The 115,343-nt window shown below is 47.6% G+C and carries 90 protein-coding genes (2 of these 90 only partly in view); 26 read left to right on the top strand and 64 right to left on the bottom strand.

Features of this window, described 5'->3' with window-relative positions:
• Positions 1 to 1,580: the 5' portion of a glycoside hydrolase family 2 protein gene (locus tag BLV62_RS08575; protein ID WP_225889538.1), read on the bottom strand. The gene continues 730 nt to the left of window position 1, outside the view; only the first 1,580 of its 2,310 coding nucleotides appear in the window; it begins with the start codon at positions 1,578 to 1,580; its stop codon lies off the left edge, out of view.
• A gap of 509 nt (positions 1,581 to 2,089) precedes the next feature.
• Here BLV62_RS08575 and BLV62_RS08580 point away from each other — a divergent pair.
• Complete coding sequence (locus tag BLV62_RS08580; protein WP_089760657.1) at positions 2,090 to 3,304, top strand: glycosyltransferase family 87 protein; 1,215 nt, start codon at positions 2,090 to 2,092, stop codon at positions 3,302 to 3,304.
• A 21-nt stretch (positions 3,305 to 3,325) separates the two neighbouring features.
• On the opposite strand, the gene BLV62_RS08585 is transcribed toward BLV62_RS08580, so the two are convergent.
• The 11 genes from BLV62_RS08585 to BLV62_RS08635 all read right to left on the bottom strand — a co-directional run bounded on the left by BLV62_RS08585 (position 3,326) and on the right by BLV62_RS08635 (position 20,035).
• On the bottom strand, positions 3,326 to 4,645 hold the full coding sequence (locus tag BLV62_RS08585) for a Gfo/Idh/MocA family protein (protein WP_089760659.1): 1,320 nt from the start codon (positions 4,643 to 4,645) through the stop codon (positions 3,326 to 3,328).
• 142 nt (positions 4,646 to 4,787) lie between these two features.
• A complete protein-coding gene (locus tag BLV62_RS08590) occupies positions 4,788 to 5,540 on the bottom strand; it encodes a glucose 1-dehydrogenase (protein ID WP_089760661.1) in 753 nt (250 codons plus the stop codon).
• 254 nt (positions 5,541 to 5,794) lie between these two features.
• A complete protein-coding gene (locus BLV62_RS08595; protein ID WP_089760663.1) occupies positions 5,795 to 5,980 on the bottom strand; it encodes a hypothetical protein in 186 nt (61 codons plus the stop codon).
• A gap of 225 nt (positions 5,981 to 6,205) precedes the next feature.
• The gene (locus BLV62_RS08600; protein WP_089760666.1) at positions 6,206 to 8,344 is read right to left on the bottom strand and encodes a hypothetical protein; all 2,139 of its coding nucleotides are present in this window, start codon (positions 8,342 to 8,344) and stop codon (positions 6,206 to 6,208) included.
• 10 nt (positions 8,345 to 8,354) lie between these two features.
• Positions 8,355 to 10,589, bottom strand: coding sequence for a hypothetical protein (locus tag BLV62_RS08605; protein WP_089760668.1), 2,235 nt, complete (start codon positions 10,587 to 10,589; stop codon positions 8,355 to 8,357).
• Positions 10,590 to 10,820: 231 nt separating this feature from the next.
• Entirely contained in the window at positions 10,821 to 12,293 is a 1,473-nt protein-coding gene (locus tag BLV62_RS08610; protein WP_089760864.1) for a SusD/RagB family nutrient-binding outer membrane lipoprotein, read from the bottom strand.
• A gap of 19 nt (positions 12,294 to 12,312) precedes the next feature.
• Positions 12,313 to 15,765, bottom strand: coding sequence for a SusC/RagA family TonB-linked outer membrane protein (locus BLV62_RS08615; RefSeq protein WP_168928041.1), 3,453 nt, complete (start codon positions 15,763 to 15,765; stop codon positions 12,313 to 12,315).
• 27 nt (positions 15,766 to 15,792) lie between these two features.
• A complete protein-coding gene (locus BLV62_RS08620; protein ID WP_089760673.1) occupies positions 15,793 to 16,782 on the bottom strand; it encodes a FecR family protein in 990 nt (329 codons plus the stop codon).
• Between the two features lie 80 nt (positions 16,783 to 16,862).
• Positions 16,863 to 17,456, bottom strand: a complete 594-nt coding sequence (locus BLV62_RS08625; RefSeq protein ID WP_089760675.1) for an RNA polymerase sigma factor — start codon at positions 17,454 to 17,456, stop codon at positions 16,863 to 16,865.
• 89 nt (positions 17,457 to 17,545) lie between these two features.
• Entirely contained in the window at positions 17,546 to 18,490 is a 945-nt protein-coding gene (locus BLV62_RS08630; protein ID WP_089760678.1) for a dihydrodipicolinate synthase family protein, read from the bottom strand.
• 18 nt (positions 18,491 to 18,508) lie between these two features.
• Positions 18,509 to 20,035: a sodium:solute symporter family protein gene (locus tag BLV62_RS08635; protein WP_089760680.1), complete on the bottom strand. Its 1,527-nt coding sequence runs from the start codon at positions 20,033 to 20,035 to the stop codon at positions 18,509 to 18,511.
• Between the two features lie 140 nt (positions 20,036 to 20,175).
• On the opposite strand from BLV62_RS08635, the gene BLV62_RS08640 reads away from it, so the two are divergent.
• Positions 20,176 to 21,054: an AraC family transcriptional regulator gene (locus tag BLV62_RS08640; protein WP_089760682.1), complete on the top strand. Its 879-nt coding sequence runs from the start codon at positions 20,176 to 20,178 to the stop codon at positions 21,052 to 21,054.
• A 567-nt stretch (positions 21,055 to 21,621) separates the two neighbouring features.
• Here the strand turns inward: BLV62_RS08640 and BLV62_RS08645 are convergent.
• Positions 21,622 to 22,527: an NAD(P)/FAD-dependent oxidoreductase gene (locus BLV62_RS08645; RefSeq protein ID WP_089760684.1), complete on the bottom strand. Its 906-nt coding sequence runs from the start codon at positions 22,525 to 22,527 to the stop codon at positions 21,622 to 21,624.
• A 159-nt stretch (positions 22,528 to 22,686) separates the two neighbouring features.
• Between BLV62_RS08645 and BLV62_RS08650 the strand changes: the two genes are divergently transcribed.
• Positions 22,687 to 23,661, top strand: a complete 975-nt coding sequence (locus BLV62_RS08650) for a YjgN family protein (protein WP_089760686.1) — start codon at positions 22,687 to 22,689, stop codon at positions 23,659 to 23,661.
• Positions 23,662 to 23,668: 7 nt separating this feature from the next.
• Positions 23,669 to 24,733 carry a M48 family metallopeptidase gene (locus BLV62_RS08655; protein WP_089760688.1) on the top strand — a complete coding sequence of 355 codons (1,065 nt, stop codon included), beginning with the start codon at positions 23,669 to 23,671 and terminating at the stop codon, positions 24,731 to 24,733.
• Here the strand turns inward: BLV62_RS08655 and BLV62_RS08660 are convergent.
• Both BLV62_RS08660 and BLV62_RS08665 read right to left on the bottom strand, forming a co-directional pair.
• The gene (locus BLV62_RS08660; RefSeq protein WP_089760690.1) at positions 24,730 to 25,992 is read right to left on the bottom strand and encodes a cation:dicarboxylate symporter family transporter; all 1,263 of its coding nucleotides are present in this window, start codon (positions 25,990 to 25,992) and stop codon (positions 24,730 to 24,732) included. The genes BLV62_RS08655 and BLV62_RS08660 overlap by 4 nt on opposite strands.
• Before the next feature lie 90 nt (positions 25,993 to 26,082).
• Complete coding sequence (locus BLV62_RS08665; RefSeq protein ID WP_139170027.1) at positions 26,083 to 27,309, bottom strand: thioredoxin family protein; 1,227 nt, start codon at positions 27,307 to 27,309, stop codon at positions 26,083 to 26,085.
• Positions 27,310 to 27,640: 331 nt separating this feature from the next.
• Here BLV62_RS08665 and BLV62_RS28530 point away from each other — a divergent pair, with 331 nt between their 5' ends.
• Positions 27,641 to 27,877, top strand: a complete 237-nt coding sequence (locus BLV62_RS28530; RefSeq protein ID WP_211117693.1) for a DUF1569 domain-containing protein — start codon at positions 27,641 to 27,643, stop codon at positions 27,875 to 27,877.
• 1 nt (position 27,878) lies between these two features.
• Here BLV62_RS28530 and BLV62_RS08675 read toward each other — a convergent pair whose 3' ends face one another.
• From BLV62_RS08675 to BLV62_RS08720, 10 genes are all read right to left on the bottom strand, one after another.
• A complete protein-coding gene (locus BLV62_RS08675; protein ID WP_089760695.1) occupies positions 27,879 to 28,097 on the bottom strand; it encodes a hypothetical protein in 219 nt (72 codons plus the stop codon).
• A 20-nt stretch (positions 28,098 to 28,117) separates the two neighbouring features.
• The gene (locus BLV62_RS08680) at positions 28,118 to 28,777 is read right to left on the bottom strand and encodes a hypothetical protein (protein ID WP_089760697.1); all 660 of its coding nucleotides are present in this window, start codon (positions 28,775 to 28,777) and stop codon (positions 28,118 to 28,120) included.
• A 100-nt stretch (positions 28,778 to 28,877) separates the two neighbouring features.
• Complete coding sequence (locus BLV62_RS08685; protein WP_211117692.1) at positions 28,878 to 29,585, bottom strand: DUF981 family protein; 708 nt, start codon at positions 29,583 to 29,585, stop codon at positions 28,878 to 28,880.
• 185 nt (positions 29,586 to 29,770) lie between these two features.
• A complete protein-coding gene (locus BLV62_RS08690) occupies positions 29,771 to 30,211 on the bottom strand; it encodes a YqgE/AlgH family protein (protein ID WP_089760699.1) in 441 nt (146 codons plus the stop codon).
• 93 nt (positions 30,212 to 30,304) lie between these two features.
• Complete coding sequence (locus BLV62_RS08695; protein WP_089760701.1) at positions 30,305 to 31,072, bottom strand: SDR family NAD(P)-dependent oxidoreductase; 768 nt, start codon at positions 31,070 to 31,072, stop codon at positions 30,305 to 30,307.
• 91 nt (positions 31,073 to 31,163) lie between these two features.
• The gene (locus tag BLV62_RS08700) at positions 31,164 to 32,078 is read right to left on the bottom strand and encodes a helix-turn-helix domain-containing protein (RefSeq protein WP_089760703.1); all 915 of its coding nucleotides are present in this window, start codon (positions 32,076 to 32,078) and stop codon (positions 31,164 to 31,166) included.
• Positions 32,079 to 32,148: 70 nt separating this feature from the next.
• Positions 32,149 to 32,475: a hypothetical protein gene (locus BLV62_RS08705; protein WP_089760868.1), complete on the bottom strand. Its 327-nt coding sequence runs from the start codon at positions 32,473 to 32,475 to the stop codon at positions 32,149 to 32,151.
• A 53-nt stretch (positions 32,476 to 32,528) separates the two neighbouring features.
• A complete protein-coding gene (locus BLV62_RS08710) occupies positions 32,529 to 32,855 on the bottom strand; it encodes a hypothetical protein (protein ID WP_089760705.1) in 327 nt (108 codons plus the stop codon).
• Positions 32,845 to 33,237 (bottom strand): DUF4267 domain-containing protein, encoded by a 393-nt coding sequence (locus BLV62_RS08715; RefSeq protein ID WP_089760707.1) that lies wholly within the window; start codon positions 33,235 to 33,237, stop codon positions 32,845 to 32,847. The genes BLV62_RS08710 and BLV62_RS08715 overlap by 11 nt, the downstream gene beginning before the upstream one ends.
• Before the next feature lie 80 nt (positions 33,238 to 33,317).
• Positions 33,318 to 33,893 carry a Crp/Fnr family transcriptional regulator gene (locus BLV62_RS08720; RefSeq protein WP_089760709.1) on the bottom strand — a complete coding sequence of 192 codons (576 nt, stop codon included), beginning with the start codon at positions 33,891 to 33,893 and terminating at the stop codon, positions 33,318 to 33,320.
• A 68-nt stretch (positions 33,894 to 33,961) separates the two neighbouring features.
• Between BLV62_RS08720 and BLV62_RS08725 the strand changes: the two genes are divergently transcribed.
• Complete coding sequence (locus tag BLV62_RS08725; RefSeq protein ID WP_089760711.1) at positions 33,962 to 35,059, top strand: transglutaminase domain-containing protein; 1,098 nt, start codon at positions 33,962 to 33,964, stop codon at positions 35,057 to 35,059.
• Between the two features lie 84 nt (positions 35,060 to 35,143).
• On the opposite strand, the gene BLV62_RS08730 is transcribed toward BLV62_RS08725, so the two are convergent.
• From BLV62_RS08730 to BLV62_RS08780, 11 genes are all read right to left on the bottom strand, one after another.
• On the bottom strand, positions 35,144 to 37,948 hold the full coding sequence (locus tag BLV62_RS08730; RefSeq protein ID WP_089760713.1) for a M16 family metallopeptidase: 2,805 nt from the start codon (positions 37,946 to 37,948) through the stop codon (positions 35,144 to 35,146).
• A 66-nt stretch (positions 37,949 to 38,014) separates the two neighbouring features.
• Entirely contained in the window at positions 38,015 to 39,328 is a 1,314-nt protein-coding gene (locus BLV62_RS08735; protein WP_089760715.1) for a MutS-related protein, read from the bottom strand.
• Complete coding sequence (locus BLV62_RS08740) at positions 39,325 to 40,674, bottom strand: MutS-related protein (protein WP_089760717.1); 1,350 nt, start codon at positions 40,672 to 40,674, stop codon at positions 39,325 to 39,327. The genes BLV62_RS08735 and BLV62_RS08740 overlap by 4 nt, the downstream gene beginning before the upstream one ends.
• Positions 40,675 to 40,684: 10 nt before the next feature.
• Positions 40,685 to 42,988, bottom strand: a complete 2,304-nt coding sequence (locus BLV62_RS08745) for a Gldg family protein (protein ID WP_089760719.1) — start codon at positions 42,986 to 42,988, stop codon at positions 40,685 to 40,687.
• A 21-nt stretch (positions 42,989 to 43,009) separates the two neighbouring features.
• On the bottom strand, positions 43,010 to 43,939 hold the full coding sequence (locus BLV62_RS08750; protein ID WP_089760722.1) for an ABC transporter ATP-binding protein: 930 nt from the start codon (positions 43,937 to 43,939) through the stop codon (positions 43,010 to 43,012).
• Positions 43,940 to 44,087: 148 nt separating this feature from the next.
• Positions 44,088 to 45,008, bottom strand: a complete 921-nt coding sequence (locus BLV62_RS08755) for a hypothetical protein (RefSeq protein WP_139170030.1) — start codon at positions 45,006 to 45,008, stop codon at positions 44,088 to 44,090.
• A gap of 27 nt (positions 45,009 to 45,035) precedes the next feature.
• Positions 45,036 to 46,460, bottom strand: coding sequence for a RagB/SusD family nutrient uptake outer membrane protein (locus tag BLV62_RS08760; protein ID WP_089760728.1), 1,425 nt, complete (start codon positions 46,458 to 46,460; stop codon positions 45,036 to 45,038).
• 11 nt (positions 46,461 to 46,471) lie between these two features.
• On the bottom strand, positions 46,472 to 50,134 hold the full coding sequence (locus BLV62_RS08765) for a SusC/RagA family TonB-linked outer membrane protein (protein ID WP_211117690.1): 3,663 nt from the start codon (positions 50,132 to 50,134) through the stop codon (positions 46,472 to 46,474).
• 189 nt (positions 50,135 to 50,323) lie between these two features.
• Positions 50,324 to 51,517 (bottom strand): FecR family protein, encoded by a 1,194-nt coding sequence (locus BLV62_RS08770; protein WP_089760730.1) that lies wholly within the window; start codon positions 51,515 to 51,517, stop codon positions 50,324 to 50,326.
• A 68-nt stretch (positions 51,518 to 51,585) separates the two neighbouring features.
• A complete protein-coding gene (locus BLV62_RS08775; RefSeq protein ID WP_089760732.1) occupies positions 51,586 to 52,188 on the bottom strand; it encodes an RNA polymerase sigma factor in 603 nt (200 codons plus the stop codon).
• Positions 52,189 to 52,563: 375 nt separating this feature from the next.
• Positions 52,564 to 53,202 carry an NAD(P)-dependent oxidoreductase gene (locus BLV62_RS08780; RefSeq protein WP_089760735.1) on the bottom strand — a complete coding sequence of 213 codons (639 nt, stop codon included), beginning with the start codon at positions 53,200 to 53,202 and terminating at the stop codon, positions 52,564 to 52,566.
• A gap of 410 nt (positions 53,203 to 53,612) precedes the next feature.
• Between BLV62_RS08780 and katG the strand changes: the two genes are divergently transcribed.
• The 4 genes from katG to BLV62_RS08800 all read left to right on the top strand — a co-directional run bounded on the left by katG (position 53,613) and on the right by BLV62_RS08800 (position 58,006).
• The gene (gene katG, locus BLV62_RS08785; RefSeq protein ID WP_089760737.1) at positions 53,613 to 55,901 is read left to right on the top strand and encodes a catalase/peroxidase HPI; all 2,289 of its coding nucleotides are present in this window, start codon (positions 53,613 to 53,615) and stop codon (positions 55,899 to 55,901) included.
• A 419-nt stretch (positions 55,902 to 56,320) separates the two neighbouring features.
• Positions 56,321 to 57,088 (top strand): OBAP family protein, encoded by a 768-nt coding sequence (locus tag BLV62_RS08790; RefSeq protein ID WP_089760740.1) that lies wholly within the window; start codon positions 56,321 to 56,323, stop codon positions 57,086 to 57,088.
• A 19-nt stretch (positions 57,089 to 57,107) separates the two neighbouring features.
• Entirely contained in the window at positions 57,108 to 57,722 is a 615-nt protein-coding gene (locus BLV62_RS08795; RefSeq protein ID WP_089760743.1) for a flavodoxin family protein, read from the top strand.
• Positions 57,719 to 58,006 (top strand): RNA methyltransferase, encoded by a 288-nt coding sequence (locus tag BLV62_RS08800; protein WP_089760746.1) that lies wholly within the window; start codon positions 57,719 to 57,721, stop codon positions 58,004 to 58,006. The genes BLV62_RS08795 and BLV62_RS08800 overlap by 4 nt, the downstream gene beginning before the upstream one ends.
• Positions 58,007 to 58,087: 81 nt before the next feature.
• Here BLV62_RS08800 and BLV62_RS08805 read toward each other — a convergent pair whose 3' ends face one another.
• Entirely contained in the window at positions 58,088 to 59,065 is a 978-nt protein-coding gene (locus BLV62_RS08805; RefSeq protein ID WP_089760749.1) for a helix-turn-helix domain-containing protein, read from the bottom strand.
• 135 nt (positions 59,066 to 59,200) lie between these two features.
• Between BLV62_RS08805 and BLV62_RS08810 the strand changes: the two genes are divergently transcribed.
• The 3 genes from BLV62_RS08810 to BLV62_RS08820 all read left to right on the top strand — a co-directional run bounded on the left by BLV62_RS08810 (position 59,201) and on the right by BLV62_RS08820 (position 62,230).
• Positions 59,201 to 60,769, top strand: coding sequence for a DHA2 family efflux MFS transporter permease subunit (locus BLV62_RS08810; protein ID WP_089760752.1), 1,569 nt, complete (start codon positions 59,201 to 59,203; stop codon positions 60,767 to 60,769).
• A gap of 10 nt (positions 60,770 to 60,779) precedes the next feature.
• Positions 60,780 to 61,085 carry a hypothetical protein gene (locus BLV62_RS08815; protein WP_089760754.1) on the top strand — a complete coding sequence of 102 codons (306 nt, stop codon included), beginning with the start codon at positions 60,780 to 60,782 and terminating at the stop codon, positions 61,083 to 61,085.
• Between the two features lie 95 nt (positions 61,086 to 61,180).
• Positions 61,181 to 62,230, top strand: a complete 1,050-nt coding sequence (locus BLV62_RS08820; protein WP_139170033.1) for a hypothetical protein — start codon at positions 61,181 to 61,183, stop codon at positions 62,228 to 62,230.
• Between the two features lie 167 nt (positions 62,231 to 62,397).
• On the opposite strand, the gene BLV62_RS08825 is transcribed toward BLV62_RS08820, so the two are convergent.
• From BLV62_RS08825 to BLV62_RS08870, 10 genes are all read right to left on the bottom strand, one after another.
• Positions 62,398 to 63,879 carry a S41 family peptidase gene (locus BLV62_RS08825; RefSeq protein ID WP_089760760.1) on the bottom strand — a complete coding sequence of 494 codons (1,482 nt, stop codon included), beginning with the start codon at positions 63,877 to 63,879 and terminating at the stop codon, positions 62,398 to 62,400.
• 29 nt (positions 63,880 to 63,908) lie between these two features.
• A complete protein-coding gene (locus BLV62_RS08830; RefSeq protein WP_089760762.1) occupies positions 63,909 to 65,225 on the bottom strand; it encodes a MutS-related protein in 1,317 nt (438 codons plus the stop codon).
• A gap of 10 nt (positions 65,226 to 65,235) precedes the next feature.
• On the bottom strand, positions 65,236 to 66,540 hold the full coding sequence (locus BLV62_RS08835) for a MutS-related protein (protein ID WP_089760764.1): 1,305 nt from the start codon (positions 66,538 to 66,540) through the stop codon (positions 65,236 to 65,238).
• A 15-nt stretch (positions 66,541 to 66,555) separates the two neighbouring features.
• Positions 66,556 to 68,886: a Gldg family protein gene (locus tag BLV62_RS08840; protein ID WP_089760766.1), complete on the bottom strand. Its 2,331-nt coding sequence runs from the start codon at positions 68,884 to 68,886 to the stop codon at positions 66,556 to 66,558.
• Positions 68,887 to 68,895: 9 nt separating this feature from the next.
• Positions 68,896 to 69,822, bottom strand: a complete 927-nt coding sequence (locus tag BLV62_RS08845) for an ABC transporter ATP-binding protein (RefSeq protein ID WP_089760768.1) — start codon at positions 69,820 to 69,822, stop codon at positions 68,896 to 68,898.
• Between the two features lie 21 nt (positions 69,823 to 69,843).
• Positions 69,844 to 70,599: a DUF4397 domain-containing protein gene (locus BLV62_RS08850; protein WP_089760770.1), complete on the bottom strand. Its 756-nt coding sequence runs from the start codon at positions 70,597 to 70,599 to the stop codon at positions 69,844 to 69,846.
• A 1-nt stretch (position 70,600) separates the two neighbouring features.
• A complete protein-coding gene (locus tag BLV62_RS08855) occupies positions 70,601 to 72,091 on the bottom strand; it encodes a RagB/SusD family nutrient uptake outer membrane protein (RefSeq protein WP_168927767.1) in 1,491 nt (496 codons plus the stop codon).
• A gap of 11 nt (positions 72,092 to 72,102) precedes the next feature.
• Positions 72,103 to 75,396, bottom strand: coding sequence for a SusC/RagA family TonB-linked outer membrane protein (locus BLV62_RS08860; protein WP_168927766.1), 3,294 nt, complete (start codon positions 75,394 to 75,396; stop codon positions 72,103 to 72,105).
• Positions 75,397 to 75,663: 267 nt separating this feature from the next.
• Complete coding sequence (locus tag BLV62_RS08865; protein ID WP_089760776.1) at positions 75,664 to 76,827, bottom strand: FecR family protein; 1,164 nt, start codon at positions 76,825 to 76,827, stop codon at positions 75,664 to 75,666.
• Between the two features lie 62 nt (positions 76,828 to 76,889).
• Entirely contained in the window at positions 76,890 to 77,465 is a 576-nt protein-coding gene (locus BLV62_RS08870; protein WP_168927765.1) for an RNA polymerase sigma factor, read from the bottom strand.
• 224 nt (positions 77,466 to 77,689) lie between these two features.
• On the opposite strand from BLV62_RS08870, the gene BLV62_RS08875 reads away from it, so the two are divergent.
• From BLV62_RS08875 to BLV62_RS08900, 6 genes are all read left to right on the top strand, one after another.
• Positions 77,690 to 78,232 (top strand): RNA polymerase sigma-70 factor, encoded by a 543-nt coding sequence (locus BLV62_RS08875; protein ID WP_168927764.1) that lies wholly within the window; start codon positions 77,690 to 77,692, stop codon positions 78,230 to 78,232.
• A gap of 80 nt (positions 78,233 to 78,312) precedes the next feature.
• Entirely contained in the window at positions 78,313 to 79,359 is a 1,047-nt protein-coding gene (locus tag BLV62_RS08880; protein ID WP_089760781.1) for a FecR family protein, read from the top strand.
• A 32-nt stretch (positions 79,360 to 79,391) separates the two neighbouring features.
• Positions 79,392 to 82,955 (top strand): SusC/RagA family TonB-linked outer membrane protein, encoded by a 3,564-nt coding sequence (locus BLV62_RS08885; RefSeq protein ID WP_089760783.1) that lies wholly within the window; start codon positions 79,392 to 79,394, stop codon positions 82,953 to 82,955.
• A gap of 11 nt (positions 82,956 to 82,966) precedes the next feature.
• Positions 82,967 to 84,319 carry a RagB/SusD family nutrient uptake outer membrane protein gene (locus BLV62_RS08890; protein ID WP_089760785.1) on the top strand — a complete coding sequence of 451 codons (1,353 nt, stop codon included), beginning with the start codon at positions 82,967 to 82,969 and terminating at the stop codon, positions 84,317 to 84,319.
• A 16-nt stretch (positions 84,320 to 84,335) separates the two neighbouring features.
• Positions 84,336 to 86,312, top strand: coding sequence for a TlpA family protein disulfide reductase (locus BLV62_RS08895; RefSeq protein ID WP_089760788.1), 1,977 nt, complete (start codon positions 84,336 to 84,338; stop codon positions 86,310 to 86,312).
• A complete protein-coding gene (locus BLV62_RS08900; protein WP_089760790.1) occupies positions 86,309 to 87,406 on the top strand; it encodes an alpha/beta hydrolase family protein in 1,098 nt (365 codons plus the stop codon). The genes BLV62_RS08895 and BLV62_RS08900 overlap by 4 nt, the downstream gene beginning before the upstream one ends.
• Here BLV62_RS08900 and BLV62_RS08905 read toward each other — a convergent pair.
• On the bottom strand, positions 87,350 to 87,934 hold the full coding sequence (locus BLV62_RS08905) for an N-acetyltransferase (RefSeq protein WP_089760793.1): 585 nt from the start codon (positions 87,932 to 87,934) through the stop codon (positions 87,350 to 87,352). The genes BLV62_RS08900 and BLV62_RS08905 overlap by 57 nt on opposite strands.
• 251 nt (positions 87,935 to 88,185) lie before the next feature.
• Positions 88,186 to 88,923, bottom strand: a complete 738-nt coding sequence (locus BLV62_RS08910) for a DKNYY domain-containing protein (protein ID WP_089760794.1) — start codon at positions 88,921 to 88,923, stop codon at positions 88,186 to 88,188.
• A gap of 287 nt (positions 88,924 to 89,210) precedes the next feature.
• Between BLV62_RS08910 and BLV62_RS08915 the strand changes: the two genes are divergently transcribed.
• The 3 genes from BLV62_RS08915 to gap all read left to right on the top strand — a co-directional run bounded on the left by BLV62_RS08915 (position 89,211) and on the right by gap (position 92,627).
• The gene (locus BLV62_RS08915; RefSeq protein ID WP_168927763.1) at positions 89,211 to 89,750 is read left to right on the top strand and encodes a DUF4142 domain-containing protein; all 540 of its coding nucleotides are present in this window, start codon (positions 89,211 to 89,213) and stop codon (positions 89,748 to 89,750) included.
• Positions 89,751 to 89,826: 76 nt separating this feature from the next.
• Entirely contained in the window at positions 89,827 to 91,521 is a 1,695-nt protein-coding gene (locus BLV62_RS08920) for an alpha-amylase family protein (protein ID WP_089760798.1), read from the top strand.
• A 104-nt stretch (positions 91,522 to 91,625) separates the two neighbouring features.
• Complete coding sequence (gene gap, locus BLV62_RS08925; RefSeq protein ID WP_089760800.1) at positions 91,626 to 92,627, top strand: type I glyceraldehyde-3-phosphate dehydrogenase; 1,002 nt, start codon at positions 91,626 to 91,628, stop codon at positions 92,625 to 92,627.
• Between the two features lie 2 nt (positions 92,628 to 92,629).
• On the opposite strand, the gene BLV62_RS08930 is transcribed toward gap, so the two are convergent.
• Positions 92,630 to 93,613 (bottom strand): GlxA family transcriptional regulator, encoded by a 984-nt coding sequence (locus BLV62_RS08930; RefSeq protein WP_089760802.1) that lies wholly within the window; start codon positions 93,611 to 93,613, stop codon positions 92,630 to 92,632.
• A gap of 88 nt (positions 93,614 to 93,701) precedes the next feature.
• Positions 93,702 to 94,565: a class I SAM-dependent methyltransferase gene (locus BLV62_RS08935; protein WP_225889537.1), complete on the bottom strand. Its 864-nt coding sequence runs from the start codon at positions 94,563 to 94,565 to the stop codon at positions 93,702 to 93,704.
• A 211-nt stretch (positions 94,566 to 94,776) separates the two neighbouring features.
• Between BLV62_RS08935 and BLV62_RS08940 the strand changes: the two genes are divergently transcribed.
• A complete protein-coding gene (locus tag BLV62_RS08940; protein ID WP_225889536.1) occupies positions 94,777 to 95,037 on the top strand; it encodes a winged helix-turn-helix transcriptional regulator in 261 nt (86 codons plus the stop codon).
• 36 nt (positions 95,038 to 95,073) lie between these two features.
• Here BLV62_RS08940 and BLV62_RS08945 read toward each other — a convergent pair whose 3' ends face one another.
• From BLV62_RS08945 to asnA, 5 genes are all read right to left on the bottom strand, one after another.
• Positions 95,074 to 95,634 (bottom strand): cysteine hydrolase family protein, encoded by a 561-nt coding sequence (locus BLV62_RS08945; protein ID WP_089760804.1) that lies wholly within the window; start codon positions 95,632 to 95,634, stop codon positions 95,074 to 95,076.
• Between the two features lie 11 nt (positions 95,635 to 95,645).
• Positions 95,646 to 96,884 carry an MFS transporter gene (locus BLV62_RS08950; protein WP_089760806.1) on the bottom strand — a complete coding sequence of 413 codons (1,239 nt, stop codon included), beginning with the start codon at positions 96,882 to 96,884 and terminating at the stop codon, positions 95,646 to 95,648.
• A 47-nt stretch (positions 96,885 to 96,931) separates the two neighbouring features.
• Entirely contained in the window at positions 96,932 to 97,525 is a 594-nt protein-coding gene (locus BLV62_RS08955) for a TetR/AcrR family transcriptional regulator (RefSeq protein WP_089760808.1), read from the bottom strand.
• Between the two features lie 198 nt (positions 97,526 to 97,723).
• Complete coding sequence (locus BLV62_RS08960) at positions 97,724 to 98,476, bottom strand: SDR family oxidoreductase (protein ID WP_089760810.1); 753 nt, start codon at positions 98,474 to 98,476, stop codon at positions 97,724 to 97,726.
• Between the two features lie 168 nt (positions 98,477 to 98,644).
• Positions 98,645 to 99,634, bottom strand: coding sequence for an aspartate--ammonia ligase (asnA, locus tag BLV62_RS08965; protein WP_089760812.1), 990 nt, complete (start codon positions 99,632 to 99,634; stop codon positions 98,645 to 98,647).
• Between the two features lie 520 nt (positions 99,635 to 100,154).
• On the opposite strand from asnA, the gene BLV62_RS08970 reads away from it, so the two are divergent.
• Together BLV62_RS08970 and BLV62_RS08975 are read left to right on the top strand one after the other, a co-directional pair.
• On the top strand, positions 100,155 to 101,297 hold the full coding sequence (locus tag BLV62_RS08970; RefSeq protein WP_089760813.1) for a glycoside hydrolase family 43 protein: 1,143 nt from the start codon (positions 100,155 to 100,157) through the stop codon (positions 101,295 to 101,297).
• A 106-nt stretch (positions 101,298 to 101,403) separates the two neighbouring features.
• A complete protein-coding gene (locus BLV62_RS08975) occupies positions 101,404 to 101,895 on the top strand; it encodes a hypothetical protein (RefSeq protein ID WP_089760815.1) in 492 nt (163 codons plus the stop codon).
• A 9-nt stretch (positions 101,896 to 101,904) separates the two neighbouring features.
• Here BLV62_RS08975 and BLV62_RS08980 read toward each other — a convergent pair whose 3' ends face one another.
• The 4 genes from BLV62_RS08980 to BLV62_RS08995 all read right to left on the bottom strand — a co-directional run bounded on the left by BLV62_RS08980 (position 101,905) and on the right by BLV62_RS08995 (position 106,427).
• Positions 101,905 to 102,510 carry a class I SAM-dependent methyltransferase gene (locus BLV62_RS08980; RefSeq protein ID WP_089760817.1) on the bottom strand — a complete coding sequence of 202 codons (606 nt, stop codon included), beginning with the start codon at positions 102,508 to 102,510 and terminating at the stop codon, positions 101,905 to 101,907.
• An 18-nt stretch (positions 102,511 to 102,528) separates the two neighbouring features.
• Positions 102,529 to 103,479 (bottom strand): hypothetical protein, encoded by a 951-nt coding sequence (locus tag BLV62_RS08985; protein WP_089760819.1) that lies wholly within the window; start codon positions 103,477 to 103,479, stop codon positions 102,529 to 102,531.
• Positions 103,480 to 103,879: 400 nt separating this feature from the next.
• Complete coding sequence (locus BLV62_RS08990; RefSeq protein WP_089760821.1) at positions 103,880 to 104,635, bottom strand: LytR/AlgR family response regulator transcription factor; 756 nt, start codon at positions 104,633 to 104,635, stop codon at positions 103,880 to 103,882.
• Positions 104,598 to 106,427 (bottom strand): tetratricopeptide repeat-containing sensor histidine kinase, encoded by a 1,830-nt coding sequence (locus BLV62_RS08995; RefSeq protein WP_168927762.1) that lies wholly within the window; start codon positions 106,425 to 106,427, stop codon positions 104,598 to 104,600. Before BLV62_RS08995 ends, BLV62_RS08990 begins: the two co-directional genes overlap by 38 nt.
• A gap of 143 nt (positions 106,428 to 106,570) precedes the next feature.
• On the opposite strand from BLV62_RS08995, the gene BLV62_RS09000 reads away from it, so the two are divergent.
• Complete coding sequence (locus tag BLV62_RS09000; RefSeq protein WP_089760826.1) at positions 106,571 to 107,779, top strand: vWA domain-containing protein; 1,209 nt, start codon at positions 106,571 to 106,573, stop codon at positions 107,777 to 107,779.
• 82 nt (positions 107,780 to 107,861) lie between these two features.
• Here the strand turns inward: BLV62_RS09000 and BLV62_RS09005 are convergent, their stop codons facing one another.
• From BLV62_RS09005 to BLV62_RS09020, 4 genes are all read right to left on the bottom strand, one after another.
• Positions 107,862 to 108,365: a DinB family protein gene (locus BLV62_RS09005; RefSeq protein WP_089760828.1), complete on the bottom strand. Its 504-nt coding sequence runs from the start codon at positions 108,363 to 108,365 to the stop codon at positions 107,862 to 107,864.
• 128 nt (positions 108,366 to 108,493) lie between these two features.
• Positions 108,494 to 110,662, bottom strand: a complete 2,169-nt coding sequence (locus tag BLV62_RS09010) for an alpha/beta fold hydrolase (protein WP_089760829.1) — start codon at positions 110,660 to 110,662, stop codon at positions 108,494 to 108,496.
• Positions 110,663 to 110,675: 13 nt separating this feature from the next.
• Complete coding sequence (locus tag BLV62_RS09015; RefSeq protein ID WP_089760831.1) at positions 110,676 to 112,202, bottom strand: RagB/SusD family nutrient uptake outer membrane protein; 1,527 nt, start codon at positions 112,200 to 112,202, stop codon at positions 110,676 to 110,678.
• A 22-nt stretch (positions 112,203 to 112,224) separates the two neighbouring features.
• Positions 112,225 to 115,343: the 3' portion of a TonB-dependent receptor gene (locus tag BLV62_RS09020; protein ID WP_168927761.1), read on the bottom strand. 220 nt of this gene lie beyond the right edge of the window; 3,119 of the gene's 3,339 nt are visible here — the last part of the coding sequence; the start codon falls outside the window, past its right edge; it ends in the stop codon at positions 112,225 to 112,227.

Consider the following 115,343-nt stretch of genomic DNA (forward strand, 5'->3'; position numbering starts at 1 on the left):
CCCTGGCGCTCCAACAGTTGCAGGTGCTGGTTCATGATGCTGTATTTTGCTTTCAGCGCTGCCGGTTTTTCTGTAATATATCCCCAGGCGCTGTTGGTGTTCCACTGATGCTCGGGGATAAACACGCCTATCCCTCCAAATTCGCCCAGCACCCGGGCCTTCCCCGGGATATGCAACGCATCCATGGGATTAGGGTAGCTGTGCACGTCCGTCATATCAGCGCTTACATAGGCGTTAGGGCTTGGACTCCGCAACTTTTCATTGACATAGAGATATTCGCCTGAATGACCGTTCACCAACCTGGAAGGATCGGTACGTTTCATCCATTCGGTTAGTCGTTGTTGATCGTACTGTCCCCATTTTTCGTTGAACAATACCCAGGTAACGATACTCGGATGATTTCGCAGCTGCGCGATGGTTTCCCTGCATTGCTGTTCGAATGCAGGTTTGGCGCCGGCCGGCAAACCGTGGTTAGGGCTAACCATATCCTGCCAGACCAGCATTCCCAGTTTATCAGCCCAGTAATACCAGCGGGCAGGTTCTACTTTGATGTGTTTGCGTATGGTGTTAAATCCCATTGCCTTGACGGCGCGGATATCAAATGCCAGCGCTTCATCTGTTGGCGCAGTATAGAGTCCATCGGGCCAGAAGCCCTGGTCGAGGGTTCCCAGGTTAAAATAAGGTTTGTTGTTGAGGAAGATGCGGTCTTGTCCTTTCCCGTCTTTTGCTACAGATATTTTCCGCATACCGAAGTAGCTTTTCACTTCGTCTGCTATTTTACCATCTTTAAGCAGTTTTACAGAAAGGTCGTAAAGCGTAGGATTGGCCGGGGTCCATAATTGAGGATCCGCAATCTTTAGCCGGAGCGGGGTATTAGCAGCGCCCTTGATGCTTCCGGCGGGCTTGCCGGCAAGGCTTGCGGCGACTTCCACGCTCATTCCCTGTGGGGCTTCAACAACCACGTTAAGGGTCTGCTGGTCGATGTCGGGGGTGAGGAGGAGGTCGGAGATATACTGAACGGGAACATTTTCCAGCCATACCGTTTGCCAGATACCGGAGCTGGGGGTATAATAGATATTGGCCGGCGCCAATACCTGTTTGCCATGGGGGCCCACTCCCTTGTCGGACGGGTCGTAAACTTTCAATACAATACTGTTGCTGCCGTTTTTCACCAGGTTGGTGATATCGAAAGAGAATTCCGTATACCCGCCGGTATGCGTTCCTGCTTTCTGATCGTTTACCCAGACATCTGTTTGCCAGTCGACAGCCCCGAAATGCAACAGTATTTTTTCGTTGCCTGATTTCCGGATATCCACGGTTGTATGATACCAAAGCCGCTGATCCGGCGTCAGTGTTTTTTTAACCCCTGAAAGGGCCGATTCCAGCGGAAAAGGCACCAGTATCTTCCCATCGTATTTTGCCGGGGCTTTTGTTGCCGTGGCCGGGGTAATAGCATAATCCCATAACCCGTTCAGGTTTTTCCATTCTTTTCTTTCCATTTGCGGACGGGGATAGTCGGGCAATGAATTGTCCGGAGCTACTTCTTTGGCCCATCTCGACTGAATGGCAACAGGTTGCATTTTGTAAGATTGCTGGGCGAGAACGGGAATTAAAGGCAGATTTACAATCAAGCAGGCCGCAGCCAAACTTGCAAAAATTCGTCTTAACATAGCTGGTTGTAGTATTTATGCTTTATGGTTATTGAGCTTGCGTGCAGATGAGGGTTGATAAGAAAACAGTAACAGGGGTATAGAAAAAGTTCGTCTGTCGATCCGTTGGTTGACAATAATTCCACGCAAAATAGGCAATTATTCCCTCATCCTGCAATATTGAAATATTTTATAATTTTCAATATGTAAACGGTGCTTAAAAGCCATATCAACAAGAAAAGGATTATAAATGCAACCAGCATGCAGGCGCCGTAGCCCTGCGATTATATCGCATGAAGGCGGCTCCCCGATTTTATTTTCTCACAGAAATGGCTAGTTTTGCGGTCGCGAAATTAATGATTGGATGCGTGGAATAATAAGAGCACTGCTACGCAAACCAATACCAGATTCCTAACAACTGTTATAATAACAACGTCACCATGCAGAGCACTTCCAATGCCGGCAGATGGGGCAAAATTGCCAATTTTGCCAGTAAGATCCCTGTGAAATACCTTTACCTGCTATTTCTTATCATGGCGGTAGCCATTTCTTTTCACTCCTGGCTTTCATCCCAGGACATGGAAAGATGGACGCGATATAACAATTTCGTCATCTTCCGCCAGTCCTTTGCTCACCTGATCCATAACCAGGATCTGTATATTTTATACCCGGCTGAATATTACGACCTGTATAAATACAGTCCTTCATTTGCGTTGTGGATGGGTGCTTTCTACTGGCTTCCCGATCTTCCCGGCCTGATCTGCTGGAACCTCATGAATGTGATCGTTTTCATTATTGCTGTCAGGAAACTTCCTGTGGCTGAGAACAGGCGTTCGCTGATGCTGTTGTTTTTAGCGATAGAAATGATGATCGCATTAACCAGCTCACAGATCAACGTGTTTATCACCGGTTTTTTCATACTGGCCTGGCATGCAATGGAGAACAAAAAACTCTGGCTGGCCGCATTGCTGCTGGTGATAACTATTTACATCAAGATATTCGGGATCGTGGCGTTATCACTGTTCCTCCTATATCCGCAACGTTGGAAAGCCGCGCTTTATACTGTATTCTGGACAGCCGTAATTGCAATCATGCCGCTTGCGGTGATTTCTGTCGACCAGTTTATATTCCTGTACAAAAGCTGGGGGCACCTGCTGGCAAATGATTACTCCGCTTCTTTCGGCGTTTCGGTGATGGGCTGGTGGCATACCTGGTTTGGCATGGAGATCAATAAGCAACTGTTTGTACTGACGGGAGCCGTGCTTTATGCGCTGCCGATCCTCTGGCTGTTCATTAAACGCGATCATCGTTATAACTTAAGCATGTTGGCATCCGCCCTTATCTGGGTGGTTATTTTCAATCATAAAGGAGAATCGCCAACCTATATCGTAGCGTTAACCGGCGTGGCCATCTGGTATTTTACCCAACCGGTCAACCGGGTCAATACCGTACTTGTATGGCTTACGCTGATCTTTACTTCCTTCTCTTCTACCGACCTGATCACTCCTTACTGGATCGCACGTACCTATGTGGAGCCTTATGCTGTAAAAGCGGTATTCTGCACCATCGTTTGGGCAAAGATAATCCTGGAGCCCTTCCTGGCGGCTAAACTCCAGGGAGCTTCAATGGGCGAAGGCTTGCAACGCATGGCGTGAGCTGCTTACAAAGGAGCTACGTCAGACTTGGGGAAATATCCACGGTTGCCTGTATTTTGGTTTTATCAGGTTGTTGGCGGCGTTGTTATGCACAAAGTTGTTAGCGCCGGCATCCCATACCAACCTTGATTGCGTCCGCAGCGCGATATTGCCTGCATGAGCATGTTTCGCCACCAGGCTGCCGTTTTCGATCGTACATGCAGGATCTTTCCGGCTTTTGATACATTCCAGGAAATTTTTCATGTGCAGCTCGTGAGATTCGCCGCCTGATTGCTTGTCAATGGGAGCGGTCTTAGGTTTCTTTGCCTGCTCATCCCATTCCGGCATCAGCTCCCACCCGTTCCGGTCTATGACCATAGTGGCATCGTTGCCTATAAACGCTAAACCATAAGAGCGGCCATAGGGGCCATTTTGCGTACCAGCGGTATGAGACCAGTTAACCAGGTAATCATTGTGCTGGTAGATGACGTTCATGGTATCGAAGGTTTCGTGATCCCGGTCCGGGAAGGCAAAGTTTCCTCCTGTAGCCATCACCGCCCGGGGCATAACGTTGATATCGCGGGCCCATAGAGCGATGTCCAATAAATGTACTCCCCAGTCTGTGAGCAGTCCCCCGCCATAATCCCAGAACATACGCCAGGAACCATGAAAGCGGGCGCTATTGAAGCTGCGCTGGGGCGCTGGCCCCAGCCAGAAGTTGAAGTCCACTCCCGCCGGCGGATTGCTGTCCGGCACTTTGGGAGCCCCGGTTCCATAATTGAAATTCGCCCAGATATCAACTTTTCTCAGCTGCCCGAGTTTCCCGGATTTGATAAGGTTCATGGCATTGATCCAGTGCGGACCACTTCTTTGTTGCTGACCTACCTGTACAACCCTGTTGTATTTCCTGGCAGCTTTTACCATCGCGTCGCATTCTGCAATGCTGTTCGCCAATGGTTTCTCTACATACACATCTTTCCCAGCTTCACAGGCATAAACAAATGGCAGGCAATGCCAGTGATCAGGCGTTCCGATGATCACTGCATCTATGTCTTTATTCTCCAGGAGTTGCCGGAAATCCTTGTACGTTCGGGGAGTTTTACCCGTTTCCCTGTTTATTTCGGCAGCCCGGTTATTCAGTATATTATCATCTACATCACAGAGCGCGATACATTCGACACCCGGCTGTCTGATCGCATTCTGCAGATCGCCCCAGCCCATGTTGCGGCAACCTATCAGTGCAACCCGGATCACTTCATTGGGGGAGTTGAATTTACCATGTACCAGGAGCGGCGACAGTACAGCGGTACCGGCCATCAGTTTAGCAGTGTTGTTAATAAACCGGCGACGAGAAACAGGCATGTGGAATTTATTTTGGTCTAACGAAAAATAATAAAAAAAAGTTGGGGCATGCCAGTTATATGATCAGCGGTAAGGCGGGAATAAAAAAGGAGCTTCAAATATGTTTTGAAGCCCCTGTTATAATATCATCAGATCGTTTTGGTTATTGAGAAGTGTATGCACCATCTACGGTATAGAAACCGCCTGTTACAAAGGATGCTTTATCGGAACTCAGCCAACCTACTATTTCAGCTACTTCGGCGGCTTTTCCAAGTCTGCCGATGGGATGTAACTTAACCAGGGCGGCCTTTACCTCAGGTTGCAGGCCGTCAAGAATGGGCGTATCAATGTAGCCGGGACATACAGCGTTCACCCGCACGCCTTTGGCCGAATATTCTATTGCTGCTGCTTTAGTTAACCCTATCACTCCATGCTTTGCCGCTACATAGGCCGGTGAGTTGGCGGTACCAACCAATCCAAGAATGGAAGAAATATTAACGATCGCTCCTCCCCCGTTTTTCAGCATTGCCGGCAATTGGTATTTCATGCCATAAAACACGCTGTTGAGATTTATATCAATCACTTTTTTATACATCTCGATGCTGTGATCTGCTATCGGGTTCAACTCGCCGCCGATACCGGCGTTATTGCATGCAATATCCAGTCGCCCGTAGGTCGACACAGTTTTATCAACCAATGCTTTGCACTCCTCCGGGTTGCTTACATCACATTTCACAAAGGTTGCCTCACCTCCTTTTTCCTTAATAGCTGCCACAATATTTTTCGCATGCTCTTCTGCTACATCGCTGACAATCACTTTGGCTCCGCCGGTTGCGTACAATTTCGCAATTTCAGCTCCAATACCGGAACCCGCTCCTGTAACCAATGCTACTTTATCTTTAAATACCTGTTCCATACCTGCAAATTTTTTACGTGTGAAAAATCATTAAATAGTAGTACCTGTTGTTCGCTTTACAAAAGTACCCATATCCGGTTTACCGGAAGCTGACCTTTATCAGCCTTTCAACTAATTTTTATCAGTATTTAATTGGTTGAAAAGACGGGTATACAACAAACAACAGTCACCCTGTAATTGTTGCTTCATAATCGGGGGCCGGGGCAAAATTGAGGGCAAAATTCAACAAAATGATGGGGCAGGTAACAAGCAGGTTATGGGGTATCGGAAGTTGTTTTCAGCAATGCTATACCTGATCCGAAAAAGACGAGGCCGATAGAAGCGGTTACCAATAGTTCCCTCCAATGCAGGGTCTGCTTTACAAAGCCATACCCAGCGTAAATCAAGCCAACTGTTCCAAGTAACGTAAGTAATACTCCGAAGAGCTTTTTTGCGTCCATACACCAAGTTTTATATGGATGGCTTCAATATCTGTGCCGTTACACCGTTGCCGTACAAACGTAAAAAAGAACAGGAAGCAAAGGTTTTTGTCCCGAAGCAATTAAAACAAGAGAGAAGAACAGGGAGATACTAAACAGCTCACTCAATAATTTAGTACTCACTGAAGATGATACTGATGTCTTAATGCTTCAATAACAAAAAACCTTTGCTTCCTGGTTCCGTTCTTACTCTATTACTTTGAGATACCTGGCCATCCAGTATGGAAGCAGGAATTCATCACCCGCCAGTTCTGATTCGCCGTTCCGTCCGCCGTCCAGCGTAAATGCATTGGCATTATGACGGTGTACAGGCTGCTCGTCTAACGGTAACAATACTTCTGTTGTCTGGTTGCGGAAGTTATGCGGTAATAAGGTGATATCATGGCGCCTTGAATTAGTGATCTTCCAGGTGATCAGGTCCATAGGAAAACCTTTCAGCCACCACATGGTTGCATCTGCATCAAAATCGCCGGCGGTAGCCATAGTGATCAGGTTCCAGACTGCGTTCTTTTCAGGCTTCTCTATCTCCCAATGGTTTCTTATCGCCTCTTTATATTTCGCTTTTAATTCGTCATTAAATGCATACCTGTATAACACCCAGTAGGTAAGGAATGCCATTTCATCATCAGAGTGGTTCCAGCTGTCGCTTCCCATATCAATGCCCTGGTGAAAATAACCTGCGGTCGGTTTGATGGTGCGGTAATCGATCATAATATTCTTCAGGTAACCATATTTATTGATCAGCTTAAATGCCTCTGTTTTATATTTTTCCTTGCCCGTAAGTTTATACGCGAGTTGCAACCCTGCCATGATCGTAGTGCTGCCTAAGCGGCGGTCGCCAATGGTTGTGGGATACCAGTTAATGTACTCGGGATTCCATCTTGCCCAGAGGGTTGGCTTGTTATCAATATCAACGAGGGTATATTTATGATCAATGATATGCGTCATGATCTTATCCACGAAGTCGGTCACCCGCTGTTTTTCTTCCGGTGTTTCTGCAACCATTTCATAGGTTACGGCGGCGCTCCAGATATGCCCTACAAATTCGTCGCTGCTGGTATGCCCTTTCCACTCCCATTCCGGATCGGGCGATTCTCTCCATCTTTCAGGATCTGAGTTCTTGTACCCTTTCCTTTCGAACGTCCTGGCAGGGAAGCCTTTGATCTGGTTCACCGATAAGATCCGTTCAAATGCCTCCCAGGTTTCCCAGGCATATCGTTTCGCTACCGGGTCGTGCGTAGTGGCGTACCTGAAAGCCTGGCTGCCAAGGTAAAAACTGCTCCATAGCCCGTCATTATCTGTATCTGCCATTTCAGCGGAGCCTACATCGCCGGGCGGGTTCAGGTGAACGTTGGCTATGAACCCATAACGGATATGACGTTCCCTGATCTTGCGTTCAAAGAATGCGGCTTTCTCAGCCAATGTATGTTTTATGAATGCAATTTTATTCAAACCTGTTGGCGTCAGGATATATACGTCACCGTTACTTACTGCGGCCATGCTTTTCACAGTATCCTGGTCTATCCATCGGCGTGACGCATAGTAACGGTAGGTTCCCTTATCGGCTTCCGCAAAGGCACCTTCAGGCGTACCTGCCCATACATGGTCGTTCACTACCAGGAGGTTTCGTATATCCGGTACCGGTACCCGCGTCCGGAGACCGGTACTGCTGTCGCCCGACTGCCTGTTCACCGTGTAATAACCGTTCGATGTACTCAGTACGATATCATCTCCTTTAAAGGCAAAGTCTGTAACTCCATTCACTTTATGCACGGGAACAAATCTGCTCTCATCAAAGCGGTAAACTGCGTTATTCGTCAGCAGGTAAAAAGTACCTTTATAAACCTGCAATTTCCTGATGCCATCCACAAATGGCAAATCCTTTAACTCCTTGCCTGTTGCCAGCGCCAGTGCGTTATTTCCTGCCAGCAACATCCTTCCTTTTTCATCTACCACTACCTTGTTAAACTTCCCGGTTGGCAGATTAATGTAGGGAATTCCTGCATACCCATTTGTCAGGCATTTATCGGGATAGAGATAGTAAAGATGTCCGCTGGTTTCCTGCGTGGTAACATCTACCGGGATCTTTTGGGCCAGGGGACGGAACCGGAGATCTTTTACCAGCTCATTGCCGCTAACACGATAGAAACCTTGCGTGGTCAGTACATGTACATTATCGTTATAATCCGTGATCACCTTGATCATCTGTAAGCCCGCAGGAACGGTGTATTTCACCGATACCGCCTGGATAAAGGGCAGATCGGGCGTGGCATAGGCAGCACACGAAAACAGCAGGCCAGCCGCTAAAAAACAAGATTTCTTCATGCCAGTAAGTTTATAGTTTGATCAGCCACACTTCGGTGACCCTTGAATGTTGTCGCCAGTTTAAATGTTCTTCATCAATACTGTCGAATGTCAGGAGCAGAGCGCCGGTCTGAGATAATGAAACAGGTACCGGGAATTCCTTCAGTTCTCCTATTCCTTTGTTATATAAGGCTGGTTGCAAACGAACGCCGTTTGCCCTCAAAAGACATTCGCCATTGCCTGTAACACGGATCATGTATCTGGCAGCAGGATCCAGGTGATCGTACCGCAACGCGGAAGGCCAGCGCATGCTCACCATCCAGGAAAGCCGTTTCCGGCTCATCCCTCCATCCCACCAATCGAAGCCCGGCACATCGCTGCGTTGCATCAGCGGATCGGTATGCCAGTCTTCAGGCCTGACCACATGCGGCGACTTGGACACATTTCCAATATCGTCATAAAAACTGCCGGGGCCTGGGTCCTCCCACCTGGCGAGCGTGTCTAACGACTTGCGTTGTTCGGCTGCGGGGAGTGTGCGTATGTATTTGAATTTATCTTCCAGCCACCAGCGGTTGTTCAGCGGCCGATCGAGGAAATCCAGTATAGTTCCCCTTTCTGGTCCGGCTGCCTTGTATTTTTTCACGCTGGTTTGAAGTGCTATAGATCTATACAGGCTGTCGCATAACGCGATGATCTTATTCCTCCATTCAGGGTATACAGGAGTATCCGCCTGTTGCAGGATCTTCTCTGCTTTTCCCATCGGATCTTTTGCAGAAAGCAGGGCTTTATTGGCGGCGGTTTCCAGGTCGGCTTCCCTGATGGCGCGTTCCCTGGTATAAGCATCGTAATAAGCTCTCAGCACCAACATCTGCCAGCGCCAGTTGCCGGACAGGGATGGATGCTCCTTTTCCAGTTGCTGCCAGAGCGCCAGCGTAGCGCGTATGCCGCCGTTATCCCTTATGGCTCCTTCCCAGTTCCTTTCCAGCGCCAGTATACCATCTGCCGCCAGCTCCCTGACCGGCGAGCTGAAAAAGAAGTTCGCATATTGTTGCAGGATAGTATGTTCATCCATCTTCGCATCCCAGCCCAACAAGCTCCAGACAACCTTGTTCAGGTCGTCGTGCGCCCCATCGGAGTAGCTGATAAACCCATCCATATACGGAGCGATAAAACGATAGACATTCGCATAGTAGACTGGTTGGGGATTAATGGCTTCCCTGCCCAGTGTAAAGGCAAAAGCTGGGTCCCACCAACTGACAGGATAATCGCATCTCACGTTGTGGGTGATATCCGGGTAGTGGCGGATCTTATATTGAGCGGGAATGGCAGCCCTTGTACTTTCCAGCGAGGGGCTGGAAGGGCCTACTACAATACCTCCCAGCCATGCCGGTTTTTTCTGATCTAAATAGGAATAGACATAGGAACATTTAATAGAATCGTACCCCTGCAACGACAACCAGATGCGCGCTTTGGGATGATAACGTTTAAGAGGAGCGGACAACTCTTCCAGCAATGGGATCACCAGTTCCGGAGGATTGTCGCCAGGGTCGCCACCGGGGAAAAATACGGCATCCAACCTTGGCGACTCCCTGAACAGGGTGTCGAACTGCCGCAGGAAGAAACTGCGTTTAGCCGTGTCGTGCAGGTCGAAAGATGCCGGTGTCCACACTGAGAAATCCAGGTCATATTTCTTGCAGAAACCACTGATCCTGGCATTCATGTCCCTCGACGAGAGTTTGAAATGCGGGGAAGCCGGCATAAAAGGGATCGCTTCTATGCTGTTCGTGCCGAAGATCGCCAGCTCCCTGATATATTGTTCGTATTGCTCCGGCGACCAGCCATCGTAAGAATTGGCCAGGTTGCGGTAGCCGATCTGGTGACCTCTCACAGGTTTATCCGGAGAAGCGGAAACATCCAGGCCGGAAGGAAAACTGACTGATTGTTCACTGTACTGCAATATGCGTAACAGGTAACCTGCGCCAAATAGCTGGCCGCGGGTATCTGCACCTTCAATAAAAACAGATCCATCATTGTAATAAACATGGTAAGACTCCGGCTTTCCTTTGCCAGTTGTGAATATGATGGTATTGCCGTTGCCAGGCCGGCGGGCAGAAATATTCCATTGCAGGCCTGTGCGTTTAAATACTTCTTCCTTCAATACCTGCGCAGCGATGTTGTTCTCTTTTGCAACAATAGTCACCTGCCGGAAATCAACAGCCCAACAATACAACGGAAACAATAATACTATAGCCAGTAGTCTTTTCATGGATCACTAAGATTTTGGTTTAGCCTGAAGCTATCTGTTCTTCAGGATATTTTCCCCGTTCGCCTGTTTTTCCAGGTCGAAGCCGTCGTATAATTCGCGTGTTGTTCTATACGAGCGATAAGCTATTTTTTTCGGTTTCCATCTGGCCGTTGGCTTTGTGCATAGCTAAACCGGGAAGTAAAGCAGGCGGCCGGCAGCCACCTGCTTTTAAAGGATTGACTCGTTATACACTTACTTCAGGTACCACATGAGGGTAAATAGTTTATCTTCTCCAAAGACCGTTAACGCTTTTTGGTATTGGTCCCTGTTCAGGTTCCATTCGCCCGACGGGTACAGATACCTGGTTGGTATGGATTTATAAGCAGCGCTCGGGCCAAGTACAAATTTTGGAAAGCCTGTGCGGCGGTGATCGAACCAGCCTTCAGCGCCTTTAAGGAAATTGGAGATCCATTTCTGTACGATCAGTTGCTCCAGGGTCCCGTTGTATTTAACAGCCGGCTGGTCGAAATACTTGTCATCATCCGCTTTCTGTTCAACGCCGTAGTATTTCATATTTGCACGGATGCCTGCGTAATAAAGCGCTTCGGCAGTTTTGCCCGGAACATTCACTTTACCTGCCTGTGCTACTTCTGCAAGCGTAAAACATACTTCGGCATAAGTGATCAGGCTGGCTTTAACCATCGGGTGCACTTTGGTATTAAACATTGCCGAGAGCCTGGATACAAATGCCGCCCCGCCGTTGTAATCGTAGGGTGCAGGAACAGCATTAGGCACGCCTACATAAAGGTTTTTATCAACAGTTCCGCCTGCCGGGTTATCCCGTGGGGCGATCCAAACCTGCAGACGAGGATCGTTTCGTTGTAATAAGGCATCTACGATCTCTTTACTGGGTTTGCGTTTGTCGAACTCGCTGAAATCGTTTGCCTCGTTGCTTCCTGGCCAGAAGTTATCCTTTGTTCCGTCTATATACGCTACTTCCGCATTGTCCTCGTTGCCTTCGAAAATGGGATATTTGGAAGGATTGTTCACAATTTCCTGCATCTCTGTGAAAGCAGAAGGATAGTTCTTGGAAATACGCAACAGCATGCGTAAACGGAGCGAATTGGCCAGCTTGCGCCATTTCATATAAACGCCGCCATACATAGGATCGTAGGCTTTCGGAATAGCAACAGTAGTAGTCGCCAACTGATCATTCGCATCCTTCAGCGTTTTTAACAATGCAGGATAGATGTCTTTCTGCTGGTCATATTTCGGATAAGGGTTCCTGTTCTCTTTCAGCTTCAGGGCATCGGTATAGGGAACGTCTCCATACAGATCTGTTAAGTAAGCAAAGTTGAACGCCTCCAGTATCTTGCCGATAGGGAGATATTGCAACTGGCCTTGCTTGGTAGCTATATCCATCATCACATAGTTGGTAGATAACCGGGAATAATAATCATCCCAGCTTTGAGGGCTCCAGCTGAATTTATCGTTCCCTTCGTTGCGCACCATCGTGATGTACCTGCCTGCGGAAGCAGGTTTATCCCAGTAAGCATCTTTCTGGTAACCATAAGCTGTTGCTATCAGCACATTGGATAGCAGGAACTCAGGGTTTGTATTCACAGATTCATTCGGGTTAATATTCATTTCTTCCAGGCCTTTCGTGCAGGATCCCAGGAATGCACCGAATAATATTATCGTTAATAAAACAGGTATGCGTTGCATAACCATAAGATTAAATGATTTAGAAATTAAATCCGAGTTTCAAACCGTAAGAACGGGTGTAAGGTAATCCCCAGGTTGAAACACCCTGAGAGAAACCGGAACTGGAAATAGCAATAGCGGTTTCAGGATCATATCCCTGCTCGGCAGCCGTCCAGGTGAACAGGTTGCGTGCAATGAACGCCACTGACAGGTTGCTAACCGGCAGTCTTCCCAATGTCTTCTTTGTAAAATTGTAGGTCAGTGATACTTCTCTCAATTTTACAAAAGTGGCATCGAAAGTTGAACGGCCTAAGAAATCCCAGTAAATATTGCCGTAATAGTTTTCCGGATCTGTGATCTTTGTATTCAACACATATTTTCCGGGGCTTTCCTCAACATAACCGTAGAGGATCATACCATCATGGCGGTCCACGGTGCCATCATTCCAGGGCAACCCGCCGGTTTTAGCGTCGCGGCCCGGAACTGTGACCTGGGTACGACCATCGCTGAGGAGGTTCCTTGCAACATAGGAGTAGAATTGGCCCCCCAGGCGCCAGTCGATCAGCATATTCAAAACGAAGTTCTTATATGATAACGTGTTGGATATACCAACCATGAAATCCGGGTTGTAATTACCAATTTTAACGTTATCTGTCAGCTTCACATAACCGTCGTCGGTGAGGAGAGGTTCTCCTTTATGCGGTCCATCCGGTACTGTCGCCCATCCATAACCATACATATCTCCCATCTCTGTTCCTTCTTTTACCAGGTAAATCAGGCTTTCGGAAGAACCAAGAGGATAGTTGTTCAAGCCATCGATCAGTTTCAGTACTTTGTTGCGGTTCCTGGTAAAATTAACCTGGGCGTCCCAACGTAGTTGCTTGTCTATTGGCGTACCATTTAAAGTGATCTCTATGCCCTGGTTCTGGATCTTACCGGCGTTTACCAGCATGCTGTTATAACCGGTTGCCATCGTAACCGGTATGCTTAATATCTGGTTCCTGTTGATCGTTTTGTAGTAGGTAACGTCAAGACCTAAACGATTATTAAAAAACCTTACATCAGCGCCGAACTCATGTGAAGTGGCGATCAGTGGTTTCAGCGCATTATTCTTCAATGAGCTATTGATAGTAGCACGTTTCAGGTCGCCCCAATCGGAACCGAACGCAAATGTATTTTCAAGTTGGTATGGGTCGGTATCGCCTCCCACCTGTGCCCAGTTACCCCTGATCTTAGCAAAAGACAAAGGACCGGATTTAATATTAAACATATCCGAAAGGATCAGGCTAAGGGATGCAGAAGGGTAGAAATAAGAATTTTCAGCCATTGGCAGGGTGCTGGACCAGTCGTTCCTGGCAGTCAGGTCCAGGAAGGCATAATTCCTGAAACTTACCTGGCCCATTCCGTAAACGCTGTTGATCCTTTTGCGATACTGCGCAGTGTTATACCTTAATGACCCTGGTTTTGCGTTGTTAATAGTGAACAGGTTACGTGTTACCAGGTTATCAGTGCTTTGGCTGGTTGTTCTAATGGTCTGATTCATCCTGTTCGCACCGCCCGAAACGGATACAAAGAAATCGGAGTTGATATTCTTTTTATAAGTCAGGAGGAAATCTGTGTTCTGCTCCCTGAACATCTCAGTTTCCAGGCCGTAGGCGCCATTCGCTACTTTTACGCCTCCGTAAGGCCTTTTGCTTTCACGGATTTCAGAGTAATAATCCATACCGGTACGCCCCATTAACGAAAGCTCCTTGGTGATCTGGTAATCTACCTGCACGTTACCATTCAGCCTATCCCTATCGTAAGCATTGATATACTCGTATGCCACGAAGTAAGGGTTATCGACACCTGGCGCAAATTGCTTTTGAGCAATACCCGCCTGTCCTGGCAACCAGTAATCCCGCAACTTTTTCATATCTACGTTAGCAGGAGTGGTGTAAACGATGTTACTTGCGCTGCCCCTGTTGAAGGTTGGCCTGTTATCACTGCTATTTTTTGAATAGCCGATATTAGTGCTCACTTTTAACTGGGGATGCAGTTGGTACATTGCCGAGAGGTTCAGTGTGTTTCTTTTCAGGTCTGAGTTCGGTACAATTCCTTCGTTCCTTAAGTTGGTATAGGATAAACGGATGCTGCCATCCTTCATGTTTCCTGTAACGGCAATATTATTTGTAAGGGTAGAACCTGTGCGATAGAAATCTTTATACCTGTTAGGATATGATACCCAGTCGGTTGGAATCCTGTTTCCATTCGCATCCAACGGGCTATCCCATTGAATATGTTTGGTGCCGATATCAAGACGCGGTCCCCACGATGCTTTGGCATAGGTATCTTCCGATCCTTCCCTGTCGCCAGCGCCGAATTCGTTCTGGAATTTAGGGAATAACCACGGTTGATCAAACATAGCGCTTGAGTTAACGGTGACGCCTAAACCTTTTTTGGCACCGGACCCGGATTTGGTAGTAATAAGTATTACACCGTTGATGGCGCGGGAACCATATAAAGCAGAAGCGCTTGCTCCCTTCAACACAGAGATACTGGCGATATCATCAGGGTTGATATCGGAGACCGTATTACCATAGTCCACTACCCCATCGCCTAACGGTTGTTTGGGGTTCCTGATGCCGGAAGCAATAGGGATACCATCTACAACATATAACGGCTGGTTATAACCAGTGAGGGAACTTTGACCACGAATGGTTATCAATGCTGTACCACCAGGATCAGAACTGGTGCTTCTTACGTTCACCCCAGCTACTTTTCCGGACAATGCATTAGCGATATTCACTTCTTTTACTGTGTTTACAGCTTCGCCCTTTAAGGTCGCAATGGAGTAGCCCAGCGCTTTCTCCTGGCGTTTAATACCTAATGCTGTTACAACAACCCCATCGAGCGCCCGGACATCTGAGATCATTTTGATCTGCAGGGCGCCGTTGCCGGCCACTACTTCCTGTTTCTGGTAGCCTACAGAACGGAATATCAATACCGATTTGCTGTTGGCTACGGTTATAGAGAAACGTCCCTGCGCATCCGTAGCAGTACCATTGTTCGTGCCTTTTTCATTGATGCTGACGCCAGGAACAGGCGCATTGTTTTCGTCCAGCACCACGCCTCTTACCTGCACGCTGGCCTGTATAACCTCCTTTACCGGAGCGGCAGCGTTGCGGATAGCAAAATCGTGATCGCTTAATTTGACCACTGATAAACCCAGTGGAGATAATATTTTATTCAGTTGAGATTCCAGCTTTCCGTCGGTGACCCGTAAAGCTTTTGCAGGTACGGATTTGTCTGCAATTTGTGAAGAAGTGTAGTTAAAGCTGACATGATAGTTTGCTTCCAGGCTGGACAGCCACTGCTGAAGCGGAACGCTGCCCGACTCGCGGGAAGCTTCTGCACTTCTAACCATTACCTGCTGCGCGGATAGCTGGTTGGCGGACAGCAATAGCAATAGCAGTCCAGCCCTCCATGGAGCGTAAAGCTTCGTAAAGCTCATTTGCATAACTGTAAATTTTAAAAAATTTTATTCAAACAGGATCATTGAGTCTTTCTTTTTCATCTTTAACTGGTGTACTGCAGCGATAGCCGACAGTAACAACGATGGATCTTCAGTTGAACAGGAGCCGGTAAATAACAGGCCTTCCAATTTTTTACTTCCAAACTGAATATGATACCCATAGATATCTTTCAGGTCCTGCGCGATCCTGGACAGAGGAAAGTCTTTATACACCAGGCGGTGCCGCTTCCAGGCGGTGAGCTGCAAAGGATCTTCATGAATCCACTGGTGCTTTCCACCAGCAATGCTCATCATATCTCCCGGTTGCATATCAAGGCTGTCATTTACCACTATCTTTCCTTCTTCCAGTAATACTTTTATAGTTTCGTGCCTGTTATATACATTGAATGCCGTGCCTTTTACTTCTATTACCGCCTGTGGCATCTGAACACGAAATTTAGGATGCAGTTGCGGCGGAGATTTCGTTACATTAAAATAGGCTTCTCCATCCAGCGTGACCATTCTTACATTTTCTTTCTTCCATTCTAAGGGATAAGACAAAGTAGAATTCGCGTTCAATTGTACTATAGAGCCATCGGGCAACTGTACGATTTTGGTTTCTCCGAATTTTGTCTGAACTATTGCCATAGCCGGCGCTGCTGGTTTCCGGAAGTACCAGCTTCCTGCCAGGATTAATATAGCCGCAGTGGCGGCAGCTGCCGCTGCATAAAACCACCTGCGCTGCTGATATCCGCTATTTTTTTTAACAGGGGTATCATCAAGCAACCGGTCTATCTGTGCTTTAATACTGGCCATTTCCTCTGCCGAAGCCTCATCGGTTTTGAATTGCAATGCCTGAACCATCATCTTCGCCTCCATCACCACATACTCTTTTTCCGGATGAGTGGCTAACCATCTTTCCCAAAACCTGGCGGCATCTGTTCGCCCTTCCAATACCCAGGCACGAAAAGAGGGGTCCGCAGCCAGATCAGCTGCGTCGTATTCACTATAGTTCATAAATAGTACTTATACTATTAATAAGAGACCGGCAACTATATAAACGCCCTCAGGAAATCTGATAAATTTTAAAAAATTTTCTAGCGGAATAAAAGCATCGCTTCATCAGGTACGAGCAGCTCTTTCAGCTCGGCGAGCGCTCTATATATCAAGGTACGGGCATATTTCACTTCTTTCATTTCCATGATGCCAGCAATATCCTCGTAAGTCATGTTTTCATAAAAGCGCAGGTAGATAGCTTCTTTTTGTCTTGGTGTGAGCGAATTAATTCGCTGTTGCAGCAATTTCGATGTTTGTTCGGCCTGCTGCCTGCTGATCATTGCATGTTCAGGCGATAATTCCAGTGTAAACAAAGCAGCGCCTTCTTCCAGCGTAGCAGGCAAATGCGCGGCTTTGTCCATATACCGGAATAATTTTCTCCTGGCAGAAACCATCAGGTAGCTCTTCATATTGGCAGGAAGCGATAACCCTTCGCGGTGCAGGAAAAGTTGAGAGAAGAAGTCCTGCAACATATCCTTTACCAGGCCACGGTCAGTAGTGAACCGGATGCAGTAACGGAACAGCATTGGAAAATACCGTCGATACAATTCCCCGAAAGCTTCCCTGTCACCCTGACAAAGTCTTGCCCAGAGGTACTGATCATTTTGCTGTGCGTAAAATGGGCTGGTTGTCATTTATAATGTGAATTAGGAATAAGGATCGTTCTCTAAACTACACATTGTCCTGCTCCCATCATAACCTCTGCCGAAAAAATAACAGCGATTTAATGTGAAGGTAATGCCGCCGCCTGTACAGGCTGGATCTGCAATCGTTCACACCAGCCGAGGAAATCCCGGTGTATCTGCTGCAATGTTTGCTTTTGCTCAGGAGTCAGTTCCAGTGCATGTGCGCGACTAATGGTGCGCACGGGGAAGCCTCTCTGCTGTAGGAAATACTTGGCGCTCATCGGGTAGGCAATATGAATAAGCGGGTCTACCCTTTGCAGCTCCGATTGAATCCAGCGAACGTCTTCCTGTTTATCTTCTTCTAATACATTCTTGCAAAGCCATACCAGTATTTCAGGATAAAAATTCCCGGAAATTGACGACATGCCCGCTGCTCCCATTTGCATAGATGCCACCGCGTTAGGCGTATGGGCATCATAAAACTCGAGGCGGCTGCCCTTCACTACGTCCAGTTTAGCCTTTACCTGTTCCACATTGCAGGAGGTATCTTTATGATAGATCAGGCGGTTGGTGGCCAATAATGTTTTCAGAATGGCGGGAGTGATAATTCTTTTATAGGGGGCCGGGCATTCGTACAGTCCTAACGGGATGTCGCCCGTTAAACTGAATAACTGATCAAATCTTTTCAGCAAAATATCATCCGGCTCGTCCACATTCGCAAAATGGCCAGTGATCATGATCACAGAATCTACCCCGGTATCATAGATCTTTTTGGTGAATTCGGCTTTATCGTTGATGGTAAGGCCAAATGACCCGGTAGCTACAACGGGCACACGGCCATTCACGTAACGTACGACATGTTGAGTCAGTTCCAGCCGCTCATCTTCGCTGATGCTGTACATCTCGGAAGATAAACAATTGGCGAAGAATCCTTCTACGCCGGCTTCCAGGTAAAAATCCACCAGGGCTTCCACCATACCCAGGTCAATCTGGGCTTTCAGATTGAAAGGCGTGATCATTACCGGAACAAATTTCTTTTGCATAACAAACAGGTTTTATTTTCAGGAAGTTTTTAGACGTTGCATGCGCGTCAGCAACATGCCGGTCAGAAAAATAGAAAGCGTACCAATTACAATTATCATATTCACATGAAGCGGGTTGCGTAACCGCTCCATGGAGGCAGGCAGGTATTTGGACAACGACATCCATAAAATAACCAGCATGCCAACTATTGTAGCCCCAACAGCCGCTGCGTTCCTGGTTTTGGAAAGAATGCCCAGCAAAAACAACCCGAGCATGCCGCCCGCAAAGATGCCGGACAACTCCCACCAGATATCCAGGATACTTTTTACCCCTATCATGGCGATACCAAATCCTATTGCCAGCAAACCCGCGATAGTCGTGCCACTATAAAGCACCCTCATCTCTTTTTGCGGGGTGATCTCCGGATCTATATACCGCTGGTAAATATCTTTCAGGAATACAGTGGCGGCGCTGTTCATGCCGCTGCTCACCGTGCTCATGGCTGCAGAAAGTATTGCGGCTATGATCAGGCCCAGGATGCCTTTTGGCACTTTCATCACCATAAACCATGGCAGCACTTTATCGCCATAATCTGCCGGCGTAAGTTCAGTCATCGGGATGCCTCTTTCGGCGGCCACCTGTTGTTTTACCGCGGCAATAACGTCGGGGTGTTGCTGCACATAAGCGAACAGGGAGGTCCCTATAAAGAAGAACAACAGGCTTACGGGCACATACCAGTATACGCATAGCCAGATACTTTTTTTAGCCTCTTTCTCAGTTCTGGCGGTGTGGTAACGTTGTACATAGTTCTGATCCATCCCGAAGTTGTTCAGGTTGATAAAGAACCCGTACAGCAACACTACCCAGAAAGTGGATGTACCGAAATCCGACAGGCTGAAACTGCCCAGGGAAAATTTCCCGTCCTGCATTCCGATCCTGAAAATATCCGACACCCCGTTATCCATTCCTGCAATCACCAGCCAAAGGATGATGGCTGCTCCTATTGTTTTTATAATACCCTGCAATACCTCGGTCCAGATCACGGCTTCCATCCCTCCTAATACTGTATAAATAATAATACAGATACCGGTGATAAGCATGATGGTTCTCATATCTATACCAGTAAGCGCTTCAAGGGCCAGCGCCACACCAAAAAACACGCTGCCCATCCGCGCCAATTGGGTAAGTATGAAACAAACCATCGCGTATGTTCTGGCCCATGGACCAAAGCGATGCTCCAGGTGCGTATATGCGCTCACTTCTCCGCTATGCCTGTAAAAAGGTACAAAGTACCTGGCTGCAAAGAAGGCAGCAGCAGGCATAGACAAACTAAATACAAAGGCATTCCAGTTGGTGCCGAAGGCTTTTCCGGGTACGCCCAGGAATGTATTGCTGCTTAGAAACGTAGCATACAAAGAGAGTCCCAGCGCCCATCCTGGAATATTTCCGGAAGCTGTTGTAAATTGTGATGCATTCCTTTTCTTCCTTGAAAACCACACCCCTACCAGTATCATACAAAGCAGGTAGGCGGCTATCACTGCCAGGTCAATTAATGGCAACTGCATATCCGGTTACGATTGGTTGATAAACGATTTCATTACGTGGGCAGAAACATTGTCTCTGCAATTCTTTTGCAAGATGAGCAAAATAGAAATGTAAAAAAATGTTGAATGTTATGAAAAGAATGGCATAAATTACTGTAACCATGAGTCAACAAATTGCCAACACGCCTGCTGCCTGGATCTTGCCGGAGCACCTGAGACGCAGGCTGGAAAAGCATCCGTTAGGAAAAAACCTATTTATCACTGCGATCGGCCTGTATAGTGAACAATTGCCACAATCATTCAGTGAACCGACAGGCGTTGCAGCTTATACGTTATTGTATGTTGCACACGGAAAAGGATGGCTGGAAACTGCCCAGCAAAAATCTGCCTTTAAGGCTAACCAGTACCTGCTGATCCCCGGCTATACCGCTTTTCATGCCTGGCCTTCGGCCGAAGCACCCTGGAGGATGTATGCCGTCCAGTTTTCCGGCCTGCTGGCAGCAGATATTTACAATTACCTTGGAACGGCATTAAAGCCGCATACTATTCCACCCCTGGTAGGAAGGAATGCACAGTTCGATGATATCCTGCATCACCTGGATCTGATGAACAACATTGAAAACCTTTTGTACGCCAATTTCAGGTTCTATAGTTTTCTTGGAACTTTCAGGCTTACCGTTTTCAATTACATGAAAAAAGGGGCGGAAAATATCATTGAACAGTGTATACAGATCATGAAGCAGAAACTGGATCAGCATTTAACGCTGGCCGATCTTTCCCAGGCCACCTGTTTATCGGCCTCTTATTTGTCGGCCATCTTCAAAGAGAAAACCAAGTACTCTCCCATCCAGCTATTCACTTCCCTGCGTATGCAGAAAGCCAGCCAGCTTTTGAAAAGTACGAGGTTGTCTGTTAAGGAGATTGCCGGAGAAATGGGATATCCTGACCAGTATAGTTTCAGCCGGTCGTTTAAATCGGTAATGGGACTTTCTCCAAAAACATTCAGGGAAAAACTGGAGCAGCCGGGGAAAATGAAATAAGAGGGGGCAGCGTCATTGGTTGCTACCCTGTACTCTATTTCATTCTTCCCATGCCTTTCGGGATATTAAAATCCAAGCCACCGGGGTTAATCCGCCAGCTTATCTACAAGTTGGGATTTTACGGTCATATAATTCCCGGCGGTAAAAAAGGGACTGCTTATACAAAACAGTCCCGTGTCAATCAAACTTATAACGGTTTTTCAACAATTAAAAGCCGTACCTGAAACCTGGTTAGACTCACGGACCATTACCACACACCACAACCAGGCGTTTATTTTTTATATTCATGCGTTGCTCCGGGAATAAATATCCTGCCAGGCTGATATGGAAGCCGGAGTTTTAGGAGAACAGGTTTTTCGTATCCCAAAAATAAATGCAACGAACAAGAAAAGAATACATCTTAGCAATAGTAACAGAAAGTTCATATATGCTAAACATGAAATAAATCAGATATATAACGTATACGCGCCTACGCTGCAACCGATAAGGTAAGGATGCCTTCCTAATAATTCAAAAAAAAACGGGCAGTACAAAAGCACCGCCCGCCATCTGAAACTCCAACTAACACTAAAATCTTTCTTCCAGTATCTCCCAGTTCACGCCGGCGCCGGCTTTGGTTCCGGCGGCGATAGCCATCGAAAGCGCCCTGAACCGGGTGCTGTTATCGCCGGCGGCATATATACCGGGCACGGTAGTACGTTGCAGTTCATCAACAACGATAAGACCGTCCTTTATTTCACACCCCAGCGCTGCCGGCAGCGGGCTGTGTTGCGTACTGGATGGACGGATAAATACCGCATCCAGGTCTACTCTTTTTCCGTCTGATAGTTCAATGGCGCTTAACACACCTTGCTGATGGATCAATGACCTGACAGGAGTTTCAATAATAGGGATATTGTGCTCCTTCAACTTCGCCAGTTGTTCTTCTGATAAAGTAACGGCGCCATTGGTGAATATGGTGAGGTTTGTACTCCAGTTAGGCAGCAGCCCGGCCAGGTGATAGGCGATATCGCCATTGGCAATCGCCCCCAGTCTTTTATCGCTTACTTCATAGCCGTGGCAATACGGGCAATGGATGAGGGTTATACCCCAGCATTCCTGCAGACCGGGAATAGGCGGCAGTTCGTCTTTCACCCCGGAAGCAAATATCAATTTGGCCGATGCAAATTCCTGGTTGTCGGCTGTGCCGATCACGAAACCGGCAGGAGTTTTCTCCGTCTTTACAGCCGTATTTTCAAGGAGGGCTACCGTGTTATACGCCAATACCTGTTCCAGCGCCTTTGCCTTTATACTGGCCGGGGTTTCGCCATCGTGGGTGATCAGGTTATGCGAGTGTGGGGTTTGCCTGTTGCATGGCTGGTTATTATCGATGATCAGGACGTGGCGTCTTGACCTGCCCAGGGCCATGGCGGCCGATAACCCGGCAAAACTTCCGCCGATGATGATAACGTCGTATTGCTTCTTCAAACTCATTTTTTTCTGTTTAAATGCCTTTAAAGCTCCAAAAATACAAAAATATGCAACATAGTTGCAAATAATATTATTGTTTTAATAAAAGAATAATTACGAGCGAGTACCACAATCAAAAAAAATTTAATAACATTGTCCCTATTAAATAATTTTAACCTATACATGGAACAGATTTATACCCCCCCGCCGCCTAAAAATGTTTTCAACCAACCAAACCTGAAATTCAATGGTAATGGTGGTTCCTACTTCGGAATCCTAATTGTCAACATGTTACTTTGCATAGTAACCCTGGGATTCTACTATCCCTGGGCCAAAGCAAAAAAACTGAGCTACCTCTATTCCAACACAGAACTGGACGGTTCTCCTTTCACCTGGAGCGGTACCGGTAAAGAGATCTTCAAAGGTTTTATCAAAGCGGTTGCCTTATTTGCTGCATTGTTCATTCTTCTGACAGTATTATCACGTACTGCTGGCCCGGTAGTAGCGGCCATTGTTTATTTCATCGGAATAATAGCCATCGTCCCTTTTGCTATTCACGGATCTAACCGTTACCGCTGGTCACGTACTTCCTGGAGGGGTATCCGCTTCGGTTACCGCGGCAACAGGAACGAATTCGTTAGCCTGTTCTTTAAGGAATTCTTCCTCACACTGGTGACATTGGGATTCTATGGCGCCTGGATGCTCATGAACCTGCGCAATTATATTATCGGGAATATCCGTTTCGGAAGCGGCGAGTTTAAATACAAGGGAAATGGATGGGATTATTTCGTAATGAACCTTAAAGGCTATCTGCTCACCTTAGTTACGCTGGGTATCTATGGTTTCTGGTGGCAAGCCAATATCTTCCGGTACTTTGTTGATAATACAGAATTACACCACGAAGGCAAAATGTATAAACTTCGTTCAACCGCGACTGGCGGTCAATTTGCCGGTCTGATCATCTTAAACATGATCATCCTCATATTTACACTTGGTATTGGTTATGCCTGGGTTCAGGTAAACGTACTGAAATTCGTTGCCGAGCATGTTGAAATAGACGGAGACATTGACCTGGGAGAACTGAAACAAACAGAAGAAGAATATAAGGACGCCATGGGTGATGACATTGCAGGTTTCCTGGATTTAGACATCGTTTAATACACTTATGTATCCCGGAAAGTATTATAATGACCAGACATCAGCCCTGACGCAGGTAAACATCACTTTGTTTGATACCTACCTGGAGTTTAAGCCAGTTGAAAATATAAAAGCAACAAGACATTCCTGGAACTTCGATGAAATACAGTTCCTGGAGATCAATAAAAATTTTGTAAAGCTCATACATTCAACTGATGGCGGCCTGGAGATCCGGGATCCAGAATTTATACAAACATTCAAAAAACTTTATAGCCATACCCGGGGTACCTCGATTTATTCGATGGTGCTCCGGGGAGGCACCAAAGCAGCCTTTCTCACTGCAGGCATACTATTCGCTATCCTCGTCATTTGCTATTTTTTTGTTATCCCCTGGGGAGCCGAAAAGATCGCCGGTCAGTTGCCTAAATCTGTAGACCGCGAAGTAGGCCAGGCAGCCAGGGCAGCCCTCGACGAAACCATTGACACGGCGGGCAGCAAGTTACTTACTGAATTCGCGTCAGGCATCAACTGGAAATCTGACGACACACTAAGGTTCTCTGTTGTCAAAAGTGAGGTGGTGAACGCCTATGCGCTGCCAGGCGGTTACATTGTTGTATACTCCGAGCTCCTGAAAAAGATACAGACCAAAGAAGAACTGGCTGCATTACTGGCACATGAAGTATCGCATGTTAATCACCGGCACTCTATCCGCAAACTTTGTAAGGACCTCAGCACTTCCATCCTGGTTAATACCATACTGGGAAACATCGGCGCTGTATCCGCCTCGTTATACTCCAACGCCACAACCATTTATAACCTGCGTTATAGCAGGGAATATGAAAAAGAAGCCGATATAGAAGGATTAGAGTTGCTCAGGACAAACCACATTGATCAGAAAGGAATGCTGGACCTGATGAAGATACTTTCCGGCATCGATAAAAAAATTGCAGTTCCTACCTTCCTCAGCACTCACCCGCTTACCGGTAACCGGATCAACTACCTGGAACAACAGATAAAAGAACATCCTTCCAGTTATACCGATATGCCGGCATTGAACGGACCTTTCAGGGCACTGAAGAAATTATACCACTAAGCCGTTTTGCTGTCGAGCATGATTGAATGTTCGGATGGATGGAATTCATTTTCATTCTTTGCTATTACGATGGTAGCCACCCCATTACCAATGATATTTGTAATTGCCCTGGCCTCGCTCATGAATTTATCTACCCCTATCAGGAATGCCAGTCCCTCAACGGGTATTTTATGCAAGGCTGCCAGGGTAGACGCCAGTACAATGAAACCGCTGCCCGTAACACCGGCTGCACCTTTGGAAGTAAGCATCAAAATACCGATCACTGTAAGCATTTCTGCTATTTCCAGTTTTACATTATATAATTGTGCAATAAAGATCACGGCCATCGACAGGTAAATAGAAGTCCCATCAAGATTGAAAGAATAACCTGTTGGTACTACCAGTCCAACTACCGACTTGCTGCAGCCCAATTTTTCCAGCTTCAGCATAATGCTGGGCAGAGCCGATTCTGATGAGGATGTTCCCAACACCAGCAACAACTCTTCCCGGATATAATGCAGGAATTTCCAGATGCTCATTCCATAATACCTGAGAATGCCGCCCAGTAACAGCGCCACGAATAGGAACATGGTCAGATACATGGTTCCCATCATTTTTGCCAGCGGCACCAGCGTGTTCAAACCAAATTTTCCAACTGTATAGGCCATTCCGCCGAAGGCGCCGAGCGGCGCCAGGTACATTACGTATTTCAGGGCTCTAAACACCCATTTAGATACCCAGCTTAATTTTGTTACTACTGCCTGCCGGTATTCCGAAAAACTGACCACTACACCAATCACTATAGCAGCCGCCAATACCTGCAGGGTGAGATTATGGGCAAAGAAGGCGCCCCAGTCAAAACTGCTTTCAGCATTCCGGGTATATTTTGAAGCGCTTTGCAGGGAGAGGTTCAGTTTATCTATCTTTCCCGGCTGCAGCAATACTGCCATCACTATGCCCAGGGCCAGGGAAATCGTAGATACTATTTCAAAATAGATCAGGGATTTCACTCCAATCCTTCCTACTTTTCTCAGGCTATCCATCCCGCATATTCCTAATACGATGGTCAGGAAAATAATAGGCGCAATAAACAGTTTGATGATATCAATAAAGGTTGTGCCTATTATTTCCATCTTTACGGCAAGCGCCGGCGCACGGACGCCGACACAAACGGCAGCAAGGATCGCTATCAGCACCCAGAAAGAGAGATTGGTAACCAGCCGGTGGGCGGGCCCCGGACGGTCTTTTTTTGCGGCAATGGTTGATAAATCGTCGAGCATAGAAAATAGCTGGAAATACTTCGGTAAGTAACAAAAATTCCCCGGGATTATCATGTTTCTCTTTGTCAAATATCCCTGACAGAAAAACAGTTACTTTTTAAGCTGCTCGATCAACGCCTGTATCCCATTTATACCCGGCATTAACAACCGCGCTCTTTCTGCCCATTGCAACGCCTCTTTTCGTGCAGGATCGGCAGCCGGCAAAACCTGTGCAAAGGAGCTTGCAGCTTCGTATAGCCGGCCTGCCAGGTCCCGGGAATAAATATTCACTATATATTCCCTCTCTTCTTCAAAACCCGGGGTTTTGGTACTATCTTTTTCTCCCCTGAGAAAGGGGGCCATTATTTCATCGTATCTTCTTTTGTCCTCTTTTTTGATATCAGCCACCGGGATCTCCATGGTGGTTCCTACCCGTTTATAAACGGCTGGTTTCAGCAACGAATCATTTTTAGTGATTGTGGCATAAGCTATCGTTAGCATGTTCAGATGTGCATGCTGCGCATCATTCAAGGGCTCCAGCTGCCGGACATATTCCCGGAGCTGCTCATATTCCGGCAGCCGTTTAGCCGAAACGGCAAAGTCCAGCCCTCTGTCGACCAGCTGGTTATATAAACGGGGTTTGATCTGCGCCCGGATATCCTGGTTTAAGGAGTTGTAGTTCCTCATTAGTATTTGCAGTGCGGGAGTTTGCAGACCATTTAAATACCGCCCGATAAACAGCAATGCCTCGTCTGTTCTCAAGCTGTCGGCAGGCCAGGCTTTTACCAACTCGGTAAAGGCATCTGAATTGTCCATATCCAATGCCGCCTTTGCCGCAATAAACTTCCGCAGAAACGAAAGTTGCCTGTTCCCGTTTTTAAAGGTAGCTTCCAGGTTGCCCAGCTGGTCTTTATCCGCTACTTTGCCAAGCGCTTCATCCGCTATTGCCAGGAAAGGAGCACTCGCTTTTTCTCCAACTACTTTATGCAGTAAAAACCCGCTGCTGTTTAGGAACAGGAAAGTAGGATAAGCTTTGACATTGAATTGCTTGGCCAACTCACGCCCCTCTCCTTTTTCCGCATTCAGTTTATAACAAACAAATGCCTTGTTATATTTATCTCCCACCGCCTTCTCTTTAAAAACAGTTGCATCCATCAGTTTGCAAGGTCCGCACCAGTCGGTATAGACATCCACAAAAATGGGGCGTTGTTCCTTTTCAGCCAGCGCCACCAGTTCCTGCCAGTTTCCCTGCATGAACCGGATGCCTGTCGTTTGCTGCGCCGCTGTTACTACAGTTATCAGGTTTAGCAGGAGCACAGAAAATAATCGCAAATGCATAATCCAGTCGTTGATTGTTTGAAAAAATAAGAAAAAAAGGCATAAATGCCCCCTTAATTTGTCTTTTCCTCCCTCAGGAGAAGGCGCGGTATCCGCTACTTTTGCAATAAAGTACCCACACAATGAAAACGATGCTTGATAAAGCTACTCGTGACAAAATTATCCAGAGGATACATTCATTAAATGAAAACTGCGTTGCGCAGTGGGGCAAAATGAATGTTTACCAGATGTTGAAACACTGTAGTTTATGGGAAGAGATGGTATTGGGCAGACAGCAGTATAAACAGTCGTTCATCGGAAAATATTTGGCCGTTCCGCCCTGAAATCGGTATTGAAAGACGACAGTCCCCTGCGGCGTAATACCCCTACCGCGCCGGGACTTGCCATAAAAGAAACCAACGGCAATGTCGCAAACCAGAAAGCAACCTGGATCTCTTTGTTAAGGGAGTATGAGCAATTTCCTGAATACCAGTTCATCCATCCTTTCTTTGGAAAAATGACCAGGGAGCAGATTGGGCGCATGGCATTCAAGCATGCAGATCATCACCTGCGTCAATTTGGCTGCTAACTTAATCTTTTATTACGGTGAACCCCGTCCGGAAGCCCTTCATTTCCCGCCACACAGTGTCCAGCAATGGCAGCTTAGGTTTGCCCGTAGCGGGCGGATAAGCGATGTAAAAGCGGTGCGCTGCGTCCTGCTGGTCCAGTACAATACGCGCCGCTGTTTGGCCCATTGTATTGGTGGCAAATAGGGTACAGGCAAATGCAACAGCAATTTTATGAAGCATAGTGATTGAATTATGGAATGTTAATCCATAATTTCAAATTTATCATATTCCTGGTATATTTTATCCAGCTTCCCATTTTTGAAATAAAGGGAGATAGAATACCTTTCCCTGCTATTGTCAAAAAAGACGAAATACCATCTTTCGTAGGTTTCCATTTTAGGATCATATCCCTTGGAAAGATCCTTTGCTCCCAATCCAATAGAGTAATTATCGAGGATCTTCGAGGTTTTGATAGCTTTAAGCCGTGCATAGAGTTGGTTCAATGGCAGTTCGTTGTGCAGCGCGACGGCTGAAGACAAAGCGGCTGGCCATTGCGGAACGGGTTTCAACATTGCGCTGCCTGAGTCGATGTACGATACTTTCTCTTTCCCGAATCCTATTGCAATGCGTTGCGGATAGACAACATTATTCATTTCGAGGCTGATACCGCTATAAAGGGTCATTCTTTCCCCAATCTCATCCAGCGAACTGAATTTATATTGTCCTACTACTTCAAGTCCGCTAAGGTCCTTTACCTGGCTAAGCGCCTGCACCTGGGCATATACTTCGGCGCCGGTACTTCCTATTTTAATGCCCCAACGTTCACCTTTGGTGATGGTTTCACGTTTATGGTCATTGTCTTTTTTTGTACAGGAGGCAAGAAGTAATGCTGCAGCGGTAATAAGAAGTAATCTTTTCATGATGCGGGAAGAAGATGTTTTGATTGATAATTTTCGACAGTACGGTTATTAAACGATCAGGCAAGGGATTTGTTACAGGCAGCTTCTCCCTCATTTCCTGCTAGCCCATTGTATGTACAATAAGTCCAATATGCGTAAAGAAATTCAAAGCGCCAAACAACAGCCAAACATATCCTGTGAGCATCAGAAGTGTATAAACCAGTTTGTGCAACCCGCTAAGCCTGTCTTCGTCCGCCATCCATTGTTTTAAACTAAATGGAACCAGAACCGCCGACAGCCCTACCAGCGCATAGATAATAGAAATAAACGAGGCTTCCAGCATAGGGTAAGCTGCAAACCGGCCGGATATCGGTTCTTCCTTAGGTGCGGCAAATAATTGGAAGGTAACCCCCGCAACCCCGATCCCGATAAGGGCCATACCTACGCCGTAAAACAGGTAGCGGGTCTGGTAAAGGTCGCCCGCCACTTCCTGCAGTGTATATCCTCCATGTTTCCGGTATTGATAGAAATAGTAAGACAGCCCGAGTAATATTACTCCAAGTGCCAGGCTTGGCTCTCCGAATATGATATTATCAAACGGGAAATATTTGGCCATAGGCCAGGTTAGCGTCATGTGCAGTCCTGTAGGGAACAGGATAAGCGCAAGAATGGCGAGATTAATACTGGCGCCCAAAGGCCGGAATCCCTGGCCTTCGTATAAACTACGCCCGATCTGGGCGATCGACAACAAGGCGGCGCCTGCGGCAACCGACATGATAGTATTGTAGGTAGGCATTTGCGTCCAGTCTATGATCAGTTTATCTGGCATAAAAAATAGTTTCAGGTGTTGATATATCTTACAAACTAAGCTGCCTGATGGTTTATCACTTCCGGTTAAAATATTCTTCTTTGGGTTAAACTTGAGTGGATTGGCAGAGAAGACACTGCCTAACGGGTAAAGGCATACGGAATTTGTGAAATTGTTTTTTCTACATATTCCGGGGGCTAACCATTTTAAAACAATACGTAGGAATCCAATACCGTCCAGCTGCCTTCCGCAATTTCGGCGTCCAGCTCCTGGTAATCCCAGCCGCAGTAACCAATAAATATTTTAATGTCTTTATCGGTCATGGTACCGGTATTCAGGGAATGCATGGCGGTTTTAAAATCTCCTCCCACGAAGATATCGCCTGTTACCGGCTCACCCCCGGCAATGACATCGCCCCGGCGATGAATGAAATAAAGATGATCGTGGTCTACCGGCCCTCCTTCCAGGAGTGGAAAGGGAATACTTTCGCGAAACTCTACCAGCTCGTTGATCTTTCGGGGAAACGGCCTGTTCACCACGAAACCCATGGCTCCTTTCTCATTGTATTCTGTAATGAAGATAACGGTGTTCGCGAAGTAGGTATCCTCCAGCAAGGACGTACTTTTTATAAATAAGCCTGCATTCATGGCGGCAAAACTAAGAAATAGGGCTGACTAACAGGTAAGATGACAACGAGATTGCCATTATCTGCCTGTTTAGCCGGCCCCGTTATTTCCTGTTTACAGGTGAAGTCCGCCGGAGGCTTCTATGCGTTGGGCTGTGACCCAGGCGCCGGCCGGAGAGCAGAGGAAAGCTACAATACCGCCGATATCTTCCGGCCTGCCCAGGCGTGGGATCGCTGTCTGGGCGATGATGTGCTGCTGCATTTCAGGACTGCTTTTCAGCCGTCCGCCGCTGAAGTCGGTAGGTATTGCTCCCGGCGCTACCACGTTAACGTTGATACCGCGGGGGCCTAGTTCTTTTGCCAGGTATTTTGTCAATACCTCGATCGCGCCTTTCATAGAAGCATAAGCGCCTGAACCGGGGTAAGTAATGCGCGTTAAGCCGGATGAAAGATTAACAATACCGCCGTTATCGTTTAAGAACGGGATTAGCTGTTGTGTGAGGAAGAATACTCCTTTAAAGTGCATATTCATCAAAGCATCGAATTGCTCTTCGGTGGTAGCTGCGAAGGAAGGGATCTGGAAATTTGCGCCGGCGTTGTTTACCAGGTGATCAAATCCTTTCGATTCGAATTTGCTTTGAAGCAAATCGGTGAATGCTGCCACAAAACCGCTGAAAGAACCGGTATCGCCAACATTCAATTGCAGTGCTGCTGCTTTAACGCCTGTGTCTTCAAGCGTTCTGACCACTTCAAGCGCTTCATCTTTTTTACTTTGATAGGTAAGTACGACATCATGACCGTTTGTTGCCAGTTTAAGGGCCATATCTTTGCCCAATCCTCTGCTTCCACCTGTTACCAGGGCTATTTTATTACGCTGTACCATAAGATAAAAAATTTGATGCAGCAAAGTTCCGTCATTCGCCCGCAGCGGGCGTTGTAAATCCCAAACCGATATTTACGAAAATCAAACCTGGTTAGTTACGGAATTGTAAAGGCGAGATCCCGTTCTGCTTCCTGAAGAAATTAGAGAAATGGGAAACTTCATCAAAGCCCAGGCAATAGGCGATCTCGGAGATATTCCAATTGGTTTGTTTCAGCAAAACCTTGGCTTCCTGCGAGATCCGGCCGGCGATAATAGTGCTGGTTGTTTTACCGGTAGCTGTTTTAACTGCCCGGTTCAGGTAGTTGACGTGTACGGAGAGTTGCTTGGCATAATCGTTCGCCGTACGCAGTTCAATTTTTTGCATAGTCGATTCTATGGGGAATTGTCTTTCCAGCAGTTCGTTGAACAGGGAAGCTACCCGGTTTATGCCGTTGCTTTTGTTGGCGCTTATTGTTCCGGGTAATAATTTCTGGCCGGTATGTATCAGTTCCAGTACATAGTTCCGCAGCAGGTCGTATTTATACAGGTAGTCGGAAGCGATCTCGGATTCCATCTTCCTGAAGATCTGTTCTATATTTGCCGCTTCCTCGTCTGTAAGCTGGAATATCGGGAAGCCGGAGGGAGAAAATATCGGCAGTTCGTCTATCGATACCCCGCTTTTTGATTTCGCCATAAAATCTGCGGAGAATATGCAGAAATAACCTGCCTGGTCATAATTGGCAGGCACCCAGTGATATGGGATCTTTGGCGTAGCGAATACCAGGGCCTGTTTTTCTATTTCTATCACTTTATCGGCATATTCGGCCCTGTTCTGCCCTCTTACCAGGCTGATCTTATAATAAGCTCTCCTGTTATAGGGCATATACCAGCCCGACTCTTTTATCCTCTTATAAATTTCAGCAGCATTAAAGATGTTGAAATGCCCGATCTCCCGGGAGATATTCGGGGGCAGCAGTGAATGGAGCTTGTTTTCCTCGTAAAACGCATCTACTGATCTTACTTCCATTGGTTTCACTTTAGAAGGCAAATTTACGACTTAACGGGCTGATTTAGCGGCAGACGGAGAAGCGTTGTATTTAATATTTAGCCTGCCCTATCTCCAGTTTACTAACCTTTCCCTGTTCGTCCAGGTGGAACCTGAAATAGGTTTTGAAATCTCCCCAGCTGTCGCTATGCCATTGCCCGTACACTGCTGTTCCTTCTTCTTCCACCTTGTCTATACTCTTAAAGTGTTCATGCCCTATGGCCGTTTCACAAAAACGTTTAAAATCCCTGGGTTGGCCGTCATCCAATAAAAGCGGCTTTTCCGTAAAGAAGGAAAGCCATTTTTTAAGGTCGGCGGCCTGCCAGGCTTCCACTGCCTGGCGTACAACCGGGTTGCCGATTAAATTGTAGTCTGTCATCGTTTCGGATTTATTCATTAAATAACCTGCCGGTTATATAAATATACCAAAACCTATCGATACACCGCAATACCAGCCGCCAATAGCGCTAATCCAAGGAGTGTATAATAGGCCAAGGGAGTGTAAGGCCTGTTGCCAAAACGTATATTGATCACCGTCACTAATAAAAAGGCCGCCGTTTTGGGCACTACTTTATAATAGTTCACATGCGGGTACTTCATCAGCACCAATAGTATCCCGGTAACCAGTATCATCAATCCCATTATCATTCCTTTACGGGATCTGGGGCCGCCTCCGCGGGTCGGCCATAGTATGCCTAAATGGCCAATATATGAGGCAAATACGAAGAAGTGCAGCAATAATACGATACTAAACAGCATAAACAGGTCTTTTAACGGTGAACAGATAATAGGCGCCAACGGAGAGGCAGATCAATATAGCTGCCAGGTGAGGATAGATATGGCTGCTGAGATGAGTGGGATCATTTAAAACCAACGTGAGATCGGTAGCGGGAACTATCGCCATTCCCAACATAAACCATCCCAACGCCCTGAATTCCTTGCCGAATAATAACAGCAGGGTAACAAGGCCGGTAGCCAGATCACGAATTCCCTTTATGTAATGGAAAGAATAATTGCCCCGGATACCCGTCTGGATACCGAATGCTGATTCTGCCAGCTGGGGTTGGATAAGAAAACGAAGGCCGATAAAGACCAGTAACAAACCTGTAAGTAAAGCGATCCAATACGCAGTTGTTTTCATGACTTTGTGTTTTTGATCATTTGATGATAACACAAAGCTATTGCGCTCTCAGAGCCTATCCGTTAACCCAGGTTAATAAATTACGTGGCCAGTCTTTTCCTGATACGGCTGAGGGAAGGAGGCTTAACTCCTACATAAGAGGAAATATAATATTGCGGAAGCCTTGATACCAGCTCCGGATAGCGGTCGAGGAACTGCAGGTATCGCTGTTCCGGCTGTTGCCTGTAGATGGTATCCACCTTCTTAATCGCCAGCACATACAGGTATTCGCAGATCAGGCGCCCGAATTTCTGTCCCTCTTCTACATGCAGGTATAACTGTTGAAGATCATCGTACGAGATGCAAAGAATAGTAGTGGGCTCTATACATTGTATACTGGTATTGGAGGGCGAATGATCAAGAAAACTGGCATAATTGCAGGTGAATTCCTGTTCCTTGTTAAAATCGACGGTCAGGTCTTCCCCATCTTCTTTTGTAACAAAGTACCTTACCAATCCTTTCTCAATAAACCCCGCTTCCCGGCATACCTGTCCTTCCCGCAGGAAGTAGTCTCCTTTTTCGTACCTGCGGGTTGCAAACCGGTCGGAGATCCATTCTTTTTCTGCGTCCGAAAGTTTTATGAAATGAGATATCTGGTTAATTAAATGATGATGCATACCTAATGTTCAAGGTTCTAAAATAGCAAAAATGCCTTACCTTTCCCGGGCAAACGACCCATACCTGTATGTTTAAACCCTTAGTACCGCTTTTGCTGGTGCTCCAGTTGCTTTCACCAGCCCTTTACTCCCAGGACCTTCCACAGCGCAATGACTATCCGGCCATTGACAGTTTTGCCAGGCGGTTGAAATACCCGGGCGATGTTTACAGGCTAACTCAGTCTCTCACTACTCCTTACCACGATAATTTGAGCAAGGCGAGAGCCATCTTTATCTGGATCACTGAACATATTAAATATGACTATAAGCTTTACAACCTGGATGATGAGGCCAAGGTCAAAAAGTTGAAATATCCAAAATGCAGGGAAGGCGAAGATTGTACTTTAAAGATGGAGGATTGGGAGAATAACTACATCAGCAAGATCCTGAGAAAAAGGAAAGCGATTTGCGATGGGTATTCTAAACTGTTTAAGCGGATGTGCAACCTCGCGGGCATCCACTGCGAGATCATCAGCGGCTATACGAAAAATAAGCACTATCAGATCGGGAAAATGGGGAAAGTGGATCATGCCTGGAACGCGGTGTATTTAGATAGCGCTTACTACCTGGTAGACGCTACCTGGGCGGCAGGCTTCTGCCAGGAAGATGAAAGCAGCGGAAAACTTAAAGGTCCCTTCGTAAAAAAATTTGACAACTATTACTGGCTCACGCCTTTTGATAAATTAAGCCGCGACCATTACCCGGAAGATCCGAAATGGTTGTTTAACTCCGGGTATACCAGGGAAAAATTTAAAAACAACCCATATATAGAACCATCTGCAGATCATAACCTGGTTATCATCTCCCCAGCTACCGGAGTGATACGGGCAAAGCCCTGTGACACTATCCACTTTGAAATTGAATATGAAAAGCCGATCACCCGGTTGCAGGTGAACTCAAATCTTTCCCGCAACCCTGCCGTTTATAGCCTGGTAAAGAACGGTAAAAAAGGGAAAGACTGGGTTTTAAATGAACCGGCGTTACGCAGGCAGCAGTATATATCTTTCAACCGCGATAACAACCGGTATTCATTTGATTACGAAGTAACAGATGCTAATTTGAACTACCTGGATATTCTCTTCAATTATTTCCGGGCAATGAGGTTCAAGGTGATCATAACTCCTTAACCAGGGTATTGCAAACAGGAAAAGCCGCCTTTCTCTACAACGTAGAAAAAGACGGCTTCAAAAAAACCAGAATGGCGGATCCTGTTATTTTTTCTCCGGCAATGCCACAAAACGAATGCAATTCTCACCGCTCAGGTAAGTCTTCGAGGCAGCGCTGATAGAACTGCCTGTGATCTTACTTAAACGCTTTTCTATATCCGGCAAAGGTTTCAATTCTTCTTTCCTTTCTATTTTGCCAGCCAGGTACTGCAACCAGAATTCATTGCTCTTTACCTGTAATTCGATCTGCTGGCGAAGGCCTGCCTTGTATTTCTGTAATTCATCTTTTGTTGCTCCGCTCTTCTGCAGATCTGCAATGTCCTGCTCTACAAGTCCTACAAGGTGCTCTACGTGTTCCGGTGCGCAGCCGAATGACACGTTTACGGAGAACCGCTGATCCGGCTCCCTGGTCATCCCGGCCTGTACGGAAGGGGTGTATACTTCTCCTGCCTTCTCTCTTAAACTTGTCAGCAACCTGTATTGCAGGATCTCGGCTAACGCCTGTAACTGGAGGTTTTCTTCTTCGCTGAATTTGCAATCCCCATTATAAACTAATAATACGGTTGCTTTATTGTCTTTACCCTTCTCTACTACCTTAATTAATTTTCCTTTCGGTACCGTTGTGTGCAGGATAACCGGTTTTTCGTGGCGGTTCAGCGCAGGCAATGCACCCAGGTAACGCGCCAGCAACGGGGCTATGCTATCGGTATTAAAACTGCCTACAAAAACGAAGTTGGCATCCGCCGCATCTGCAAAACGATCTTTATAGATCTCGAATGCTTTTTCCAGGCTTACGCTATCCAGTCTTTCCTGGGTGATAGGGCTCATGCGGTAATGGTAACCGCTTAAAACAGCGCCTACTGTGTCCCTGAATACATTTGCAGGGTCGTCGTATTTATTCCTGATCTGTTCCCTGGAACGGGCCACAGCATTCTCAAACAACACGGTGTCTTTACGCGGGGCGGTATAGCGCAGGTAAATAAGCTGTAACGCTGTTTCCAGGTCTTTAGTGGAAGAACCTCCATTGATCCCCTGGGCGCGGCCCCCGATATATACTCCAACGCCGGCAGATTTGCCATTCAGCATTTTAGAAAGCTGGATAGGCGAATAACCAGCCAGGCCGCTTCCGCTGATAATACCTATGGTATTGGAAGCAGTTGGATAGTCTTCGTTTGAATATTTATTGATTCCTCCAGGCGCAAACGACACGAACTGTATCTGGTCGTTCTTATAATTAGTTGGTTTAAGCCATACTTTCACTCCATTGCCCAGGGTAAGTTTTTCAACTCCCACTGCCGGTATTTTGGTACGGGAAACGATCTTCCCGCCTTCCGGAAGTTTCTTCAGCAAAGGATCATGCGTTTCTGTGTCTTTATACTGTTCCAGCGAAGAAGATTTCACCTTAGCCAACCAGGCATCAACCGTAGCTGAATCCGGGATATTTGCTTTTTCTTTTTCAGGCGCTACTACGAAAATATCGCGGTTGGTTTCTGTCATGTATTGGGTACCAACTGCTTTAATATCATCCAGGGTGATACCCGGTAACTCTTTCTTCACGAAATTATACTCCCAGTCAAACCCCGGCGAAGCGGCTCCCTGCAGGAACAATTGCTGGTATTCTGCTACGTAACTGTTGGACGGCGTCTTGCTCTTTTCGCGCAACCCGTTCTCCATGGTTGTCATATAACCGGTTTTTGCCCTGTCCAGTTCTGCCTGCGTAAATCCAAAACGCTTCACCTGTTCAAGCAAAGACCAGGTGCCGTTAAACGCCTCCTGCAACTTGCCTGGCTTGGCTGAAACGGAAAAGCCAAACTGCATTAAACCGCCTGTCATACCGCCGATACCTGCTTTCACTCCCAGGAACGGAGGATTAGGTTGCTGGCTCAATTCGCTCAACCGGTAGGAAAGCATTTGATTGAAAAGACCTCTTTTGATCGCATCCAGGTAATCGGTAGTAGTTTTCATCTCTGTGCCGGGGTGCTTTACCACGATTTCCAGTTCTGTAACAGTAACCTCCGGATCGGTGATCGCCAGGAACTGGTTCCTGCCTGTCAGCTCAATTTTATAATCAGGCCTTGGCCTTTCGTTCTCCGGGTTCTTCAGATCAGCAAACTGCTTTTTGATCTGTTTTTCAACCTGGTCAACATTTATATCTCCTACCACGATCAGCGCCTGCAGGTCAGGACGATACCAGTCGTGGTAAAAACGACGGATCGTCTCTGCAGGAAAGTTGACCAATATACTATCTATGCCAATAGGCGAGCGGTAATTATACCTGGAATTGTTCAGGATAACCGGCATGGTTTTATCCTGCAATCTCTTCCCCACTCCTTCTCTCAATCTCTTTTCTTCCAGGATCACCCCTCTCTCCTTGTTAATATCATCTGTTTCCAATAATGCACCATGCGCCCAATCACGCATAATATCCAGCCCCTTCATTACCAACGCGGGATTGTCGGTAGGAATAGGAAGCTGGTATACAGTTTCGTCGTACGACGTGTAAGCGTTCAGGTCAGCCCCGAACCTTACACCAACTTTCTGGAGGTAGTCGATCAGTTCATTTTTTGGGAAATGGGTGGTGCCGTTAAAATTCATATGCTCCATAAAGTGCGCTAACCCCTGCTGATCGTCGTCTTCCAGGATAGACCCTACTTTATTGACCAGGTAGAAAAGCGCTCTCTTTGCGGGCTCGTTGTTTTTACGGATATAATACGTGAATCCATTGGCTAACTTGCCTGTTCTTACGGCAGTATCCAGTGGAATAAGCTGGCCTTGGTGCTGGGCCACGGCAGGTTTCAGACTTGCTGACAGGAGCATGAGTCCTGCTGCAGCCCAATGACGGTAGTGCATAATTGTTTTTTCTTTTGTTGTAACAAATGTCCGGTCTTGATGGCTGGTTGCGGAATTTATAAAAGCTTACAGCATATCGAGTATGCCTTCATTTTCGATAATGATCATACCCTGCCTGTCGGTAGTAATACCTTTTTCGAGCTGGTAGGTGTATTGCGGTACATTATCTTTCATAACAGTTGGCAGGAACCGGAACTGGATCTGGTCTTCCATCTTATCCAGTGCATGCCCTGCTTCAAAGATATGCGTTGAAATAATGAAGAAGCAGTCAGTGAAGTCGGTGAACGCTTCGGTAACTGCCAGCGTTGCGTCGTAAGCATCTTTAACGTTGGTTCCTTTAAACAGCTCGTCGAAAATAATGAAAAGCGACTTTCCATCTGCTACTTCTTCCGCTACTTTCTTCACTCTTAACACTTCTGCATAGAAATGACTGTATCCTTTATTGATATCATCCGGTACATTGACAGAAGAATAAATACCATCCAAAACAGAGAACTGAAGCTCCGTTGCCGCAACAGGGAAGCCCATATGCGCCAGGTATACCAGGATGCCGGTCGACTTCATAAGGGTGGATTTTCCCGCCATGTTTGCCCCTGTCAGGAACAGCACATTGCTTTTTCCATTAAAGGACAAAGAATTTGGCACCGCCTTATCAAGTCCCGGGTGCCGCACTCCTTTTGCCGATAATAAATTATCGGATTTAGGAAAGGCGGTTGCATAACAAAATCCCCTCTCTCTTGCTACTCCGGCCACAGCAATGTACAGGTCTATCTCATAAGTGAGATGCAGCAGTTGGATCAACTGTCCGCGGAATTGGCCAGTCAGCAGTTCATGCAGTTTTACGACCTGGAAGAAAGAGAGTTGGTTGGCCGACCGCTCTTTCAACCTTGGATCCTGAACGATATGCCGTACTATACCCGCCCATTTTTCCCAGGGAGTATTTTTATCTCTCCCTTCTTTTTCCAGTTGTTTTAAAAGTCCTTCGGCCGTTTTTATCACTTGCAGCGTACTGTTGATCCCTGTCATTTCCAGCTGGAATTCCTCTCCTCTTAACAATACTTCCGCCAGCTTCTTCCTGGTCACCTGGAAGAAAGACAACATCAGGCTGCTTTCCCCGGCTCCATCTACGTAGGCTTCCATCCGGTCAAGCATGGCGTCGTCGAACGGGAAAGCTACGGGGTTGTCGCTGAAATAGCGGAAGATCGCGCTCCGGCTGTTGATCTTGCCGGCATCTGTCAGGGGTTGCTGGAACATAGCGTCCAGCAGTTTTTCGGCGCCTCTTGTTTTCACTTTATTAAAAAGACTGAAAACAGAATTAGGATTGTATTTCCCTAACAGTGATAAGTCGTCCAGTGTTTGTTTGTCTGCAATAAAGCTCATGTTGTCTTCTTTATTGATTTTTTCCTGCCCAGGATGTCCAGGATCCCTTCATTTTTAATAATTATCATACCATGCCTGTCGGCTGTGATGCCCTGCGTAAGTTTATGCGTATATACGGGCTTGTTGCCTTCCATTAACGTTGGCAGGTATACGAAGTTGATATTGGAGCATTTCTCCTTCAGCACATCTCCTGCTTCAATAATATGGGTAGAAACAACGAACATGCAGTTCTTCCTCCGTGCAATGGCGCTCGTTACCGCGATGGTGGCCTCGTACGCATCTTTGACGTTGGTACCGCGGAACAGTTCATCGAAGATCACAAAAAGGTATTTATCCCTGCTCAACTCCCTGGCAATGTTCTTGATCCTGAGCACTTCAGCATAGAAATGGCTGGCGCCCATGCTCAGGTTATCAGGCAGGTTGATGGTAGTAAAAATGCCATCCCGTACCGAGAATTCCATCCTGGATGCAGGAACAGGGAAGCCCATTTGCCCCAGGAACATTGCGATGCCCAGCGCTTTCATGAAAGTGGATTTACCTGCCATGTTGGCTCCCGTAAGGAAGATCACGTTGTTGGACAAAGATATATTCAGGCTGTTCACTACCGGGGCAGTGAGGGAAGGATGATAAAAATCTTCCAGTACCACTGTTTGCAGTTCTTTTTCCAGCGCCAGGGGGAATGTGAACCCGCGTTTGACCGCTACCTTAGCTACAGAGAGGTATACATCCGCCAGGTAAAGATCCTGCAGCAGCCGTTTCATGACGTCGCGATGCCGGAAGCGGAGTATTTTATCATACTCCGCTACCTTGGCAAAAGGCAATTTGTGTTTAACAGCTTCCGTTAACATGGGTTGCAGGTCTTCCATTTTCAGCAACTGGTCTATAGCTGTCAGCTCCCTGTTATCAGGGATGCCTGCCAGCTGTTGCCTCATATCGGCTGCAAACCGCGTGGTGGTCTGTAATATATTGATAAGGCTTTCCACTCCTTTCTCTATTGCTTTGTAGGCATTGTCGCCCGCAATAAGTTGATTGAGTTTCCGGCCAAGGGTATCCTGCTGGTCATTCAGGCGGCTTCGTTCGTCCGTGTTCTCCAGGTATTGCTCTGCACCGTCGAACCACGCTAACTCGTAGGGAAAGGATAATTCTTTCTCTGCAAACGAACGGATAATGCGGCTGCGGGCATTGATTGCCTGAACATCCGACAATGGGTTACGAAACATTTCTTCCAACAACTCGGCGCCGCCCCTGGTAAAGGTACTGTTATAGATCGCGTAGATGCCATCTCCATTCCCTTTCCCGAATATATTCAGGTCGGTCAGTGTTTGTTTATCGGTCATTAGACTCATACCAGCTTATTTATTTTCTTTTTCTCCTGATCAGTAAAATACTGCTTCCTATCAGCAACAATCCCGGCAGCACATAAAGTAAACTATATTTGACCACTTTCAGGCTTGCTTTTGTAAGAGTGGTTTCATTATCTAAAGAAGGCGGACGGCTAACATCAACAGGTACGGTACCATAAGACAGCCAGTGGAAAGTACCGGGGATCAGCGAAAAGTTGGCTGTTCCATAGCGCCTGATAGGCGGGGTCATACCTTCGTTGCTGATACAGTCGGCATCGCCCAGTACCATGATACGTTGTTCTTTTGCGCCTACTTTCCTGGTAAGGGCCATTACTGTTACAAAGCTATCCAGCCTTTCGCCTGCCGAAGGATCGTAAGTAGCGGAGTCGTTAACGAAATCGATGGTTTTCACCTCGTTCCAGGTTTTCATAGTATCGATGGTACGCATGATAGGGGTAGCTTTAAACCCTTTATCTTCCGCTAATTCCAGGCCCGCAGCTTTCACCATTCCAACGTACTGGTGGCGCTGTTCCATCATTTTAAATATCTCTGCCAATCCTTTGGCGGCGTTGGTAGGCACACACATTACCACGTTGCCGGCTACGTCCTGTTTGGGTTGTACCAGCTGACCCGGTACGGTTTTCAGACCAAACTGGGCGATAAATTTCTCCATCTCTTCAGACCCCGGTTTCAGCGTAAGGAAAAGGTTTCCGCCGGCGGCAATATAAGCGTCCAGCTTTTTCTTCACGGTAGAATCCATAGCTTCCTTCATATCGGCGATCACGATAATGTCCACTTCCTTAGGGATCTGTTTATCGCCTGAGAGATCCAGCGACTCAACATCACAACCCTGGTTGGTAAGCGCATAGCGGAAGGTCTTAACGGAAGAGAATAAAGTGTAATCCTTAGCCCTGTCGCCTTCGATCTTTCTTTCGCCTTGCCCATCCAGGAACCCTATTCTTGGCAATTTCATCACCATGCGTTTAAACATCGCTGAAACTTCTGCTTCGCCAGGGAATTTGAACATATCGTCATAGATCCTTAACCAGGCTTTCTGACCATTTTCTCTTTCTACCAGCCGAACAAAGGTATTTCCTTCATCTTTCAGGTTGATCTTTTTCCTGATCTCTGCCGGCGTAAGGAACATATCGAGGTCGTATTCGCCGATCTCCGCTTCTCTCTTCGCCATTTCAGCCAGTGATTTGCCTTTATAAACGAAGTTCAGCCTTGGGTTGTTGCTTGGTTCGTCGTAATAGTAAACATACTTCAGCTTCATTTCAGGCTTGAAACGGATATATTGTTTCAGGCGGTCTTTATCTTCATTCACCATGCTGGGCATACCGTTATAGTATTCCCTGTCGAGCAGGTTAACATAGGTAGTGATGGTGAGTCCGCCTGTCAGCTTAGCCATGATCGCCTGGCTGTTTGGCGTAAGGGTATTTCGTTTGGTGGCCGTTGCATCGTAATAGGCCATCAGCACAGGCCTTGATGTCGCGTACCCGAGCGCCATGGCTGCCAATACCACAAGGCTGTATTTGCCCCAAACCAGGGCAAAAGGTTGGTGCGTACGATTGGCCTGCAATTTCTGGATGCTCAGGGTCAGGAACATAACGATCACGATAACGAAGTACAGCACATCTTCACTGCAGATCAGACCGTTGATCATTTCATTACAGCGGCCGGAAATAGACAACCAGTAAGTGATGTCGCGTACAAAGCTGATATCCTGCCAAACCTTGTTCATGTAGCTGAGGGCAGCCAGCAATACCAGGGTACCTAAAGCGGCTACTACCTGGTATGAAGTAAGGGAAGACATGAACAACCCTATTGCTGCATAAGCGCACATCAGCAGGTAGATCCCCAGCAAACCGGATAATACGGAAGGCAGGTCAAAATGTTCTACATAGAACATGCTGATCACGACATATACCAGGATCACAGACAGCAGGAGAAAGCTGTAGATCATCATGGCAAGGAACTTACCCCGTATGATCTGGGAAGAGGTAACGGGAGAAGAGTATAATAATTTGATGGAACCGCTGCTGAGTTCACGGCTCATGAGGCCCATGGTAAGCAATGGCATATAGAGGTACAGGTAATTCTGTACGGCGGTTAAGAGGCCGAGCTGGCCTGTATAAATATTGGCAGTGATGAAGGCATTACCGAATCCGGTTTCCTGAGACCGCAGTACCTGTTGCAATAACCCTGTAAACACCATGCCTGTCTGGAAAGTAAAAACTACCAGGATCATCCAGGCGATGGGAGAATAGAACAAGGTAAATAATTCTGCCTTCGCTATTTTATAAATTCGTCTCATTTAATTTCTTATTATCAGGTTTTACTTGTTGTTTTTCTTTGACAACCTTGCGAATACCGCATCCAGGGAGCTTTTCTCCACTACCAGTTCCATCAATCCCCAATCGTTGGTTACCGCAGCAGCGGCCAGTTTTTGCGCCGTTTTCTTTTCGCCGTCATAACCCAGCCGGAAACGATATGGCGTCAGCTGTTCTATAGATTTAATGCCTTCCAGGTTAACTAATACTTCGTTCAGCGGTGGTGAATCGAGGGTTACTACCAAAGTGTTGGGTTCAATGTAGTTGTTAAACATCTCCAGGGTACCGGAGAACACCATCTGCCCTTCTTCAATCATTTTGATCTCGCGACAGGTAGCCTGTACTTCCGTGAGGATGTGGGTAGAGAGCAATACGGCGCGATCAGTGGCGATCTGTTTAATGAGGTTGCGGACTTCCAGGATCTGGTTGGGATCGAGGCCATTGGTTGGTTCGTCCAGCACCACGAACTTCGGGTTGTGGACAATTGCCTGCGCAATGCCTACACGTTGCTGGTAACCGCCAGACAGGTTGCGGAGCAATCGTTCCCTGAAATGCGCTACTCCGCAACGTTCAAGCGCTTCGTTCACGGCTTTCTTCACCTGCGTTTTTTCAACCATCCTCAGGTCGGCGCAATAAGTCAGGTATTCTTCAACCGTGAAATCCAGGTACAGCGGGAGCTTTTGCGGCATAAACCCAATGTTCCGCTTCGCTTCCACGGGATTCTCCTTCAGGTTAACGCCGTTGATAAATACTTCTCCTTTTGTTTGCTTCAACACACCACAAATAATGTTCATGGTAGTGGACTTACCGGCGCCGTTGGAACCCAGCAGGCCAACAACTCCCTGGCTGTCGATCTCAAAATTTATATCTCTGACCGCCCACTGAGATGCATAACGGTGAGACAAGTTTTCAACTTTTACGATGGTGTTTTCCATTCATTACGGATTATTTAATAAATAAAATATCTGGCACAGGTTTTACCTGCACGAATAATAGTGCGATTAAAGATTCAGGGAATGAATACTACCCGGCTTTTCGTTCCCGGGGGCTATAACGCCCCCGGGCGAAAAGGATAGTTAGGATCTAATATGTCGCGTTTCCAATAGCGCGAACATCTATGTGATATGTCGACTTGAAGTAATCGACCAAAAAGTCAAACTTCTGTTTGATCAGCGGGTATTTCAGATAAGGAGCCATTTGAGCATCTGTTCGGGTGGTCAGGTGCAATAAAAATGCGCTGGCATCGCTTGATTTTGCCGTAGTCCAGGCATAGCTGCCATAGAACCATTCTGACGGCGAATCATTAAAATAGCTGCTTGGCAAAAAGCCCCTTTGCCTGAATGCCTCCAGGTTAGCCGGATTAGCTGCATTTACCGGGGTAGCCGGCATATTCACATAATCTGTCAGCTTATAGAAATCGTCCGGAAACTTCAGGATATTGTTCTGAAGGTAATAATTGAAGATCACCGGTATCAGCACATTTTTCTTTGCTACTTTCTGGGCAGGCGTCATGGTACGCAATGTTTCATTCATGCCAGAAAAAGCAATGGCTTTATCAATGATCTTATAATCGAACAGGAGGTATTCCCTGCCCGGAGGATACCCTGGACGGTATTGCTTGATAGAATCAGCCAGCAACACGCGGTAAGGAATTCCCTGTGCTTTTTTAAAGGATTCGGGCAGGAATTTCAACCAGATATCATCCAGCAAATTCAGCATGTCCATTACGTATTCCGGTTTTCCCAAAACGGCGGTATCTATTTTGGCGTTTGCTCCGCCCGTAGATGGCACCCAGACGAAGTCCTTTTGCGTATAGACGTAAAGAAAATAAGAACCGTATTTATCGTAAAGCTCCTGGATCTTATCATTGGCTTCCTTGGAAGCATTTCCCTGCGGCAGCGTGTAGTCCTGGGGCACAGGAACGGGAGGTCCTATCTTGTCATCCTTTTTGCAGGCGAAGAGCATCAGACCACAGAGACAACTGATAATAAATGTATGCTTCATATTATGATCGAATTGCTTGTTTAAAAATTATTGTCCTATCCTATCGGGCATCGTGCCGGATGGATTTTGTTTCAGTTCAGGATTTCTCTGCAACAGGCTGGACGGGAACGGCAAAGTATAAGCCGGGTCTTTTTCCGCCAGTTTGAATTGCAGTATGGGTCCGCCCAGGTCTTCCTGATACCGGTGAGTAATAGCCGGCATACCATAACGGCGCAGATCGAACCAACGGAATCCCTCGAAGCAGAACTCTTTTCTTCTTTCTTCCCTTACAGCAAGCAACAAAGCTGCTTTGTCGCTGATGGATACATCGGTATAGCCGGGGATGCGGGTACGACGAAGGTCGTTCAGGTCTTTCAGGGCATCAGAGAGTTTGCCTAACTGCACATTTGCTTCCGCCCTGTTGAGGACAGCTTCAGGAGTACGGATAGTTTGACCTAGTTGTCCTCCTGTTGGCAGTTTGCTCACCAAAGGCACGCCATTGTTGGATTGCACCAGGATACCCTGGGTTATGCGTACATCGGCCGGGTCGAAAGTTGCCCGGAAAGCGGCAGCAGGAATGTAGGTCGACTGATCGCCCTGTGTATTGCCGCCAAACAACCATTCAACTTCCGGGTTGTTATAGGTCAGCCAGTTGGCATAAGGCATAGCCGTCAGATCCGCGAGCATGGCGCCTTGCGCAAATGCTTTATTGGTTTCAGACACTACGTCATTGTATTTTTCCATATAGAGATAAACCCTTGACAGCAGCATATGAATGGCCGGCTGGTTAATATGGAAATCCTTACGCGCGATCGGCAAAGGGTCCAACAATGCAGCAGCCTCGTTGAGATCAGCTACAACCTGTGCATATACTTCTGCAACAGTGTTCTGCTTCATCTGGCTTTCGGTAATGCTTGAATTCAGCTTTAGCGGAACGCAAAGCGACTGCGGGTTATGGTTATACGGTTCTCCATACATGTTTGCCAGTATGAAGTAGTAATAGGCCCTTACCGCCAGCGCTTCACCCTTTACCCTATTTTTTTCTGCATCTGTACCGATGGCTTTATCGATATTGTCCAGCACCGCGTTGCAGCCCATGATCCATTTATAGTACTGGGCGTAAGCTGTAGACCCGGGATCTTCCGAGATCAGGTCGCCCACGCCGTTCCTGTCGGCCTGCCGGGGTTGCCAGGTATAGTATGGGAAATCAACTTTAGCATCGTACTGACCTACCGGCGAATCCTGGCCGTCGGCGCGTTCAATGAAGAAGTCTACATCATCGTCCATGAAGTAGATAAAACTATTTGGTTCCTGGTAAACATCCATATAGCCAGACCCTATCAACAGTTCCCGGTAATCGATAGCTGTTTTAGGAATCACCTCGCTCTGCGATTTCTCTTCCAGGAATTTGGAACAACTGCTTAAGGTCAGCAGACCAGCAAAACCTGATATTAATAATGATTTAATTTTCATGCGCTCCAGGATTAAAGTGTCATGTTAATCGATAATGATGTCATTCTACGCGCTGGCCAGCCGGCGGTTTCCGGGTCATAACCTCTCCATTTCTTGTCGAAGGTGAGCAGGAATGGATTGGTCAGGCTGAGTGCAGCGTTCAGACGTTTGATATGCGCCCTTTTCAACAATTCTGTATTGAATTCGTAGTTCAGGGAGATAGAACGGCAGCGGATAAAATCTGCATTCGCTGTCATATAATCAGACATGTTATACAAAGTATAAGGAGAAACCGGAAGGCCAGGATTCAGCAAAGGCAAATAGATCTCGAAGTATCGGGGGTTGCCCGGCGGAACAGCTGGGATATTGGTGAACTGTTCGTCGCCTGGTTTCTTCCAGCGATCCATCAGAGAACGGGGTACATTCTGTTCGGGCGTTGGCGCACCGCTTGCGCTATAATAAGGCGGTACGCGTTTGGTTGCGCCGAATGCCATTGCAAACTGGGCGTACAAGGTGATGTTCTTCACTCTCAGGCTGGTATTGAAGCCTCCTGTAAAGTCCGGCTCCAGTTTACCGGATTTAACCAGGTAATCCAGGTCGTTGGTTGTTGGCTTGATGTCCATGTAGTTGAACATCGGAACACCGGTGTTATGATTCAGACCTGCATAGGAATAAGAGTAAAAAGTAGAATATGCTTCACCGTTAACGATAGCGGTACCGTTCAGGAAATCTTCCCTTGTATTTACTCTTTCATTCTGTTTAAGTTTGTTCTTTGCTTTACCTGTGTTTACAGATACCTGCCAGGTCACATCTTTATTCTGGATAGGGATATAGCTGATGATCAGGTCATATCCATAGTTTTCCATCTGAGAACCGAAAACGGTGGCCGAGTTCATACCTGTTTCAACAGGCACCTGGCGGGATGCCAGTACATCGCTCACTTTGCCAAAATAGTTGGCGGTAGCGCTCAAACGACCATTCAGGAAGGCGAAATCAGCGCCTAAGTTCCATGACTTGGTTTTTTCCCAACCCAGGTCCGGATACGGCAGCGATTTGATGTTCAATACATACTGCTTGAACAAATTGCTTAAACCGCCGTCTGTTGCAATGAGGTAGGGCGATACCGCTTCTACTGCGTTACCCTGGTAGCCGTAGGATGCAGAGAGGTTGAAAGCATTCATCCATTTTGCGGAGGTGAGGAAATTCTCATTCGCCACATTCCATCTCGCACCCACAGACCAGGTAGGTTGGAAACGTTTATTTTTATCCTGCCCGAAACGGTTGGATGCATCCAGGCGGGAGTTGAAGTTGAATATATAACGGGAGTCGTAGCTATACACGGCGGTGAAATACTCGCTCAGGTAATTGCTTTGCTGGTTAACGATATTGGAATTCAGTCGCATCAGGTCATTCAGTTCCGTTGCGTTGGTATTGGTAATAAGCGCAGGTTTCAGCGGTACCGGCGCATAGGTTTCTCCCCTGTAACGCAGGTAACCGTACCTGGTGCTCTTATTACTTTCCAGCAGGTTGGAACGCGCTTCGATACCGCCCTGCAATGTAATGTTATGGCGGGTTCCGAAAAAGCGGTTATAAACAAGGCTGTTCCTGAACGTATAACCTTTATTGGTAGCATTCTCCAACTGCACCAATCCTCCAAACGGCAGGCGGCTGCCTAATTCCTCAGGGGAGTTGGACAGCACGGTTCCAAACTCGTATCCCCTTGTCTGGGTGATATAATACGACAACTCAGTAGCATAGGACTTAACCGCAGAAGAAGCGGCAGTATAGGATAATAAACCCTGGTACTCCAGTCCTTTTGCCAGTTCATAACGCACATCCAAAGTAGATGCAAGCGTAGTAGAAGTGTTCTTGCTGCCTGTGTTGTTTATTTCATTTTGGATATTGTACAGGTAAGAAAATTTGTTTGGATACACAGTACTGCTTTCTCCGCGTTTTTCATGGAAGAAATAGGTTCCATCCGGGTTATACATCGGGATGGTCCTGGATGTATTGTATGCATAATCGAATGGATTTACGCCGTATGCAAAACCGTCTGTTTCCCGCATGGTTCCGTTCAACAGGAAGTTCACTGTCAGGCGTTTTCCGAAACGGAGCGTAGTATTGGAAGAAGCAGAGAAAGTAGTCAGATCGTTGCCGATTGCCTCGCCATTTTGTTTTTGCATGTTCACAGAAGTCCTGTTCGTGATCTTCTCGGTACCGCCGGAAACGCTCAGGCTATGGTTCTGGCTGAAGGGGTTACGGAACAGCAATGCAAACCAATCGGTATTCCGGCTTTCTAATTCCCTGTACTTCTGTACATAAGTATTGTAGTCGATCTGTTTATTCTGCAATTGCTGCATCAATGCGGCATAACCGATAGGCAGCAGGGTGTTGGTATAGCTGTCGCGACCATCATATATCTCCTGTGAGAATTGCATTAATTCCTGAGAGTTCATGAGATCGAACATGCTGTATTTGGGACGCTGGCCGATAGACAGGTTATTGGTATAAGAAACAGATAAAGTACCCGGACGGGCTTTTTTCGTGGTCAGTACGATAACGCCGTTGGCGGCCTGTGAACCGTAGATAGCTGTTGCGGAAGCATCTTTTAATACGGTAATAGTTTCAATATCGTTAGGGTTCAGCCAGGAGATAGCATTGGAAGCGAGTAACCGCAGCTCTTTTGCATCACCGGCCAGGGAGCCGCTACCGTCGGGTATTGGCAGCGGATCGCGCTGGATAATACCATCCACCACCCACAGCGGTTCCTGGTTACCCAGCAGCGTAGAAGTACCGCGGATACGGATCTTCGGGGTAGAGCCAACCTGTCCTGACTGCACCATTACAGACATACCGGGAACAACGCCCTGCAACATCTGGTCGATGCTGGTTTCACCGGCGATCTTAATAGAATCCGCCTTGATGGAGTAAACGGCGCCTACATATTTATCTTTGTTCACGTTCATGTACCCTGTTACCACAACGTTGTTCATCTCGTAATCCTTCCTGTTCAGGGTAATGTTCAATACCAGGTTATTTCCGTCAGAAACCAGCAGTGATCCTGCCTGTTTCTTGTTCACCGCATAGGCGGTGTAACCGTTGGCAGAACTGCGGATGCCGATCTCCATAGACTCGAAGCCCAGCATTGACAGTTGCAGAACGGCATTATCCGGAAGGTGAGTGAAATAGAAATTACCTTCCGAGGTAGTAATCGTTCCAGTTACGGTATTTTTTATACGAACGGAAACACCGGGCAATGGTTCGCCGGAAGCTGCGCGAACAGTACCGCTGATAGAAATTGGCGGCGGTGCGGCAGCTGGTGTTGGCAGCGCTTTACGCGACAGTACGATGGTCTTATCTTTGATCAGGTAAGTAACCGGCAGATCTTTCAGCATTTCATTCAGCAGTTCTTCCAGCGGCATATCCTTGGCGGAGATGCTTACGGTTTCAGATTCGCTGATGATGTTGGTATTGCTGAATACAACATAGCCGGTTTGCTGCTTGATAGCAGAAAACACTTTTTTGATAGGTATAGTTTTACCCGATATGGTAACGTTTTGAGCATAACCTGCGGCCGATACCTGCAGGATGGCAGTAATGACTAAAATGACGGTCAGACGCATAGCGAGAAAGATTTTGGTAAGGCCGCTTCGTTTCCCTACATGATCGGGAGGCCAATAGCGTTTTTTTTGCATAAATTGCATGAGATTTGGTTGTTAATAAATGAGAATTGCAATAGACCATTTTGAAATAACTGAATCGGAATCCCCGTCACGGCCGCAATCCGTGACGGTTTTTTTTCCTCTTCGGTTGGTTTTTGGCAATATTTTTCCAGGCCGGATATCCAGCTTTTAATGTTGCATTCCGATAGCGTTAATAGTTAATTATTTATTCAGTACAATCAATTTCCGTCCTTCCACTCTAAAGTCGACTTCTGTTCTCTTCAAAATCTCCAAAAGATCCGTTAAGGCTATTTGCCTGCTCATTTCCCCGATAAACCGGGTGTGAGGTATACCATTTTCATATACTACTTCAATATTATACCAACGTTCCAATTGTCGCATTACTTCTTCCAAATCTGCCCCATCAAAGTTGAACAGGCCATTTTTCCAGGCCATTACTTTGTCGAGGTCTTCTTTCTCGGCCAGGCTTACTTTCGTATCCCTAACCATAGCCTGCTGGCCAGGTTTCAGTACCAGGCCGCTGTTTCCGCCGGCTGAAGGCACTGCTACCCTCACGCTTCCGTCGAGCAGCGTAGCGCGGACAGCCTGTTCATTATCATAGGCGTTCACATTAAAAGATGTGCCCAGAACTTCTATGGCTGCCTTATTTCCTACGTTGACGAAAAACGGCTTATTTGCATTCTTTGCAACTTCAAAATATACTTCCCCTGTTACTTCCACTCTTCTTTCATTAGTGGTAAAGGCGGTAGGGTACCTGATAGAGCTGGCGGCATTCAGCCATGCTCTTGTTCCATCTGGTAAGGTTACCTGGAATTGCCGGCCTTTCGGCGTAGTCATTATATTATATTCCTGCTCCGGGCTTTTCGCCGCTGTTGGATTATATACCAGTTCACCGTCTGACAGCACGACTGCTGCCCCTTTCTGGCTGGCAATTACGCCACTGTTCATACTATCCAGCACTACCTGGCTGCCGTCGGCCAGGGTAAGTACGGCGCCCTGGGAGCCTGGCTGGATGTCGATGTGGGTACTGGCCAATTGAGTGACTTTTTCTTCGCGGGAGGCCCAATAATAAGATCCCCCGGCTAACAATATGATGGCGGCTGCTGCCCATCCCCATTTTTTCATGAACAAAACGGGGCGCATAGGTACAACCGGATCGGGCCCGAAAGCTGGTATGGCCTCGCTTATCTTGCGGCTGATCCTGTCCGAATCGTAGGCATAGTATTGTTGCAGATGGCCGGTCAATTGCTGCTGATCTGTCATCTCTGTAAAGAGATCACGGTTATTATCGGAAGCGTTGATCCATTCCTCCAGTGTCCTAAGTTCATCTTCACTTAGGCTATTGGCCAGGTATTTACCTATTAAAACGGCTATGTTATGATTCTTCTCCGTCATGCTATACTACTAAAACAACTAACCCTTCGTTTTATACCGGTCCGTCTTTAATTTTTTTTAAAAAATTTTTAACGCTCCAGGAACATCAGGGCGGAAACAAGCATGGGCAAGGAAAGTAACTGGTTTTTAAGAATGGCGGTACGTAATAATGCCATTCCTTTGGCTTTTTGATTAAGCACGGTTTGGTAAGCCATTTTCAATTCTTCGGCTATTTCCGGCGCACTGCGGCCTTCTAAAACAGATAACCGCACTACCTGCCGGCATTGAGGCGGGAGCTTTTCTATTTCCAGGAAGATGATCTGCATCACCTCCGTTTTGATATAGGCATTTTCCACATCCATAGAAAACTGCTCTCCTACCCGGCCCATGGAATGATGGATATCATCGTGGCGTTTCTGGGCTTTTAAATAATTAAGCGCCGCATTCTTAGCAGCCGTGAACAGGAAAGATTTTAGCTGTGCCAGCGAAGGGAAATCCTCTTTTCTCTGGAACGCGTTAATGAAACATTCGGATACGATGTCTTCCGCCGCTAATGTATCTGCAATTAGCTGCTCAGTGAAAAAACAAAGTTGCCTTTGGTACAATGCATATACCTGATGCAATGCTTTGCGTTCGCCCCGCTGAAATGAATTTATCAGCTCAAATTCCCCGTATGCTTCGATGGTTGACAATTCGTTTTATTGATTCAGGTGGGAGTCACAAATCAATGGCAGAAAAACAATAATGTAGTAAATAATACAATTCGTCAATTACCAATGAACTGTATGGAACTTTAAAGGTAGAACAAACTAATGAAATTATTACTGAAAATTATCTAATCATTTCAGATTTCATGTAAATTCTATCAGTTTGTAAGTTTACCCAATTTTTCAGAAACCGGGGCTGTAAATTTTTATCAGCCGCCCGGAATCAATGACAACCGGAAATATTTTTATATACCTGTACAGGACGAAAGTTTTTTTTCTCTTATTGTTTTGTAAAAAATATGCCCGGCTCGTTATATAATAACGGGAGAAAGGCGGGATTGATCCCGCCTTCCTGGCATATTACCTGTTGGCAATAAATGGCGCCTGTTGAATAAAACGGCCTGCCGATAATGTTTCAACCACAAATTCGGCTAAGCTGGCAGCGCTGATCCGGGAACCGGGGCAATCGTCCAGGCTTACATTCACCGGAACCAGATCGCTGGTCTGATCAATTAGTGGCAACCGGATCATCGTCCAGTCACTCCCGCTCTCCAATAAAAGTTCATATTCTTTTTGTTTATCGAAAGTGGTTTCAGGGTAGTTAGCCTTCATCCATTCAGTGCCCTGCTGTGCGGCGGCCGATTTCTTATCGCCGGCTGCATCCACGCTTAACCCGGTTATAACGATGTAACGTTTCATATTATGCTCTTTCATAGCCTGTAACACGTTGGCGGTAGCCTGGCTGAAGATAGTGGTTTCTCCCCCGGGCTGGCCCAGCATGCTGAGCACCGCATCGCAGCCAGTCAACAGGCGCCGGATGGCTGCCGGGTCCCTGGCGTCGCCGGGCCTCACAGTGGCCAGCGGAGTATGAATATTAAAAGCCTGGGGATTACGAAGCAGTATATTGAAATGATACCCATGACGGATCAGCGCCCGGGTTAAATATTTGCCGGCTTTACCGGTTCCGCCTATGAGGGCTATTTTATTTATAGTGTTCATTGGAATGTTTTATAAAATTCAGGCAATATGATCCAAACTGTATTTGCAGGGAGCAAACCAGTGATTCAAAAGCACTGTAAGACTTTTGACGAAGAACAACTGATATTTTATAAAACAATTTTAATGGGCTAAAGCTATAAAAAAATTTCTACCGGGGATATAACAGTTTAAGAACCTCTTAACATACATGGAACGGTTGCTAACATTTATATGCTTATATTTAAAGAAGAGTCATTATCCGGCAACTTTAACTGAGAGGTAAATTGCAAGGAAGCACAAGAATAGGTTTTCTCTATTAAACAATAAAATAGATTGATTTTGATTATAGGTTCAATACCTTAATTTTACCCCGCACAGGAAACAGTAACCGGTGTAATCTAGTGTTCACTCCCTACTCTAAACTTGTAAACATGGAAAAAGATTTGAATGACATCAGCAAATGCCCATTTCATAATGGCAGTATGAAACAACGTGTTGCCGGCGGCGGCACCAGGAATAGAGATTGGTGGCCCAACCAGCTTAGGTTGAACGTTCTGCGTCAGAACTCCTCCTTATCTGACCCGATGGGCAAAGCATTTAACTATGCTGAAGAATTTAAGAGCCTCGACCTGGAAGCTGTTAAAAAAGATCTGCATGCTTTAATGACAGATTCGCAGGATTGGTGGCCGGCAGATTTCGGGCATTACGGCCCGTTATTTATCCGTATGGCCTGGCACAGTGCGGGTACCTACCGGGTAACTGACGGAAGGGGTGGCGCAGGAACAGGACAGCAACGTTTTGCACCGCTTAACAGCTGGCCTGATAACGTAAGCCTTGACAAAGCACGCAGGTTACTATGGCCTGTTAAGCAGAAATATGGCCGCAAACTTTCCTGGGCAGATCTGCTGATCCTAACGGGCAACGTGGCTTTAGAGTCTATGGGATTTAAAACATTCGGATTCGCCGGCGGACGTGAAGACGCCTGGGAAGCTGACGAATCTGTTTACTGGGGATCTGAAACTACCTGGCTGGGAGGCGACATACGCTATGCGCATGGCTCCCCGGGCGTAGAAGAAAATCATGGCGTCCTCGTATCCGACGATGATGCGGACGGCGATATTCATTCACGCAACCTGGAGAAACCACTTGCAGCGGTGCAAATGGGACTTATATATGTAAACCCGGAAGGACCGGATGGCAATCCTGATCCTATTGCAGCCGCAAAAGATATACGCGATACTTTCGGCCGGATGGCAATGAACGATGAAGAAACAGTAGCGCTGATCGCGGGAGGACACAGCTTCGGTAAAACCCACGGCGCCGCTCCTGCAACCCATGTAGGCAAAGAGCCGGAAGCAGCAGGACTGGAAGCTATGGGCCTCGGATGGGCTAACAGCTACGGTTCGGGTAAAGGCGCTGATACCATTACCAGCGGACTTGAAGTAACCTGGACTACCACTCCTACCAAATGGAGCAACAACTTCTTCGAGAACCTCTTCAACTTCGAATGGGAACTCACTAAAAGCCCTGCAGGCGCTCACCAGTGGGTTGCCAAGAACGCGGAAGAAATCATCCCCGATGCGCATGACAGCAGCAAAAAACGCAGGCCTACCATGCTGACAACAGACCTCTCGCTGAGGTTTGACCCGATATATGAGAAAATATCCAGGAAATTCCTGGAAAACCCGGATGCATTTGCAGATGCATTTGCCCGTGCATGGTTTAAACTAACCCACAGGGATATGGGTCCCCGCGCCCGTTACCTGGGTCCCGACGTGCCTGAAGAAGTATTGCTCTGGCAGGATCCGATCCCGGCAGTAGATCACCCGCTGGTAAACGACAGCGACACCGCTTCCCTGAAAGCAAAAATACTGGAGTCAGGATTGAGCATATCTGAACTGGTAACTACCGCCTGGGCCTCCGCATCTACCTTCAGAGGTTCCGACAAACGCGGAGGCGCTAACGGCGCCCGTATCCGCCTCGCGCCACAGAAATACTGGAAGGTGAACAATCCTTCGCAACTGCAAAAAGTACTGGATGTATTAGAGAAGATCCAACAGGAATTCAACGCTGCACAATCCGGCGGTAAAAAGATCTCGCTGGCCGATCTCATCGTTCTTGCAGGCGCTGCAGGTATAGAGAAAGCAGCCAAAGACGCAGGTCATACCGTTACCGTTCCGTTCACTCCCGGCCGTATGGACGCCTCGCAGGAAGAAACAGATGTTGAATCTATGGGCTTCCTGGAACCGCTGGCAGACGGTTTCCGCAACTACCGCAAAGCCAGGATCCCTGCTTCTACAGAAGCCATGCTGATAGATAAAGCGCAACTGCTGACGCTAACAGCCCCTGAACTTACCGTTTTACTGGGAGGCTTGCGCGTATTGAATACGAACTACGACGGTTCCCGTGATGGCGTACTTACTGAACGCCCGGGCCAACTGACGAATGACTTCTTCGTTAATATCCTCGATATGCGTACCGCATGGAAAGCGGTATCCGCAGACCAGGAATTGTACGAAGGCAGCGACCGCGCTACCGGCAACGTAAAATGGACCGCTACACGCGCCGATCTTGTCATTGGCTCAAATGCAGAACTGAGGGCTATTGCAGAAGTATACGGGGCAGCAGACGGACAGGATAAATTCATCAACGACTTTGTGGCGGCTTGGAATAAGGTAATGAACTTAGACAGGTTCGACCTCGCCGGTCATAAAGCCTAACATAGTACGCAACATAAAAATAAGGAGCGGAGAATGCCATAAACATATTCTCCGCTCCTTTTGCTTTCTTAAAACCCGCTTCGATAAAAAACTTCTCTGCCTCTTTGCTTCTTTCTCGTCTTTGCGGGCAATATTGTGGCCGCCCATGATGTTGCTCATCAGTGCGCTTAAATAAAGGACCAAATTCCCTGCGAGCAAAAGTCTACACTTCTGTGTAATTGATACCCGCTTAGCCGGTATAGGCATCTGTTTGTTTGTACCAACGAATTAAAACCGCTTCTTCCACTACATCTGTTGCCGGCAAAGCAGAACAGCCATTAACCGCAGATCATGGCATACCCGGCACATGCCGGAGGGCATCATTGTTGTTGCCGACAAGGTGTAAGATCAATTGTTTAACCCGGTAAACTACCTGAGAAATGAGACAGGCTTTTCCGTTAGTCATTTCCGCTCTGCTCCTCTCCTGCGGCGGCAGCAACACCCGCTCAAATGTTGAAGCGCCGGGAGGCGGGAAGTCGGGCAAAGATAAACTGCTGAATACCGGGGCAAAAATATTACAGGACAAAACTCCGCTCAGGAAGTTCAGCGCCTACCTGGATGGTTTCCATTTCTACAATGGCAACATCAATGCGCAAATGGAAGCTCATCACTATGTTCAGCAGCTGAACGAAGATCTTTACCAGGCTATAATATTTGATGGAAATGGCGACAGTGCAAAGATCATGGGCATAGAATATATCGTGACGGCAAAACTTTTCAAGACCTTGCCGGAAGAAGAGAAAAAGCTATGGCATTCGCATGTGTATGAAGTTAAATCAGGCGAATTGATTGCCCCGGGGATCCCTGACGTTGCCGAACATGAACTGATGGAGAAACTGGTTTCTACTTATGGCAAAACTATCCATACCTGGCATACAGACCAGGAGAGAACATTGCCGGTGGGATCGCCCATGATAATGATGGGATTCACCAGGGACGGGCAACTTCACGACAGCCTGGTACAGGCGCGCGATAAAAGGTTTAACGTATCAACCGCGGAGATCCGGAAGAAAAGAGAAGATATTACGGCGCCGGCCATCGACCCCCAGGCCAACGCATGGGAGAAAGGAGAATACAGGCAGTTTGTTATAACGAATAAGATCGATAGCGCACAACATAAACACCAGGGCCAGGCACAGATAAAATGATCATCAAAAATCCGGTATAATGAATGCAGTTACATTGCTTGGAACACTTAAGAAATCGGGGCTCTCCAACACGGAAACGCTGGTATCTTTTTTTACCAGGTTCCTGAAAGAAGAGGGAGTGAACAACCAGGTGATCAAGCTGGTAGATCATAATATTCTGCCCGGCACTTATCTTAATATGGGAGCGGGAGACGCCTGGCCGGAAATATACGAACAGATAGAAGCGGCTAACATCATAATATTTGCTACGCCGGTCTGGTGGGGTAACCAGTCGTCGGAACTCCAGCGGGTAATAGAACGCCTGGACGAAGTTCATGACCAGGTGTTGGCCGGCAAACCTTCGCCCCTCGAGGGAAAAGTAGCTGGCGTTATCATCACCGGCGACTCTGATGGTTCGCAGCATATCATAGGCAACATCAGCAATTTTGTCAACGCCCTTGGTATGAGTATACCTCCTTACTGTACCCTGGCAGTACAAATGAAAGAACAGGCAAAAGGCAGCAATACAACAAAGGAAGAATTATTAAAGAAATACGAAAGCGAGTATACGAAAATGGCGAAAACCATGGCTAATGAGCTTATTAAAGTAGCCAGAATTAATTTTTTAACCAACGTTAATTCGGAAAGATCATGACTAGTTTGTCCAAAAAAACCAAAGACCACGAGGAAATTAAGAATTGGGCGGAGCAAAGAGACGGGAAACCTGCCCAGGTAGCCAACACTTCTGCAAAGAAAGAAACCGGCATACTAAGGATCGATTTCCCGCCGTATGACCCTGAAAAACTGGAAGAGATCTCATGGGACGATTTCTTTAAGAAGTTTGATGCAGAGAACCTGGTATTCCTCTACCAGGATGAGACCTCTGAAGGAGGAACCAGCTACTTTAACAAATTCATTTATGAGGAAGATGATGAATAAGAAATTATTTCTGGAATCAGCTATGTGTATGGGTAACGGCCGTCTCTATTCTTTAGAGACGGCCCTTTTTTTGAGTATCAGTTAACCCCTGATCTTCCCGGGACTGACCCCAAACTTCTTTTTAAACGCAGTACCGAAGTTATTCGGGCTGTTATATCCTAACAAATAAGCTACTTCATTAACAGGACGGTTTTCATCCAGCAACATCCTGCGGGCTTTTTGCATTTTAAGCTCGTTGATATAACCGAAAACGGTTTCCCCGAACACATCTTTAAACCCTTTCTTCAGTTTAAAGGTATTCAATCCTGCCTGGCGGCTAAGCCCCGACAGCGAATGAGCAGCGTCCGGATCTTTATCTATCAGTTCTTTCACGAAGTACAGCTTATCTATATCTCCTGCCAGGTTGGCCAGGTAATGACAAGCCTGTTGAGCTGCGCTCCTGTCGAAGAATTCTGTTTGCAACATAAACAGTTCCAGGACCCTCGATTCCAGGAAAAGTTTTTTGTAAAACCCTTTCCGTTTAACCTGGATAATATCTGCCAGCAACAGCTGCATGGCCGAGCTGATAGGCTGATGTTGAGGAGCGACCAGGGTTATTTCATCCCTCTCCATTTTTGACATGACCAGCTGGTGGACAGCGCAGTCTTCATGGAATAGCTGCCCGAAAAATGCCTTACTGAAAAGTATTTCCAGCTTAACCACCGGTTGCCGGGGACTGTTATAAATAGTCTCCGTTGTTTTATTGGCCGAAAGGGCAATGAGATTATGTTCCAGCGACGAGAACAACACCGGGCCGGGCAACGCCTTGTTGGTAGCGGTTATCTGCCCGCTCAGGGAGAAGTGCATTTCGGCCATGGGTTCCGGGGCGGTACTTTGCAGGATCAGCGGGTTGCGGGACAATATATTGCTGTAATTGATCTGTATTCCTTCCATTTCTATGGCAGTACAACTGCCTTCCAGTCCGGATTCCGGAAGCATGCTGTAATGCCGCTCTTCTATCCCCTTACTGCTTTGGCTTTCGGTCAGTTTACTGTATGGAAAAAAAGAATTGATATACATGGATGTTGTTGATTCAATACCTGCAAAGGTAAGTATCTGCCGCTTGCCGGGCTATAAAATCCTTTTTCCAGAGGTTTTACTCCTTTTTTCAAACCTCTGCAAGCGGCGCACTGCTGACTTTTGCGCTAAAAAAAAATGAATGGTAATTCAATGATCGAATATGGCTACAGGCGGTTGATCATTACCCTGACAGCCATGATCTGCGCCATCCTGGAGTTGCTGGATACGACTATTGTCAATGTAGCCCTGAATGATCTGCAAGGCAACCTGGGCGCCACGCTTTCGGAAGTGGGCTGGGTAGTGACCGCGTATGGCATCGGCAACGTGATCATCATACCTATGACCGGCTGGCTTTCCCGTCAATTCGGAAGGCGGAATTATTTTACGGGGTCCATTATTATGTTCACTGTTTTCTCTTTCCTCTGCGGCCAGGCAGGCAGTATCTGGACGCTGGCATGCTTCCGCTTTTTCCAGGGCATGGGAGGCGGCGCATTGTTAGCCACATCGCAAACTGTTATCACAGAATCGTACCCGCCTGAAAAACGGGGCGTTTCGCATCTCATCTTCATGATGGGGGTGATCATCGGCCCCGCCTTAGGCCCTTTGATCGGCGGCTATATCGTAGATAACTACAGCTGGCCTTTCATCTTCTACATCAATATACCGCTGGGCATACTGGCGGCCTTACTCTCCATGCAGTTCATAAGATCGCCCCGGTACGGCGATAAATTGCCTGCTTCCAAAGTCGACTGGCTGGGTATTTTATTGCTGGCGGCTTCGGTAGGCTCGCTGCAATATGTGCTGGAAAAAGGGCAGGAAGAAGACTGGTTTAATGATAAGACTATCCGGAATCTTTCTGTTGTGGCTTTTTTTGGCCTGATACTATTTGTCTGGCGGGAGATCACTTACCGCCATCCAATTGTTGCCGTAAGAACATTAAAGAACAGGAACCTGGCTGCGGGAACGCTTTTTTCATTTATTTATGGTTTCGGCTCTTATGGTTCTACGTTTATTGTTCCGTTGTTTACCCAATCGCAGCTGGGATGGCCGGCTACCGATGCCGGGTTGCTGGTTTGCCTTACGTCTCTTTCCAGCCTGCTCATTTTCCCGCTTACTTCATGGCTGTTAAAGACGGGCATCAAACCCCAGATCATTATGGCCTGCGGGATGGTATTGTTCTTTTTCAATTGTTACATGAGCGCCGGCATCCTCACGCCGGACACGGGGTTCCCGGTATTCTTTTATGTGCTGGTGTTCAGGTATTTCGGGTTGAACATGATCCTGCTATCGATCAGCGCTATCGCCTTTTCTTCCCTTAAAACCCATGAAATTGCGGAAGGTGCAGCATTCACCGGCATGATCAGGCAATTGGGAGGTTCTTTTGGCATCGCCATCATTACCACGTTTATTACACGAAGAAATGCACAGCACCGTATGGACCTGGTCACGCACCTGGATACCAACGACCCGCTGGTATGGGAACGTTTGCACCAGTCGCAACAGGCCTTCGTGGCAAAAGGATTCACGCCTGATCATGCTATGAGAAGCGGGTTGCAACTGATGGAACATGCAGTCAACAAACAGGCTACATTACTGTCATACATGGACGTTTACTTCACCATCGGCTTTCTTTTCCTGGCCTGCGCTCCAATTGTTTTAATGCTGAAGGCAGGTAAAAAAAATGCGATAACTGACGCACATTAAAATTTCGTTTATGGGACCTGTTGATTATAATTCATTACACCATGCAATGGTTTTCTTTGAAAGACTGAAGGAAAATGACAAGAGGCGGGAAGCCTTCTATTCTTGCCTGGAACAAAGGGGTAAAGTTTGCCTGAGAGGAAATGCGCAGAATAATGCCTGCGAATTCATCCTGTTCTTTGTCAGCGATCATTCCGAACTCTGGGAGCTTATAGAACAAGACCCGGGCATTCAATCGGGTTATTGCCGGCTAACAGACGCTTATCCCGTTTTGCTGACTGCAACCCGTCAGACGGCATCGCCTTCGGCCATTAAATAGTTTGTAAAATGGTTTTCATTGTTACATTTGCAATGACGCCGGCAGGCAACTGACCGGCATACAGTATTCTGTATCATTTGCAAAACTAACCCATAGTGAAATCATTGATCAACTTATGTGCGGCGGCGCTCATTTTCAGCTCAGCTTCGCAAGGCCAGGCCCCGGGCAAAGATCCACGGTATAAACAATATGCAGGTCGTTATGGCAACAGCAACGGTATCTGCCTCTTCGAAGACGGAAAATTTATGTTGTACGGGTATGCTACCATCGTTTTTGGCAGCTATTCATTCGACAAAGACCTGCTGCGTTTTAAACCGGACAAACCGGAACGTTTTGCCGTATACGCGCATAAAAATCCCGCTATCGGGGATAGTACCAGGATTAACTTTGCGGGTTTTGAAAGAGGGGAAACATTTGTACAGTTCAATAAAGAGCCGCTTAACAGGGTGTTTAACAGGGATGCAAACTGCTTTGACGCTCCGTTTGTATACCAACGCCCCGGAAGACCGGAAGACATCCTTCTCACTCAGACCATAGACGGGCACATAGAAGAAGGGAAACCGGAGAATTCATGGCATTACAAAAATGATAAAGGATACAACGACTTCCTTATGGTATATAACAGCCCGTCAAGAGAGAACCAGGACTTTGCAGGTGAAATATCAAACAAGGAGCCAGGCGTATTGTTACTCAGCAATTTCGGAGGAGATAAGGGCTATTCCAGGCAGGAAACGGACCGGGAGTGGAACGACATCCTGCAAATGAAAAAGGAATACGAAGGATCGGGCGCCCGGGCGGCAAATCCCGTATATGCGAACAGGCATTATAAAATCTTCTCGCCCGACCTCAGCCAATATGCCTTCGACGAAAAAACACAGCAATTTATCAGCAGATCGGCGGCAGAAAACGAAGCGCACTTCAGGAAGAACCAGTATAATGATGACCGCTACCTCAGGGCTTATGTTCTGCTGCGGCCTATTTCCAAAGCATATACAGATCAAACGGCCGGGGACGATATACCGTTTATTTTCTTTACGGTTTGCGGGGAGAGTTCGGAGAAATCTTATCGCTATACCGGCATAACGCACGAGGGTGAAGACAACAATGGGCCCATGCCAACTACAACTGCGCCGGTTTCACAATAACGGCAACCGATACCTCCGGTAATTTCGCTAACTGTCAGATATACCGTTCCGGCCTGGTATTCCTGTCATGGATGGGCAAAGCCATTGAATAATCATCCTCTTGCACACAAAAAGGGCCATACAGCCTAAGCTGCATAGCCCATTAACCAAAAGGGAGACCACGGTAATTATTTTCCGCTGCTGATCAGCTCCATTGTATAACTCATTTCAGGGTCCTTACCTGCCTGGATATACGAAATGAATTTATCCACCGGCACCTCTCTGTCAGGCATCACCCCATGCCCTTTATCAGTAGCAGCATCGAAGAAGTACAATTCCGACATCGGTACAGACAGTACGCTCTTGGTTCGCGGCAAGAGGTATTTCATAAACCAGGCTGCGGTTGTTGCTGCTTCCCCGCTGCCGGTTTCATGACCAATGATAACACCCCGCTTATTTTGCTGTACAAGTGAAGCAAAGTAGGTAGCTGCCGACACGGTACCGCCCCCGGCGAGTACATACACCTTTCCATCGAAGGCATCCTTATCCGGCGGGAAGTTCTCCAGCAGGCCATCCCGCAGGCGGGCGTTACCTACATAGATGCCGTTCTTGTCTTTGTCAAAACGCTGGTAAAGGAAATTCTTCTGGGTCTGGATATCATCGTCTGATAATCTTCTCCCGTTGTCGGCTATTGCATATTCCGGCAATGCAATGTCGATGGTGCGTGTGCGATAGTTATATACGTTCCTGAAAGGCTCGCGGGTCAGGAAAGAGTAAAGGAGCGCAGAGATCGCCGGGTTGCCGCCGCCGTTGCTGCGTACGTCGATGATCACCTGTTTGTACTTCCGCCTGTTCAATTCCCTGAAAAACTCGCTGAACTCCTTGTAAGCGTCGGCTTCGTTGATCCCAAAGGTGTTCACTGTCAATACACCGGTTTTCGTGTCGTCGTAATAGTTATTGTAAATAACGTAACTGCGTTGCAACTGGTTTAACGGGTGTACTGCCATCTTGCTGTCGTGAAACGCCTGGGTAGGATTGGCAAAAGGCAAGGTCGTTTTCTTCGTTTCCCTGCTGCCCGGCGCTATGTAACTCACCTGGAAAGTGGTTTCATGCGGCGACAGGAGGCTGTACATCACCTGGAAATTAGGATACAGGCGGTCCAGACCACTGGTGATGTAGCCATCGCTGTATGCAGGGGTCGACAATGCCTGTATAATGTCTTCTGCCGGTACGTTGTTGATACTGGTCACTTCGGCTCCAAACGGCACCACCCATCCTTTGATATTGATAAAGATCTTTCCTCTTTCTATAATAACAGGATAAGGAAACAGGTTGATCATTGAATACAGTTCCTTGGCGTTGTCGGCGCTTACGCCCAGGTTGGTATGCACATCCCTTACCAGATAGATGGGAGAATATTGCAGGCAGGATACAACGTCGGGGGCGGCAGCCGCCTTTTCCATCAACGAATCCACTTTGCGCTGGAAACTCGCTGAATCGATCCATTTGTAGGGATTCGGGTGCTGCTTCTTCAGTATCTCGGCTGCCAGCCGGAAGTCGGCTATAAAATCTTCTTTGGTAAGGTTAGAAAGCTTTTTATCCTGCGCCGATACACGAAAGCAGCACAAAGTCATCAGGGCTGCGGCGCCTGAAATTATCCATCTCTTCATGTCATTGGTTTTTGAAATTTATAAAAGCGTCAGGAGCGTATCAGCTCAAGGATCCCTTCATTGCGGATGATCATCATTCCCTGCCTGTCTTCGGTGATACCTTCTTTCAGACGGTAAGTATAACGGGGGCGGGAACCTTCCATTACCGTTGGCAGGTAAGCAAAGCGGATGTTGCTGTTTCCTTTCAGCGCCTCTCCTACTTCAATGATATGGGTAGATACAATGAAAATACAATCCTGGTATTCGGCAAATGCTGATGTTACTGCCAGTGTGCCGTCGTAAGCATCTTTTACATTCGTTCCTTTAAACAGTTCATCAAACATCAAAAGCAAACGTTTGCCGCTGGCGGCAGCTTCAGCAGCCTGTTTTACCCGCACCACTTCCGCATAGAAATGGCTGTAACCCAGCTGGATATTATCCGCTACGTTGATGGAAGAGCAGATCCCTTCCCTTACAGAAAATGTCATAGCTTCTGCCGCCACGGGGAATCCCATATGCGCCAGGTACACAGAGATACCTACCGATTTCATCAGGGTAGATTTACCGGCCATATTAGCTCCTGTAAGGAATAATACATTGCTTCCTTCCTCCATCCGGATATCGTTGCCTACAGCGCCCTGCAAGGCAGGATGACGCAGACCTTTAACGGATAAAATATTCTTTCCCTTCGGCAACGCCTCCGCATATGCGAATCCCCTGGCTTTTGCAACCCCGGCCACTGCAATAAAAACATCCAGCTCGTAGATAAACCGGAGCACCCGCTCCATTTCTTCATGCAAACGTTTCTTCAGCAAATGGTCATAGAAGGCCAGCGTGCTTATAGACAAAGGCTTGTAGATATCTATGTTCATCAGCTTGTCTACCTCCTTGTCTGCCAGGATGGAGAGTATATCTTTTACCTGGCCCGCATACCTGCCGGTTGGCGGTTGCAAGCTATGCAGGAAGAGGTAGCAGCGTTTCAGCGTTACAATGGTAGCCTGCAACCCCTGTACTTTTTTGCGGTACCTTTCGTCGCGGGTCAGGGAGGCCAAACCTTTTTTGATCAGCGTATCCACCATAGTTACGGCCATATTGCCTGCAGTACTGCCATCCAGGTATTCCCGCATCAGGCTCAGTTGTGGTACATCGAAGGGAAAATCCAGGCCGGCCTGCTGGAAAGCCTTAAATATGGCGGCCCGCTCATTGATTGTTGCGGGATCTTCCAGCGGGTTCCTGAACATTTCATCCAACACCTGTTGTCCGCCCGCTGTTTTCACCTGGTTAAACAGGTGGTATACAGACCCGTTGCGGTATTTTCCCATCAGGTTCAGTTCATCTGCCGTCTGTTTATCTATATTAAAGCTCATATTTCTTCTTTTATTGGTCCAATGCACGTTTATGACCATTCTTCAGTACATCCAGTATACCTTCGTTGCGTATGATGATCATACCATGGCGGTCGTCTGTGATGCCACGTTCAAGGGTATACGTATATTCTGGCGTCAGGCCGTTCATCCGGGTAGGCAGGTAAAGGAAACCGGTACCCGGATACTGTTTCAGGTCTTCGCCTGCCTCCACGATATGTGAAGAGATGACGAAAAGACTGTTCTTTCTTTCGGTAAAAGCGCCTGTAACAGCCACTGTAGCTTCATGTGCATCTTTTACATTGGTTCCCCTGAAAAGCTCGTCGAAGATGACCAGCAGCGATTTGCCTGCATGCAGTTCACCCGCTATCTTCTTTACGCGCAATACCTCTGCGTAGAAGTGGCTGGCGCCCATACCGAGGTTATCCGGCAGGTTGATGGTAGTATAGATGCCATCCAGCACCCTGAATTGCATTCGCTTTGCCGCAACCGGAAATCCCATATGCGCCAGGTAGACCGCGGTGCTCAGCGAACGGAGGAAAGTTGATTTGCCGGCCATGTTTGCGCCTGTCAGAAAGATCACATGCTGCGTCGCATTCATGGTTATACTGTTGCCAACTGCGTTCTTTACACCGGGATGATACACCCCTTCCAGCAAAAGCATATCTCCCTCTTCGAGGGCTTCGGGAAATACGAACTGGTTTTCTGCAGCCACATTAGCTACAGAAATAAATACATCCAGGTTGTATACATGCTGCATGAGCTTTTCTATCCTGCTGCGTTCGCGGGTCCTGAACAAAAGGTCGTAGGCCGTTACTGCGGCATACGATAATTTTCCTTTATTTTTCTCTGCATGCACCGGATCAAAAGCCGGGTCGCTCAACAGGGCGTCTATTTCCTTCCTTTCCTCTTCGTAAGCAGCAATGGATCTCACTGCCGCCGAATCAATAAATGCCCTTACCTGCTGCACCAGTTCAATAACCGAGGAAACCCCGTTGTTAACGTCCTTCTCACTCAATACGGCATTACGGGTAGCATTCCTGGTCTGCGCATCGGCATTAGCCAGGTATTTTTCAGCCATATCAAACAATGAAGCGTTAAAAGGGAAGCTCACCTTGTTTTTTGCAAAATGCTCAATGATATTGCTTCGCCTGTTTATCTGTTCCCTGTCCGATAAGGGTTTCAGGAACATTTCTTTCAATATGGCTTCGCCGCCCCTGGTACGGGTATGGTTATACAGGTCGTATATCCCTTTGCTGTCGCGCTTCCCGAAGATCCGCAGATCCTCTATTGTCTGGTCATCTGTATGCAAAATCATATCTTCCTGTTTAAATTATTTTCGTTTTCTCCTGATCAGTAAAACGGTTCCCAGCAGTAGTACAAGTCCCGGCATTACCCATACATAAAGGATCCTGAGTATGCCTGCGGCAGTAGTTCCTATCAGCAGCTTGGTATCCATTGGCTGAGGTCTTGGCGTATAAATAGGGAACTTGCCATAGTCGAGCCAGGAGTACATACTACGGCCGATAAATCCACCACCCTGGCGCATATTGCTCATAAAGTCGGCGTCGGATGTTACAATGATCCGCTGTTCTTTCTGAGCCAGTTTCCGGGTGATGGAAACGGCGGTAGTATAATGTGGAATTTTAGTATCTCCTTCCGCCGGGCTGAACGCAGGCGCCACGGAATCCGTTACCACTGCGCCGGCTTTCAGCCATGCTTTATCCGTTCCTGTTTGAAACAGGGGTTTGATCGTATATGCGCCACCGTTGGTATACTCGATGCCTGTCACTCCTGGCATCAGCATTGCGAAGCTGTCGGTTTTTTCCCTGATGGCTGTTTTCAGCAACGATAAGATCTGTTCCTGCGACAGGTCTGTTCCTTCAAGCGTAAGGAATGGCTTTACCATATGAGGCATTTCATCTTTGGAAAGCTCTATCAGGGTGCCGTCCATCATCCGTACGCCAAACTGCGCCAGCAGCGGGTTCAAAACCTGTTGCTTGCCCGGCTCGCCGAGGATGAACATGTTACCGCCGTTGTTGATATATGTTTGCAACTTTCCTGTAGTAACAGGGCTGAGGGTAGTTTTAGGATCTGCCAGTACCACCGCTGCCGCGCCGGCAGGGATCGACTGTGTTTCAGGCAGCAGGGTATCTACATCAAAGCCGATGTTGACAAGCGAATAACGATTATCCTTCGCCGTAGTATGGTACTTGAATTCCCTCTCCCCGTTCTTGTTGATATCTCTTTCCAGGTTACCTGTAAGGAATACCGCCTTAGGCATAGAGTCCTGGAGCAAACGTTTGAAGGCGGCTGCTACCTGCAACTCTTCCGGCCAGAAGGTAGGGTCGTCGAATGTCCGCAGGAAAGTAGTTCTGCCTTTATACTTCAGCTGCATCACCAGCCTGTAGTTTTCAGGGCTCAGGTCGATCTGTTTACGAACTTCCGCACCAGGCTTGAAAAGAGAAGGTTTAATCTCGTACCCTTCACACATGCGTTCCGCGATCTCCTTGTAACTTTTATGCCCCCAGGTTACAGACAGGGTACTATCGCCATCCCGCACATCATAATAATAAACGTAATTGAATTTGATATCCGGCTTAAAACGTATGTATGGTTCCCAGAGGTTCCAGAGATAGTCGTTCCTGTTTTCGGGCAGGCCTCTTGCTACTCCGCCTCCGAAAAGATTGCAGTACAGGGTTATTTCCAGGGGTTCTCCCTTCATCTCCTTAATTATGTTCTGCGTATTGACATGCAGGGTATTGGCGTTATTGGCAGTAGTATCCCAATAGCCGATATAGCCGGGCCTTGAGCTGAAATAACCTAACAACAATACGGCGCCCAGTACCAGCAGGTACCTTCCCGTTCTGATGTACCAGGGCTTCGATTCGCGGCCTGCCCGCAATTTGATCAACGTAAAGCTGACAAACATGCCTACTATCAGGATGAAGTAAACCAGGTCTTTAGTTGTGATCAGCCCTCTCAGCATTTTAGTAGTGCGGCCGGAGATAGAAAGGAAATAGGTCAGATCCCTTACCAGGTCATATTTTTGCCACAGGTTGCCAATACGGCTTAATGCAAATACGATGATAAAGCTGCCGATTGCGGATACTATCTGGTAAGTGGTAAGACTGGACATAAACAGGCCTATAGCGGTGTAGGCGCATACCAACAGGTAAAAACCCAGGGCTGCCGACAGCAACAAACCATAATCCGCGTGTTGTATATTGAACAGGCCTGTAACCATAAATATCCCTACAATGCCTACCAGCAGCAGGTTATAGATCATAATGGCCAGGTATTTACCCAGCACGATCTCGCGGATCTTCAGCGGTGAGGAGTACAATAACTTGATAGTACCGTTATTTACCTCCCGGCTGATCAATCCCATTGTCAGCAATGGTACGAACAGGAAAAGGTTCTGTAATACATTCATAAAAATGCCATCAGGCGCCAGGAAGAGAGAAGTTGTAAGCGCCAGGCCCAAGTCCTTAAACTTCGGCGTATTTTCCATCAGCACTTCCTGCCATTTGGCCAGCGGGTACAATGGGTAGGTATAATATATCCCGCATTGCACCATAAAGGCAATTGTCAGAAACCACGCTACCGGAGAATAGAAAAGATTACGCAATTCTGTTCTCGCGATCTTGAATATCATGTTCATGTAAGAAGATTATTGGAGAGATTGAATAGATAGTTGCTTGAAAATATCGTCCAGCAGGCCTTTGTCGAGGTTGATCTCCCGCAGCCTCCAGCCTTGCTGTACGCTGGCTGTGATGATCCTTTCTGTAATATCCTGGTCCCCGTCGAAATACACGCGGACCTGGCGATCGCTGAGAAATTCCACTTTTGTTGCACCGGGTATTTTCATCAGTTCCGCTACTGAAGGCGGGTTCTCCATGCGCAACAACACGCTGTGCGGCTGCACATAGTTATTGAATGCATCCATGGTATCCGAAAAGATCACCCTACCTCCTTCTATCATTACCACTTCCCGGCAAAGCAGGTGTACTTCGTTGAGGATATGTGAAGAAAGCAGTACCGTATGATCCTGTCCTATTTCGCGGATCAGTTTGCGGGCTTCTATCAGCTGGTTAGGATCCAGCCCATTGGTTGGCTCGTCCATTACCACCAGTCGCGGTTTATGAATGATAGCCTGTGCAATGCCCACGCGCTGACGATACCCGCCTGAAAGGTTTTTGATGAGCCGTGAGCTGAAATGCCCGATGCCGCAGCGTTCTTTGGCTTCTTCCACGGCTTTCCTTATACTTCCTTTTTCCATCCTGCGCAATTGGGCGCAATAGGTCAGGTACTCATCAACCGTCAGGTCGGTATACACTGGCGGATATTGAGGAAGGAAACCGATCTCCCTTTTGGCAGCTTCCGGGTGTTCCCGCATACTGATGCCATTGATATACACATTGCCTTCTGTTGGGTTCAGCACACCGCAAAGGATATTCATGGTTGTTGATTTGCCGGCTCCATTGGAGCCAAGCAAACCAACAACACCTGTTTCTGTGATTTCCAGGTTAATATCTCGTATAGCCCATGCGCTGCTATACCGGTGTGAGAGCCGTTCAATTTTCAGTATCGTACTCATTACGGATGTTGAATGTTCTGTTTAATATTTTACTACCAGCACTTTTTGTTGCTGGTTACCTGTACCGCCCGGCACTCCGATCAGGGCCAGGGCCCTGTTCTGGTACAGCCAGGGATGCGGAAGCGGCGACGGGGCAGGATAGTGTATACCATTTGCCGTATACGTCGTTATCAGCGCATCCGAGGCTGCGTCCCGGAACTCAAACACATAATTCTCATTGTATGTATGCACAGGATAGGTTATGAAATCTGACATTGTTTTGTATGCAACGCTCGCTGCTTCCGGCGTGCTTTTCCCTTTCAGCACCACTTTCACCGGTTTGCTGCCCGGCGACAGGTTGATGAACCTGATGCTGGTAGTACTGTCTCCGGCCGGGTGATAAGGCAGATGCTCTTCCACGAACATCGCCTCCGGTTGTGCAACAGTTCCCGTTACGTACAGCGAATGGATGGAACCAACCGGCAGGTCGAGATCCAGTTTCAGCAAGGGAGCGTCCTTGGCGGTGGTATCCGGGTAGTTATAGATCCAAAGGGGTTGCATGCCGCTATAGTTGTAACGGCGGGTCACCGCGTTCGTATCTCCGTATTGCAGCAATATGGTGCGGTAAAAATCATATGGCAAACTACCTTTGAAATTGGTAGCAATATACCCGCTGCCCACCACGGCGTTCATTATATTCAGCGATGCCGATTCCTTTGGCGGTACAGATTCTTTACCACACGACGCCATCAGCGTCGTTGCTAACAGGAACGTATATATGAAAGACTGTTTCTTCATTTTAATACCCTGGGTTTTGAGTGAGGAAATGGTTTACGCTGATCTCAGGCACCGGTACTGGGTACAGCGCCTGGTAATCGCCCAGCCATGGCTGTTTGAGAGGAGTAGCCGACAACACGGCGTTCATTTTGTTGGTACGTTTCAGGTCGAACCACCTGTGTCCCCATTCTGCAAACAACTCTGTTCTTCTTTCTTTTGCCACTGCATCCAGTACCTGTTCTTTGCTGAGAGAAGCCGGCAGATCGTTCAGGCCTGCACGTTTGCGGATCACGTTAAGATCGGCAATTGCCTGGCCGTCGCCACCAGCGCCATTGGCGGCAGCTTCCGCACGGATAAGGTACATCTCTGCCAGTCGCAACACCATGTAATATTCCTGCGGCGGCATGCCCGGAACACCATTAGCGCTGCTGATCTTGTATTTAAGCGGGTAGTAAGTAACTCCCGGGCTGGTACCGGTGCCAAGTGAATTATCTGTACTGTCTGTCCATTTCTTAAACCGCAGGTCATCCTTTTCAAATGCAGCCAGCAATGAAGGTGTCAGGCAAAATTGAGCGATACCTACCTTGAGTACAACAGGTCTCATGACAAAACCTTCCGGCGTGGCGTTCTTGATAGTAAAGTCTGTCAATGCCTGTTGCAGTTGCCAGATAGCTTCCCTGCTCCCGGTCAGGAACACATTATCAGGATCGGTTTCCAGCCTGTAGTCGGCCGCATTGTTGATCACCTCGGTGGCGGACGCCGCGGCGTTGTTATAATCTCCCATGTAGAGGTATACCCTTGCCAGCATTGCCAGCGCCGCATATTTGTTAGGTCTTGTACGTTCTGTGGCCGAACCTGTAGGATAAGCCGCCGGCATTGTTGCCGCTGCGTCTTTCAGGTCTTTTAATACCTGGCTATATACCTGGTCTTTAGATGCTCTTGGCAGGTGCGCCGTCTGGTTAAAATCAACTGTTAACGCCAGCGGTACCTCTCCGAAAAAGTTAACCAGGTAGAAATAGCTGAATGCACGGGCAAACTTCGCTTCTCCTGTTAACGCCAGGCGTACACTGTCTTTCAATCCCTTTGCATCTGCCAAGCCTTCGATCACGGAATTGGCGCCATAGATAGCGTCGTAGGCCGAAAACCAAATAGCCCAGGGCTTGTCGCTGTTGTAGATAGTCAGCTTGTTGGTATTTACCCCGTAGTACGACTGGTTGGCCGTGCCGGAATAGTAGTATAATTCATCCGACGACAACCCGCCCAGGATGGTCGACAATCCCGCGGCGAAGCTGTTGCTGGCAATATTGCCGATCGCCGTCATGTCCGTTCCGTTGATCATCTTGCTGTAGATGGCAACCATAGCGCTGTTTGCCTGCTTTTCACTACTGAACACCTGTCCTGTTGAAATGGTATTGATCGGATCAGGAACCGTTACCAGCTTTTTGCAGGCGCATAACATTCCAAGCAGCAGGCAACCGGACGCGATTACTATATTTCTCTTATATCTCTGCATCGCCATCGGATTTAGAAGTTAAAGGATAAACCACCGGTAATAGTCCTGGAAGGCGGCACACTTGAAATGTCCTGTACTTCCGGATCAATACCCGTAAAGTTGGTGATAGTGAAAATATTCTGTGTATTGGCAAATACACGGCAGCCCGACATATGCATTCTCTTCAGCAGCTTATCCGGCAGGGAGTAGCTTAATGCTATGTTGCGCAGGCGCAGGTAAGACGCATTTACGAATGCTGCATCCGAAGACCCTATAGGCGTTCCGTAAGTGGTAGAATAGCCAGGGTAAGAGGCAATATCTCCGGGTTTCTGCCAGTGATCGCGAAGCGCTTCAGCCGGCAGGTTGCTGAACTGACCCGGTAATATATTGTAAGGATTCTGCCCCAACTGTCGTTTGAAATCAAAGAACAGGTCCAGGTTCCATCCTTTGTAAGTAAAGGAAGTACCGAGTCCCCCGTAATATTTTGGATTCGGATCTACCATTACATACCTGTCGTCGTCTGCTGTTCCTGCCGGTACATTGGAATTGTTCTTCACCTGCCCGTCTTTGTTGTGATCTTCAAAACTGTACAGACCAGTTTGCGGATCAACTCCCAGGTAATGCAACAGGTATACGGCGCTGAGTGAATTGCCTACCTTGTAGGTGCTGTAGTAGGGCGAATATTCGATACCAGGGTAAGAAACCAGCTTATTCCGGTTTGTAGAAATATTAAAGGTTACATTCCATATCAGGTCTTGTTTCCTGATGATGTTGGCGCGCAAAGCGCCTTCCCATCCTGCGTTCTCAATCACCGCATCCCAGTTGGCCACTACAGATGGAAAACCTGTGTACCTCGGGGTAGGGATACCCGTTACCTGGTTGCCCGACCTGTTCTGGTAATACACCGCTTCCAGGTTAATACGGTCGTCGAGGAAACTAAGGCTCAGCGCACCTTCAAATTTCTTGTTGGACTCCCATCGGTATTGCTGATTTACAGCGTGTATGGGTACCAGTGGTTGCAGGTTGTTGTATTGATAAAGTGGATTGTTGGATGGTTTGGTAGACCATTGTGATAAATACTGGTAATCGCCGATCGATCCATCGCTACCCGTAAGACCGTAGCTGGAGCGGAGCTTTACAAAGCTTATCCAGTCGGGCAGCAGGCTTTTCATCCAGGGTTCTTCGGAGGCGTTCCAGGCCAGGCCTACTGATCCGAAGTTGCCGAACTGGCTTCCGGCGGCGAAGCGGGAAGACCCGTCCCTCCTGGCGTTCAGGTTAATGATATATTTATTGGCCCAGTTATAATTGATGCGGGCAAACACACCTGCATATTTATAGCGTGCATAGTTTTCGGTTGTTTGCTGTATCAGGGCGTTGTTGATGCTCGACAGAAGATTATCGTCGGAATATCCTAACCCGAAATTCGATACGCCATCAGTGATAGTAGATTGCAAAGAACCTCCGAGCTGCACTCTCAGGTCGCCTTTTGCTATGAAGCGGTTATAGGCGACCTGGGGTTCAATGATCCAGTTAGTATTTTTTGTTGTCCCAAAATTGGCAGACCCCATAGGGTTCGTCTGCGGATTCTGTGAAGCTATAGGTATAAAAAAGTTGCTGGAACCGGTCATATTGGTGTAACCGGCGGTAGTAGAGATGGTAAGACCTTTCAGCAATTCGTAGCTGATGCCCAGGTTGGAGGAAAACTGGTTTGTTTCCATCACATTCGTTTGCAGCAGGTAACCAAAAGGAAAGGAAGACCCCATATTGCTGGCATTCCATTCATCCCAGTTCAATTCCCCTTTATCGTTATACACTGCGGGCGCATTGGGAGGCAGCAGGAAAATACTCGGGTTGGCGTTCAGTGCATCTACATGGGTATAGGAGAACATTGTACCCAGGTTTACGCTCAATTTCTGGTTCTGGCTGCGGTGATTAAGGTTGGCGCCAAGGGTAGCGCGCTGGTTAGACCCGCTTTTGGTCAATACATCTACCTGCCTGTCGTAGTTGCCGCTCAAACGGAAAGTGTTGTGTACATCGCCGCCGGAGAGGCTTGCGTTTACAGAGGTTTGACTACCGGTACCCAGGAGTACTTTCTGCCAGTCGGTGTAGCGGGTAGTGTCCCAGGCGGTGAGGTCGGGTGCATTGGCCACGTTAGGTGTAATGCCATCGTTCTTGAATGCTTCCCGGCGCATTTGCAGGTACTCCTGTGTATTAAGCATATTGCGGCGGTGAGGCACATCAATATATCCCTGGCTCAGGTTCAATGAGAAATTGGTTTTACCCGGCTTACCTTTCTTCGTGGTGATCAGTATCACGCCGTTTGCAGCGCGGGAACCGTAGATAGCTGTAGCATCGGCATCTTTCAATACCTCTACGCTTTCAATATCCCGCGGGTTCATGCTGAACAAGGGGCTTTGTCCGCCGGTTGCCGACATACCTCCCTGTACGTAACCAGAAGATACGCCGCCGTTACGGTACGATCCGGGAATGTCGAGTACCGTCATCGGTACGCCGTCGATCACATAAAGCGGGTCGGACATATAATTTGTACCCAGGGAATTGCGGCCCCTGATCTCCACTTTTACAGGAGCGTTGGCATAACCGCTGGTTTGAGTGATCAGCAATCCCGGCGCCTGGCCTTGCAAAGCAAGCAAAGGATTGAGGATAGGTTGCCTTTCTATTTCCTTGGACCCTATCCTGGTAATATTACCGGTTGCCAAACGTTTGCTGGTAACGCCATAGGCCTGAACTACAGCCTGATCCAGTTCGCTGGTTGCCAACTGCAGTTTAACAGAGAAAAGCACTTTCAGTTTGCCAACGGAGATGGATGCTTTCTGGTAGCCGATGCAGGAAAATGTGACCACATCATTATCCGTTACATCTTTTAATGTGAAAAATCCTTTTTCATTTGTTTGAGTTCCTTTGCCGCTGCCGTTGATCACTACGTTTACGGCCATCAGCGGGGCGCCGCTGCGGTCGTCGGACACTACGCCCGATACTTCCTGTGAAGGAATCTTTTCATCGGGCATAATGTCTTTCGGCTTGTCTGTATTCCGGAACACCACGATGGTAGTACCTACAATATTGTACTTCACGGGCAAACCGGAGAAGACGGTTTTCAGGAACGCTTCCAATGGCTGGTTTTTGGCGTTTACCGAAACGGATACAGTAACATCTATTTGATCCGGATTGAATATCACGACATAGTTGGACTGTTTCTTTATCTCTGCAAACACCTGTTGCAGCGTTGCTTTTTTGCTGCTATAGGTGATCGTTTGCGCTCCTGCCTTTGTAAAAATACCGAGGCAAAAAGCTATCACTAGCATTACGGTCAGCTTTCTAAAAAGCCGGTTCCTGCCTGTCGACCGTTTGTGAAAACTTGATGCTGGAATCATGTTCATTCTGGTTGATTAAATAATTTGTTAGTATCAGGACAAAGCTCCGCCAATAGCTATACAGCTTTTTATCTGAACTTGATCAGATATCTGCGATCAGGTGATTGGAATAGCAGGCGACATCGTTTTACCGGCGCATCATCAGTATTCCGAACAATCAGATGATTAAATATCAGGTATGGTTCACATGACGGTGTGTTAAGGCATAATGATCAGTTTTCTGCCTTCGACCCTATAATGCACTCCCATAGTGCTAAGCACGGTGAGTGCCTGGTTAAGATCCAGGTCTCTTTTAATTTCCCCGCTGAAAAGAATACCTGGCACGCCTTGTTCATACACTACCTGTACGTCGTACCAGCGTGCTAGCTGTCGCAGTACTGCGTCGAGCGGCGTATGTTCAAAGCGGAACAGTCCTTCTTTCCAGGCAACGACCATTTCTGTGTCTGCGCTGGTGGTCACATTCAGCTGATCGTTGCTGACAACGGCCTGTTGTCCTGGTTTCAGTACGGCGGTTGCGTTGTGATGGAGCATCCTGACGCTTCCCTGCAGTAAAGTGGTGCGTATGCCCGGTTCATCGGGATATGCGTTCACGTTAAATTCGGTTCCGAGTACTTCTACCGAGGCTTTCCCGTCTATGTTCACCATAAACGGCTGGCTGGCCTGTTGTTTTATATCAAAGTATACTTCGCCGGTCATTTTCACCTGGCGGTATTTTCCGTTGAAGGCAGTAGGGAAAGTGATGCTGGAAGCTGCATTCAGCCATACGTTGGTGCCATCCGGCAGGGTAAGCCTGTATTGGCCTCCTTTCGGCGTGGTGAGGGTATGCAGTTCAGCAGTGTTGGCATTTCCTTTATAGTCCAGTTCTCCTTTATTATTATTTACCTGCAGGTCGCCGCTTTTTACGATATCTCCATATGCGCTGTCGAGCCTAATCTGCTGGCCGCTTGCCAGGGTAAGCATGGCATGATTGCCTGGTTTGGCAGGAGCGGCGATGGTATTGCCCGCCAGTGGCTGCGCTGCCTTCTTATTGCGCATAACCAGCATGGCGGTACCGGCTGCGGTCAGAAGCAGCGCTACCGCTGCGGCATATGGAATCCAGCGTCGGCGCATCGGCACTACCGGGGCGGCCGTACTTTCCATTAACCGGTCCAGGATCCGTGCACCGGCGGCAGGCGAAAGCGCCGGCGGCTCCTCAAAGGAGCGATGATACACTTCTTCCAGTAAAGATTCCAGCTCCGGGCTCTCTGCCGCCGCCGGGTTTTCCTTCAACCATGCAAACAAAGCTTCGCTTTCGGCATCCGTGATAACGCCGTCCAGAAACTTTTGTAACAGGTCTTTAACCGGAAAATTATTTGGCTCCATAACTATAAGACTAACGAGTAAAAGAAATGGGTGGATCGGATGTAAAAAAATTATGAAATTTTTTATTTCAGGGATACCAGCAGTACCAGCAACGAAATACTGCCGTTTTCCAGCAGGTAGTCGCGGATGGATTTTACGGCCAGCGACAGGTGTTGTTTAAAGGTATTACGGGAGATGTTCATCAAAGCGGCTGCTTCTTCATAACTCTTACCCTGCTGACGGCAAAGGATAAATGCCTCCCGGCGCTGTGGCGGCAGGCTGTCGATGGCTTTCTGCAGTAATTGTTCGTATTGCCTGCTCTCTACCTCGTTCATGAGCGAATGATCGTTGAGGCCCAGCGAGAGCCGGTGCATGATCTCATCCCGGATGGTATCGTACAGGGCGATGCGGTTTAATTGAGTAAGGGCGGTATTGCGGGCAAGACGGTAGAGGTATGCATCAAACGACTTCTTTATATCCAGCTGTTCTCTTATCTCCCATATTTTAAGAAATACATCATGCACCAGGTCTTCCGTTTGCGCCGGGTTCCTGGTGAACTTAAGCAGATAATTATATATACCATTATGATATTGCTGGTATATAGCTGTAAATGCCTCCCGGCTGCCGAGGGCTAATTGTTGCAGTAAAACCTCATTCATCAGTTTAGTTCCATCAGCTCCCATCTCCTGATGCAACGGTAAATTTAATACTTATTGTTTAATATAACAGGGAGGGGAATACCATTCAGTAAAGCCTGGTTATGTTTGATATTTAACATACATGAAAAGAATTATATAAAGCGAGGGCGGTGATTTTTTTTGGAAATGGGTGTTTGACCGGCTTTTTATTTTATTTTTGAAGCGGGGCATTAAATTATCTGAAATTGAGGGAGATCACAACAAACGATAACGAAAGGCGGCTGTTAGAGTTATTTACAGCCTATTTCCGTACGTACGAGAATCCTCTCTATTACTTCGCACTTAAAACCGTTCAATCGGAACTCCTTGCCCGCGATATTATCCAGGAAGTATTTATCAAGCTTTGGTCGATCCGCGAACAATTCGGCAATATCCATAATATGGAGGATTACCTCTATCGCATGGTACGCAACAAAGTGATGGATGTTTTACGGCAGTTAGCGAACGACCAGCGTTTGAGGGCCGATTATTTTGAAGGCCATACCTGGGAAGAAAGCCCCATATACGACACCATTTCCGCCAAAGAATACGAGATCGCGCTTGCGGAAGCTATCAGCAAACTGCCACCCCAACGCCGCCTTATCTACCAGCTTAGCCAGGTTGAAGGCCGCTCCCGCAACGAGATCGCCAGGGAACTGGATATCTCCCCTTCTACTGTTAAAAACCAGCTGACTGCCGCCCTGAACTTTTTACGCAAAGTGGTAGCGGGGCAGATAAAATTTTTCTGATTTTTTTTTATCCCGATAGGACATTCCCTCTTTTCATTCGTCATATTACCAGGAACGGCGATCAGCGACTGTTTATCAATATGGAAAAATTGAACCAGCAACACTTCAGGAACTTATTTGAGCTATACGTATCAGGGAAATGTACGCCTCAGCAGCGCGACGAATTCTTTGACCTGTATGCCAGGTTCAAAGACGACTCCGCGCTGGAAGCGCTCCTGGATGAGCTGTACAGCCAGATCCAGCAGGCAAGCGGTTCCGCTTCCTATATCAACTACAAGGGAGAAATTGACCTGGCGGCCGATGTGGAACAACCTGCAAAAGTAGTTGCTCCCGGAAAACGCAGGCGAGTATTTGCCTATGGCGCCGCAGCCGCAGGGCTGTTGCTGTTGGGCGTAGCGGCATGGATGTTCAGCCGGCCGGCCCAGGTTCCGGCTATTGCGTATAGCCACCAAGACAGCGCCCAGGTTAAAGTGCTGGCCGCCTACACCACCACCATACAAACAGGCAACCACGAAAGAAAAGTAATAGTATTATCAGACAGCACGAGGATCGTCCTGAACGCAGCATCCGAGTTGCGTTACCCAAGCCATTTCAATGGCGATCAGAGAGAGGTTTACCTGGAAGGAGAAGCCTTCTTCGAGGTATCGCAGGCCGCAGAATGGCCTTTTATCATTCATGCACCCGGTAATATCAAAACCACTGTGCTGGGTACTTCGTTTAATATAAAAGCCTATGCGGGACGGCGACAGGCCGTAGTTTCTGTTGTAAGCGGCAAGGTAAAGATCAGCTCCGGCAAAAAAGACCTTTCTACCTTGCAGAAAGGAGAAGAACTACGCCTGGTAGTGCCGACAGGCGAAATATCTAAACGCCGCAATATAGACAACGCTAATATTCTTGCCTGGCAATCCGGCGATATCGTATTTAATGATGAAACGCTTGCAGATATATTGAAAGATCTTCAGATCTACTATGGCGTCAATATCCAGCTTAAAAATGAGCAATTGGCCAACTTGCTCATCACCACCGGGTTTCAGAAGAATACATCTATTGAGAGTGCCCTCGAGAACATCTCTGCACTGGCCAATGCCAGGTATGCCAAAGAGAAAGAAAATTACGTAGTGTACTAGCTACTTTTTACATCAACCAATTAAAGTACAAAATGACAAGAAAAATTGTTGTAGTGCTAATGGCATTCCTATGCCTGTATCAAACCACCATTTTTGCCCAGCAAAAAGATCCGAAGGTGAACATCCATCTTGCCAATACCACCGTTAAAGAGGTATTCAGGCAAATGCAGCAACAAACAGGCAAGTATTTCGGGTACCAGTCCAAAGACCTGGAAGGCTTACCCAGACTACAATTTGATTGTACCAACAAATCATTGGAAGATGCGTTACAACAGTTGCTGGAAGGCACCGGTCTTACTTTCGACATCAGGGGGAACAACGTGATCGTGAAAAAGATCCCTGGCAACACTCCTGCAAAGCAGGTTGAAAGCGCCGGTAACAACGATGCAGCTATTGGAAACAGGACGCTGAAAGGCCGTGTTGTAACAACCAGCCAGGAAGCAGTTCCCGGAGTTTCGGTACTGGGGCTGCAATCGAACAAAACAGCCTTTGCAAACGATAACGGCGAATTTGCCATCACCGTACCCGACAACGAAACCATGCTGATCTTTTCCAGCATCGGCTTCGAAAGCAGTAAAGTGATGCTTGGCGCCTCCAGGGTTCTGAACGTAGTCATGCAGGAACGTGTGGGCAGCCTGAAACAGGTAGAAGTAGTATCCACCGGTTATGTAAACCTGCCCAAAGAACGCGCTACCGGCTCCTTCGGTGTGGTAACGGCAAAAGACCTGGAAAAGATCCCGGTTCCGAATGTGATCCACCGACTCGAAGGACAGGTAGCCGGCGTTCAGCTGAATATCGGCGAATCTGACAACAGCTTCGTATATGGCAACCTAACAGGAAGCGTACAGGGAAACGGCAGTTACGACATCATCGTTCGCGGCGCTACTACCTTAAATACAGGCGTAAATAAAAAACCCTTACTGGTTATAGACGGTTTTCCATCGGAAATGGATATCCGTACCATCAATCCCGCCGATGTAGCGCAGATCACCTTCCTCAAAGACGCTGCTGCCGCTTCTATCTGGGGCGCCAGGGCTTCTGCAGGCGTAATAGTGATCACCACCAAAAAAGGGAAGCTCAACGACGGCGCGCCAAAGATCTCTTTTTCCGCAGGCGCTGGTTTCAACGGTAAACCCAGGATCAATGCCCTGCCAATGATGAACGCTTCACAAATGATAGACTACGAGCAGGAACTGGTTTCAAAAGGCTTTATTACCGACCCCTCCCTGTTGCCAGGCTATAACCAGAGACCTGTCAGCACCGTAGTTGACTGGATCTTTAAAACTAAACGCGGCGAGGTTACCCAGGCGCAGCAAGACAGCATGTTCAATATCCTCCGGGGCCGCGACAGCCGCAGCCAGGTGCAGGATTACCTGTTACGCGCCGCGTCTACACAACACTACGACCTTAATATAAACGGCGGCACTACCAATCATACTTATTTTATTTCCGGCGCCTATGATAAGGAAAACACCAGCAGCAAAGGAACAGGCGGCGAACGTATGACCCTCTCCGTTAACCAGGATTTTAAATTCTTCAAAAACATCACTTTCAGCGCCAACCTCCGTGGAAGCTGGTTCAGGTTCACTCAAAACGCGCTGGGAATAGGCGTATATGCAAGATCCGCCACTCCGCTCATGCCCTACGACCAGTTAGTAGATGATAACGGCAACTCAGTTTCCTACGCCAGGGCGTATTACAGCGGCCGGCTCAGTTCTCTCGAAGCCAAAGGCTACCTCCCATGGGGTTATAACTATATTGATGAATTAAACGATGCAGATAATACTGTTGCAGAAAGTAATTATGCCGCCAACCTCGGACTGAATATTCCTATTACCAACGGCCTTTCACTGAACGGGCAATATATGGTAGAGCGAGCCAACTCCTCTGTCAGAACGTATTATAGCGAAGACACCTACTTCACCCGTAACCTTGTCAACAGCGCCACTTCCATAGGCAACGACGGCAAACTGGTATACGGCATTCCAACAGGAGCTATACTGAATACGAATGACGTAACGAAGAATAACTACAGCATCCGCGGACAATTGAACTTCGACAGGAATTTCCTGGGCAAACACCAGATCAATGCGCTTGCCGGCAGCGAGATCCGCCAAACGATAGATGGAAGCAATACCAACCGGCTGTATGGCTACAATCCTCAATCGCAATATCATAAACCTGTGGACTACGTGAAGCCCTATACGTCGGTTGACGGATATAGCTATAACATCAGCAACGGCCAGGGTTACTCCAACCAGCGCAGAAGGTTCCTGTCGTATTTTGGCAACCTTGCTTATACCTATGATGGGAAATATACCCTTTCAGGAAGTGCGCGGTACGATGATTACAACAACTTCGGTTTAGATAAAAAATACAGGGCCAGGCCTTTCTGGTCTTCAGGCGTATCGTGGGCTGTTTCCAAAGAGAAATTCCTCCAGGATGCCGGTTGGCTGAACAGCCTGACCCTTCGTACCACTTATGGTATCAACGGGAATATCAGCCTGTCGGCATTGCCTTATGACCAGATCTCGCTGGTTGCCAGCGATTACCGCTACCCATATGACCCTTATGCCATTATCCTCTTCCCTTCCAACCCTGCGTTGCGATGGGAAGAAACAGCAGTATACAATGCGGGCATTGATTTCAGTATGTTAAATAACCGTTTAAGCGGTAGCCTGGAATATTATTTCAAAAAAGGGAAAGACCTCTTTGCCACTTTTCCTATAGACAACACCGTAGGTTTCGACAATATCACGCGCAACACAGCTACCCTCAACGGTAAAGGCGTAGACATTGCCATCAACGGGGTAATTATGAAGAAGAAAGACTTCGAATGGAGCGGCAGGTTCCTCTTCTCTTACAACACCAACAAAGTAACAGACGCCCGCTATAACATTACCAGCTCCCTGTTGCAATCCGGCGGTGTTGGCGGCCCGATCGAAGGCTACCCCAGCGACTATGTTTTTGCCTTCCGTTATGCAGGACTGGATAAAAACGGTTCGCCGCGTGTGCTTTCAGCGAAAGGCGATACCCTGGGCATTTACCAGCAACTGGGGTCGGTAGACGACCTGAAATACATGGGACGCCTGGCCCCTCCTTTCTTTGGCAGCCTTACCCAAACTTTCCGCTATAAAGGCCTTACGCTCTTTGTGATGGCCACTTATAAAATGGGTAATGTATTCTTCCGTCCTGTACCGTCAGAATATCCCGGTCGTTATGGCCTGGTGAACTACGAAACCAGCAGCCTGATTGCAGACCGCTGGAGGAAACCGGGAGACGAGGCCTTTACCAACGTGCCGGGATTGCAGGGCAACAGTGGTACCGCGCAGGCCAGGTACACGAATGCAGATTTCAATATATTGCCCGGCGATCATATCCGCTTGCGTGAAGTAAGTTTAACCTATGATGTGCCTGTGAAAATATTCCAGCGGTTGCCGATCCGTGGTATATCCATCAGCGGAGCCGCCCGCAACCTGGGAATGATATGGGTGAAGAACGACCTGGGAATTGACCCGGATTTTCCGCCTGCTACAAGGAACCTGAAATTGCCGCCATCAGCATCTTACAATTTCTCCCTGAATGTCAATTTCTAAAACCTGATCAAATGAAAAAACATCACTTATTATACCTCGCGATCTTTGCAGCAACATCTTTGTATAGTTGCAGCAAGTTTACAGACATCCGGACAGAAGGCGCTCTCACGCCCGGCGAATACCTGAACTTCCGTTACCTGATGAATAACCAGGACCTTAAACGGTCTGTGGATATGCCTGATTATTCGGCCGATGACACAGAATATACAGATAGCGCGATGCAAAAGTCGTTATCGCCCGAATACCTGCGGGGCTACATGTGGGCCGATCAGTATTACGACGCCATCACCGCAGACCCGGACTGGAAAATATCGTATGCCTCCACCTATACGTGCAACCTTGTTATACAGGATGTAATGGGATCGGCCGGCGGCACGGTCCAGGAAAAGAACCAGGTAATAGCAGAAGCCCGCGTACATCGTGCCTATAACTATTTTATGCTGGTGAATGAATATGGCAAACAATACGATGCCGCTACCAGCAGTAAAGACCTGGGCGTTCCACTAATGCTGAAACCGGATGTGGCTGAAGTAGCCGTGCGGGGTACGGTGCAGGAGGCTTACGATCAGATCATTTCTGATCTTACACAAGCTATTCCTTCATTGCCCGATAAAAACAATTACAATATCTACCCTTCCAAAGCGGCGGCTTATGCGCTGTTAGCCAGAACTTACCTGCAGATGGGGCGCTTCGCCGAAGCCGGCGAGTATGCCGATAAAGCATTAACCATCCAGAACACCTTGTTGGATCTGCCTAATTCAACAGTTCCGCGGCATATTTACGACCCGGAAATTATCCTGGTGAAGGAAGCAGGAACCAGCCATACGTATAGCAACCTGCTGGTATTGAGCAAAGAACTGAAAGCGCTTTACCAGCCAACAGACATACGTTATACCAAGCTCACACAAGACTATACGTACAGCGGCAAAGTGTTCAGGGTAAATGCCAGTGAAATGGTGAATTACGAAACACGCAATGTTGGCGTAACGGTGCCAGAAATGATGCTGATCAAGGCGGAAACCCTTGCCCGTGCGGGTAAAGCTAATGAGGCTATGGCGATTATCAATACCCTCCGGAAGAAGCGGTTTTCAGCGGCCGATTACAGTGAGCTGTCCGCTTCAACTGCCGATGAAGCTTTAATAAAGGTATTGGAAGAAAGAAGAAGAGAACTGGCATTCAAATCTATTCGCTGGTTTGACCAGAAAAGACTGGCTGCGGAGCCGCGCTTTGCCAAACCAATCACCCGTACCAACCTGGTAAGCGGCGCCAGTTATACCCTTGCTCCTAACAGCAACAGGTATGTATACCCGATTCCTGCATACAACATTCAACTAAACCCAGCTTTAGAACAAAACCCGAGATAGGTAAACAACTGCTTATATGATAAAGGCTATCTGGAATATTATTATTGGTGCATGTTTCATGTGCCCTGCCCTTACTTCGGCCCAATATGTCAGGTTCACTCCTGAATTTACGAGGCCGGGCGATTCGGTCACCTTATTCTACAACCCAACCAATACACCCCTACAGGGGCTGGCGCCCGTACAAGGGCGTATGTATACCTTCGCCAACAACGAGTGGCAGGCCAGGGACCTCACCATGCAAATGGTAGACAGTGGCTGGGTAACAAAATTTTACCTGCCTGAAGGTTCCGCTTTTTCTGTGTTCAATTTCGAAGCAAACGGGATTGTCGACAAAGGAGGAAAAATGACCTATGCGACAATGCATACAGCAAAAGACGGGCGGATCATGGCACAGGGTTATACAACATGGGGATTTCTCCGCTCGCCCATGTTCCGGTCGGAAATGCCGCCAGTAGTAGATTCCTCAGCAATGATCGCAAAGGAAGTGACCATGATGTGGCTGAAGAACGAAATACTGCATCACCCCGAAAGCCGCCGGCCTTTATACCCTTACGCCATAAGAGTGGTGAGGGAAGTAAGAGGAAAGGATGGCGACAGCATCATCCTGCGCGAGAACAAATTCATCCTCTCGCAGCCCGATGCCACGGAACAGGAGTTGATACAGGTACGGGACGCCTACCAAAGTATGCTGGGCGACAAACAGCATGCAGATTCAGTGGATCAGTTGATCGCTGCCCGTTTTCCGAACGGTATTGCAGCCAGGGATATCATGATCAAAAAATTATTCCTTGCCAAACCGGAACAACGCGATGTCTTGTGGCAGGAATTTACCCAACGTTTCCCCCTGGGAAAACTCAGCAATACAGAGACAGAGAAAATGTATTACGGTAAAGTATACCGTGGCCGGGTATACGAAGCCGTAGGTAAAACAAAGAACTTATCCATACTGGATTCTATGATGGCCCCGGCTCCTTTTGTAGCGCTGACGGAGTTTCACCGCCTACTCATCATGAACGCATGGGAACACGACCAGGTCGGGTTCGATGAAGCCCTGGAGTATTCAGGTAAACTGGTGAAATATATAGAGGCCTACACAACAAAACGGGAAGGCGAGAACAGTAACTTCTATACGCCATTGCAATGGAAACAATACATTCTCTCACTGTCGGTACCGGCATTTAAAGGCCATGCCGTTTTGCTGCACAAAGCGGGGAAAGACCAGGAAGCGCTTACCTGGTTGGAGAAAGTAAAGGACCAGCCGGATGCGAAGCGGGCCGACTTTCTGGACATCTACGCACAAGTGCTGATGAAAAACAACAGGCAGCGGGACGCGCAGGATGTTGCAGAAGCCGCAGCCCGCAACAATAAAGCCACTCCCGCTACTATTGAGATCCTTAAAAGCGCTTATGTTAAGAAGCACGGCAACGATAAAGGGTTTGACAGCTATTTTGAGTCAATGAAAAATACTGACGATCTGAATAAAGAGCGGGAAGCGTTGAAAGCGCAACTGATCAGGAGAGATGCGCCGGAGTTCAGGCTGGAACAGATGAGCGGCGGAGAAGCAATTCTTTCCAGGTTGAAAGGCAAAATAGTGGTCCTGGATTTCTGGGCTACCTGGTGCGGTCCCTGCAAGGAAGCCTTACCCGGTATGCAGATGGTGGTGAACAAATACAAGAACGATAAAGATGTGCAGTTCTACTTTATTGCCACCCAGGAAACAAAGCCGGACTACAAACAGGCCATTAAGGAATTCATGCAATCGAAAGGCTATCATTTGTCGGTTTTGTTTGATGCAAAAGACAAGAACACCGGCAAACTGGACGCTACCTATAACAAGTATGTAAAAGCGATGGGGTTTTCGGGCATCCCTGCCAAATTCATCATCGACCAGCATGGCGTTATCCGCTGGATGGGTTCAGGATACAAAGGCAGTCCCAGCGGCCTGGCTGATGAAATATCCTATATCGTTGAGTTGTTAAAGAAAGAAGGATGATCAGGATACTGGCGTTAGTATTAAGCCTGGCAGTATTTACAGGCGCACGCGCGCAACGTTCGGTAGAAGCCAGGTTTCAGAATAAAGACACTATCCACTTTGCCGGCACATTAACCCTGCCCGACGGGCAGGGTCCCTTTACTGCAGTAGTATTTGTTTCAGGCACCGGGCAGCAAGACCGCGATGGGACTATGGCCGGGCATAAGATGTTCAAATACCTGGCAGATTCGCTGGTTCGTATAGGCATTGCATCGTTAAGGGTAGATGACAGGGGAGTGGGCGGAACAAACGGAAATTATGCAGAAGCTACTACCTGCGATTTTGCGCAGGATGCCCTGGCGGCGGTCCGTTTCCTGAAAACACAGCCGCATATTGGAAAAGTGGGGCTGATAGGACATAGCGAAGGAGGCGCCGCTGTGATCATGGCGGCAGCCGAAAGCAGGGAGGTAGCATTTGTGGTAACCCTGGCAGGACTGGCCTCCAGGGCAATTGAATCGCTGAAAGAGCAGAACAGGAATCTCATACAGCTGGCGCCCATCAGCAACTACGACAAGAAGCGTCATGAAACTATTACGCTGCGGATGCTGGATACAGCTTATCGCTATGCCGGCGACAGCCTGCTGGAAAGCAGGTTGCGGGCTACCCATGCCGCCTGGAAACAGGCAGACGACAGCGCCTTCCTGGCGGACAACCCGGGGAAGTATGATCACCTCCGTTTCTTCCTTGAATCTTATATCCATACGGCTAAGGGCAGGTGGTACCAGTACCAGATCCGCTGGGAGCCCGACAGCTTCCTGCGGCAGATACAAGTGCCATTCCTGGCCTTAAATGGAGACAAGGATATTATGGTGCCGGCAGCACTTAACTTATCGAACATCAAAAGAGTATTAACTGCTGCCGGAAACAAGGATGTAACAACAGTAGCGCTTCCCGGCTTAAACCATCTCCTCCTCCGCTGTGAGAAATGTACAAACGAAGAGCTGCCGAAGTTAAAAGGCGACTTCGATGAAACCGCATGGCTGGCGATTAAAAACTGGTTAATCCGTCACCAATATGGGATCGGCCATCTTACCGGCGGTTCGAGGATCGAATAACATAGCGGTACAGAGACAGTTCCTGCATTGTTTACCCTGCAGTATCTGGTAGTTAACGCAGCTTTCACAGCCTTTCCAGAAAGCCTGGTCGTGGGTGATAGCGTCGTAGATGACCGGTTCGAAGCCCAGGCGGGAATTCAGCTTCATTATAGCCATGCCTGTAGTGATACTGAAGATCTTTGCATCAGGGTAACGCTCCCTCGACAACTGGAATATCCGCTGTTTAATGTGTTTGGCTACGCCTTTTTCCCTCCATTCGGGACGCACGATCAAACCGGAGTTGGAAACAAATTCGCCTCCGCTCCAGACTTCTATATAGGAAAACCCAATCCAGTCGCCATCGGGGGAAGTCGCAATTACGGCGTTCCCCTTCCTGATCTTTTCGTTTATAGTCTCGGGATTTCTTTTAGATATACCTGTTCCCCTTGCCTTGGCGGAAGATTCCATTTCATTGATAATGGATAAGGTGTATTGAGTGTCGGTTTCGTTTGCGATACGGATTATAAAACCGTTGCTTTCCGGGTCCATTTTCTTTTTTGTTTTTATTTGAAGAATAACAGGCAAATACCTGTTTTCTGACTCACCCCGTGTATGGCAATATCTGTTCCCGTGAATGCTAAAAACCTATGCTCTCATCTAAGCCCTTGTTCAGCCTGGATTTCGGATTTGTTAAAATTGCAGCTGCTGCTTTGACGGCATGAAAAACCCTTCAGTTTCTGAAGCCTGTCTTCAAAAACTGAAGGGTTTTTATAGCTATCCTTTTGCCCTGTTGGGCAGGGTTACCAGGCGCCCTGTCGCTGAAGCAGGTCTTTAAATTCTGCTTCTGTTATCTCTGCGTCAAAATGATAATAGGTGTTTTTATCTTTTGCGATGGTGATATTTTCTTTAAACACCTGAAATGTTTCATAGTCGGCCTGGCGGAACAAGGTATCCTGGAGGATAACATTCCTGGCATCCTTCCCATAATTTGCATTCAGCGCCACGAATGTTGCCGGGTCGGCCTTAATTACCTTTTTACCCCGCCAGAGCAGGTATTTTTTGTCCCTCGCATAGCTATCGTCGATCCTTTCAAAAGACTCCGCATCCACACCTTTGATAGCAACGGGTTTGTAGGAATAGTATTCCATCATCCAAAGGCCGTTCTTGTCTTTTGCAAAGGAGGTTGTTTTTCTTTTCCTTCCTTCTTCATCCACGAAAAACCCGGTATCCAGTACAGTAAAGGTTTCATAATCCACCTTCTTGTCTATCCCTGCTACATTATAAATATGATTTTTGTCCCTGGCAAAGTAGATGTTCAATACTTCAAACGTTGCAGGATCAGCTTCCCTGAATGCCTCTCCTGCCCTGTAACAACGGTTCTTGTCCCTGGCAAAGTCGAGTTGCCAGACGAAAGTTTCGGGATCTGCATTTTTTACGGGGTAGCGATTATAACATATGCCTTTGCCCTGGATATTAAAATAACCATTGCCTGCGGGTATGTCTTTGTCGGATTGTAGTTGTATTGGTTTCGTCCACATACGTTTGGGGATTATAATTTTTGTTAACTACAATAGTTGAAATCAGCTCCGCAAATATACCTGAACCTGTTATTCTCACAAAATAGCCGGCGCCGGTATAACAGGAACGGCTAAATTACGTTCATGAGCTCTACATACCGTTGCCCATTTTCCGCCATTTTTTTCCCGCCATACACAACCTTGTTATGAGAAAAACTGAAACTGAGTGCTTTGAACTTGTAAGGATTGCTATATGTTCAGGAAGCATGGCTTTTGATCTGCAACCCCGAACACTTAAATATTTTTTTATGAAGATGCAGTTGTTTTTTATGGCAGGAATTATCGCCGTTTCCCTTGGCGTCAGCTCGTGCTCAGATAACGATGACGAGATCATCGACAACCCTTATTTAACAGAACATGACAAGAGCTTCATGCTGCAGGCCACCTATGGAAACTGGAGCGAGGTGGACATGGGAAAACTGGCAGATTCTGTATCCACAGATTCCAGCGTCCGGATGTTCGGAAGAAAAATGCAGGCAGATCACAGCGATGCGCAAAATAACCTTAACAGCATCGCCGGCAGCTGGAACATCGACCTGCCAGACACGCCGGATAGCGCGCACATCGCCCTGCGCCAGCAATTGCAGCAAAAGAATGGGAAGAGCTTCGACACTGCCTATATCTCAGGACAGATCAAGGATCACGCGAAAACAATTGCATTGTTTGAAGACGCCGCAGCCAACAGCAGCCAGGTAGCGCTTAAAAATTACGCGGCCAAATACCTGCCCGCCATAAAAATGCACAAGGCAATGGCAGATACAATGGCATTGAGATTGATGCGACCGTAGTTGCCAATATCATTGAACAGATTTACCAGTGGCAACCGCCCTTTGATTGACCTGTTCGTCATATAAACACCCAATAATGTTTAAAAAGGAGCTAATCAACACCGGATACCTGTTGTGGATAATATATTGCCTGTATTCCTGCAGGCAATCAGCTCCTTTTAACAACACAACGCCGGCATGGTATAAAAATGAATTTATTTATAACCTGGATGTGAAAACGTTCAAGGATAGTGATGGCAACGGAACCGGCGACTTTAAAGGGCTGACAGAACAGCTGGACTATCTCCGGTCGCTGGGCGTAACCACTCTCTGGCTGGCGCCTTTTCAGCCCTCGCCCCGGCAGGATGATGGTTACGATGTATCCGATTACTACGGAATTGACCCTGAAGTGGGAGATTCCACTTCGTTCAGGGAATTCCTGGAAGCGGCGCATCGAAGACAGATGCGCGTGATCATGGATGTAGTATTGAACCATTCTTCCATCGAACACCCATGGTTCCGCCAGTCGCGCGATTCGTCGTCTCCGAAGCATAACTGGTACCTGTGGTCGGCCAGGCGGCCGAAGGACTGGGATAAGGGCTCGGGGTTTCCCGGGGTTGAGAACGAAACGTGGACCCGCGACAGTGTAACAGGGCAGTATTTCTTTCATCGCTTTTATCATTTCGAACCGGACCTGAACTTCCAGAACCCGGAAGTGGTTGCGGCTTCCAGGCAGATATTGGGTTACTGGCTGGAAAAGGGAGTGGATGGCTTCAGGCTGGATGCGGTGCCGTTTATTATTGCTGATCCGCGGAAGTCGGCGGCGCACCCGGAACATGATTTCGATATACTGCACCAGCTTGTCAGGTCGGTAAAAGACCGGCATCCTTCGGCGGTGTTATTGGGAGAAGCCAACGTTACGCCGGCGGAGAATGAAGATTATTTTTCGGAGGCCAAAGACGGGTTGGATATGATGTTTAATTTCTACGTTAACCAATACCTCTTTTACGCGGTGGCGTCAGGCAATACAAAGTTTTTAGCGGAGGCGCTTGACAAAACCACCCGGAAACCCGCAGTTGCGCAATGGGCCTATTTCCTGCGAAATCATGATGAAGTGGACCTGGGCCGGTTAAGCCGCCGGCAGCTGCAGGAAACGTATAAGGAGCTGGGGCCGGATACCAGTATGCAGTTGTATGGCCGGGGAATACGGCGAAGGTTGGCGCCAATGTTAGGCAACAATAAGCAACGGCTGCAGATGCTTTACAGCCTGCTGTTTGCTTTACCTGGTACGCCGGTGATCCGCTACGGAGAGGAAATAGGCATGGGCGACACCCTGGTGTTAAAAGAGCGGCTGGCTATACGAACGCCTATGCAATGGAACAACCGGAAAAACGGCGGTTTTTCGATCGCTGATTCGTGTATCCGCCCTGTTATCAGTACCGGCGTCTACAGCTATTATAACGTTAACGTAGCTACGCAGTTGCAGGACAGCGCCTCCCTGCTTAACCATATCCGCCGGATGGTATCGTTGCGCAAACGTTTTCCCATGATCGGCGCAGGGTACTGGGAGATAGTGAACACGCATTCCCCGCAAACGTTAACGTTGCGGTATACCGATAAAAAGTCGACACTGATAACCTGCTTTAACTTCAGTGACAAACCCGTGCAATTACGTCTTGACCTTCCCCGCGAGACAAAGCTTACCAACCTGTATACCGGCCGGAAGAATGTTGCGGGCAACCAGGCGCTTGCCCTTGAACCTTACGGATGGAGATGGTACCTGTTAAATTAAGCAATGCACTTTTAAATTGGTTATGTCCGAAATTGAATGAAAATTGTCATTTCAGACAAGTATACTAAAAGGTACCTTTGTATTACAGATTAAAATCCAATGGTATGATAAAAGTTGCAATAAACGGATTCGGAAGAATCGGAAGAATGACCTTCAGGAAACTTTTCGGTAATAACGAGGTGGAAGTTGTTGCATTGAACGACCTGAGCACCCCCGAAATGCTTGCTTATTTGCTGAAATATGATTCTATACACGGGGTATTCCCTTATACGGTAAGCAGCACAGAGAAGGCGCTGACCGTTGACGGTAAAGAAGTGGCGGTTTATGCCGAAAGAAACCCTGAAAACCTGCCCTGGAAAGCGCTGGACATAGATGTGGTTTTAGAATGTACAGGGATCTTCGAATCGAAAGAGAAAGCGGCGCTGCATCTGAAAGCGGGCGCAAGAAAAGTGATCGTATCCGCGCCTTCCGATAAAAATGTAAAGACCATCGTTTACAACGTTAACCACCAGTTGCTGAACAAGGAAGATGTGCTTATCAGTGCAGCATCCTGTACAACCAACTGCCTGGCGCCTATGGCCAAGGTGTTGAATGACAGGTTCGGAATTATTACCGGCCAGATGAACACCATACACGCCTATACGAATTCTCAACCCCTGATGGACACGCCTGATCCGAAAAATGGTTTCCGCAAATCCAGGGCGGCCGCAGATAGCATTGTTCCCTACACCACAGGAGCAGCCAAAGCTATAGGTTTAGTGATCCCTGAACTGAACGGGAAACTGGATGGATCTTCCCAACGCGTTCCTGTGCATACCGGTTCGGTAGTTGAACTGTATACCCTGCTCAGCAAAGAGACCAGCGAGAAAGAAGTGAATGAAGTAATGAAGGCTGCCGCCAACGAGTCGTACGGGTATAACGAAGATCCCATTGTATCGCAGGACATAGTGGGCATGAGTTACGGCTCCCTGTTCGACGCCACTCAAACCAAGATCACAGGGATCGGCGATAAACAATTGGTGAAATCAGTGTCGTGGTACGACAATGAGATGTCGTTCGTTTCCCAGTTAACCCGGTTACTGATCTATTTCGGCAATATAAAATAGGCTTACGCGAAACTTTTCCTGTAAGCAGCCGGGGTGGTATTAAGATGGCGGACAAACAGCCTTCTTAAACCATTGGCATCGCCCGCTCCGCATTCTACAGCAATTTCATCCAGGCTTAAACGGGTTTCTTCGAGGCGGCGGCGGGCAGCTTCCACCCTGGCTTTTTCAACGAACTTGGCAGGAGTGATTCCTGCTTCCCTGTAAAATACCCTTGAAAAATTGCGGGAGCTCATGGATGCTTTGGCGGCAAGGCGCTCTACCGACAGGTCTTCATCCAGGTGTTCCTGTATCCATTGCAGGCTGTCTTTTACCGGCCTGTAATCCGTTTTCTGGGTTCTGAGGATGTTGCTGAACTGCGACTGGTTACCGGGGCGCTTCAGGTATAATACCAGTATCCTGGATACTTCTATGGCTACTTCTCTTCCCAGGTCTTCCTCTACCAATGCCAAAGTAAGATCTATACCCGTAGATATTCCAGCGGAAGTGTAAATAGTTCCCTGCTTAATATAGATAGGGTCTTTCTCTACTTTAACGGCGGGATATTTTTCAGCCAGTTTATCGTGAAGCTGCCAGTGAGTGGTGGCGCGGCGGCCGTTCAGCAAGCCGGTTTCGGCGAGGATAAAAGCGCCGGCGCAAATAGATGCAATGCGGGTCTTTGGTTTCGTCTTATGCAGTTTCAGTATCCATTTCAGGATATGAGGCGGCGCTTCTTTCCTGTACCCTCCCCTGCCGGCAATGATCACAGTATCTACCGGGTAACGTATTCCCGCTATTCCTCCTTCACAGATCACCGGCATGCCCGAAGAAGTAGGAACAGCCATGGAATCGTCCATCGATACAAGATGGGTCGTATAGTATCTATCTCCTGCCTTCCTGTACCTGGCCATGTATTCGGATGTTTTGGAAAAAACTTCCAGGGGCCCTGCCACATCTAATATGGAAGTCTGGGGTGGCACCAGTATGACAATATGCTTTGTTTTATCCATGTTGGCAGAAATTGCATTTTTATGCAAAAATAAGACATTTACTGCCAATAAATATCCCAGGCGCTGAAAACGATAGTTTTTCCTGCTACTACCTTCTACATTTTATAAACAGGAACCTGAAAGGCGGCTTGCCGGGCATGGCGCCATGCGGTTCCTCAATCTCGAAAACCTCTCTCAGGCCCGCATGTTCAAACTCTTTCCTGGCAGCGGCTTCGTCGTAGAAAAAGAGCTCCGCGCCTTTCCCGATCCTGAAAGTATCCTCTCCCACTTTCTCCCCTTTACCATAGTTTGGGGAGCGCCTGGAAATCACGGTAAAGATCATCCAGCCTCCGGGCTTCAGCTGCCTGTAACAGTCTGCAATCATCTTCTTTCTCTGCTCAGCATTTAACAGGTATAGCAATCCATGGCAAAAGATGCCTTCATAGAGCCGGTAGTTGAACGGCATATCGGTAACAGAACCTTCATATATCCTGATACTGCTTCCGTAGTGCTTCCTCGCCATTTCAACAGCCGTTGCCGATATCTCTATGCCCGTCACTTTTATCCCGTTAGCTATAAACTCTGCTGCATTCCGGCCATAGCCAATACCGGGGATGAGTATATCTTTTATGTTGTTCTCCCGGAACCATTCCATCGCCAGCCTGGCGGAAGCGGAAGGCTGAAATCCCCACATTTCCCGGTGTTCAATAAAACTGTTGTCCCAGAACGATCTCATATCGCCGGTTGCATCTTTGCAAACAAGGTCGGGGATCACTTTGCATACATATCCCAGGCTTTCCACCGTTTCGGCGACCATGCCGGCATCTACCATATCATCTTCTATACGCAATATTTTTTCCGGGTCATCCAGGTCGAAACTGATCCTGGCGCCTGGCAACAAGCGGGCAAGCGCATCATAAACCCCGCCGGCCTGCTCCTGGTTCGTAATGTTTGTCTTAAATATCTCTATCACTTCTCAATTCATTTTATCTTTTAAAATCTTCCGTGTTCATTTTCTTCTACAGGGGCAAAAGTAACTACCTTTACTATCCAAACGATAGCGCTTCCCCATCGGATAGCGCTATCCGAAATGACAGTAAGTATAAAAATGAAATTATGGCAGAAGAAGATTGCTCAAAAGCCATGCTTTCTATTAAAGACGCCCTGGAAGCGGTAGAAGGCAGATGGAAGTTATTGATCCTCTATGCAGCGGTCCTAAACGGTTTAAAGAGCTTTCGAGGGAAGTAAGCGGGATCACAGACAAAACATTGTCCAGGGAACTGAAGAGCATGCAACTCAATAAACTGATCAGGCGGGAAGTACATGATACGGCGCCCCCGACGGTGGAATATACCGTTACAGAACATGGCAAATCGCTGCGGAAAGTATTGTACGAATTATGGAGCTGGGGCAGGGAACACCGCAGGGAAATCATCGGGAAATAAGGAACGGGACCGATTCCGCCCCGTTCCTCTGCATGTCTATCGACTCCAGTCTTCGCAGGCAGTAATAGTCGCCAGCCGTGCAAACACTGAATCCATCAGCACCTGGTGAACATTATCGTCGCGGTCTTTGCACCCGTCGCTCAATACCGTTATCCGGTAGTCCTTATCTGCGGCTTCCAATAATGTAGCCAGCACTACCCCGCTGGTAATAACGCCCGACAATACCAGGTGCCTGATACCCTGGGAACGTAAAATAACCTCAAGGTCGCTGCCTGTGAAGGTGCTATAGCGTTTCTTCACCACCACCACTTCGTTGCCTTCGGGCGCCAGCGCAGGAGCGATCTTCATCATGGCTTCGGGACTGATTCCCTGCATCCTGGTCTTTATCTGGCTGAATGCCTTATGTTCCGGGCTAACTTCCGGGAAACCTTCCCTGAAGGCCACTACGCCATAAATGACCGGGATGCCCGTTTCACGGGCATGCTTAATCGCTTTTGCAACATTTGAGACAAGCTGTTCACTGCCCGGCAGTGAATTGATCAGCACTTCCTGCATATCCATCACCAGCAGTGCGGTGTCTGTCTTTTGCTGTACCATCGCTTAATGTATTACTTGTTATGAACTAATAATTCTGACGGTTTATATTCTGTTTGTAAAAAACGATAGAAGATGCCGGTGATCAGCAAACAAATCAGTCCCTGGATGAGCATACACGTTTGCGGATGGATGCTCTTAGCTAACCAACCTACCAGCAAGGCGCCCAACGGCATAGTACCGAAAGCCGCCATGGCAAAGAAGCCTACTACCCTGCCGCGGAGCCGGGCCGACGACACCGTTTGGATCACCGTATTACAGATTGGAATAACCGACATAGTGCCAAATCCGCAGATAAAGCATAATAACAGGTACAACGACAACACCGGGGTGTAAGCCATGATCATCAACCCAACTCCTAAAACAACCAGGTTCATAAAGAGAATGCGTTTCAGCCTGCCGGCATCCTTCTGCGAGGCCAGGAATAACGTACTTGTCAACGCTCCGATCCCTGTAGCGGCATTAATAAAGCCATAGGTGGCGGCGCTGCCTTTAAACACATCGCGGGCATAAAAGGGCTGCAATGTATTGTAAGTAGCTACAAACATGCATATTAACGCCATCAGGGCCAGGATCCGGCCAATTTCACTGTGTGTACGGGTATATGCCAACCCTTCTTTAAAATCGGCCCAGGCATTTTTGCCGCGGGCAACCTGCTGTTTCTTTGGAAATTCCATGAGCGTAAGACAAATGATCACCGCCACAAAACTGACAGCGTTGGCAACGAAACAAATCGTTGCGCCATATTTGGCGAGCACGATGCCGGAAAGAGCGGGGCCTACCAACCTCGACAGGTTGTTTAAAGATGAGTTCATGGCGATAGCGCTTGGAAGATCCTCTTTATTAGGTACTATATCGTTCACCATAGCCTGACGGGAAGGTACATCGTAAGCGTTGGCCAGGCCCAGTACCACGCTAAGCCCCAGCATACCCCAGATCGGCGTGGCGCTGTAATGATACACCAATGTAAGGGCAACCGCCTGCAACGCAGAAACCACCTGCGTTGCCATCAGCACTTTATACCGATCGTGCCTGTCGGCTGCGATTCCGCCAGCCGGCGACAACAGGAAAGACGGGAACTGTTCTGCGAAAGTGGTCAGTCCAACCAGGAACACAGAATGCGTAAGGGTATAAACTACCCAGATCACTGCCGTTCGTTGCATCCACATCCCGATGCGCGATACCAGCTGTCCATAAAAGAACAGGCTATAGTTACGCGATTTAAAAGCGCTGAAAGTATGTTGAAGATCCATTTTTTTAGACTAAATTCATTTTTTGGTCGAAAAAATCGCAAAAAAATTTATTGCAACCCGCGGTGGAAAAGCTGGCAGAACGCTGTCAGCGCCTGTTCCGGCTGTTCATTTGTTCCAAACATGGTTATTTCCCTGTTCATCCCGCGAAGTGCAGAAAGGAATATAAATACCGCCTGCTCCACTCCTGCCGCTTCCAGTTGTTTGATCTCACCGCTTTCCGCTCCCTGGATCAATAACTGCTGAACGATCACTTTTTCCTTTTGCAAATAACGCAGATGTACATCTTTTTTTGCTTCATTATATCTTGAGAGCGCTTCCGCATCCATCCCTGTTTCCATAGCCCGGTACAGGGATTTTCGCTTTTTCGTCACTTCAAATTTCACCATGGCAAAAGCCTGGAGCTTGTCCAGCAGGGAGGAACGGCTGCTGATCCGCTTCATGGTTTCCAGCAGGATATCATTGATCTCTGTTTCCAGCACCGCATTGAATATTTCTTCCTTGCTTTTGAAATAATAATACATGGAACTCTTGCCCATGCCTGCAGCCTTCGCCACATCTTCCATGGTTACCATGCCCAGGCCCTTTTCCTGGAAAAGCTGCCGGGCGGTGATTAAAATCTGATTTCTTTTATCTGAAGCCATAAATAAGTACCGGGAACAAAGGTATAACTTTTTAGACCAAAAATTAAATTTGGTCGAAAATAAATTTAGAAGATGTTTTCTTCCCTCCAACCGTATCTTTGTAGCCAATAATTAAGCATATTACCGGGGCTGGCCTTTCCACTGGGCCAGCCCCGGCACCAGGCATAACCTGCAAGATCTATCACTGCACTACTTTGATCAGCGGATAACCGATACTCCTGCATCGACTTTAAGCTCAGTGCCGTGAATATAGGAAGCCTCCTGCGAACCGAGGAACAGAACAGCGTTCGCTATTTCTTCCGGCTCACCGAACCGCTTAAACGGGATAGTAGGAATAATACCCGCAATTGCCTGGTCGATCTGGCTGGCGTCCATACCTGTATTATTGAAAATATTGGTTTTGATATAACCGGGACTGATGCCGTTGATGCGGATATTCTTTGCCGTGAGTTCTGCTGCGAATGTGAGGATGAATGATTGTACAGCGGCTTTGGCAGCGGAGTAAACGGAGAAGTTTGCGGTTCCCACTTCTGTTACAAAAGAAGTATTAAGGACGATAGAGCTGCCTGGTTTCATAAGAGGCAGTATTTGCTGAACAGTAAAAAAACTTCCTTTTACGAGCATGTTGAATAGTTCGTCGAAGTGGGCTTCATCCACATTTTCTATAGGCGCAAATTTTCCATAGCCGGCATTTGCAAACAACAAATCGATATGCGTTGTAAATTGTCTTACCTGGTTGGGAAGCTCCAGGATATCCGCCATCTTCCCGGCATTTGATACAATTCCGAAGGCGTTATCTCCCAGTTGCGCTATGGCTTTGTTGACAGTATCTGCGCTTCGGCCGGTGATAATTGCTTTTCCGCCTTCCCGGATAAATTGCGCAGCGGTGGCATACCCCATTCCATTTGTTCCGCCGGTAATGAGTGCAAACTTGTTTTTAAATCTTTCCATTATTTATGTTTGAAATTCATTGCAAAAATGAAGTTCATTGGAGAGATAGAAAATCCGATTCTTGCTAAGTTTGATAGGGTGTTCAGAAGAGATTATGGAAATTATTAAACTGTTTAAAAAAGAAAAGCCCCCGGCTTATACCGGGAGCTCTTCTATAAAAAATATCAATTATCTAACGCCTTCCGGCCATACGCTTGCCTGCACATCCGCGATATGCTTTTGCTGCAACAGCAGCATGCAAAGCCTGGATTGACCGATACCGCCACCCATTGACAATGGGTAGGTGCTGCTTAACACGTTACTGTGAAATTCCATTTCTGCGCGTTGCTCGCAATTCTTTGCCTTAAGCTGTTTGCGCAGCGCGGCAGCGTCTACCCGGATACCCATCGAAGATATTTCCAGGGCGGCATTCAGGGCCGGGTTCCAGATAATGAGGTCGCCGTTCAGACCAGTATGACCATCTTCGTTGGCAGTGGTCCAATCGTCGTAGTCGGGGGCTCTGTCGTCGTGTACCTGGCTGTTACTGAGTGGTGCGCCGATGCCAATGATAAAGATAGCGCCGTATTTTTTTGCGCAGGCGTTTTCCCTTTCTTTAGGCGTCAGGTTAGGGTATTGCTGCAGCAGTGTTTCGCTATGAATGAAGTGAACGGTTTCCGGCAGCTCCAGGCCTGCTTCTCCTTCTTCCTTTAACCTGTTATTGGTAGCCACCAGGGCGGCATAAATAGCCAGCACCGTTTCTTTCAGGTATGCGATATTCCTATCGGTAACGGCAATACGTTTTTCCCAGTCCCATTGGTCCACGAAAAAACTATGGATAGGCGAGATCACTTCATCCGGTCTGATGGCTCGCATATCGGTAACGATGCCGTGACCGGCAGGTATTTCCAATTCGTGCAAACGTTTCCTTTTCCATTTGGCGAGGGATTGAACAATTTCGACGCCGCCGTTCACCCCTTTCAATTGAAAAACTACAGGTCTTTCGACGCCATTCAGGTCATCGTTCAACCCTGTTCCGGATTTAACAAACAAAGGCGCTGCCACTTTAGTCAGCGATAACTGTTTACATAACTGTGTGGAAAAATAGTCCTTAATAAAGGCGATGGCTTTTTCCCGGGCCAGCAAACTACTTTGGCTGGCTGCTTGAAGAACTGAAGACATAAATAATCTCTTTTGTCGGTTTTTGTTTTGATGATGATGTTGATTTAATAATTTTTATTAAAAACTAGTATTTATGACATAAAATTCAATAAAAACCTGAAATAATAAAATATTTGCAACAAAACTTAGCTTTTATTCACTAAAACCACAAAAAACTAGATAAAAATTAAAAAAAGAAGGGTTTATTGAAAATAAATAAACAGGTGGCGCAACAACTTCTCTATTCCCATGAAATAAAACAGCAGCGCGGCTTTCAGGCTGTTAAACCACACGATTTGAACTGCGCAATTATTGATTAGGAAATGACAAAATCAGTAAACTCATTACTTCATTTTCTCTTAATTTTCTACCCTTACCACCAACTGGATAATTTAAATTAGCGTATTATATACGCTTCTTATTATCTTTAAACCACCAGTAAACCGCCTATGCTGCATGTATTGGCCATAACGTGGTTGCCCGGCCTGATTTTCATTTATTAACAACCGCGATTATATTTGTTCACTTAGTATTATCCACGATGAAAAGAACCATAAAACTCGCTCTTGCTGTTTCTCTGCTGGCTTTCTTATTTCCTTCAGGGAAATCGTTTGCACAACAGGGAACCTCTTACAAAAACCCGTTGCCCGTGAAATTTGGCGACCCTTATGTATTACGCACAAAAGGCAATAAGTACTATATGTATGGCACCGGGGGCGCTGCAAAAAACGGGTTTGCCGCCTATTCCTCCACCGACCTGGTGAACTGGAAGGACGAAGGCCAGGTTTTCTATGCCTCCAATCCCAACGGATGGAGCGACTCCACTGCCGCCTGGAATGGTGCATACTGGGCGCCTGAAGTATACGAACACAAAGGCAAATACTATATGTTCTATAGCGCCCAATGGAAAGATAATCCCGGCAAAGACCTGGAGAACTTCCGTATAGGCGTAGCAGTAGCCGACCAGCCCACCGGTCCGTTCATCGATCTCTATAGCAAACCGGTATTTGACCCGGGATATCCCGTCATCGACGCTAATGTACTCTTCGATAAAAGCGGGAGGGTGTTCCTCTACTATTCCCGTTGCTGTTATAAACATCCTGTAGAAAGCGAAGTAGCCGATTGGGCGAGGAAACAAGGCTGGTATGATGCTATTGAAGAAAGCTGGGTATACGGCGTAGAACTGAAACCGGATTTCAGCGGTGTGATCGGAGCACCTGTATTGCTGCTCCGCCCTCCTGTAAAAATGGATGATAAGCAGGCCGAATGGGAAAGCCGCTCTGTTACCTCTAAAGAAGTGAATCGCCGCTGGACGGAAGGTTCTGTTATCTTCAAAAAAGGAGATACCTACTATATGATGTATTCCGCTAATTATTTCGGAGGAAAAAATTACGCAGTAGGATACGCCACATCCAAAAGCCCGCTGGGCCCATTCACCAAAGCGGCCAATAACCCCGTGCTGCAAAAGAATACAGACAAAGGCGGCGTGGTTACTGGCACCGGACATAACAGCGTTACCTACTCGCCCGACGGCAAAGAAATGTTATGCGTATACCATGCACGTACCACCGCAACCGGCGACGAGCGCGTAGTATTCATTGACCGGATGAAAATACTCAAGAACGGGACCCTGGTGGTGGAAGGACCTACCACTACAGCGCAATCAATCTCCGCAGGCAAATAATATAACGCTTAGCTATAAACGCCGCCAGGTGAACAAGCCCGGCGGCGTTTGTTTTTAGCTCCAAAAATGTAACTTGCGCTCATTGAAAAACTTCAACTACTGAACGATGAGCGAGTACCCGAAAGAAATAGCCTTGTTCCAACAAACGCTTGGAAGCCTGAAAGGAATAGAAAACGTTTGCAGCGGAATTGACAACCTCGATGGAATAACTGCCGATGTATTAGGCAGCCCCGAACTGGCGCACCTGCCTGTTGCCACATTGCGGAGAACAAATGGCGGCTTGCCCAATGAAGTGATGTTACAATTTGAATTTACCATAGATAGGTCTGCCGACAGCCTGCAATCGTTGGAATTCCTGTCGTGGTTTTTCAGGGACCAGGCAAGAAGCGGGGAAAGATTACAACTGCGGACATTTGCATTGCCCCCTCAAACGCCTAACGGCATACAGTTAGGACAAACGCTGAAGTTTCATATAGATTATTTTATTGAAGACGCGCCGGATACGTTGCAGCCTATACTGGACAGGATAGCGAAAATAAACGGATCGCTGGAGACGTTTATAAAGATCTATTCGCAAAATATTCAATTAACCCGTTAGCTCATTTTCTCATAATTCCAATTGTGCCAGCCACACGGTAGCATTCCCGCATTCGGGGTCATCCTCCGTGTATTGAAGAACGCGGAAATCATTGGCTTCCAGCAATGCCTTATACTCCCGTTTGTCCAGGGAACCATGATAGAGGTTAACGCCGCCATTCATTCCCCATGCTTCGCCATGTTCCTTCCCGGATGTGAACAGCAACAGGCCCTTATTCTTTAAGTGCATTTTGAAAATGAGGAACATGGAGGGTTGGTCTTCCGGCGGCAGATGAAAAAAGCTATGCCATGCAATAAGGGCGTCAAACTGCTGGTTGAGCGATAGCTGCCTCATATCGGCCAGGCGGAGATCTGCCCGGGGAAGATTATGCCTGGCGATTTCCAGCATGCGGGAACTGGCATCTACGCCTGTTACCTGCAACCCTTGTTTTAAAAGGTAATCCATTACCGGCATCCCTGTTCCGCAGCCCAGGTCAAGGACGGTCGCATTCCTGCGCGTGGTATTGATCAGCCTGTCAAGATATTTTTTCTCTATCAGGCTTTTGCCCCTGTTCTCTTCAAACCAGCCGGCTATCATGTTATAAGCTTCAAAAACCTTCTTCTTATCGCTTTGCATAGAATTACTGCTCCTGTTTTAGTGCGTAGGCGGTAACCTCCACCCTCTTTTTTCTGCTAATACTGCAAACTTACTATCGTCTTCTTCATTATTGAAAACAACATATACCTCGCTTAGCTTCGTCAATTGCTGCAGGCGTTCAAAGGCAGCAGCCGGTATCTTTACGGGCTCCGTGATCTGCAGCAGTGTCAGGTTATGCAATGCCAGGATACCTTCCATATCCGCAAACTCCGGCGTATTCACCAGGCATAGGCTTTTTAAACCCAGCGGGTTTGCGAGCGCGGGCACCTTAACCAGTTTCTTCGTATAGCCGATTGACAGGTGCTGCAGAACGGGCAGATCGGCAAGAAAATCAAAAGCCTCGATCCCCCTGGCATAGTAACATTCAAAGGAAATTAAATTGGGAAATAACGCGCTTAGTTTATGCTGCTGCTTTAGTGTATTCGTAACAGATAGATCTATCATATGCTTGTTGGGCGTAAGCTGTCCCAGGTCCAACGTTGCGACCTTCAGCCGTTCCAGCCGCCCGAGATTATTGACAAATTCTACTTGCTTCCTTCCCGACAAACCGTATTCCAGCTCCAGTTCTCTCAGCCCGGTAGCCTGCCGGATAGGCTGCAGGCTGATATCTTTCCTGTAAAATCCTTTCAGTTCAAAAGATTCCAGCTTCGTTAGCCCCGACAACAGATCAATGTTTTGCAGCCGGTGGGTCGACAAAGCCAGCAAAGCCAGGCGAGTCACTTTCTCCAACGCCTGTACGATCTGCAGGTTGGTAAGTTTATCGGGGCTTCCGGTAACTGCCGGATCAAGTATGACCACAATTTTTATATCCGAATTTTCATCCAGCATCCTGGCGATCTCGTTCAATTTATCTTTCTCAATAACATTTTCAATCGAAACCGAAAGTACCCGCCTGCCATCAATTGCTTCCAGATCACTGACACTTAATTTATTTGCATTTAAAATCATCGTTGGCTGTATTTTGGTTTATATTCTCCTGAAATCTTTTCTTACCTGTTTGAAGTCTATCAATATTGGTTCCAGTTCTTTTCCTTCGCCGGGCGCAATAAACTGAGCCGTATCCTACCGCTTTTCTGAACAAAAGAAGCTGTAAACAGTGCTCGCAGTATGGCCGTTAAAAAAAATCATTTTGTTTTTATCCGCATAAGCATTGACCAAAAGATATAAAGTGAAATGCTGATAAATCCATTTCCTATTACAAGCGGCAACCAGGAAGAAACGGACAAGTAGTACTTATATACGATTGTTAGCAAAAGACAGATTAACAAAACTATCCTAATAGTTTCCGGCACATCATTACTTTATATAGCGAACCTGTACTCCCGGTTGAAAGTTATAAAAAAATATTTTATTGAAATGCTTTTAAGAGGCTGTCTTTATAGGCTGGAGATACCTCAACCTCTGTTCCATCGTTCAGGCTTACATACCCGCCGGCGCCTTTATGATACGACTGTACGTAAAGAATATTGATGATATGGGACTTATGGACACGTACAAACGGATGAGGCAACATCTCCGAAAAATGTTTCAGGAAACGGCAGACCATTTTTTTAGTACCGTTTGTTAAATAGACATCTGTAAAATTTCCGTTCCCCCGTAAACGTATGATCTCATTCATCTTCACCACATCAAACCCATCGAGGGTTGGCAGTATCACCTGCTGCATACCGGGATTGCTTTCCCTGGCATTTTCCATAATGATCCGGTTCCTGTTTAGCCAGTGTTTCTGCTGCAGTTGCTGCTGTACTTTATTTACAGCCAGTATCAGTTCTTCTATGCTAACGGGTTTAAGAAGATAATAGGCCGCGCTCTGGTTCAGCGCCCTCAGCGAATATTCAGAGAATGCGGTTACAAAAATGGTTTCAAACTGCAGATCCTGGCATCCTTCCAGTACATCAAAGGCATTGCCGAAAGGCATTTCCACATCCAGGAATACCAGTTGCGGCTGCAGTTCATGCAGGAGCTGAATGGCTTCCCTGCTGTTTTGCGCTGTGCCTGTCACCTCAACCTGCGGACAAAATTTCCGGAGGTAATTCTGCAAGGCAACGGTAGCTGCAGCCTCGTCTTCAACGATCACTGAAGTTATTTTTCCTGTTAAGATCATGCTTATTCATTAATGGAAGTCGCAGCATCACCTTTGTTCCGGTAACGCTATCATTTGTTATTTCCTGCATCTCCAATCCGATGTGAAGATGATAGATATCGTTCAATAAATTAATCCGCTCCCTGGTATTTGTCAGGCCCCGCGACTGGTGTTCCCGCTGGTGAAACGTTTTTAGTTCCTGGCTTTTTGCCAACCCGATACCATCATCTTCTACTACTACCAGTATCGACTGTCCTTCTTTCCGGAAGCTGACATGAAGCAATCCTCTCGTGTCTTTATACCGCAATCCATGCCATACAGCGTTCTCCAGGTGCGGCTGTATCAGCATGTTCGGGATCATTACAGTATCCGGGTCCAGGGCTTCATCTATTTCCAGTATGTATACAAATTTATCGCTGAACCGCAATTGTTCCAGGTCCAGGTATCTTCTTAACTGCTCCGCTTCTACGGCCAATGAAACAAAGTCCTTGTTCGAGTGCTCCATTACATTCCTCATCAGGCCCGAGTACGAGGTTAGATACTTGTTGGCTTCCACTTCATTGTTTTCCGCAATATACTGGTTTACGCTATTCAGGCTGTTAAAGATAAAATGCGGGTTCATTTCGCGGCGCAGCGACTGCAGGGCGATCTTCTTGTTCTTAACCTTTATAGCCCGCAGGGAGCGTATAATGAACAACAACAGTATCACCATTGCCAGTACAAACGCTATCAGGAAATAATTAAGCTTATTCTGGTTATTGATCAACGCCAGCTGCAGGGCTTTTTCCCTTTCCAGGTCTTTGATCTTCCCTTCTGTAATATCAAAAAGACTGGCATCCACCAGGGAGCTGTCGGTCCGGATAAGGGAATCGAGGTTTTGCAGGAAATCGTCGTAACGCCTGAGCGCCATTGCCTCCTGCCGTTGCTGTTTATAATACCGGGTTAACGCCAGCAGGCAATCTTTGGCCCTGGAAGTATTGCTGCTCCTGAGAGCGAGCTTGTATGCTTCTTCCAGCAACTGCCCGGTTTTGTCGGGCTGCCGGCGGGTCGAGTATAAATGCGCCAGTTCCCTGATCTGGCTGATCTGCAGATCAATATTATTATCTGTTTTTGCCTTTTCAAGGATGGCTTCATTGCTGCGAATGGCTTCATCTATGTTGTTATCTGCCACATAAGCGCTGGAGATCTTTTTGCTGATTTCAGTTATATCGGCTGTTTTATCACTTTTTTCTATCGCCTTTTTATAGCTGGCAATGGCGTCTGTTTTATTATCTTCTGCCAGCAGGCTGTTTCCCAGTTGTTTGTAGGCGTCTGCCGCCTCGGCTGTTTTTCCTTCCTTTTCAAAAATATTGATGTTGGATTGCGCGTAACCTGTTTGCTTCCGGGGATCGCCGGAATTCAGCAAGCGGTTGGCATCATTATAATTGGCCTGTTCCTGGCTGCGATCGAACGACAGCTCACCTGCTGTTTTATAATTACTGATGGCAGTAGCGATCTTGTTCTGCTGTTCCTGGACCTTTGCCAGGGCACGGGCTGCCGGGGCCGCATTGGCGTGGTTTAAACGGGTATAGATATCCAGGGCTTTTTTCAGGTACTCTTCCGCTTTCCCGTATTCCTTTTTTTCTATAAGCTCGGTCGCCAGGGTTTCGTAGTCTGCAGCCGTTTGCAGTTCATTATCGTCTTTAGACAATGACTTTGTGAGGTTCCTGGCGGCTTTAGACACAGGTGTCCCTATCTTCTTCTGCGCAGCAACACTGCCTCCCAGGCACAACAGTATAAACAAGATAAGTATATTAAAGCTATAACGTGTCATACACATTGATTCAGTTGCAAAGTACGTTTTTTCGGAACGGTTTGGCGAGCCTTTCACCCATTCAAACCAGCATTTCACCAAGTGGAGCTTTTATCGTCATCTGAAGCAGGTACTTTCATAGCGTCATCTTAACTCAAGTATTTATGAAAGCTACATTCATCGCCGGACTCGGTCTGGTACTGGCATCAGGTTTCCTGGCCTGGAACTATGCACCTGTACAAAAGTACCGGGAAAAAGAAAGCCAACAGTTTACGACGTCCGCTCCTTCCGCCCCCTCTGTACGTCCGGCTGCCGCTACGGCCAAAGATAACACGCGCATACAGGTTGCCCTCCTGCTGGATACTTCCAACAGCATGGATGGACTGATAGACCAGGCCAAATCGAGGCTCTGGAATATTATCAATACGCTTACAACTTTGAAATACCAGGGTAAGACGCCCGTAATTGAAATTGCCTTGTACGAATACGGTAATGATGGTCTTTCGCCCAGGGAAAATTTCATCAGGCAGGTAGTGCCGCTGACCACCGACCTGGACCTGATCTCTGAAAAATTGTTCGCCCTCCGGACCAATGGCGGAGAAGAGTTTTGCGGCGCAGTTATCAAATCGGCCGTGAACGCGCTCGAATGGGGCCATAACGAAGCCGATATGAAACTGATCTATATTGCCGGCAATGAACCATTTAACCAGGGAAGGGTCAATTACGCTACGGCCGTTGGAGAAGCAGTGGATAAACAGATATATGTCAACACTATTTTCTGTGGAAATAAAAGAGAAGGTATTACTACTAAATGGAAAGAAGGGGCAGACAGGGGACGTGGTAAATACTTCAACATCGACTCCGACAGGAAAGTAGATTTTATTGAAACGCCTTACGACAACCAGATCGAAGCTTATAATACAAAGGTGAACGATACCTATATCGGTTACGGTTCATATGGTTTGGCAAAAAAACAGAACCAGGTATTACAGGATGCAAACGCCAAGTCTGTTTCCAAAGCCAATTCGGTAGAACGTTATGTGAGCAAATCCAAAACGGTTTATAAGAATGAGAGCTGGGACCTGGTAGATCTGAGCAAACAGGATCCCGCTGTGTTGAAAAAGATCAGCAAGAACCAATTGCCTAAAGAGCTGCAGGATAAAACAGATGCCGAGATCAGGAAGATAGTGGAAGAGAAAAGCAAAGAAAGAGAGACTATTCAAAAAGAGATGGCGGTATTGGCAAGGAAACGGCAGCAATATATTGATGAAGCTATCAGGAAAAGCCCCAAGGGAGCTGATGACCTGGGAACCGCTATCAGTAAGTCCATCGTTGAGTTTGCGGCCACAAAAGGATATACCGCCGAGAAATGATCTTTCCCCCGATCATGTTAACACCAAAAAAAGCCGCATTAACATTAGAGTTAATGCGGCAATTCGTTAGGGGAACGAGGGGTTATTTTCCTCCCATCTCTTCGTAGGTAGGCCCATACATACCCGGCACTTTATTCCCCGTAGCCCGCAGGTAAACGATCATTTCCCCACGATGATGGTAAATATGGTTAAACAGGAAACTCCTTGCCACTATACCTTTGGGCAGTGGTCCAAGCACTGTACGTTCGCCTGCCTTCATCGTCCAGGGACGCTGCATATCTTCATCAGTGGTTTGCTGTAAAGCAGCCCTGGCTTTCTCTACATTCTCTTCAAACAACCGCAGCGTTGCTTCTATGTTGTCGGGGTCGCCGCGTTCCAGCTTGTCGGCTACAATGTCGTATACATCTTTTCTGAGAGTGCCTGCATACCAATGGTAGATAGTGGCAATGTGCTGGGCCAGTTCTCCCATTGTCCATGATACAGGTGAAGGTTTGTATTGGATATCTTTTGCGGGAACGGCTTGTAACAGTTTACGGGTACTGTTGACCTCATTCTCAAATTCAGCAGTTAAAGCGTGGATAGACATGGTGGTAATTTTTTTGGCGAATATAAGGAATTTGAGAAAGGTATATTGACCATGCGGGTATTAACAAACAGAGCCCCCCTGCTACGGGCGGCCCTGTTATTATGTTCATAGTTCCAGAGAGAGAGATCCTATCGCTGCCTGCTCAGCCACTCTTCTATTTCCTTTTCAACCGGCTCTTTAAAGCGGGTATAGTCGTCCAGTATCTTCAGGCTTAACTGTTGCCCCGCTCCTGCTTTGTTATACACTGCCGATGCGTTGTTTACAATCGCCTTAACTTTCCCTATGCCATGTATCCTGTCGCGCTCCGGCGCCACTACCAGCACGGGCCTTGGAGCAACCGCAGTTAACACATCATCAAAATCAACAGGTATGCTGTTTTCCCTACCTTCATAAAATCCCAGCCTGGGTATTAGACCATGCAGGTGAGAATAATGCCGTATGCCTTCCGTTCCAACATTATCGTTGCGCAGGGAACTGAAGCCGGCCACTATTGCAGTCCCTTTTACCCGTTCGTCCAGCGCCGCGGTGAAGAGGGCTACTGTTCCGCCCAGCGAGTAGCCTGCCAGGTAGATATGACTGGTATCAACAAACGGCATCCTGGTACAGGCGTCGTTAATGATAGCCCTGGTATCTGCCACCATTTTTCCCATCAGCGACCAGTGAGGGTAACGTTCGTAAAAATGCCCGGCTTCTTCTATGCGGGTGCCGAAGCCTGCAAAATCGAAGCGCAGCACTGCATATCCCAAAGCGGTGAACTTGCGGATCAACCCTTCCATCCTCATCTGGCTGCCCGTTGCGTAGGAGTATTCATGCAGGAAGATGACCAGCGGCAATTGCCCTGCTACCGAATCGCCCGCTACTTTGCCGGCAGGGAAATAAATCGTTCCCCACAGATCTTCTCCCAGCGCATTATACGGCCCTACTTCCATTTTCTTTACAGTTTCAGGAACGGTAGGTTGCCCGATCACCTCGGCCAGGTAATCGTCCGGATATGTACGGTTGCGTGTTAACAAAGGCGAAAGGCTACGCTCAGCAGGAACTCCCGGCGGCTCGTCGCCGAGCAACCATTTGATACGTTGGCGGATACTGTCCTGCCGCTCCCGCAGCGGACCTTGCAGCTTTGTCCATTTCCTGGTATCGCCCGTTTCTCCGCTCAGCTTCTTCCAGTTATCGAACGAATAACCATGATACAACCTGTTTTCCGGCCGGCGTGAAGAACGATGGAACACATAATCGAAGAAATCGATGAAATCTTCTGCATCCCTGGCTGCATGCTGATGCCGCCCGCGACGCAGGAGAATAGCCACATTACTGTCAGCATGCAAAAAATGATATGCTTTCTGTACTGATTTATACGACTGCTCTATTCCCCAATCATTACCCTGCGTTTCTGTAATGGCAGATACCATCATCAATCCTCTCGGCGCAATGAGCGACATCAGCAGGTTCTGATCTACCGGCAACCGTTGTTCACGGCCACTGAAGAGGCGCAGGCGTGGACTGAACCAATAAGGGAACACACGCGTGATCTCTTCCACCGATTCAGACTCGAAGCGTTCATCCGAATAACGGAAAGTACTTTCACCGCCGGTGCCGCCGCTGCTGGTCACAACGGCCTTTATCCGCTCATCAAATGCCGCAGCCATGAGCGATTGCTTCCCGTTGCGGGAATGACCGGTGAGTGCAATAGCCGCCGTATCAACCTCCTGCAGGGTGTGTAAGTAATCAACCACCCTTGAAGCGCCCCATGCTCTCTTCATAAGGGTGGCAAAATCATAGCCGCTGAATATGGTTGCATAATCTTTTGTATCATCCATGTTATCGGCGCCTGCGTATATGCATCCTATATACCCCCTGCGTACCGCCACCTGGGCCCAGCCCCGGTGATTCCACTGGGTCATGAACACCGGTAAAGGCTTCTTTGAAGAGGGTATCATTAACTCTACCCTCATTTTCGCGCTCATACCAGGGCCAAACGACAATTCAACCATCCGCAGTTTCACATCGCCCGACCTGGTTTCCGAGATCACTTTGGCCGTAACATTCCCCGGAGCCGGCGGCCTGGAACCTGAAACCCAGTACTGGTATTGCTCCCTGATCCATTTCTTCCGGGCTTCCCATTGCCCTATGGTTTGCACAGGCGTGTTGGCCCCTCCTTCATCTGTCAGCAACGGGTCGGGAAGAAAAGGTAAAGCGGGCAGCTTATCTATGCGCAGCGAATCTTCTGCCAGCCGCTGCGCCTGGGTATTAGCCAGGCACAGTATATACATCATCAATAAACCTAGAAATTTCTTCATAACGCTTGTTATTTTAAAAAGCCGGGTAGCCGGGGTTTTGTACCAACGCTTTATTCACGTCCCATGCGCCCAGCGGTATAGGCAGCAGGATGGGCCTTTCGTTCAGCCAGGGTTTGGATTGTACATTGATCTTATCGTAATCGGCCCTGTTAGCCCTGATAAAGTCCATGAACCGGTTCCTCCTGTTGAGGTCCTGGAATGCGCCGGCAGGTTCCCAAACAAATTCCATACGTCTTTCATAGAAAATGGCATCCAGGGTCTGTTCACGGGAAAGGCTCAACGGTTTGGCATCAAGGCCTGCACGTTCCCTGATCTTATTCACCAGTTTCATGGCGTCTTCAGACCGTCCTTTTTCATTCAATGCTTCCGCATAGTTCAGCAATACTTCTGCATAACGTACAATAGGCGCGTTAAGCCCGGAGTTCACTATATTGGCTTTCTGCCAGTATTTGGTAACAATATACCCTGTTTTCGTATAGCTGTTAGGGAAAGTCAGGGGCATCACAAAGTCTGTCATTTCCTGGTGGTGTTCTCCCGGCCCGATGATCACGCCCCAGTAGCGCTTATCTTTTATTTTGCCATCAGGTCCTTTTTCGAATGCGTTGATCCAGTTAGTCTGCGGCACAAAGTTGCTGTTAGCTCCGCGGCCAATGAATTCAGGCGCTGCGCCGCGGGGCGCCGATCTTACATCCAGCTGGTTCCCTTCAATCCCATTGCTCATTGAGCCGTATTGCGTGGAGAATACCATCTCCTTGTTATTCTCATTTGTTTCGAGAAATACGCTTCTGAAATCGGTCAGCAGTTCATAAGCGTTGGAATTAACGATCTCTTCGCTGGCTTTGATCGCATCGTCCCATTTCTGCCGCCATAGGTACGATTTGGCAAGATATGCCAGGGCAGAGCCCTTCGTGGCCCGGCCCACATCGTTCGTGTTGGTCCAGGTAATCGGCAGTACAGCGGCTGCATCTTTCAGGTCTGTGATGATCTGCGCCCATACATCTGCCGCAGAAGCGCGCGGGATATCCAGTTTGGAAGATGCGTTCAGCTCTTCCACTACCAGCGGAACGCCGCCAAAGTAGGTAACGAGTTTATAATAGTAGATAGCCCGTAAAAACTTGGCTTCAGCAATGATGCGGCCCTGTTGTATTGCATCAATGCCGGTCATCTTCGCTACTCTTCCTATCACGAAGTTAGCGCGGGCTACACCCCTGTATAAGCCTGTGTACATCTGCCCGATATATAGATTATTTGCAGGCAGACTTAACATTTCCAGCTGTACCCTGGGCGTATTCTGGTCCTGTTCATAGAGGTCGCCGCTCATGGTCCAGTCCAGGTTGGCTGCATCCACTACATTACCAAAGGTCGATTCCTCCTGCAGTTGTCCGTAAGCGCCTACCAGCGCCGCTTCGGCATCTGCGCTTGTCAGGAAGAAGTTGGCGTCTGTCAGCTCATCTTTAGGCGTTACTGTCAGGAATTTGGATGTACAGGAAGTTAGCAAGATGATAATTAAAACCCCTATGATCTTGTTTAGTGTGTTCATGTCTTTTCATTTAACAATTAGATCAGAAACCTATGTTGATGCCTGCCATAAAAGTCCTTGGCTGAGGGAAAACGCCTGTATCGATGCCCGAGTTAAGGGGATCAGCGCTTCCTATTTCAGGATCAAAACCTGAATAACCGGTGATGGTGAACAGGTTCTGCGCACTCACGTATACCCTTACACTTTTCAGGGCGCTGCCGGTATTTTTGTGCACGAAGTCGGCAGGCAATGCATATCCTATCACCAGGTTGCGGAGCCTGAGGTAATCGCCTTTTTCCACGAAGAATGAAGAGGCGTTCACATAGTTTCCATTGGCATCTATATACTTCAATCCTGGTTGGTCATTTATGCCGCTGCCGGGAGTCCAGTGGTTCAGAACATCTTTCACCCCGTTCACAATACCATTGCCATTAAAATATTTCATCGGGTAATTGGATACTTTGTTGGCGTTATAGATGTCGCTGCCTGCTACGCCCTGGAACATCAGGTTAAGGTCGAACCCTTTCCAGGAAAGGTTCATGTTAAGGCCGTATGTCAGATCCGGCCAGGGCTTTCCTATCTGTACCTTGTCTGCATCTGTGAGCAGCTTATCGCCGTTGATATCCCGGTACCGGAAATCGCCCGCTACCGCATTTGGCTGGAAGGCTTTGTCCACTTCTGCATCCGTTTGGTAGACCCCGTCCACTATATAGCCACGGTAATAACCGATCGGTTTACCTGCCTGGGTATACGTCATGGTCATGCTGGTACCCGGCAAATTAGGCCCAACAATGGGCTGGCCTACGCCAAGCGTTGTTACTACATTCTTTAAAGTGGCGATGTTGGCGCTTACATCAAAGTTCAGCGCCCCTACCTGGTCGCGGTAGCCCAGCAATAATTCAAAGCCGCTGTTCTTTACGCTGCCCCCGTTCACTGTGGGGGCATTCTGGAAACCGGCTTCCAGTGAAACCGGCAGGCTGATAAGCATATCGCGGGTCTTCTTGATAAAATAATCTGCTGTCAGGTAAAGCCTGTCATCCAGCAACGAGGCATCTAAACCGATATCTGTTTGTTCTGTGGTTTCCCATTTCAGGTCGGGATTTCCCGGGCGGGTCATCGTAGCGCCAATGGCTATACTCTGCGCGCCTGTACCGAAAACATAGTTGTCTGAATTGCCCCCGCTGCGGATAGTGCTTAAATAGCCAAACGCAGGAATGGCGTCGTTCCCCAGTTGTCCCCAGCTTCCACGGATCTTCAGGTCGCTGAGCACATTGGAAAGCGGTTTCATAAACTGTTCTTCAGAGATGCGCCAACCGGCGGATACGGCGGGGAAGTTACCCCATTTGTTGTTGGGCCCGAAGTTAGAAGAGCCATCACGGCGTATACTGGCGGAAAGGAGATATTTGCTTTTATAGGAATAGTTCACACGCCCGAGGTAAGAGGCAAGGGTAGCGTAAGTACCGGTACCGCTGGCGGTGCGGAGGCTTACATCGCTGCCGTTGATCACACGCAGGTTCTCGTTCTGGTAGCCGTTGCCGCCTGCAGAGATCCAGTCGTTCTTATTGCTTTGGGCAGTTTGGCCGATCACTGCCGAGATATTATGCTGGCCGAAAGACCTGGAATATGATAGCGTATTTTCTATCAACTGGGTAATACCCTGATCCTGGCGTTCAGACAGGGTAGCCTGCGGATGGATATAGAAGCCTCTCACTACTTTTCCTTCCCAGGAGGAGATGCGGTTGCTGTTCATATCCAGCCCTATGCTGGTCCTGAATTTAAGCCCCTTTACTATTTCCAGTTCGCCGAACACATTACCATAGATGCGGTAGTTTTTCAACTGGTTGTCGATCGATGCTACTTTCAGCACAGGGTTGTCGCCATCCTTGGTGTAGTAACCGCCCGGGCCGAAGAAAGCAGAATCTTTGCTCAGCGTAGGGAAGAATTGCTGTGCGAGGTTAAAGATACCGCCCTGCATGGCATCGGTGTTCTGGCCTTGCGAATGGGTGCCGGCAAAGGCGAGGGAGCCCCCGAAACTAAGCCATTTGCTTGCTTTCAGGTCGGTTGTTATCCTGGCAGTATAACGCTTGTAAGAAGTGCCTATCATAGTGCCTTTCTGGTCGGTATAGCCCAGCGACATCCTTGTCTTCATCTTTTCATTTCCTCCTGCAAAGCTCAGGTCATAATTCTGTATGGGAGCATTGCGGAATATCTCATCGATCATGTCAGTACCTTTACCAAACGATTCCGGGTTCGCCCACTGCGGGTTAGGGGCCATGCCGGAGTTAGTGTAAAGTTCGTTGGCCATCCTGGCAAACTCGGTTGCGTTCATAAAGGCCGGTTTTTTCCACAACTGTGAAAATCCCGTATAGGCGTTCAGGTTAATATCTACCAATCCCTCCTTTCCTCTTTTGGTTGTAACGAGAATCACCCCGTTGGCGGCGCGGGAGCCGTAAATAGCCGCTGCCGCCGCATCTTTCAGTACTTCCACGGAAGCAATATCGTTAGGATTGATGATCGACATCCCATCTACCTTGGATGAACTGCCGGGAATGCTCATGCTGCTGCCATTTAAAGGAAAACCATCAACCACGTAAAGCGGCTGGTTTCCGCCGGTCGTGCCTATACCCCGGATGCGCACAGAAGAAGCCGAGCCGGGAGCCCCGTTCGTTTGGGAAATGAATACGCCCGGTACCTTGCCCTGTATAGCGGCCGTAAAACTGGTGGAGGCAGTGCGGGTAAGATCTTCTGCTTTGATAGACGCGATGGCGCCTGTGAGATCTTTTTTCTTTTCAGTACCGTACCCCACTACCACTACCTGGTTAAGACCTGTGTTTGTGGCAATGAGCGCGATCCGCATGGGAGCGGCGGTAACCTTTATTTCCTGTTTGCCAAAGCCGATATAAGAAACAACGAGTATGGCGTCGTCGGGCGCGGTAAGACTGAACCGGCCGTTGGCGTCGGTAGTTGTGCCGGCGGTGCCGCCCTTCACCTGAACGGTAACGCCTATCAGCGGCTGGCCATTGGCGGCATCCACTACCGTTCCCTGTACTTTTATATTATTATCGGCCACTGTTGCAGCAGGTGCAGTACCTGCCGAAGGGCGTATAAAGATCGTTCTGCCCAGTATAGTATATTTCAATGGCTGTTCCTTCAGCACCTGTT

This window comes from Chitinophaga terrae (ex Kim and Jung 2007) (assembly GCF_900107795.1).
Lineage (GTDB): Bacteria > Bacteroidota > Bacteroidia > Chitinophagales > Chitinophagaceae > Chitinophaga > Chitinophaga terrae.

Excerpts from the sequence above, each read along its gene's own strand:
- BLV62_RS08720 (WP_089760709.1), bottom strand. The coding sequence starts at position 33,893 with ATGCATCATCATTTAATTAACCAGATATCTCATTTCATAAAACTTTCG.
- BLV62_RS08760 (WP_089760728.1), bottom strand. The coding sequence starts at position 46,460 with ATGAAAATTAAATCATTATTAATATCAGGTTTTGCTGGTCTGCTGACC.
- BLV62_RS08890 (WP_089760785.1), top strand. The coding sequence starts at position 82,967 with ATGAAAAAACATCACTTATTATACCTCGCGATCTTTGCAGCAACATCT.
- BLV62_RS08845 (WP_089760768.1), bottom strand. The coding sequence starts at position 69,822 with ATGAGTACGATACTGAAAATTGAACGGCTCTCACACCGGTATAGCAGC.
- BLV62_RS08895 (WP_089760788.1), top strand. The coding sequence starts at position 84,336 with ATGATAAAGGCTATCTGGAATATTATTATTGGTGCATGTTTCATGTGC.
- BLV62_RS08690 (WP_089760699.1), bottom strand. The coding sequence starts at position 30,211 with ATGAATGCAGGCTTATTTATAAAAAGTACGTCCTTGCTGGAGGATACC.
- BLV62_RS08620 (WP_089760673.1), bottom strand. The coding sequence starts at position 16,782 with ATGAACTATAGTGAATACGACGCAGCTGATCTGGCTGCGGACCCCTCT.
- BLV62_RS08790 (WP_089760740.1), top strand. The coding sequence starts at position 56,321 with ATGAGACAGGCTTTTCCGTTAGTCATTTCCGCTCTGCTCCTCTCCTGC.
- BLV62_RS08900 (WP_089760790.1), top strand. The coding sequence starts at position 86,309 with ATGATCAGGATACTGGCGTTAGTATTAAGCCTGGCAGTATTTACAGGC.
- BLV62_RS08755 (WP_139170030.1), bottom strand. The coding sequence starts at position 45,008 with ATGAAGCATACATTTATTATCAGTTGTCTCTGTGGTCTGATGCTCTTC.
- BLV62_RS08585 (WP_089760659.1), bottom strand. The coding sequence starts at position 4,645 with ATGCCTGTTTCTCGTCGCCGGTTTATTAACAACACTGCTAAACTGATG.
- BLV62_RS08835 (WP_089760764.1), bottom strand. The coding sequence starts at position 66,540 with ATGATTTTGCATACAGATGACCAGACAATAGAGGATCTGCGGATCTTC.
- BLV62_RS08625 (WP_089760675.1), bottom strand. The coding sequence starts at position 17,456 with ATGACAACCAGCCCATTTTACGCACAGCAAAATGATCAGTACCTCTGG.
- BLV62_RS08660 (WP_089760690.1), bottom strand. The coding sequence starts at position 25,992 with ATGCTCGACGATTTATCAACCATTGCCGCAAAAAAAGACCGTCCGGGG.
- BLV62_RS08950 (WP_089760806.1), bottom strand. The coding sequence starts at position 96,884 with ATGGATCTTCAACATACTTTCAGCGCTTTTAAATCGCGTAACTATAGC.
- BLV62_RS08725 (WP_089760711.1), top strand. The coding sequence starts at position 33,962 with ATGTTTAAACCCTTAGTACCGCTTTTGCTGGTGCTCCAGTTGCTTTCA.
- BLV62_RS08990 (WP_089760821.1), bottom strand. The coding sequence starts at position 104,635 with ATGATCTTAACAGGAAAAATAACTTCAGTGATCGTTGAAGACGAGGCT.
- BLV62_RS08700 (WP_089760703.1), bottom strand. The coding sequence starts at position 32,078 with ATGGAAGTAAGATCAGTAGATGCGTTTTACGAGGAAAACAAGCTCCAT.
- BLV62_RS08590 (WP_089760661.1), bottom strand. The coding sequence starts at position 5,540 with ATGGAACAGGTATTTAAAGATAAAGTAGCATTGGTTACAGGAGCGGGT.
- BLV62_RS08615 (WP_168928041.1), bottom strand. The coding sequence starts at position 15,765 with ATGAGCTTTACGAAGCTTTACGCTCCATGGAGGGCTGGACTGCTATTG.
- BLV62_RS08815 (WP_089760754.1), top strand. The coding sequence starts at position 60,780 with ATGGGACCTGTTGATTATAATTCATTACACCATGCAATGGTTTTCTTT.
- BLV62_RS08680 (WP_089760697.1), bottom strand. The coding sequence starts at position 28,777 with ATGAAAAGATTACTTCTTATTACCGCTGCAGCATTACTTCTTGCCTCC.
- BLV62_RS08885 (WP_089760783.1), top strand. The coding sequence starts at position 79,392 with ATGACAAGAAAAATTGTTGTAGTGCTAATGGCATTCCTATGCCTGTAT.
- BLV62_RS08780 (WP_089760735.1), bottom strand. The coding sequence starts at position 53,202 with ATGAACACTATAAATAAAATAGCCCTCATAGGCGGAACCGGTAAAGCC.
- BLV62_RS08605 (WP_089760668.1), bottom strand. The coding sequence starts at position 10,589 with ATGAAAAGACTACTGGCTATAGTATTATTGTTTCCGTTGTATTGTTGG.
- BLV62_RS08770 (WP_089760730.1), bottom strand. The coding sequence starts at position 51,517 with ATGACGGAGAAGAATCATAACATAGCCGTTTTAATAGGTAAATACCTG.
- BLV62_RS08645 (WP_089760684.1), bottom strand. The coding sequence starts at position 22,527 with ATGAGTTTGAAGAAGCAATACGACGTTATCATCATCGGCGGAAGTTTT.
- BLV62_RS08960 (WP_089760810.1), bottom strand. The coding sequence starts at position 98,476 with ATGGAAAGATTTAAAAACAAGTTTGCACTCATTACCGGCGGAACAAAT.
- BLV62_RS08705 (WP_089760868.1), bottom strand. The coding sequence starts at position 32,475 with ATGACAGACTACAATTTAATCGGCAACCCGGTTGTACGCCAGGCAGTG.
- BLV62_RS08735 (WP_089760715.1), bottom strand. The coding sequence starts at position 39,328 with ATGAGCTTTATTGCAGACAAACAAACACTGGACGACTTATCACTGTTA.
- BLV62_RS08910 (WP_089760794.1), bottom strand. The coding sequence starts at position 88,923 with ATGTGGACGAAACCAATACAACTACAATCCGACAAAGACATACCCGCA.
- BLV62_RS08940 (WP_225889536.1), top strand. The coding sequence starts at position 94,777 with ATGGAAGTTATTGATCCTCTATGCAGCGGTCCTAAACGGTTTAAAGAG.
- BLV62_RS08905 (WP_089760793.1), bottom strand. The coding sequence starts at position 87,934 with ATGGACCCGGAAAGCAACGGTTTTATAATCCGTATCGCAAACGAAACC.
- BLV62_RS08740 (WP_089760717.1), bottom strand. The coding sequence starts at position 40,674 with ATGAGTCTAATGACCGATAAACAAACACTGACCGACCTGAATATATTC.
- BLV62_RS08685 (WP_211117692.1), bottom strand. The coding sequence starts at position 29,585 with ATGCCAGATAAACTGATCATAGACTGGACGCAAATGCCTACCTACAAT.
- BLV62_RS08850 (WP_089760770.1), bottom strand. The coding sequence starts at position 70,599 with ATGAAGAAACAGTCTTTCATATATACGTTCCTGTTAGCAACGACGCTG.
- asnA (WP_089760812.1), bottom strand. The coding sequence starts at position 99,634 with ATGTCTTCAGTTCTTCAAGCAGCCAGCCAAAGTAGTTTGCTGGCCCGG.
- BLV62_RS08975 (WP_089760815.1), top strand. The coding sequence starts at position 101,404 with ATGAGCGAGTACCCGAAAGAAATAGCCTTGTTCCAACAAACGCTTGGA.
- BLV62_RS08855 (WP_168927767.1), bottom strand. The coding sequence starts at position 72,091 with ATGCAGAGATATAAGAGAAATATAGTAATCGCGTCCGGTTGCCTGCTG.
- BLV62_RS08840 (WP_089760766.1), bottom strand. The coding sequence starts at position 68,886 with ATGAACATGATATTCAAGATCGCGAGAACAGAATTGCGTAATCTTTTC.
- BLV62_RS08865 (WP_089760776.1), bottom strand. The coding sequence starts at position 76,827 with ATGGAGCCAAATAATTTTCCGGTTAAAGACCTGTTACAAAAGTTTCTG.
- BLV62_RS08710 (WP_089760705.1), bottom strand. The coding sequence starts at position 32,855 with ATGCTGTTTAGTATCGTATTATTGCTGCACTTCTTCGTATTTGCCTCA.
- BLV62_RS08600 (WP_089760666.1), bottom strand. The coding sequence starts at position 8,344 with ATGAAGAAATCTTGTTTTTTAGCGGCTGGCCTGCTGTTTTCGTGTGCT.
- BLV62_RS08580 (WP_089760657.1), top strand. The coding sequence starts at position 2,090 with ATGCAGAGCACTTCCAATGCCGGCAGATGGGGCAAAATTGCCAATTTT.
- BLV62_RS08795 (WP_089760743.1), top strand. The coding sequence starts at position 57,108 with ATGAATGCAGTTACATTGCTTGGAACACTTAAGAAATCGGGGCTCTCC.
- BLV62_RS08880 (WP_089760781.1), top strand. The coding sequence starts at position 78,313 with ATGGAAAAATTGAACCAGCAACACTTCAGGAACTTATTTGAGCTATAC.
- gap (WP_089760800.1), top strand. The coding sequence starts at position 91,626 with ATGATAAAAGTTGCAATAAACGGATTCGGAAGAATCGGAAGAATGACC.
- BLV62_RS08980 (WP_089760817.1), bottom strand. The coding sequence starts at position 102,510 with ATGCAAAGCGATAAGAAGAAGGTTTTTGAAGCTTATAACATGATAGCC.
- BLV62_RS08750 (WP_089760722.1), bottom strand. The coding sequence starts at position 43,939 with ATGGAAAACACCATCGTAAAAGTTGAAAACTTGTCTCACCGTTATGCA.
- BLV62_RS09000 (WP_089760826.1), top strand. The coding sequence starts at position 106,571 with ATGAAAGCTACATTCATCGCCGGACTCGGTCTGGTACTGGCATCAGGT.
- BLV62_RS08765 (WP_211117690.1), bottom strand. The coding sequence starts at position 50,134 with ATGCAAAAAAAACGCTATTGGCCTCCCGATCATGTAGGGAAACGAAGC.
- BLV62_RS08800 (WP_089760746.1), top strand. The coding sequence starts at position 57,719 with ATGACTAGTTTGTCCAAAAAAACCAAAGACCACGAGGAAATTAAGAAT.
- BLV62_RS08810 (WP_089760752.1), top strand. The coding sequence starts at position 59,201 with ATGAATGGTAATTCAATGATCGAATATGGCTACAGGCGGTTGATCATT.
- BLV62_RS08945 (WP_089760804.1), bottom strand. The coding sequence starts at position 95,634 with ATGGTACAGCAAAAGACAGACACCGCACTGCTGGTGATGGATATGCAG.
- BLV62_RS09010 (WP_089760829.1), bottom strand. The coding sequence starts at position 110,662 with ATGAAGAAATTTCTAGGTTTATTGATGATGTATATACTGTGCCTGGCT.
- BLV62_RS08650 (WP_089760686.1), top strand. The coding sequence starts at position 22,687 with ATGGAACAGATTTATACCCCCCCGCCGCCTAAAAATGTTTTCAACCAA.
- BLV62_RS08805 (WP_089760749.1), bottom strand. The coding sequence starts at position 59,065 with ATGTATATCAATTCTTTTTTTCCATACAGTAAACTGACCGAAAGCCAA.
- BLV62_RS08675 (WP_089760695.1), bottom strand. The coding sequence starts at position 28,097 with ATGCTTCATAAAATTGCTGTTGCATTTGCCTGTACCCTATTTGCCACC.
- BLV62_RS08695 (WP_089760701.1), bottom strand. The coding sequence starts at position 31,072 with ATGGTACAGCGTAATAAAATAGCCCTGGTAACAGGTGGAAGCAGAGGA.
- BLV62_RS08610 (WP_089760864.1), bottom strand. The coding sequence starts at position 12,293 with ATGCAACGCATACCTGTTTTATTAACGATAATATTATTCGGTGCATTC.
- BLV62_RS08630 (WP_089760678.1), bottom strand. The coding sequence starts at position 18,490 with ATGCAAAAGAAATTTGTTCCGGTAATGATCACGCCTTTCAATCTGAAA.
- BLV62_RS08665 (WP_139170027.1), bottom strand. The coding sequence starts at position 27,309 with ATGCATTTGCGATTATTTTCTGTGCTCCTGCTAAACCTGATAACTGTA.
- BLV62_RS08745 (WP_089760719.1), bottom strand. The coding sequence starts at position 42,988 with ATGAGACGAATTTATAAAATAGCGAAGGCAGAATTATTTACCTTGTTC.
- BLV62_RS08995 (WP_168927762.1), bottom strand. The coding sequence starts at position 106,427 with ATGACACGTTATAGCTTTAATATACTTATCTTGTTTATACTGTTGTGC.
- BLV62_RS08595 (WP_089760663.1), bottom strand. The coding sequence starts at position 5,980 with ATGGACGCAAAAAAGCTCTTCGGAGTATTACTTACGTTACTTGGAACA.
- BLV62_RS08825 (WP_089760760.1), bottom strand. The coding sequence starts at position 63,879 with ATGAAGAGATGGATAATTTCAGGCGCCGCAGCCCTGATGACTTTGTGC.
- BLV62_RS08955 (WP_089760808.1), bottom strand. The coding sequence starts at position 97,525 with ATGGCTTCAGATAAAAGAAATCAGATTTTAATCACCGCCCGGCAGCTT.
- BLV62_RS09005 (WP_089760828.1), bottom strand. The coding sequence starts at position 108,365 with ATGTCTATCCACGCTTTAACTGCTGAATTTGAGAATGAGGTCAACAGT.
- BLV62_RS08830 (WP_089760762.1), bottom strand. The coding sequence starts at position 65,225 with ATGAGCTTTAATATAGATAAACAGACGGCAGATGAACTGAACCTGATG.
- BLV62_RS08860 (WP_168927766.1), bottom strand. The coding sequence starts at position 75,396 with ATGCTAGTGATAGCTTTTTGCCTCGGTATTTTTACAAAGGCAGGAGCG.
- katG (WP_089760737.1), top strand. The coding sequence starts at position 53,613 with ATGGAAAAAGATTTGAATGACATCAGCAAATGCCCATTTCATAATGGC.
- BLV62_RS09015 (WP_089760831.1), bottom strand. The coding sequence starts at position 112,202 with ATGAACACACTAAACAAGATCATAGGGGTTTTAATTATCATCTTGCTA.
- BLV62_RS08730 (WP_089760713.1), bottom strand. The coding sequence starts at position 37,948 with ATGCACTACCGTCATTGGGCTGCAGCAGGACTCATGCTCCTGTCAGCA.
- BLV62_RS08715 (WP_089760707.1), bottom strand. The coding sequence starts at position 33,237 with ATGAAAACAACTGCGTATTGGATCGCTTTACTTACAGGTTTGTTACTG.
- BLV62_RS08930 (WP_089760802.1), bottom strand. The coding sequence starts at position 93,613 with ATGGATAAAACAAAGCATATTGTCATACTGGTGCCACCCCAGACTTCC.
- BLV62_RS08640 (WP_089760682.1), top strand. The coding sequence starts at position 20,176 with ATGAGTCAACAAATTGCCAACACGCCTGCTGCCTGGATCTTGCCGGAG.
- BLV62_RS08655 (WP_089760688.1), top strand. The coding sequence starts at position 23,669 with ATGTATCCCGGAAAGTATTATAATGACCAGACATCAGCCCTGACGCAG.
- BLV62_RS08985 (WP_089760819.1), bottom strand. The coding sequence starts at position 103,479 with ATGATTTTAAATGCAAATAAATTAAGTGTCAGTGATCTGGAAGCAATT.
- BLV62_RS08870 (WP_168927765.1), bottom strand. The coding sequence starts at position 77,465 with ATGAATGAGGTTTTACTGCAACAATTAGCCCTCGGCAGCCGGGAGGCA.
- BLV62_RS08920 (WP_089760798.1), top strand. The coding sequence starts at position 89,827 with ATGTTTAAAAAGGAGCTAATCAACACCGGATACCTGTTGTGGATAATA.
- BLV62_RS08635 (WP_089760680.1), bottom strand. The coding sequence starts at position 20,035 with ATGCAGTTGCCATTAATTGACCTGGCAGTGATAGCCGCCTACCTGCTT.
- BLV62_RS08915 (WP_168927763.1), top strand. The coding sequence starts at position 89,211 with ATGAAGATGCAGTTGTTTTTTATGGCAGGAATTATCGCCGTTTCCCTT.
- BLV62_RS08970 (WP_089760813.1), top strand. The coding sequence starts at position 100,155 with ATGAAAAGAACCATAAAACTCGCTCTTGCTGTTTCTCTGCTGGCTTTC.